This is a genomic window from Aquincola tertiaricarbonis (assembly GCF_000969605.1).
Lineage (GTDB): Bacteria > Pseudomonadota > Gammaproteobacteria > Burkholderiales > Burkholderiaceae_C > Aquincola > Aquincola tertiaricarbonis.
The window spans coordinates 1-109,203 of record NZ_JZUE01000012.1; the positions used below are offsets into that span (position 1 = coordinate 1).

A 109,203-nucleotide genomic window follows, 5' to 3' on the forward strand; every position below is an offset into this window, starting at 1 on the left:
CCGCGGCCGAAGGCGAGACCCTGCCTGCCCCGCTGGCCGCCACGCTGGTGCCGCCGGAAGCCCGGCTGCTGCGCGCCAACGGCGCACCGGCCGCGCCGCTGGCCGCCGCCTGGCGGGCCCAGGTGCTGAGAGGCGACCGCGGCCTGGCCCGCGCGGCCGAACCCGCGCGTGGGCCGCGGCCTGCCGCCGCGCCGCCGGCCTGGGCCACGGCGGAATTTCCGGCGCTGGCACTGCTGCCGCTGGCGGCTTCCCAGTCGATGGCGGCGCAGCATGCCGTGCCGGGGGCACAGGCGCCGGTGCTGCCCGGCCTCACGCCCGACAAGCTCGGCTACCTGCTGCATGCCTGGAACGGCCTGCCGGTGGGCCTGCGCCTGGTGCAGGCCGAGCCGGAAGATGCACAGCCCCCGCCGCAGCAGGCCGAGCTGCCCGCGCTGCGGCTGGCGCTGGCACTGCCCACACTGGGCCGGCTGGTGCTGCAGCTGCAGCTGGCCCACGGCGGCGTGTGGCTGGCGGTGGCGGTGGAAGATGCCGGCGCCCTGCCCTATGTGCAGGCCGCGCTGCCGGCCTTCACCTCAGCGCTCGGCAAGGCCGGCCTGCGGCTGCTGCGCTGGCGGCTGGAACGCGGTGCCGGCCACGGCGCCGCCTTCCACAATGCGCCGCTGCAGCTGCCGCCCACGGCGGTGCTGCTGGCGCCCGCGCTGTTCCGCGCGGCGGCCGAGATCGTGCTCGTGCTGCAGCAGGCGGACCTGCTGGCCGCCGCTGAAAAAACAGAGCCTGCGCAACCGCCGGTGGTGACACCGGTGGATGCGCAGGCGCTTGTGAAGCCGGAACCTCCCGTGGCTTGACCGGCCACCGGCTCCAGCGGGCGCGCACCAGGCGCGCCAGGCGTTGTTCGAGTTGGCCTTGGCCGCGGATCAGCCGATGTTGCGGCGACGGCGCGCCACGAAGGCCACCATGCCCAGGCCACCGGCCAGCAGTGCATAGGTCGAGGGCTCGGGCACCGGGGCCAGCGTCACGTTGTCGAAGGCGACCACGCCGTTGGCATCGGCGAACGAGATGGACTTGCCGACGCCGGCGAACACCGCGCTGGTCTTCTCCCAGTTGCAGAAGCCCGTGTCGCTGCAGCCGGCGGTGGCATTGGCGTTCAGGCTCAGCGAGGCCAGCAGGTCGCCCGTGCCGTTCAGGCCCGAGTAGATGTTGATGCTGTTGTTCAGCATCGCCGACGACGAGTAGTACAGCGACAGGTAGCCGCTGAAGCCGGCGTCGACGTTGACATAGGCGGTTTCGCCGAACACGAAGGCCACGGTGCCGCCGCTGGGGGCATTGCTGAAGTAGGAGCCCAGGGCATCGTTGGTCAGCGACAGCATCGATGACGTGAACGACACGCCGTGGTCGGTGCCGGTGCTGCCGGCGCCGCTGGTGCCGCCGTTGTAGAACTCGTTGACCGAGGTTCCGTAGTCGCCCACGCCTTCGAAGGTCAGGGTGACGGGGTTGGCGGCCAGGGCCGGCGCGGTGGCCGCGACCAGCGCGGCAAGGATGGCAAGACGCTTCATGAACAACTTCTCCTCATGATGATTTGGAACGCTCGAATCCAGTCTAGGGACGGTTCGTGACAGTTTGCTCATCGCCCCTGCCATGTCGCCTGCAGTTCATCCCGCAACTGCCGCGCGGCCTGCGCATCGGTGGCGGCCAATGCATCGGCCATGCGCTGCAAGGGCAGGCGGGCAGGCTCGAAGTCGGGGCTGGTGCGCAGCACCGACAGCAAGGGCTCGCGCACCTGGTCCAGCATCTGCCTCACGTCGGCGGATGGCCGCACGCCTTGCCCGGCCTGCAGGAAGCCGTCGCGTGCGCGCCAGTAGGCGGCCAGGCGCGCCGCGTCGGTGGCGGGCGCCGCGCTGCCCAGCACCTCCTGCGGCTGCGCATCCAGCGCCTGCAGCAGCGCCAGCAGCCGCTGCGCAGGCCGTGAATCGGGCGCATAGGTGATGCGCGGCGCGGCATAGGCCACCACCGGATGGTCGTCGGTGTTCAGCGGCGCGCCGGCCGACCAGGCACCCAGCGCGGCCGGCCCGGCCACGAAGCTGCCCAGCACCGACCAGGCATCCGGCAGGCCGAAGGCGGCGGGCGCGGCCGGCAGCGCCGCCTGCGCCATGCGCGCCTGCACCTGCGCTACGCCGAAGCCGCCGCCACCCTGGCGCGCCAGCAGGCCGACCACCGGCGTGTCCAGGCTGTGGGTGGCCAGCAGCATCCAGCCGCCGGGGTACACCGCATGGAAGCTGCGCACGATGCTGCGCAGCGTGGGCAGGTCCAGCTGGTGCAGCGGCAGCCATTGGCAGAAGAGGCCACCCGGTGCCAGCCGCGCCTGCACCGCCGCGAAGTGCTCCACCGTGTACAGCGCACCGCTGCCGCTGCGCGCGGGATGAAAGTTGTCGGCCACGATCAGGTCGTAGGCGCCGCCATCGGTGCGCACGAAGCGGCGTGCATCGGCGGCCACCGACTGCAGCCGCGGCGGCGTGGCCTGGCCGAACACGCGGCGGCCGAATTCGCCGGCCGCGTCGATGACCTCCGGCAGCAGTTCCACCGCGCGCACCTGCAGCCCCGCATCCTGCGCGGCCGAGCCCGCGGTGACGCCGGTGCCCAGCCCCAGGAACAGCGCCTGCCGCGGCGCGGGATGCAGCAGCAGCGGCAGCAGCGCCTGGCGGGCATCGGCGGCCAGGCTGTCGCTGCTGCCCTCCTGCTGCCGGTTGTTGATGCGCAACCGGGCCACGCCGGCCGCATCCTCCACCACGCTCACCACCGCCATCGGCCCTTCGGCCAGCTGCACGATGCGCCCGCCCTCCGGCACCTGCACGAAGCGCAGCGGCGGCGCCGCCAGCGCCACCAGCAGACCGGCGCACAGCAGCACCCAGCCCCAGGCGGTGGACCAGGCGGCGCGGCCGGCCAGCGCCAGGTAAGCCGCCGCCAGCAGCAGCAGCGTGGCCTTGGCACCCAGCGCCGGCACCGCCAGCACGCCCAGCAGCAGCGGCGCCGCCGCCGCGCCCAGTGTGTTGATGCCCAGGCTGCGGCCGAAACCGATGCCCAGGCGCCCGGCCTCGGTGCCCAGGTGGCTGAACAGCGCGCCCATCACCAGCGTGGGTGGCCCGAAGGCCGCCAGCGCCAGCACCGCCTCGGCCACCAGCGCCGCGGCCATGCTGCCTGCGGTGCCCTGCAGCGCGGCCAGCACCGCGGCATGCAGCCCCGGCGCGCCGTACAGCGCACCGGTGCCCAGTAGGCAGGTGGCGGCCAGCGCGCCCAGCAGACGGCCGCGCAGCAGCGCGTCCTGCGCCGGTCCGCTGCGGCGCCAGCGGCCATAGGCGGCCGCCCCGACGGCGCTGCCCACCAGGTACACCGCAAGCAGCATGGCGAAGGTGTAGACGGTGTTCTCCGTCACCTGGCTGATGACGCGCACCGCCAGCACTTCGTAGCCGATGCCCAGCAGGCCGGTGGCCGCCAGCAGCCACTGCAGCCGGCGCGCCTCTGGCCGGGCGGCGGCTGCGGAGCCTGCGCTGGCCGGGGCGGCAGCGCGTTGATCGAACACCGTCCACGCCAGCGCGGCGCACAGCAGGTTGAGGCCGGCGCACAGCGCCGCACTGCGCATCAGCCCCAGCGCCGGCACGGCCCAGAAGGCCACCGCCAGCACGCCCAGCACCGCGCCGAAGGTATTGCCCGCATACAGCGCCGCGATCCACCCGGCCCGCGCGCCCGGGCCTTCGCGCAGCGGCGCCAGCACCCGTTCCATCGCCGGCAGCGTGGCGCCCATGGCTGCGGTGGCCGGCAGCAGCAGCACGAAGCAGCCGCCGAAGGCCACCGCCCACTGCCAGGCGGCCGAAGGCTGCGGGCCGGCGGCGGCCAGCATCGCGCTGGCGGCCGGCGCCATCAGCAGGGCCAGCAGCAGGCTCCACCCGCCGATCACGGCCTCGCAGCCGGCATACCAGAGCGCCGGCCGGCGGCTGCGCAGGATGCGCCCGCCAAGCGCCAGCGCCCCCAGCGCCAGGCCGCCGAAGAACGCCGCCACCACCGCCAGCACCGCGGCGCTCTCGTGGCCCAGCCACAGCGCGGCCTGCTGCGTCCACACCATCTGCAGGCCGAGCGCGGAGGCGCCCGAGCCCAGCATCAACGCCAGCGCCAGGCGCCAGCGCAGGCCGGTGCTGGCCAGCGCCGGCACCTCGAGGACCGCAGCCTGTCTAGACAAGAGTTTCACCCGGTGAAGCCGATGCGGTAGCCCCACGAATCCAGCCGCGTGGGGATCGCATTGAAGGCTAGGGTGATGCGCCGCTCACCCGGATTGGGCGGCACCGCATGCATGAGGTAGCTGGGGAACAGCACCAGGTCGCCGGGTTGCGGCTGCGGGCTGATCCACTTGTCGGCGCTGAAGGGGCCGGTGCTGCTGCCGGCATGGTCGTTCTTGAAGCTGAAGTCGTGGCCGCCCGGCGATTTCATGAACACCGTGCGCGACTCCGGATGGGTGGGCGTGAGGTACACCACGCCGGAGATGAAGCTGTTGGCATGGTTGTGCATGGCCTGGCGGCCGCCGGTCTCCAGCACGTTGACCCACATCTCCTTGAGCGACCAGCCCAGCGCCTCGCCGAACATCAGCGCGCCGAAACCGGCCAGCCGCGGCGTGATGGCGGCGGCCACCAGCCCCAGCAGCGGGCTGTCGGAGGGGCGCAGCATGGCGGTGTGGGACAGCGCATCGCTGGCGTTGTTGCGCACCGCGGCCTGCGCGCCGAAGTGCTCCACCAGGCCACGCACCAGGGCTGCATCCAGCGCACCGGCCACGCGCATGAAGGGCGTGGGAAAGAGGGGAATCACCTCTTCGGTGGAGCCTGAACCTGCCATCTGCCATCTGCCTTCGGGTGTGGCGGCGGACTGTAGGAGCGCTTCAAGACAGCCGCATGACAGTGCGGCCAGCGCTGTCATGCGGCGGTCATCGGGCCGTCATCAGCGCGGCCTAGCGTGCCGGCAACCAAGGAGTACCCCGATGAACCACCGCTTCCACCGCCGGGTCCTGCTGCAGGCGGGCTGCGCGCTCGGCCTGGCCGGCCTGCTGCCCGCGGCCCGCGCCTGCGAGTACTTCGCGCCCAACCTGCGCATCACGCATCCCAACACCCGCGCCACCGGCCCGGGCGAGACCAGCGCCGTGGTCACCATCAAGTTCGACGAGGTGACCCGTGCCGACCGGCTGGTGGCGGTGCGCACCCCGGTGGCCACCGGCGCCGAGATCGGCGGCACGCAGGCCAACCCGGCGGTGGACTTCGCCATCCCCGAAGGCGAGGAGACCTGGCTGCGCGAGGACCGCACCTTCCTCCGCCTGACGGGCCTGAAGCAGCCGCTGCAGGTCAGCCGCAGCTACCCGCTGACGCTGGTGTTCGAGCACGGCGGCGAAGTGGCCGCCACGCTGAACATCGATTACGCGCGCTTCATGTGAGCGAAGACGCCGCGCCGGCGTCATGCCGCGGTCATCACCGCTGCCTAGCATCGCCCGGCCCTTCAAGGTACCCCGCACAACGCAAGACAGAGGAGAGAAGTTGATGAACCCTGTTTACAGCAAGGCCCCGATCGCCCTCGCGGCCATCGCGGCACTCGGCGCCAGCGCCCTGGTGTCCGCCCCCGGCACCGCGCAGGCCGCCAAGCCCGCCGGCACCTACGTCACCGGCGACTTCCACAACCACACCACCTGCTCCGACGGTTCCACCTCGATGCAGAAGCTGGTGAAGAAGAGCACCGACAAGACCGACACGCCCTGGGGCCTGGACTGGTTCGTCCAGGCCGGCCACGGCGGCAGCGGCAACCGCAACTGCACGCTGGTGGAAGACGCCAGCCTGGCCACGCCGGCCTACCCGGTGACCACCTCGCCCAGCGGCGAGCTGCAAGGCCCCACCACCACCTGGCAGAACAGCAACCCCGCCGTGCAGCCCAAGGGCCGCGTGCAGGGCAATGCGCCCAGCCAGGTGATGTGGCGCTGGCAGTCGATCCAGGAGTTCCAGTACCCGGTGCTGGAGTACCTGGCGGCCTACAAGAACAAGCCGATGTTCATGGGCATCGAATCGGTGGCGCCGGGCCATGAGCACGTCTCGGCCTCCGTCATCACCGGCCAGATGCCGGCCGCGCTGGACACCGCCAAGCTGCCCACCACCAAGGGCTACACCCCGCTGGGCAACGCCACCGCGCTGTCGCAGTGGGAATACTGCTTCGACCGCAACGACACCGACACCAGCCGCGGCAACACCGTGCTGGGCGGCAACGTGGGCAACAACTGGAACTGCGCCGTGCCGGGCAGCCTGAACAGCAGCAGCCCCGACTGGAGCGTGGAAGCGCAGAAGCTGGTGCCCGCCAGCGGCGCAGGCGTGGGCAACCGCGGCCATGCCAAGACCCTGGAAGGCCTGAAGTGGATGGCGGCCAACCACCCCAACGGCAGCTACTACGTGCCGGCCCACCTGGAGCGCGCGGGCCCCTTCAACCCGGACGGCAACAACGGCTTCAACGTCGAGCACCTGCGCAACATGAACAACGTGGCGCCGCGCGTCGCGTTCGGCTTCGAGTCGCAGCCGGGCCACGGCGCCTCCGACAACCGCGGCGAGTACTCGCCCGACCGCAACAGCATCGGCGGCGTTCGCGTCGACTCGGTGGGCGGCACCACCTGGGGCGGCACCGGCGTGTACGCCTCGCAAGTGGGCGGCGTGTGGGACGCCCTGCTGGGCGAAGGCCGCAACTGGTGGTTCTTCGCCAGCTCCGACTGGCACAACCGCGGCAGCTTCGGCCCGGACGACCGTCGCTCGACGCAGGACTTCTACCCCGGCGAATACCAGCGCGACTTCGTGATGGTGCGCAACGGCACCGATCCCAAGCTGCGCCCGCAAGCCATCGTCGACGGCCTGCGCACCGGCAACAGCTTCGCCGCCAGCGGCCAGCTGATCGACCGCCTGGCCTTCGTGGCCTGCGCCTCCTACCCCGGCATCGGTGCCCGCACCAATGCCGCGGTGGAAGCCCTGGCGGTGAACGCCGCCCGCGCCAACACCGACACCGACGTGCCCGGCTGCGCCACCATGGGCGAGAAGCTCGTGGTGCGCCCGGGTGCGGAGATCGTGGTGGCCATCGTGGCGCGCGACCCGGCGGGCAAGAGCTACTCGCCCTACACCTTCAACAACCCGTCGCTGGCCCAGGTGGGCATCAACCAGCCGCTGAACATGCCGGTGCTGGACCACATCGACGTGATCCGCGGCATGGTCGGCGGCTACAAGCAGCCGGGCGCGGCCGACTATGCCGGCCAGTGGCCCAACGACTGGCTGCGCAACCCGGTGATGGCCAATGTGCCGGCCGCGGCGAAGAACACCACGGCCGCGGTGATGAGGACCTTCAACAACGCCACCTGGTCGGCCGTGGCCGGCGATGCGGAGTTCAAGAAGATGAGCTTCCGCGTGCCGGCGGTGCGTGCCTCGCAGTACCTGCGCCTGCGCGGCAGCAACCTGCCGGCCGGCGTGCCGTACGAGACCGATGCCAACGGCAACCCGCTGGCCGACATCCACACCAACGCCAGCAACGAGGCCAACCTGCGCATCGCCTGCACGGTGGCCGGCACCAAGGTGCCGGGCAACGACGTGGTGTACACCGGTGCCGACATCGACGGCTGCCCGGCGCACCTGCCGGTGGTCAACGGCCAGAAGTACGTGGCCTATGACGTGGCGGCCTGGGCCGACCTCTGGTTCTACAGCAACCCGATCTACATCGAGGTGAGCGGCGCCACCGCCGTGGCCGGCGTCAAGTAAGGCCCTGGGGGGCGGCCCATCCGCCCTCCGCCCGATATCAGGCGCCGCGCGGCCACACCGCGCGGCGCGCTTTTTCGCTTGTGAATCCTGCTGTTTCCACCATGACCACCACCCTGCGACCGCCCCCTTCCCCGCGTGCCGAGCCCACCGCGCGGCGCCCGCTGCCGGGCTGGCTGCATGAGCCGCTGCTGCACTTCGTGCTGATCGGCGCCGTGCTGTTCGGCGTCGATCACTACCTCGTCTCGCAGACGGACGACCCGCGCACCATCGTCGTCACCCGTGCAGTGGACGACGAGGCGCGGCAGCTGTTCCAGTCGTCGCGCGGCCGCGCACCGAACGAGGCGGAGATGAAGGCGCTGCGCCAGGCCTGGCTGGACAACGAGGTGCTGTACCGCGAAGGCCTGGCGATGCAGGTGGACCGTGGCGACAAGGCCCTGCGCGAGCGGGTGATCTTCAAGGCGCTGAGCGTGGTGGAAGCCGACGTGAAGCCGCCCGTGTTCGACGAGAACACGCTGCGCACCTGGTTCGAGGCCCACCGCCACAAGTACGACGAGCCGGCCCGCTTCGACTTCCAGGAAGCCGTGCTCACCGACATGAGCGAATCGACCGCCCGGGCGTTCGCCGATGCGCTGAATGCCGGCACGCCCGGCCAGGCCGATGCCGGCCTGCGGGTGTTCAAGGGCCGGCCGCATGCCAACCTGGTGGACACCTACGGCGCCGACTTCGCCAAGGCGCTGGAGACCGCGCCCACCGGCGCCTGGCGCGCGCTGCAAAGCCGCGACGGCTGGCGCGTGATGCAGCTGCAGGCCGTGAGCCCGGCCCAGCCGGCCGACTTCCAGGCGCTGCAGGGCGTGGTGCTGCAGGACTGGACCGACCAGGTGATGGCCGAGCGCCGCACCGCCGCCGTGCGGGCGCTGGCGCAGAAGTACAGCGTGAAGATCGAGGCCGACGCACCATGATCCGCTTGCTGAGAGGCCTGCTGCCGGCGCTGCTGTCGGCGCTGGCGATGCTGGCCCTGCTGGGCCCGCTGGCGGCCACGCCGGCCCGCGCGCACGAGATGTCGATGGCCGAGATGGCGCTGCGTGAGACCACGCAGGGCGAGTTCCTGTGGAACTGGACCGCCCGCGAACGCGGCGCCAACGACGACCTGCGGCCGGTATGGCCCGATGGCTGCCGCGCCGAAGCCAACCTGCTGCGCTGCGGCCCCGGCGGCCTGCAGGGCACGCTGGGCATGGAAGGCGTGGGCGAGCGCTATTCGGCGGCCATGGTCAAGGTGACCTGGCTGGACGGCCAGACCCGCGTCTACACCCTGACCACCGGCCAGCCGACGGTGCAGCTGTACGGCGCCGCCAACGACCCGCGCGGCATGGGCGAGATCGCACGCGCCTACCTGCTGCTCGGCGTGGAGCACATCCTGGCCGGCTTCGACCACCTGATCTTCGTCATCAGCCTGCTGTTCCTGGTGGGCTTCAACCGGCGGCTGGTGACCACCATCACCGCCTTCACGCTGGCGCACAGCCTGACGCTGGCCTCCAGCGCGCTGGGCTGGCTGACGCTGCGCTCGCCGCCGGTGGAAGCCACCATCGCGCTGTCCATCCTGCTGGTGGCCGGCGAGGCGCTGCACAACCGGCAGACGCTGTCGCGCCGCTGGCCGGCGCTGGTGGCCTTCCTGTTCGGGCTGGTGCACGGGCTGGGCTTCGCCGGCGCGCTGCAGCAGATCGGCCTGCCCGAGAACCACCTGCTGGTGGCGCTGCTCACCTTCAACGTGGGCGTGGAGCTGGGCCAGCTGCTGGTGGTGGCGCTGGCCTATGTGGGCTGGCGGCTGCTGCGTGGCGTGCAGGCCTTCCAGCGGGCCCGCACGCCGGCGCTGTACGGCATCGGCGGCGTGGCCGCCTACTGGGCCATCGGCCGCGTGGTCAGCATCCTGGCCTGAAGCCGGTGAACCCCGCACCGAGCCGGCCACGGCGCCCGCGGCCGGCCCTGTGGTGGCTGCTGGTGGCGCTGCTGCTGGCGCTGCCGCTGTATGGCGCCTCGGCCGTGGTGCTCAAGCTGCTGGGGCCGGCGCACCGTCACCTGCAGCCCGCGCCGCCGCAGCTCACGGCGCATGGGCATGGGCATGAGCATGCCCACACGCATGACGGCATCGAGCGCCATCACCACGACATCGGCGACGACAGCATCGTCACGGCCGATGGCCATGCCGCCTCCGCCGATGCGGTGGAGGCGGCCGACGAGGCCGGCGCCGGCAGCGCGACGCTGCCGCTGGCGCTGGGTTTTGCACTGCGCCTGCGGCCACCTGCTGCACGGCGCCGCGCCTGGCCACGGGCCACGCGCAGTGCCTGGCGCAACGGCTGGCGCTGCCGGCTGGAGCGGCCGCCCGCCAGGCACTGAGCCAGGCGGCTCGGCCCGGCCCTGCGCCGACCGGCCCGCCCGCAGCCCTGCCCGTTGAGCCGCCACCGGCCGCCGCCTGCATCCGCGGGCGGCGCGGCGGCGTATCGCCTGCACATCTTGCAAAGACACCCATGACCTACTTCGATTCACGCCGGCATGCACTGGCGCTGGCGGCCGCCGTGGCCTGTAGCGGCCAGGCCGCCCACGCCCAGTCCACCGACACCCTGGCCGCCGCGCCGCAGACCATCGAGATCACCGGCCGCCATTACGACAACGCCGTGGGCAGCAGCGATGCCGCCTCGCAGGGCGTGATCCGCGCCGAGCTGCTGAAGAGCCGCCCCGCGCTGCGCCCCGGCGAGGTGCTGGAGTTCGTGCCCGGGGTCATCGTCACCCAGCACTCGGGCGACGGCAAGGCCAACCAGTACTTCCTGCGCGGCTTCAACCTGGACCACGGCACCGACTTCGCCACCATCGTCAACGGCCTGCCGGTGAACATGCCCAGCCATGGCCACGGCCAGGGCTACAGCGACCTCAACTTCCTGATGCCCGAACTGGTGGAACGGGTGGAGTACCGCAAGGGCCCGTACTTCGCGCGCAATGGCGACTTCTCCTCCGCCGGCTCGGCCGACATCGCCTACCGCCGCAGCCTGGACGCGCCCTTCGCGCAGGTGACGCTGGGCGAGAACGGCTACCGCCGCGGCGTGCTGGGCGGCTCCACCACCGTGGCGTCCGACCTCACGCTGCTGGCCGCCTTCGAGGGCCTGCACAACGACGGCCCCTGGCGCGTGCCCGAGGACATGAAGAAGAGCAACGGCGTGCTCACGCTGTCGGGCGGCAGCGCGGCGCAGGGCTGGAGCACCAGCCTGATGGGCTACAGCGCCCGCTGGACGGCCACCGACCAGATCCCGGAACGGCTGGTCGGCAGCACCGTCGATGGCCGCCGCTTCGGCCGCTTCGATTCGCTGGACGACTCCACCGGCGGCAGCACCGAGCGCTACAGCCTGTCGGGCGAATGGCACCGCGACGGCGCGGCCGGCCGCACGCAGCTCTCGGCCTATGCGATGGCCTACCGGCTGGACCTGAACAGCAACTTCACCTATGCGCTGGAGCGGCCCGACGACGGCGACCAGTTCAAGCAGCGCGACGAGCGCAAGGTGTTCGGCCTGCAGGCCAGCCACAGCCTGCCGCACGACATCGCCGGCCTGGCCGCGCGCACCGAGTTCGGCCTGCAGCTGCGGCACGACCGCATCCGCGTCGGCCTGTTCGACAGCGTGGCCCGCCGCATCACCGCCACCACCCGCGAGGACAAGGTGCGCGAGACGCTGCTGGGCCTGTATGGCCAGACGGCGCTGGAGCTCTCGCCCACGCTGCGCCTGGTGGCCGGCCTGCGGGCCGACCATGTGCGCAACCGCGTGGAGGCGCTGACCCTGCCGGCCAATGGCGGAGAAGCCAGCGACACCCAGGTCTCGCCCAAGCTGTCGCTGATCTGGACCCCGGTGCAGCACACCGAGTTCTTTGCCAATGCCGGGCGCGGCTTCCACAGCAACGACGCCCGCGGCACCACCGCCCGCATCGACCCCAAGAGCGGCGATGCAGTGGACCGCGTGCCGCCGCTGGTGGCCTCCACCGGCTGGGAGCTGGGCGCACGCACCGAGGTGCTGCCGGGGCTGCAGAGCTCGCTGGCGCTGTGGAAGCTGGACTTCGACTCCGAGCTGGTCTACATCGGCGATGCGGGCGCCACCGAGGCCAGCAGCGGCAGCCGGCGCCGCGGCATCGAGTTCAACAACCGCTGGACGCCGGTGCGCTGGTTCCTGCTGGACGCCGACTTCGCCTGGACCCATGCCCGCTTCGACAACGGCGACCGCATTCCCAACGCGGTGGACAAGGTGGCCTCGGTGGCGGCCACGCTGCGCGAGCTGGGGCCGTGGTCGGCGTCGATCCAGTGGCGCTACCTGGGCAGCGGCGCGCTGGTGGAGGACAACAGCCAGCGCTCGAAGTCGTCGCTGACGACCAACCTGCGCCTGGGCTGGCAGCTGCAGCCGCGCACCGAGCTGACGCTGGACGTGTTCAACCTGTTCGACCGCAAGGTGGACGACATCCAGTACTACTACGAGTCGCAGCTGCCCGGCGAGGCCACCGCCACCGCCGGCCGCCATGTGCACCCGGCGGAGCCGCGCAGCGTGCGGTTGACGCTGAACATGCGGTTCTAGCCTGCCCCGTCAGAAACCCGCCGTCAGGCCCAGCGTGAACAGCCTCGCGCGGCCACTGGCCGTGTGCAGCGCGTAGGAGGTGCCCAGCGTCAGCGTCGGCGTGGCCACCCAGCGCAGGCCCAGTCCGGCCCAGGGGCGGCGGTGGTCGTCGCCGTACAGCTCGGCGCCCAGGTCGACGCTGCCGGCCGCCGCCCATTCCACGGCCAGCGCCCAGAGGGTGCTGCGCTGATGGTCTGCCTGGCTGCCGAGATGGCCCAGGTTGGCATGGCCGGTGAGGCCGTCGGCCAGCGCCGCACTGCCGGCCAGGCCGATGGCCAGGCTGTCGCGCCGGAACGCACGATGACCGTCGCGGGACCAGGCCGCGGCACCCACCAGCGTCAGCGAGGCATCGGCGTCGCCATGGCCGAGCAGCCGGGCCTTGAAGCCGAGCAGGCCGCCATCGCTGCGGCCGGCTTGGTCGGTGCCGCGCTCACGGGTGGTCTGCAGCGCCAGCGCGGCCTGCACGCCGTGTCCCGCGCCGCAACTGCCTTGCAGCGAGACGCCCCGCTCGCGGCCGGCGGGCCGCAGGCGTTGGTGCGCGCCATACAGCTCCAGTTCGCAGTCGCCGGCTTCCAGCACGCCGGCGTCTTCGGTGGCCAGCGGCCGGCCGGCCTGCGCCGGCATGGCGGCACAGCAGGCCAGTGCAACGGCGGCGCAGGCGGTGAAGCTGCGCAGGGTCGGGCAAGGCGGCGAGGCGGGGCGCGGGCTGGGCATGGCAGGGTCGACGGGTAGCGCGAAGGTCAACGGTTTACGGCGCCCGTGCCGGCGACTTGAGCCGGCGGGCCAGCGCCTCGATGGCTTCGCACAGCCCCGGCAGCGGATCGGCGGCGGCCAGGCGGGCCGCCACCTCGGCGCGGTGGGCTGCGGCACCCGGCGCCCGCAGCAGGCGCCCGAGCCGCTGCTGCAGGCGCCGCGAAGTTGCATTCGCCGCGGGCAGCGCATCGCCCACGCCCAGGGCCTGCACCCGGCGTGCGTTGTCGAACTGGTCGTGCGCGAACGGCAGCACCAGCTGCGGCACGCCGGACCGCAGCGCTTCGGCGGTGGTGCCGATGCCGCCGTGGTGCACCAGCGCCGCGGCCCAGGGCAGCAGCGCCCTGAACGAGACATAGCCCGGTGCGATCACCGTCGGCGGCAGCGCGGCCGGCAGTTGCTCCGGATGGCCGGTGACGAAGACCGCGCGCCGCCCCAGCGCCTGCACGGCCTGCAGCGCCGCGGCGAAGTAGGCCGCCGCATGCCGGTGGCCGGTGCCGGGCGTGAAGACGACGGGCGCCGTGCCTGCCGCGAGGAACTCCTGGAGGTCGGGCGCCAGCGCCCCGCTGCCCGGCCGGTCGTACAGCAGGAAGCCGCCTTCGGCCAGCGGCCGCGGCCAGTCGGGCTGGGTGGGTCCGAACCACGGCGGGAACAGCAGCAGCGACAGGTCGGGCACCGACTGCAGGTGGGCGACGAAATGCGCCACCGCCGGCAGGCCGAGCAGGCTGCGCTCGCGGTTGATGTCCGGCACGGTGGTCGGGTCCAGCAGCCCGGCGTCGATGCGCCGCCAGGCCCATCGGCGCAGGGCCAGCGGCACCCAGCGCGGCACGGCCAGCGGCCCCAGCATCAGCGGATCGTGCACCGTGCGCAGGTTCACCGGGGCCAGCCAGGTGCCGGCGATGGGCAGGCCCGGTCGCAGCGCCCGGCACAGGTCCGCCGCAGGCAGCGCCAGCGGATGGGCGACCAGCACGTCGGGCTGCTCGGCGGCCGGTAGCGCCTGCACATGCTCGTGCAGCAGCCGCAGGCCGGCGCGGGTGTGCCGCCACACCACCTCGAAGCCCTTGCGCGGGTGCCACAGGTCGGGCTCCCGCGTCACCGCCTCGTACTGGGCGCTGCTGCCCATCACCACGAAGCCCAGCCCGGCCTCGGCCACCAGCGGGCCGAAGGGCTCCGGGCACGCCAGCGTCACCCGGTGCCCGCGCGCCTGCAGCGCCTGGCCCAGCGCCAGGAAGGGATGGATATCGCCTGCGGAGCCGACGGTGGCCATGAGCACCCGCAAGGGCCAATTCATGGCGCGGCCAGCCGCAGCTGCCATGGGCCCGGCGGCCGCGCCAGGAAACCCAGCCGAGTGAAGAGCCGCTGCGAGCGCAGGTTGTCCTCGTCGATGTCGGCCAGCAGCAGCCGCAGCTGCAGGCCGTCGCGGGCATGCGCCACCAGCGCCCGCAGCGCTTCGGCCATCAGACCCTGGCCCCAGTGACGGCGCGCCAGCAGGCAACCCACCTCGGCGCTGGCGCAGGCGGTGTCGAAGTGATGCAGGCCGCAGGTGCCGATCACGCGGTCGTCCTCGCGGCCGGCCACGGCCCACTCCAGCGACAGGCCCGCGGCCAGCAGCCGCTGCACGCTGTCGTGCAGGGCGGCAACATCGGTGACGGCGGCAAAGGGGGGATCGCTGGCATGGCGCATCACGCACGGGTCGCCATACACCTCGAACAGGTCGGCATCGTCGGCATCGCGGCGCATCGGGCGCAGCCGCAGGCGCGGGGTGGTGAGCAGGGGCAGCTGGTGCACGGCGTCATGTTAAGAGCCGCGTACCTGTGGGGCTGTTGGCCGGGCGCCCTGGCGGTCGCGCCGATACTGCGCGCGCTTTTCGCCCCGAGACCCTTCCATGATCGACGTCGTCGTCTTCTTCTTCCTGCTCGGCCTGTTCGCCCGCCTGGTGCGCAGCGAGCTGAAGCTGCCCGAGGCGCTGTACGAGACCCTGTCCATCTACCTGCTGCTGGCCATCGGGCTGAAGGGCGGCATCGAACTCTCCAAGCAGCCGCTGGCCACGCTGGCGCCCGAGGTGGCGGCGCTGGCGGCCATGGGCTTCCTCATTCCGCTGGCGCTGTATCCGCTGCTGCGGCTGCTGCGGCTGTCGGGCGTGGATGCGGCGGCGCTGGGTGCCCACTACGGCTCGGTCAGCGTGGTCACCTTCGCGGTGGCGCAGACGGCGCTGGCCCGCGAAGGCCTGCCGCTGGAAGCGCAGGCACCGCTGTGGGTGGCGGTGCTGGAAGCGCCGGGCCTGCTGGCCGGCATCCTGCTGGCGCGCCTGTCGGCCGCGCGCGAGGCCAGCGGCCCGCCGCGCTGGGGCGAGCTGGCGCACGACGTGTTCTTCGGCAAGAGCGTGCTGCTGCTGGTGGGCGGCCTGGTCATCGGCGCGGTGGCGGGCGAAGCAGGCACCGCGCCCATCAAGGCGGTGTTCGTCGATCCGTTCAAGGGCGTGCTGGCGCTGTTCCTGCTGGAACTGGGCCTGGTGGCCGGCGGCCGGCTGGGCGATGTACGGCGCTTCGGCTTCGCGGTGCTGCTGGTGGGCATCGGCGCGCCGCTGCTGCTGAGCGGGGTGGGCGCGGCCACCGGCCTGCTGCTCGGCCTGGGCATCGGCGGCGTGGCCATGCTGGCCACGCTGGCGGCCAGCGCCAGCTACATTGCCGCGCCCACGGCCATGCGCATCGCGGTGCCGCAGGCGAATGCGGCCCTGTCCATCACCGCCGCGCTCGGCATCACCTTCCCGTTCAACATCGTCGTCGGCATCCCGCTCTACATCGAGCTGGCCCGCAGGTTGCAGCCATGAACACACCGCTTCCCACCCATGCCCGTACGCTGCTGGTCATCGTGGCCGAGGCCGCGCTCGAGAAGCCGCTGATCCGCGAGGCCCGCGCCCTGGGCGTGCAGGGCTGGACGGTGGCCGAGGTGCACGGCCGCTTCTTCGAAGGCGAGCGCGAAGGCGCCTGGGAGGCCGACCGCACCATCGAGCTGAAGCTGCTGTGCGACCGCCCCATCGCCGAGGCCCTGGCCCGCCAGGTGCTGGCGCGCTATGCGCCGAACTACAGCGTGGCGATGTACTTCACGCCGGCCGAGGTGCTGCGGCCGGAGCGCTTCTGACCCACGGAGCCTGCGACATGCCGTCCATCATCCTGCGCGAACCCGAATTCATCCGCCAGACCAAGATCAACAGCTGCTGGTTCGCCTGCCTGCAGATGCTGCTGAAGTGGCACACCGGCAGCGGCGACATCACCGACACCACGGTGCGCGGGCTGGCCAGCCACTTCACGCCGCGCTCGTACGACGAGATTCCGCAGGCCTTCCGCAGCACGAACAGGATCCGCGTGCAGACGGACAACAAGTTCGACAGCGTGGACGAGATCGCCGGCCTGCTCAAGCACTACGGCCCGTTCATGGGCGGCGGCAAGGTGGGCAAATTCTTCATCGGCAAGCGCCGTTTCGGCCACGCCATCCTGATCTACGGAGTGACTCCTTCGGGCCACGTGTTGCACCACGACCCCACGCTGGGCGCGCACTGCACCATCAAGGGCGACAACTACCTGCGGCTGCAGGACGGCGAGCGGGTGCTGTACGTCAACAACCCGCGCGTCGAGCTCGACGGCCAGGGCGGCTGAGCCCGGGCTGCCGCCGTCCCCGCCTCACAGGTCAGGCGCGTAGCGGCGCTCCATCTCCTCGCGGGTTTCGGGCGCCACGTTCAGGCCGGTCTGCTCGCTGATCATCTGGCCGGCGGTGGGCAGCAACTCGCGCGGCTGCTGCGCCTCGGGCTTCCACAGCCGGGAGCGCAGCAGCGCCTTGGCGCAATGCAGGTAAGCCGCCTGCACCTGCACGCGGATCACCAGCTTGGGCGCGCGGCGCTCGGTGGTGCAGGCGGCGATGTCGGCCGCGTCCTGCGACAGCACTGCGCGGCCGTTGACGCGCAACGTCTCGTCGAAGCCGGGGATCAGGAACAGCAGGCCGATGCCGCCGGTGGCGACGATGTTCTCCAGCGTGTCGAGCCGGTTGTTGCCCGGCGCATCGGGGATCAGCAGCCCGCCTTCGGTCGTGACCTGCACGAAGCCGGGATCACCGCCGCGCGGCGACACGTCCATCTGGTGCTCGGCGCTGCCCGTGGACACCAGCACGAAGGGCGACAGCGCGATGAAGCGCCGGCAATGCACATCCAGCGCATCGATCTGCTTGAGCACCGCGCGGGGTTGCGGTTGGCTATACAACTTGCGCAGCTCGGCGACGCTGGTGATGGGCATGGTGACGTCCTTGGATGCGGGTCAGTCCGCGACCTGGCGACTGTACGCAAGGTACACCTCATCCAGCACCCAGCCCAGCGAGGCATACAGGGCCTGCGCCCGGTGGTTGCTGCGGGCGGTGGTCAGCTCCAGCCGGGCAACACCGAGCTCGGCGGCCTGGGCATGCGCCGCCTGCAGCAGCGCACGGCCGGCACCCGCGCGCCGGGCGCCTGGCGCGACGAACAGGTCGCTGAGGATCTGGATGGGCTGCGCCGCGATGGAGCAGAAGCTGAGGTACAGCTGGCAGAAGCCGATCAACGGGCCGCGGCCAGCCGCATGCTCGGCCACCAGCAGCACCGCATCGCCGCGTTGCAGGCGCTGCTGCATGAAGCGCGTGGCCGCGCCCAGGTTGGGCGCCTGTTCGTAGAACTGCCGATAGCCGTCGAACAGCGCAGCCAGCGCCGGCAGGTCGGCCATCGCAGCCGCGCGGACCACGGGCTCAGCCACCGTATACCGCCCGCCACTGCGCAAGCAGGTGCCGCACCAGCAATGCCGCAGTGGCCGCCAGCAGCAGCGCAGCCGCTGCCACCTCCGACAGGATGGTGATGTTGGCCACCAGCGTGTGCAGCGCCATGGGCGCCAGCGCGTAGTGGCCCAGGCCATCGAAACCCAGGGCCGCATAGGCCCCGATCACCAGCAGGCCGAGCGACTTGCGGCCTGCACGCACCAGCGCCAGGCCCAGCACGCCCACCGCGGTGAGGGCCAGCCAGAAGCCGTACACCTGGGCCGACGTCAGCCACGCGGGCAGGTTCGGGTAGCTGCAGATGAACTCCGCGTTGTGTGTGAAGTGGCCCAGGCTGGCCAGCAGGTAGGCGGCCGCCAGGGCCAGGTAGGAGGCGGGCAAGGGCAGGCTTAGGTTCAGGCGCGGCATGCGGCGCAGTCTAGGAGCCGGAAGCGCTGGCACGGTGCTGCCAATCCTGGCCGTTGCGTTCCCGGCACAAACCCTTGGCAGCGCTTCGCCCGGTTTCCAGAATGGCCCGCACCCACGACAAGGAGGAGATCCCATGCACCCGCCCCGCCCCCACCGCAGCCTGCTGCTGCTGCACGTCACGCTGGCCTTCTGCGCCGGCACCGCCTCCCTTGCGCAGGCCGCTTCCCTGGCGCCGGTCGCCGCGGAGAACGGCATGGTGGTCACCGCGCAGCACCTGGCCACGCGCATCGGCGTCGACGTGCTGAAGGACGGCGGCAATGCCGTGGATGCGGCCGTGGCCGTGGGCTACGCGCTGGCTGTGGTGTACCCGGCCGCCGGCAACCTGGGCGGCGGCGGCTTCATGACGGTGCAGCTGGCGGACGGCCGCAAGACCTTCCTCGACTTCCGCGAGAAGGCGCCGCTGGCGGCCACGGCCAACATGTACCTGGACAAGGACGGCAACGTCGTCAAGGGCCTGAGCACGCAGGGCCACCTGGCCGTGGGCGTGCCCGGCACCGTCTCGGGACTGGAATACGCCCGCGCCAAGTACGGCACCCTGCCCCGCCCCGCGCTGCTGGCGCCAGCCATCCGGCTGGCCGAAGACGGCTTCGTGCTGCAGCCCGGCGACGCCGACCTGCTGCAGGCCTCGGCCGCCGACTTCCGCAAGGACGGGGCCACCGCCGCCATCTTCCTGAACCAGGGCGAACCCTTCCAGGCCGGCCAGAAGCTGGTGCAGGCCGACCTGGCCCGTACGCTGAAGGCGGTAGCGGACCAGGGCGAGGCCGGCTTCTACCAGGGCCCGGTGGCGGCGGCCCTGGTGGCCAGCAGCCGGGCCGGCGGCGGCATCATCACCCAGGCCGACCTGGACCAGTACAAGACCCGCGAGATGAAGCCCATCGAGTGCAGCTACCGCGGCTACGGCATCGTCTCCGCCCCGCCGCCCAGCTCCGGCGGCGTGGTGATCTGCGAGGTGCTGAACATCCTGGAGGGCTATCCGATGAAGGCGCAGGGCTTCCGCTCGGCGCAGGCGGTGCACTGGCAGATCGAGGCGCTGCGCCATGCCTATGCCGACCGCAACAGCTACCTGGGCGACCCCGACTTCGTGAAGAACCCGCTGGAGCGGCTGCTGGACAAGGCCTATGCGGCACGCATCCGCGCGGCCATCCAGCCCGACAAGGCCGGCATCTCCAGGGAGATCAAGCCGGGCGTGCCGCCGCACGAGGGCAGCAACACCACGCACTACAGCATCGTCGACCAGTGGGGCAACGCGGTGTCGGTCACCTACACGCTGAACGACTGGTTCGGTGCCCGCGTGACGGCCGCCGGCACCGGCGTGCTGTTGAACAACGAGATGGACGACTTCACCTCCAAGGTGGGCGTGCCCAACCTGTACGGCCTGGTGCAGGGCGAGGCGAATGCCATCGCCCCGGGCAAGCGCCCGCTCAGCTCGATGAGCCCGACCATCGTCACCCAGGACGGCAAGCCGGTGATGGTGGTGGGCACGCCGGGCGGCAGCCGCATCATCACTGCGGTGCTGCACACCATCGTCAACGTGATCGACTACGGCATGAACATCCAGGAGGCGGTGGACGCACCGCGCTTCCACCAGCAATGGTTGCCTGAGTCAACCAATGTGGAAGCCTTCGCACTGAGCCCGGACACCCGCAGGATCCTGGAAGGCTGGGGCCACCAGTTCAGTGGCCCGCAGCCGGCCAACCACGTGGCCGCCATCCTGGTGGGCGCGCCGTCGCTCGGCGGCAAGCCGGTGGGCAAGCACCGGCTGTACGGCGCCATCGACCCGCGGCGGGCGACGGGGTCGGTGGGCGGGCACTGAGGCCGGCGGGACGGTTCAACGACTGCGGCAGCGGTGGCGCTGCAGCCCGCCCAGCAAGGCCAGGCCGGCGAGCAGCAGGCCCACCGAGGCCGGCTCCGGCACCGGCGATACGTCGATGGAGATGCCGCCGGCGTTGTCGGGCACGTAGTAGTCGCGCAAGGTGAACAGCACGGTGGTGGGCGCTGCCAGGCTGAAGTCGAGCTGGAAGTCGACCACCTGCGGCAGTGCCGCCACCTGGGCGGCGGAGCTTCCGCCGCCGGCCTCGGCATAGAACAGCACCTGGCGCGTGGCCTCGTCGGCCGCCACGGAGGCCCAGGCCCAGCTGGAGGTGCCCACGTTGTAGCTCCAGGCACCGAACAACGCGCCGGGCTGGCCTGCCGCGTTGGTGATGCGCCAGTCGCCCGCGCCCAGCGACAGGGTGACCGGGCTGCCGATCAGGTTGATGTGCTAGCCCGGCAGCGGCGCGGGATCGCTGCCACCGCCGTCATAGCTGAAGCCATGGCTGGCGTCGATGTTGACGACCACGGCCCGGGCCGCCGGCGCCAGCAGCAGCGCCGCGGCCAGCGCCAGCCCGGCGCGGCGAAAAGAGGCAGGGACATGCATCGGGGACCTCCGGTCGATACGCGGCCATTGAGCGCCCGGCGGTGCGGGCGGCCAATCCCCAGTTCTTGGTCTGCGGGTAAATCAGTCCGCGGCGGGCTCGAGCCGGCGAAGGTCAGCGGGCTTGGCGGCTGCGGCCGGGCGCAGGTAGTACAGGTCGTGCGCGTCTTCATGCACCAACCCGAAGCCATGTCGGCGATAGAAGCGGTTGGCATCGCTGCCGCGCAGCGCCACCACCCGCAACGCAGCGCCCGCGGCGTCCACCTCGGCCAGCACCAGGCGCATCACGGCGGCTCCGATGCCCTGGCCCTGACAGGCTGGGCGCAGGTAGAGGTGGTCGAGCAGCCAGGCGTCGGCCTGCGGCCGCAGCACCAGCAAGCCCACCTGCTGGCCATTGGCCACGATCCAGCGGGTGTACTGCGGATCGAAGCTGGCGAGCAGGCGCTGCCTGGCCCGCTCGGGATCGAAGCGGCCGACGCGCTCCAGGCTGGGCTGCATGGCCTGCACCCGCAGGTCGGCCAGGGCTTGCGCGTCCACGGCCTCCGCGGGCCGGAGCGACACGGCGGGCAAGTCCCCGGCTGGCGGCGCACCCGCCCCGCCAGCCGGTTCCGGCGCATCACGCGGCACCAGAGCCAGGTAGTCCTCGATCAGCCCGCCGTCCACCGGCCGAACCAGCACATGCACCCGGTGCAGGCGGCCCGCGATCTCCACGCCCTGCCGCTCGCGCAACGGCATGAAGCCCTGGCGGCGCCAGAAGCGCAGCCCACGCGGGTTGTTCTCGACCACTCCCAGGCGAATCCATTGCGCGCCCTGCCGCTGCATCCAGGCGGCCAGGCCCTGCCAGATGAGTTGCGCATCGCCATGGCCGTGGCGGGCCGTGGCCACGATGAACAGGCCCACATGCCAGACCCCGGGCGCCAGCAGGTCGGCCACCAGCTCCACCATGCCCGCCAGTTCGCCCGAATCATCGAAAAAGCCGAGCAACCATTGGCGTGTGTAGGGCCAGCCGTCCGGCGGCAGCTCGTCGAACAGCTCGGCGGCCTCGTTGTCGCCTGCCGGCGACCCGCCGACGCACTGGAAGTACACGGGGTTCGCATCGAAGAAGGCTTGCAGCAGCCCGATGTCATCGCGCGCAAGCTCACGGGCGCTGAAGGGCGTCGCGTGGAACAGGCTCACTCGAACACGGGGCGGAAGAACGTGCGCTCGTAGCTGAGGAAGCAGCGTGTCTCCTTGGCATAGCGGAAGGCCGCCTGGCATTCCGGGTCGGCGAAGGACTGCTGGCGGTACTGCTCATAAGCCGCGAAGGACTCGAAGCTGAACGAGGCCAAGGCCACGTTGCTGGCACCTTCGGAAGGCAGCAGGTAGCCGTGGTGCACGCCGCCGAACTTGCGCACCAGCGGGATCCACAGCTTGCCGTAGTGCTCGAACTCGTCGAGCTTGTCGGTATCGATGATGTAGCGCAGGTGGCAGGTGATCATGGGGGCTCCGGCTTGCCGCGATCCTAGCTTCAATAGGTGGCCCAGCGCCGCGAGCGGGCCACCGTCAAGCTCGGTTCGCGGCTGCGGATGGCCAAATGGCCATTCCTTGAAGGAGTCATCACCATGCGTGTATCCGCCACCGAAGCCAAGAACCGTTTCGGCAGCCTGTGCGCCCAAGCCAAACGTGAGCCGGTGTTTGTGGAGAAGGCGGGGCAGATCGCCTCCGTGATCCTTTCTGCCGAGCACTACCAGGCGCTGCTGGCCACCCAGGACAAAGCTGCACGTGCCGCGCGCAAGAGGGCGTTCGACGCCGAGTTCGGTGACTGGATTGCATCGCAGAACGCCCGCTTCGAAGCGCTCGGCATCCCGGGCGCCGACCTGCGCCCCTGGTGAGCGGTGGATGGCGCAGTACGACGTCTATCCGAACCCAAGCCACAGCGCGGCCAGCGGCATCCCGTATGTGGTCATGGTCCAGAGCGGCCTGCTCGATGCGCTTGCGACGCGCCTGACCATCCCGCTCTCCGAGATCGATGCTGCGGCCAAGGTGCCGACCGTGCTGTGTCCCGTCATCGTCGTCAAGGGTCAGCGATTGCACGCTTTGGCGCACTACGCCGCGCCCCTGCCCGCCAAGGTCTCGCGACGACCGGTGGACAACGTGACTGCGCAATCCAGCGCGCTGGTGTCGGCCATCGACGCCGTCTTGTCCGGCGTCTGAGGCGACGCCGCCCTACCCCAACGACCCCACCACATTCACCTCCCGCTGCTCCGGAATCTCGTTGTACGAGAGCACGTGCAGCCCCGGCGCGAAGAGGCGGGCGTAGCGCGCCAGTAGCGGGCGCACTTGGGGCATCACCAGCAGCATCGGCGTGGCGGCCTGTTGCTTCATCTGGTCGCGGGCGATCGGCATGTGGGTCTGCAGCTGGCCCAGCAGCTTGGGGTCCACCGGATAGTTGTCGAGCGCCACCTTGGCGCCGCCGGCGCGGGCCTGGTTGAGCGCGCCCAGCAGCAGGTTCTCCAGCTCGCCACTCAGGTTGAACGCATTCATCGGCGCGCTGGGGCCGACCAGGCCGGTGACGATCTGCCGGCGCAGCGTGCAGCGCACCTCGGCGGCCAGCAGGATGGGATCCTTCGTCGTCTCCGCGTTCTCCAGCAGCGTGGTGGCGATGGGCACGATGTCCTTCAGGCTCACGCCCTCGGCCAGCAGCACCCGGAACACCTTCAGCAGCTGGCTGTGGTTCAGCGCCTTCTCCAGCGCCGCGGCCAGCTTGGGCGCCTGGGCGGCCAGCCGCTCCATCAGCGCGGGCACGTCCTCGTGGCGGATGATCTCGGGCAGGTGGTCGCGCACCAGCTTGGCCACATGGGTGGCCACCACGCTGGCCGGGTCCACCACCTGGTAGCCCATGCCCAGCGCATGCGCCTTGTCGTCGGGCACGATCCAGGTCACCGGCAGGCCGTAGGCCGGGTCGATGCCGGGCGCGCCGTTCACCTCGCCGAACACCTGCGGCCCCGGGATGGCCATCAGCCGGTCGGCATGCACCTCGGCCTGCGCGATGGGCGTGCCGCTGAGCAGCACGCTGTACTGCGAAGGCTTGAGCGACAGGTCGTCGCGCAGCCCCAGCGGCGGCAGCAGCAGGCCCAGGCTTTCGCTCAGCGTCTGGCGCACGCCCTTCAGCCGCTTGGCCAGCGGCGCGCCCTGGCCCTGGTCGATCAGGCCCACCAGCTTGTAGCCCACCGCGATGGCCAGCGGCTCCACGAAGGGCAGCGCCTGCCAGTCGATCTCGGCATGACGCTCGGCCACCAGCGCCTGCTGGATGGCGGTGGTGTCGGCCGGCTTGGGCTTGTCGATGAGCTTCGACAGCCGCCAGGCCGCATAACCCAGCGCCGCCGCGAACGACAGGAACGGCAGCCACGGCATGCCCGGGATGATGGCCAGCAGCACCATCACGCCGGCCGCGCTGGACAGCACGGCGGGCGAGGCCAGCAGCTGCGAGGCCACCTGCTGCTCCATGTCGCCGCTGTCGCTGATGCGGGTGACGATGATGGCCGCGGCGGCCGACAGCAGCAGCGCCGGGATCTGCGACACCAGGCCGTCGCCAATGGTCAGCAGCGCGTATTGCTTGAAGGCATCGCCGAACGACAGGTCGTACATCAACGCGCCGATGGCCACGCCACCGATCATGTTGATGATCAGGATCAGGATGCTGGCGATGGCGTCGCCGCGCACGAACTTGCTGGCGCCATCCATCGCGCCGTAGAAGTCGGCCTCCATCGCCACCTCGCGGCGGCGTTCCTGGGCCTTCTCCTGGTTGATGACGCCGGCGTTCAGGTCGGCGTCGATGGCCATCTGCTTGCCGGGCAGCGCATCCAGCGTGAAGCGGGCCGAGACCTCGGAGATGCGCTCCGCGCCCTTCGTGACGACCACGAAGTTCACGATCATCAGGATGATGAACACCACCAGGCCGACGACGAAGTTGCCGCCGATCACCACGTTGCCGAAGGACTCGATCACCTGGCCGGCGGCATGCGTGCCCTCGTGGCCGTGCAGCAGCACCACCCGGGTGGACGCCACGTTGAGCGCCAGCCGCATCAGCGTGGTGGTGAGGATGATGGTCGGGAAGACGCTGAAGTCCAGCGGCCGCTTGGCCGCCACGCTCACCAGGATGACGATCAGCGCCAGCACGATGTTGAACGTGAACAGCACGTCCAGCACGATGGGCGACAGCGGCAGGATGATCATGGCCAGCAAGGCCATGAGGAACAGCGGCGTGGCGATCTTGTGGCGGCGCATCTCGGCCACCATGCGGTTCAGGTAGTTCATGTCTTCACCTCGCTCAGCTTGGCGGGTATCTCGAGGTCTTCGGGCAGCACCGGCGCGGCCTGGCGCGCACCGGCCTGGAAGGCGCGTATCTGCATCACGTAGCGCAGCACCAGGGCCACGGCCTTGTACAGCGGCGCCGGAATCTGCTGGTTCACCTGGCTGGTGTTGTAGATGGCGCGCGCCAGCGGCGGCAGCGGCACCACTTCCACGCCGTGTTCACGCGCCACCTCGCGCATGTACAGGGCCATTTCGTCCACGCCCTTGGCCACCAGGAAGGGGGCCTCGGCGCGGTTCTCGTCGTACTTCAGCGCCACCGCATAGTGCTCGGGGTTGACGATCACCACGTCGGCGGTGGGCACCGTCTCGCGCACGCTGCGGCGGGCCAGCTGCTGGCGGATCTGGCGGATGCGCTGGCGCACCTCGGGCCGGCCTTCGGCCGACTTGTGCTCTTCCTTCAGTTCCTGCTTGCTCATGCGCTGCTGCTGGGTGAAGAAGAAGGCCTGCACCGGCACGTCGATCAGCGCGAACAGCACGAACACCACCACCATCGCCATCACGCCGTCCAGCATCAGGCCGGCGCCGTGGATCAGCGCCTGGTCGAAGGTCTGCGACTGCAGCCGCAGGTAGTCGGCGGTGGACGAGGTGCTGACATGCCACAGCACCGCGATGACCACGCCGCACTTGAGCAGCGACACCGCGAAGTCCGACCAGTGCTTGGCGCTGAACAGCCGCTTGGCGAAGGCCAGCGGACTCAGCCGGCTGCCCTTGGGCATCAGGTTCTTGGGCGTGGCCACCCAGCCGCCGGGGAACAGCGAGGCCAGCACCACCAGGAGCGGCACCGCGGCCAGCGGCAGCACCATGCGGCCGAACAGCATCGACACCTCGATGAAGAGGTTGGACCAGGCGTTGTCCAGGCTGCCGTGGCCGTCCAGCGGCAGGTACACCATGGCGAACAGGTCGCGGAAGTCCTGCAGGTAGCCCGGCACCAGCAGCAGGAACACCTTCAGGCTCACCAGGATGCCCACCGCGGTGGCCCAGTCGCGCGAGCGCGGCACCTGGCCTTCCTGCCGGGCCTTGCGCAGCTTCTGCGGTGAGGGCTTCTCGGTCTTGTCGCCGCTGCTGTTGTCGGACATGCGCGTGTCCCTTCAGCTGCCGGCGCGCAGGCCGCGGTGGATCAGGTCCAGCACCTGCTGCGTCATGCGGATGTAGTGCTCGGGCACGAAGCGCACCACCTGGGTGAGCATGAACAGGCCGAACACGGTGACGATGGCAAAGCCCAGCGAGAACAGGTTGAGCGCCGGCGCCACGCGGTTGAGCAGGCCGGCACCGAACTGCACCACGATGGTGGAGAACACCACTGGCAGCGCCAGCAGCAGTGCCGCCGAGAACACCCAGGCCACTGCCAGCGGCAGCGTGCGCAGCTGCAGCGTGGCCAGGCCCTCGCCCACCGGCCAGGCCTGGAAGCTGGCGCCCAGCACGCCGGTGATGACCAGGTGGCCGTCGATGGCGAAGAACACCAGGATGCACATCATGTACAGCAGGCTGGACACCACGTCGGACGACTGCCCGTTCATCGGGTCGTTCATCACCGCCATGGCCAGGCCCATCTGCGACGAGACGAGGAAGCCCAGCACCATGATGGCGCTCATCGTCAGGTGGAAGGCCAGGCCCAGCACGAATCCGATGACCGCCTGCTCCACCGTGGCCACCACGCCGTGCAGCGAGAAGGGATCGATGGCGATGGCCGGCTGGGACATCGGCATCAGCACCACCGCCAGCACCAGCGACAGCAGCACGCGCACGGTGATGGGCACCATGTTCTCGCCCAGCACCGGCGCGGCGCTCAGCATCGCCATCGCGCGGCAGAACGGCCACCAGAAGGCGCCGAGCAGGCCCAGCAGCTGGTTGAACACGGGTTCCATGCGCTGCGCGGAGCGTCAGCCGACCAGGGTGGCCGCACGCTCGAAGATGGACACGCAGTAGTCCATCAGCCGGCCCACCATCCAGCGGCCGAGGAAGCCCACGGCCAGCATGGTGACCAGCAGCCGCGGCAGGAAGCTCAGCGTCTGTTCGTTGATCTGCGTGGCGGCCTGGAACATGGCCACCACCAGGCCCACCACCAGGCCGGGCAGCACCAGCAGCGTGACCAGCACGGTGACCAGCTGCAGCGATTCGCTCACCAGGTCGACGGCGATCTCGGGGGTGATCATTTGGCAGCCTCAGTAAGCCTGGATGGAGGTGACCAGCGTGTTGACGGTCAGCGTCCAGCCGTCCACCAGCACGAACAGCAGCAGCTTCATCGGCAGCGAGATGACCAGCGGCGACAGCATCATCATGCCCATGGCCATCAGCACCGACGACACCACCATGTCGATCACCAGGAAGGGGATGAACAGCATGCAACCGATCTGGAAGGCGGTCTTCAGCTCGCTGAGCACGAAGGCCGCCAGCTTGACGGTGAAGGCATGGTCCTCGGGGCGGGTGATGTTCTTCTCGCCGGCCAGGCGCGAGACCTGGGCCAGCGCGGTCTTGCTGGTCTGCGCCAGCATGAAGCGCGAGACCGGCGCATCGGCTGCCAGCAGCGCCTGCTGCAGCGTGAGCTTGTCCTGGTCGTAGGGCACGAAGGCGTCGGTCCACACCTGCTCGCCCACCGGGCGCATCACCAGCATGGTGAGGATGAGCGCGATGCCGGTGATGATGCGGTTGGGCAGGCCCTGCTGCAGTCCCAGCGCCTGTCGCAGCAGCGACAGCACGATCACGAAGCGGGTGAAGCTCGTCATCATCAGCACCAGCGAGGGCAGCAGCCCCAGCAGCGTCATGATGATGAGCACCTGCGTCTTCACCGTGAACTCGGTGGCGACGCCGCCGGTGCTGGTGCCGAACAGCGGGATGCCCTCGGCCGCCGATGCGGGGCCGGCCACCCAGGCGAGCGACAGCAAGGCTGCGCCCGCGGCGGCTGATCGAACCGCGCGTTGCATGTTCATCGCGGGGATCAGGTTTCCAGCGAATCGAGGTCGAGGCCGGCCAGCTCGACCACCTTGAGGCCGTACTTCTCGCCGGCCACCACCACCTCGGCGCGGCCCACCGGCGTGCCATTGACCTTGATGACCAGCGGCTCGCCGGCCAGGGTGTCCAGCGGCACCACGCTGTCGGTCTGGATGTCCATCAGCTCCTGCAGCGAAACGCGGGCCGAACCCACCTCCAGCGTGAGCGTGACGGGGATCTTGCGCATCATCTGCGGGATGTTGCGGCGCGGCCGGGCGGGGCTGGTGGGGGTGTTCAGGTCGGCCTCGTCCAGGCCTTCGGGCACGCCGGCCAGCAGGTCGTCGAGGGCGCTCTTGTCAGTCATGTCCATGGGGTCAGTCCACATCGGCAAAAGAGGTCAGGCACAGCTTGCCCTGGTGCTCGGCGACGGTCGCGGTGAAGAGCCGGGAGTCGTCGATGAGCACGTCGGTGGTGCCCAGGCTGATCGGTATCACGTCGCCCACATGCAGGTCGGCCAGCTGGCCCAGCGGAATGTCCTTCTGCAGCAGCCGGGCCACCAGCGTGAGCGTCAGGCGGGTGGGCAGCGGCGCGGCCTGCTCCAGCTGCTCGCCGGCCTTGGCGCGCAGCGGCGTCAGCTGGTGCCACAGGCGGTTCATCCAGCCATCGCCGATGGCCAGGCTGATGCGGCCCTGGCTGCCGTGGCTGTGCTCCACCACCTGGGCTTCCAGCAGCCAGCAGCCGCGCGCCGGCGGCAGGCGGCCGATGGGCTTGAAGGGCAGCGGGCGCTGCGGCAGCGGCGCGCCAGGGCCGGCCTCGATGCGGCCGGCCAGCAGCTCGACGAACTGCTGGCCCAGCAGTGCGGCCAGGCGTTCCTCGGTGGCCGTCTCGCGCGGGGCCTCGGCGCCGGGCTGCTCCGCCGGCGGCGTGCGCAGGCCATAGCGGTAGGCCAGCACGCTCATCAGCACGCCGCGGTCGATGGCGCAGGCGATCTCGCCGGCGTCTGCACCGAAGCTGAGCCAGCCGGCCTCGTGCGCCCGGGTGTCCAGCCGGCGCATCGCCACCTGGGACACCTCGAAGCGGGCGCGGTAGCGCACGTTCAGGCGCAGCCGCAGCAGCTCGGCCAGGTCCTCGCGCAGCTGCTTGCTGAACTGCGCCAGCAGGTGCACCGGGCGGCCGAGCGTGCCGGCGTCGAGCACCATGGGCGGCTCGGCGGGGCGGGTGGGAAGGGATGCGGTCATGGGCGCTGGCAGGGGCGGGTTGTCCGTTTCATTCTAGGAATCGGGCCCCGCCGCAAACGCCGGATATGCCGGGGAAAAGCAGCCGACACCGCTGCAATGCAGGCTGCCATCCAAATCCCGCCGGCTTGGTTCTCCAATATGCGCGCGCTCCACGCACATTGATGACGGCAATATGTCAGCGGCCGTGCGCCAGGCGGCGGCCGATGCAGTGCATTCATGCACACGTTGCAGCGCAACATGGCTGGCAGCGGTTGCGCGCCGGCGGGGGCGGCCCCTAGCATCGGCCGCAACTCAGGGCACACCCGTACGAAAGTCGGGGTCGCAAAGCTTCCGGTCTACCACCTGGCGCATCGCGCCGGGCCATGACAGCGGGGCCGCCAGACGGGACCTGCCACGCCATCGGCGCGTGGTGCCTTCCGAGTGCCGCATGCGCGGCGCCGCGAGGCGACCCGGCTGTCCGGAACGTGCGCCGCACGGGCCGGAGACCTGCTTTCGTGCGCGGCTTGCGCTGGGTGCCCGCCCACTCCCACCACGCCGCCATGCCCGCCTGCCCACCGCCTGACTGCGCCGCCCGCCCCGGCCGCCGCATGCCCGACCTAAGCGCGCAAAAGCCGGGTGGTTCGGTGCCTTCTCGGGTTTGCCCCAATCGGGGGGCCTGCGTAACATTTGGGCTCGACAACGCTTCAAATTCCCTTGCGCACTTCCGCCCGAAAATCCCCTCTGCCCATTGCCATGAAACCGACTGCGAGTATCGAAATACCCCGTTGGATATCGGCGGCGGGCCGGCAGGCGAATATCGGCCACACCGGCGCGGCGGTGGCATCCGCCTCAAGTCGGCCGGGCGGCTGTCGATAGCGCAAAGGAAGTCACACCCTATCCCCGAAGTACAGCACGCCGCTTGCGGCGAGTTGCGCTGCTGCATGGCCTGACGCCAAGGAACCCTCCCCGATGTCTTCTGCACTGCTCTCGATCCAGGCGGACCTGGCCCGCATCGCCGGCGACGTCGAGCGGCTGGCGCCGGCCGCCCCCGTCCAGCCCGCCGCGCCGGTGGACGACGGATTCGATGCCGCGTCCTCATCACAAGGCGACGGTTTCGTGGCCGGCTTTAAGCAGGTGCTGCAGGCCGTGGACGAACGCGACAAGGCCGCCTCGGCCCAGGTGGCCGACGTGGACGCCGGCCGCAGCGACGACCTGGTGGGTGCCATGCTGGCCAGCCAGCAGGCGAGCCTGTCGTTCTCGATGCTCATGCAGGTGCGCAACAAGGTGGTCGGCGCCTTCGACGAGCTGATCAAGCTGCAGCTGTAGCCGCCGATGGCCCCCGCCGCCGCTGACCGCACCCTCACCGCCCGCACCCCGTGATCACCACGCTCAAGCCCGTCCTCGCCCGCCTCAGCTCCGGCGGCGCCCTGCCGCCCGGCCTCGTCAAGAGCCTGGGCCCGATCATCACGCTGGCCGTCGGCGTCACGCTGGCGGTGCTGATGTTCCTGTGGCGCGACCAGGCCGGCTACAAGGCCGTGTTCGGTGCCCGCGAGAAGATCGCCGCCGCCGACATGATGGCCGTGCTGGACGCCGAGGGCGTGGCGTACCGCATCCATCCCGACAGCGGCCAGGTGCTGGTGCCCGAGGCCCAGCTGGGCAAGGTGCGCATGCTGCTGGCCTCCAAGGGCGTGACGGCCAAGCTGCCCACCGGCCTGGAGCTGATGGACAAGAACGACCCGCTGGGCGTGAGCCAGTTCGTGCAGGACGTTCGCTTCCGCCGCGGCCTGGAAGGCGAGCTGGCGCAAAGCATCATGACCTTCGACGCGGTGGACTCGGCCCGGGTGCACCTGTCGATCGCCAAGTCGTCGTCCTTCGTGGTGAGCGACGGCGAGAAGAGCTCGGCCTCGGTGGTGGTGGCGCTCAAGCCCGGCCGCACCCTGAGCCATGAGCAGATCGCCGCGGCCATCAACCTGGTGGCCGGCAGCGTGGCCAGCCTGGAGCCGGCACGCGTGAGCCTGGTGGACCAGGCCGGCAACCTGCTGTCGGCCCGCGTGGACCTGGCCGATGCCGTGGACGGCACCGCGCAGATGAACGATGCGGCCAAGCGCTTCAGCGACGACGCCCGCCGCAACGTGCGCGACCTGCTGGCGCCGGTGCTGGGCGAGGACAACTACAAGACGAGCGTCACCGCGCAGGTCGACAACGACCGCATCCAGGAAACGCACGAGACCTACGGCGCCACGCCCAAGGTGACCAACGAGGCCATGCGCCAGGAGATGGACCGCGACGGCGTGGCCCTGGGCGTGCCGGGCTCCCTGAGCAACCGGCCGGTGGCGGTGGCGGCCTCGCAGCCGGCCGATGCCGGCACGGCGAGCAAGAACGCGACCACCCGCCAGTACGCCTACGACCGCAACATCACCCAGATCAAGCGCAGCCGCGGCCGCCTGGCCAAGCTGAACGTGGCGGTGGTGCTGAACACCGCGGCCGCGCCCAGCGGCAAGGGCAGCTGGACGCCCGAGGAGATCGCCGGCGTGGAGAAGATGCTGCGCAGCGGCCTGGGCATCAACGCCGAGCGCGGCGACACGCTGGTGGTCTCGGCCCTGCCCTTCCCCGCACGGCCGGCGCCCGAGCCCTGGTGGCAGCAGCGCGACAACATCGTCGACATCACCGGCTACGTGGGCTATGCCGTGGCCGCCCTGCTGGGCTTCCTGCTGATCGTGCGTCCGCTGATGAAGCTGATGGCGCACCGCTTCGGCCCCGCCGGCATCACGCCGGTGACGCAGATCCCGCCGGCGCCGCAGGCCCTGCCGGCCACCACCGACCGGCCTTCGGCGCTGGGTTCGTCCGGCGCCGCCGGCCTGGCCGCGCTGCCCAAGCCGGGTGGTGCGGAGGCCGCGCTGCCGGGTGCCGCGCAGGTTGCCGCCACCGCCGCCGCCATGGCCGCGGCCGCGGGCGGCGCACCGGGCGAGATGTCCGTGCGGCCGCTGCTGGAGAACTACGACCTGCCGCCACCCGGCTCGCCGGTGGACGTGCTGGTCGATCACCTGAAGGTCCTGGCCGGCAAGGAGCCGGAACGGGTCGCCGAAGTCGTCAAACAGTGGGTGCAGAAGAATGAGCGAGCAGAACAACCCGCTTGAAGGCGGCAGCCTGAGCCCGGTCGAGCAGGCCGCCATCGTCCTGCTGAGCATGGGTGAGGAGCCGGCCGCGGCCGTGCTGCGCTGCCTGTCGCGCGAGGAGCTGCTGGAGGTCACGCAGGTCATGTCGCGCATGAGCGGCATCAAGGTGGAATCGGTCAAGCATTCCATCCAGCACTTCTTCGAGGACTACCGCGAGCAAAGCGGCGTGCACGGCGCCTCGCGCAGCTACCTGCAGCGCTCGCTGGACCTGGCGCTGGGCCGCGAGATCGCCAGCAGCGTGCTCAACAGCATCTATGGCGATGCCATCCGCCCGAAGATGGCGCGGCTGCAGTGGGCCTCGCCCAAGTGGCTGGCCGACCAGATCGCCAACGAGCATGTGCGCATGCAGGCGGTGTTCCTCGCCTTCCTGCCGAGCACCATGGCCGGCGGCGTGATCGATGCGCTGCCCGCCGAAGGCCGTGACCTGGTGCTGCTGAACGTGGCCCGGCTGAAGGAGATCGACCGCGAGCTGCTGACCGAGCTCGACCTGCTGGTGGACCGCTGCCTGGACACGCTGAGCACCCAGAGCACCAGCGTGGAAGGCATCCGCCAGGCCGCCGAGATCCTCAACCGCCTGCCCGGCAACCGCCAGCAGATGGTGGAGCTGCTGCGCGCCCACGACCCCGAGGTGATGCAGGAACTGGAGATCAGCATGTACGACTTCGGCGTGCTGGGCCGCCAGAGCGAGCCCAACCTGCTGAAGATCATCGAGGCGGTGCCGCTGGAGCAGTGGGCCATCGCGCTCAAGGGCGCCGAGCAGGCCGTGCGCGACGCCATCCTGCAGACCATGCCCAAGCGCCAGGCGCAGGCCTTCGAGGACACGATGCGCCGCAGCGGCCCGGTGCCGCTGTCCCGCGTCGAGCAGACCCGCCAGGAGATCATGGCCCAGGTCAAGGCGCTGGTGGACGACGGCGAGATCGAGATCCAGCTGTTCGCCGAGGCGACGGTGGAATGATGAGCATGATCCGGCCGCATCGGTTTCCGCCGTTGGCGAAGGTCAACGTGGCCAAGGCCATCGGCGAGTCGCATGGCTACTCGCCAGACGCGCAGGCCTCGCTGGCCGAGGGCTTCCAGCATGGCCAGCAGCTCGGCTACCGCGAAGGTTATGACCAGGGCCTGCAGCGTGGCCGCGACGACGGCCAGGCCATCGGCCGCGACGAAGGCCGCCGCATCGGCGTGCAGGAAGGCCGGCGCGAGGCCGCCGCCCGCTTCGACAAGCTGGCCGGCCCGGTGGACGCAGTGCTGGCCGCGCTGCAGCAGGCGCAGGCCGACTACCAGGCCGCGATGCGCGAGGAGGTGGTGGACCTGGTGGCCCGCGTGGCCCGCCAGGTGATCCGCTGCGAGCTGGCGCTGCAGCCGGTGCAGCTGCTGCACCTGGTGGACGAGACCCTGGCCACCATGCCGCCGCCGCACGAGAAGGTGGAAGTGCACCTGAATCCCGAGGACCTGCAGCGCATCCGCGACGTGGACCCGGACCGCGCCAGCCGCTGGACGCTGGTGCCCGATGCCACGCTGGACGCCGGCGAATGCCGCGTGAAGGCCGGCCGCCGCGAAGCCGATGCCGGCTGCCGCCAGCGCCTGGCCGCCTGCATGGACCAGGTGCGCTCGCAATTGATCGACAACCCCGCGCCGGCCGGGGCCGAGCCGGCACCGGCCGTGGCCGCACCTGCACCTGCACCTGCACCTGCACCTGCACCGGCCGTGGCTGCACCTGCACCTGCACCTGCACCTGCACCTGCACCCGCGCCAGTCGCCGCACCGGCAGTGCCTGCCGAAGCCGCGCCGGTGGCCGCGCCTGCCGACCCGATCGCGCCCGCCCCGGCGCCCGCCGAGAAGCCGGCGCCCGCCGCGCGCAAGAAACCCGCTGCCGAGCCGCAAGCCGAGGCACCCGTTGCCGCCGCACCGGCCACCGTGGCCAAGCCGGCCGCCAAGTCCGCGGCCAAGGCCACTGCCAAGGCCCCCGCCGCCAAGCCTGCTGAAGCCGCGGCCGACAAGCCGGCCGCCAAGGCCCCGGCCAGCCGCCGCAAGGCCGCCGCCACGCAAGAGGTGACCGCATGATCGGTGCCGCGCTCCGCCAGGTGCAGCTGGGCAGCGTGCCGGTGGCCACGCCCACCGGCCGGCTGGTCGGCGCCTCCGGCCTGCTGCTGGAAAGCGTCGGCTGCGCACTGCGCACCGGCCAGCGCTGCAGCATCGAGACCGGCAACGGCGGCTGGATCGACGCGCAGGTGATCGGCTTCCGCGAGGACGTCTCCTACCTGATGCCCTTCAAGCAGCCCGAAGGCCTGTGCACCGGTGCCCGCGTGCTGCCGCAGCCCGACCAGAGCGCGCTGCAGATCGGCCCGCAATGGCTGGGCCGCATCGTCAACGGCCTGGGCGAGCCGGTGGACGGCCTCGGCCGCCTGGGCGGCGACCATGTGCTGGAAACGCAGCCGCCGCGTGTGAATCCGCTGAAGAAGCGCCCGGTGGACGAGCCGCTGGACGTCGGCGTGCGCGCCATCAACGGCATGCTCACGCTGGGCAAGGGCCAGCGCGTGGGCCTGATGGCCGGCAGCGGCGTGGGCAAGAGCGTGCTGCTGGGCCTGATCACCCGCCAGACCGTGGCCGACGTGGTGGTGGTGGGCCTGATCGGCGAACGCGGCCGCGAGGTGCGCGAGTTCATCGACCTCTCGCTGGGCGAGGCCGGCCTGGCCCGCGCCGTGGTGGTGGTGGCCCCGGCCGACGAATCGCCGCTGATGCGGGTGCGCGCCACCGAGCTGTGCCATGCCATCGCCGCCCACTTCCGCGACCAGGGCCAGGACGTGCTGCTGCTGGTGGATTCGCTCACCCGCTATGCCATGGCCCGCCGCGAGGTGGCGCTGGCCCTGGGCGAGCCGCCGGCCACGCGCGGCTATCCGCCCAGCGTCTTCAGCATGCTGCCGCAGTTGGTGGAAAGCGCCGGCAACGGCGAGAACGCCGAAGGCAGCATGAGCGCCATCTACACCGTGCTGGCCGAAGGCGACGACCAGCAGGACCCGGTGGTGGACACCGCACGCGCCATCCTCGACGGCCACATCGTGCTGTCGCGCGAGCTGGCCGAGCGCGGCCACTACCCCGCCATCGACATCGCGCAGTCCATCAGCCGCTGCATGGCGCTGGTGACCACGCATGAACACCAGCTGGCCGCGCGGGCGCTGAAGGCCATGGTGGCCCGCCATGCGCAGGTGCGCGACCTGCTGCCGCTGGGCGCCTACGTGCCCGGCGCGGATCCGGTGACCGACCGCGCGGTGAATGCCTGGCCGCGCATCGAGCAGTTCCTGCACCAGGGCGTGCGTGAAGCCGCGCCGCTGGCCGACAGCGTGGCCCAGCTGGGCGAGGTGGTGGCATGAGTTCATCCAAGCCGATTCCGCTGGACCGCCTGGTCGAGCTGCGGGAAAAGGAAGTGGACCGCCTGACCAGCGACTTCGCCGCCCGCGAAGCCGTGCGCCAGCGCTACCTGAGCAACCTGGAGCGCATGCGTGCCCTGTGCCGCGACGCCGATACCGGCCTGCCCTCCGGCAAGGCCAGCGCGGCGCTGGCGATGAACAGCAGCGCCTACAAGCAGTCGCTGCTGGCGATGACCGCGGCCCATGCCAACGACCTGGCCGCGCACGAGGCGCAGATGGCCGTGGCCCAGCAGGCGCTGCACCAGGCCGCGCGCGGCCACGAGGTGCTGCGCCAGGTGGTCGAGAAGCAGTCGCTGGCGCTGCTGCGCGCCCAGGGCGTGCGCGACCAGAAGCTGTCGGACGACCTGGCCGCCCAGGTGTGGCTGCGGGGGCGCGCGTGATGTCCGCCCGGCCTTGCATTTCAGCGCGGGTCGCCTGCGGTCGCCTTGACCTCAGGACCACCACGCTTTCGAGGAGTGCCCTGTGACCACCGGTTTCGATCCCGCCACCATCGCCCAGCAACTGGCCACCGCCTATACCCAGGGCGCGCAGACGCAGCTCAGCAACAAGACCAAGGCGGCCACGGCCACCTCGGCGGCGCTGACCAAGATGCGTTCGTCGCTCATGGCCTTCGACACGGCGATGGCCAGCCTGTCGACCAAGAAGAGCGTGATCAAGTACGCGGCCAGCTTCGACAGCACCACCCATGGCACGGCCACCGCCTCGGCCACGGCGCAGCCGGGCACCTACTCGTTCTTCGTGCAGCAGCTGGCCACCACGCACCAGGTGGCCTATGCCAACGTGGCCGATGCCGCGGAGACCGGCACGCTGGGCTTCTCGCTGGCCGACGGCACCAGCTTCAACGTGAGCTTTGCCGGCGCCGACAGCGACGCCAGCGGCCTGCTGTCGCCGGCCGAGCTGGCGCGCGCCATCAACAACGATGCCGACAACAAGGGCAGCGTGACCGCCAGCGTCATCACCGCCGGTGGCGCCACGCAGCTGGTGCTGTCGTCGGGCAAGTCGGGTGCGGGCGGCGCGGTGACGCTGGACACCAGCGGCCTGACCGACGGCGCGCTGAAGGCCAAGCTGGCCAGCGGCAACACGCTGGTGGGCGCGCAGGACGCCATCGTCTGGCTGGGCGCCCAAGGCACCGGCGTGCAGCTGCAGCAGGCTTCCAACACCTTCACCGCGGTGCAGGGCGTGTCGATCAACTTCACCAAGGCCATGGCGCCCGGTGACGCCCCGGTGACGCTGACGGTGAGCAACGACGCCGGCGGCACCGCCAGCAACGTGCGCAGCTTCGTCGATGCCTACAACGCGCTGCGCGGCAGCCTGGGCGAGCTGACCCGCACCGCCAACAAGGACACCGGCGCCGCCGCCGGTGCCTTCGCCAGCGATGCCAGCGTGCGCTCGATGGTCGGCCGCCTGGGCGCGCTGGTGCGCCAGGAAGTGGGCGGCCTGAAGCTGTCCGACTTCGGCATCACGCTGGACCGCAACGGCAGCATGCAGCTGGACCAGGCCAAGCTGGAGAAGGCGCTGGCGGCCAATCCCACCGGGCTGGACACGGTGCTGGGCAGCTCCAGCAGCACCGCGCCCAGCGGGCTGTTCGGCGCGCTGGACAAGTACATCGACCAGTGGACCAACAGCGCCAGCGGCCAGATCAAGCAGCGGCAGGACTCGGTGTCCTCCACGCAGAAAGCCCTCACCTCGCGCCAGTCCCGGCTCGATACCCAGTACGACAACCTGTATTCGCGGTACCTCGCGCAGTTCACGCAGCTCCAGTCGCTGCAGCAGAACATGAGCGAGACCACCAACCTGTTCACCTCATTGTCGAGTTGACACCCCCATGAACCTGAACCAAGACGGCTATCGCAGCTACCACGCGGTGAACCTCGGCGCCCAGACGGCACAGGCGTCGCCGGTGCAGCTGGTGCTGATCCTGACCGACGGCCTGCTCGAGGAACTGGCCCGCGCCCGTGCCCACGTGGTGGCACGCCGCTACGAGATGAAGGCCCGCAGCCTGGACAAGTGCATCGACATCCTGCACGGCCTGGCCAGCTCGCTGGACTTCGACAACGGCGGCGACATCGTGCAGAACCTGGACCGCCTGTACGACTACTGCGCCGACCGCCTGTACCACGCCGGCACCCAGCTGGACCCGGAGATCATCGACGAGGTGACCGGCCTGCTGACCACGCTCAAGCAGGGCTGGCTGGGCCTGCAGGCACGCCATGGATAGGCGTCCCGCCCTGCTGGGCTGGCGCCAGCGGCTGGAAACCGCAGCTCGCCACGACGACTGGGCGGCGCTGGCACGCGCCGACCGCGAAGTGGCCGCCGGCCTGCCCGGCCTGGCCGCCGCCGGCCCCTGGTCGGACATCGAACGCATCGCGCTGCAGCAGCTGCAGCAAAGCCACGCCACCGCGCGCGAGCGCTGTGGCAGCGCCCTCACGGCCCTGGGCCGCCAGCTCGACGCCATGCGCCAGCAGCGCGAAGGCTGGCTGGCCTACGCAGGCGGCAACGCCTGGGACACCGAATGAACATCCCCGCCCACGTCACCGTGCCCACCCAGGCCGCAGCGCCCGTGCCCGAGGGCACCGCCGGCGCCCTGCCGCCCGTGGCCGCCGCGGCCACCCCGCCGGCCGCGCCCGCGGCGCAAGCCCTGCCGGCCGGCATGCCGACCCAGCAGCCGGCCACCGCCACGCCGGTCGCCGCCGTGCCCAGCGCCTTCAATGCGCTGCTGGCCAGCCTGGGCCTGGTGACGCCCGCAGCCGACGGCGCCGCGCAAGAGACGGCGGAGCCGGCCGACGCAGAGGCCGACGCCACGACCACCGCCGTCCTGCCCGCACTGCCGCCGGGTGCGCCCGAGTTGCCGGTGCCGGCCGCCGAACTCACGCCGGCCTGGCGCAGCGATGCCGCCATGCTCATGGCCAGCCTGCCGCCTGCCGCCGCCGTGCAGCCGGGCGGGGCCGCCACCCCGGCGGGCCCGACCACGGCCCAGCCCGCGTCCACCGCCGTGCCCGCCCTGGCGGCCACACAAGCCGCCGGCGCCTCGGCGGCGCTGCCGTCGACCACCGCCCTGCCGGTGGCCACGCCGACCGGTGGCGCCGGTGCCGCGGGCCGCGCCGCGCGGGCGCCGGTCGCCGAACGTCCACAAGCGCAGGCCACGCTGCCCGCCAGCGGCCCGGCCAGCACCGCTGCGCTCGCCGCGCCGTCCACCCTGCCGGTGTCCACTGCCCAGCCGCCGCGCGAGGCCGCGGCGCTGCCGGCCGACGCCGCCACGCCGCCCTCCGCTCGCCGCGACGACGCCAACACCGCCGCCTGGGCGCTGCCGCCGGCCGATGGCGCCAGCTTCGCGGTGGAGGCCACCACGGCAACCGCCGGCACGGCCACGGCGGCCAAGCCGGTACCGGCCCACGGCCAGGCGCTGCTGGAAGCGCTGGGCGAACGGGTGCAGGTGCAGATCGCCCAGCGCAGCGAGCATGCGGTCATCCGCCTCGATCCGCAGGCCATGGGCAGCGTGGAGATCGTGCTGCGCCATGAAGGCGGCGCGCTGCAGGTGCAGCTCAGCGCCAGCCACCCCGATGTGCAGCGGCAGCTGCAAGGCATCAGCGAAGCCTTGCGGCAGGACCTGTCGCAGCGCCAGTACACCGACGTCTCGGTCAACGTGGCGGCACAGCAGCACGGCGATGCCGATGGCCGCCGCCGCCAGGGCGGCCAGCCGCAGCCCGAGCAACGCCCCGGCCAGGCCCTGGCCGAGGCCGAGCGCGGTAGCACGGCCGGCGCCTTCTCCCTGGCGTCCAGCCTGGAGTAACCCATGAAGAAACTGCATGTCCTGCTGATCGCCGGCGTCGCCTCGGTGCTGGTGCTGGGTGGTGGTGGTGCCGCCGCCTGGTGGTACCTCAAGCCCAAGCCCGAGCAACACGTGGAACAGGCCAAGAAGGTCGACAAGACCGTCTACAAGTACGTGAGCCTGGACAAGGTGCTGGTGATGCTGCGCGGCCGCGAAGGCGAACCGCTGTCGCACTACCTGGCGGTGGACCTGGTGTTCAAGACGCCGGCCGAGCAGGAGAAGGTGATGAAGGACCACCTGCCGCTGCTGCGCAGCGTGGTGGTCAAGGCGCTGTCGGCGCACACGCTGGAAACCGCCGGCAAGATGACGATCGACCAGTACACCGAAGAGGTGAACGCGGCCTTCGCCAAGAGCTACGAGGCGGAGCAGCGCGAGATGCCGTTCAAGACGGCCATGATCGGCAAGCTGATCATCGAGTGAGCCGATGACCTATCAGGCCGTCTACGGTGAACAGGCGTACGGTGCCGCGGAGGCGCCGCCGGCGGTGCTGCGTGGCGCGCTGGACGAAGGCGCGCAGCTGGTGGCCTATGCGCCGCTGGTCAAGCGCATCGTGCGGCAGCTCAATGCCCAGGTCACCGTCACCATGGGCCGCGACGACATGGAACAGGTGGGCCTGATGGGCCTGCTGGATTCCCTGCGCCGCTACGGCCCGCCGGACGAGAAGTTCGGCAGCTATGCGGCCATGCGGGTGCGTGGCGCCATCCTCGACGAGCTGCGCCGCCAGGACTGGCGGCCGCGCGGCGTGCGCCAGGACAGCCACAAGATCCGCGACGGCGTGCGCATCCTCACCCGCAAGCTGGGCCGCGAGCCCAGCGATGCCGAGGTGATGAAGGCCCTGGGCCTGACGCCCGAGCAGTGGAGCGACCACCAGCTCGACGAGAACGCCGAGGAGCTCTCCAGCTTCGACGAACTGGTGGCCGAGCTGAGCCTGGTGCCCAGCGACCAGCGCTCGCCGGAAGAGCAGTACGTGGTGCGGCGCAGCCTGGAGCAGGCGCTGAAGGCGCTGGACGTGCGCGAGCAGCGCGTCATCCAGCTGTACTACGAATTCGAGCTGAGCCTGAAGGAGATCGCGGCCGTCCTCGATGTCACCGAGGCCCGCGTCTGCCAGATCAACAAGGGTGCGCTGCGGAAGATGAAGACCTTCCTGCAGCCGGCCTGACACCCCACGCTTCCAAGCACAAAGCCATGCAATCCATCGTCGGCATCCTCATCATCCTGGGCAGCGTGTTCGGCGCCTTCCTCTTCCACGGCGGCAGCATCGCGATGATCTGGCAGCCGGTGGAGGTGGTCATCATCGTCGGCGCCGGCGCCGGCGCCATCGTGCTCGGCAACCCCGGCCACGTGCTGTCGGAGATGTGGCTGCAGGTGCGCAAGGTGCTGCTGCGCAAGAAGCAGGGCGGCGACTTCCAGCGCCAGCTGCTGCTGCTGATGTACGAGCTGCTGCAGACCGCCGCCGGCGGGCTGAAGGCGCTCGACGCCCACGTGGAAGCGCCGCATGAGAGCGCGCTTTTCAAGCGTTATCCGCTGATCCTGGAGGAGCCGAAGCTGCTCCACTTCATCGTCGACAACTTCCGCCTGATGGCGATGGGCAAGATCAACGCACACGAGCTGGAGGGTGTCCTCGAACAGGAGATCGAGGCCATCCACGAGGAGCTGATGCAGCCGGCCAAGTCGCTCGCCAAGATCGGCGAGGCGATGCCCGGCTTCGGCATCCTTGCGGCCGTGCTCGGGATCGTGATGACGATGAACGTGGTGGCCGACGGCGCCGCCATCGGCGAGATCGCGGTGCGCGTGGGTGCGGCCATGGTGGGCACCTTCATCGGCATCTTCATGTGCTATGGCCTGCTCGACCCGATCAGCATGATGATGAAGCAGCTGGTGGCCGAGGAGATGCAGGCGCTGGAATCGGTCAAGGTGGTGCTGTGCACCCACGTGGCCGGCAAGCCGCCGCTGCTGGCCATCGACGCCGGCCGCCGCCTGGTGCAGCTCAACATCAAGCCCAGCTTCGCCGTGCTGGAAGGCTGGATCGACAAGATGCAGAACGCCGGCGACCCCGACGGCACGCCGGCGCGACGGGCGGGAGACAAGCGTGTCCAAGCCTGAGGCCAAGGGCAAGGGCCACCATGAGGAAACCGTCGTCAAGCGGGTGTCCGGCAAGGGCCACCATGACGACCACGGCGGCGCCTGGAAGGTCGCCTTTGCCGATTTCTGCCTGGCCCTGCTGTGCCTGTTCCTGGTGCTGTGGCTGATGGCCTCGCGTGAGCAGCAGGAAACCGCCGAGCAGCTGCGCATGGCCCAGGGCGGCAGCCCGATGGACGGCGGCGGCGGCGGGCGCATTCCCGGCGAGCCCGGCAGCGCGCTGGGCAGCCTGATCTCGCGCGAACCGGTGCCCAGCCGCGGCGACGACCCCACCAACAAGGAAGGCAACCCCGGCGCACGTTCTTCCGGCGAAGGCGCCGGCCCCACGCCCAAGCTGTCCAAGTCGCGCTACGAGAGCGAGTCCGACATGAACGAGCTGGCCCGGGTGCTGGCCGACGTGAGCCGCCGCGCCGGGCTGGAGGACAACCTGCAATCCGTCATCACGCCCTACGGCCTGCGCGTGATGCTGCACGACACCGAGCGCGAAGGCATGTTCAAGCGCGGCAGCGCCATTCCCACCGAGCGCTTCCGCGGGCTGATGCAGGCGCTGGGCCCGCTGTTCGCGCAGATCGAGAACCAGCTCATGATCGTCGGCCACACCGACTCGCTCCCGTACGTGGAGAAGAGCCCGACCGCCTTCTCCAACTGGGCGCTGTCCAACAGCCGCGCCTCGGCCGCACGCTCGCACCTCTTGATGGGCGGCATGCCCGAGTCCAGCGTGCTGCAGGTGGTGGGCATGGCCGACCGCGCACCGATGACCCCCGACAACCCGCGCGCGGACGTCAACCGCCGCATCGAGCTGATGGTGCTCACGCCCGACCAGGCGCGCAACGTCAGCGCCATGTACGGCATGCCCACGCGCAGCCAGGCGCTGGTACCCGGCAGCCTGTCGGTGGTGCCGGCCAAGGCCGACCAGGGCGTGGCCGCGCTGCGCACCCAGCTGCTGGCCGGCCGCGACACGGCGGCCCCGCTGCAGGCCGCCGACACCCGGAAGAACACGCCATGAGAACCACCAAGTCGTCTTCCTCCCGCGGTGCCCCGCTGCGCAGCGCAGCCGCGTCCGGCACCGGCAAGCTGGCCGGCGTGGCTGCCACCGTACCGGCGGCCGAAGCGGGTGCGATGGCCGGCGCCGCCGCCGCAAGCGCGCCGCAGGTGCTGCAGTCCGCCGTGCTGGGCCCCGCGCTGGCCGCCATGGCCAACCTGCCCGAGATCGACCATGCCAAGGTGGCCGAGCTGCGCGACGCCATCGCGCGCGGCGACCTGCACTTCGACGCGGCCAAGCTGGCCGGCCTGATCCAGCGCTTCCACGGGAGCCGCTCATGAAACGCTCCGACGTGCTGCGCAGCCTGATCTCCGGCGTGCATGCCGACCATGCCGACTACCAGCAGCTGCGCCAGCTGCTGGGCGAGCAGTTCGACGCCGCCCTGCGCCATGACACCCAGGCGCTCACCGCGCTGGGCGAGCGCATCACCGCACAGGTGGCGGTGCTGGACCAGCGCCGCCGCGAGCGCATGCGCGCGGTGGCCCTGCTGGGCCTGCGCGCACCGGCCACGATGGAGCAGGTGATCGTGCTCTTCGCGAGCAACATGCAGGCCGCGGTGCGGCAGCTGTGGCAGGCGCTGGAGGCCCTGGTGCTGGAATGCAAGGCCCTCAACGGCCGCAACTGCCGTTTGATGATGGAACAGCATGCGCTGATGCAGCGTGTGCTGGCCGGCGAGGCGGATACCTATGTTCCGGCCTGAGCTCGCCCTGATGACCACGCCGGCCCGCCCGGCCAGCGCCGCCAGGCCCACCGCGCCGGCACCGGCGGCCATGGCCTCGAGCGGCGGCCGCTTCAGCCAGACCTTCGCCCAGCTCGACGGCGAGATCCGCGACTACATCGCCCATGGCACACCGCAAGGCAGCGACGTGCCCGCGCTCAGCAGCGCGGCACGCGCCTACCTGGCCCGGATGCAGGCCACGCCGGTGCCTACGGCCGCCGCAGGCCACAACGTCCTGCAGCCCCTGCCCGCGCTGGAGGGCAGCGGTGCGCTGGGCGAGGTGTCGGCCGGCTCGCTAGAGCGCGATGCCTTCCTCGGCCACATCGCGCCGTGGGCGGAGCAGGCGGGGCAGCAGCTGGGCGTGGCGCCCGACATCCTGGCGGCGCATGCCGCGCTGGAGTCCGGCTGGGGCCAGCGCCCGCTGCGCCAGCCCGATGGCAGCAGCACCCACAACCTGTTCGGCATCAAGGCCGGCGGCGGCTGGCGCGGCGGCAGTGCCGATGCCCTCACCACCGAATACGAGGACGGCGTGGCGCTGAAGAAGACCGAGCGCTTCCGCAGCTATCCCGATGCGGGCGCGGCCTTCCGCGACTTCACGCAGCTGATGCAGACCAGCCCGCGCTACCAGGCCGCGCTGAACACCGGCACCGACGTGCGCGCATATGCCGAGGCGCTGGCGCGCGGCGGCTATGCCACCGACCCCAACTACGCCGACAAGCTAGTAAGCGTGGTCAACCGGCTGCGTACACGATGAAGCCGCTGCAGGCTCAGGGCATGTCGGCCGGCTGCACCGTGCCGGCCTCCATCACCCGTGCGCGGATCACCTTGCCGGTGTTCACGTTGCGCACCCGCACCACCTCGCCGCGCTTGCCGGGCTCCAGCGCTTCGCCGCTGGCCGTGACCTGCACCGGGCCGCTGCGGGCTTCGATCACCACCACGTCGCCGCGCTTGACCAGCACCGGCGCGCTCAGCAGCCGCTTCTGCAGCACCTGGCCGGGCCGCAGCGGACGCAACGCGGCCTGGCCGGCCGCTTCCTCGATGTCCGACATCGGGTCGGGCACCGACGACACGTCGCGCCGGTCCAGCATCAGGTCGCTGGCGGCGATCGGCTTGCCCGAGGCCACCGACGTGGCCGCGACCACCACCTCGGCGCTGAGCGAGCCGCGCACCACGAAGACGGTGCGGCTGCCCTCCACGCCCGGGCAACGGGCGGCGAAGCGCATGCGGCTGGCGAAGCGGTTTTCCATCGTCTCGATCAACGGCGCCTGGGCGCAGCGCGGTGCCTCGCGCGTGCCTACCGGCGACACGCTGACCTCGATCTCCGGGGCCAGCAGGCCGTCGCGCTCGGCCTGCAGGTGCAAGGCCTCGCGCGCGGCCTCGGCCACGGCCGCTTCCATCGACGGCACGGCCGCGGCAGGCGCGGCGGCCACGGCCGCGGCATAGGCCAGCGGCCACACGGACCACCATTTTCTCGACAGGCAAAGGAGCAGCATGGGCATCGACTTCAAACAGGCGCTGGGCACGCATGCCAACACGCTGGCGCTGCGTGCCGAACGCACCCGGATCCTGGCATCCAACATCGCCAATGAAAGCACGCCGGGCTACCAGGCACGCGACATCGACTTCGCAGCGACGCTGCGCCAGGTCGAAACCGGCGAGGACGCCGATGGCCTGTCATTAGACACCGGCGCCGAGGACCCGAAGTACCGCGTGCCCTTCCATCCCACCCAGGACGGCAACACCGTCGAACTGGGCGTGGAGCAGGCGGCTTTCTCGCAGAACGCCTCGGATTTCCAGACCAGCCTCACCTTCGTGAACATGAAGCTGCGTGGCCTGGCCAAGGCCATCGAAGGACGTTGAACATGACATTCCGCCACATCGCCCAGATCGCCGGCTCCGCCATGTCCGCGCAGACGGTGCGCCTGAACACCATCGCCAGCAACCTGGCCAACGCACAGTCGGCCACCGGCAGCGAGACCGATACCTACAAGGCCCGCAAGCCGGTGTTCGCGGCCATCGCGCAGGGCGCCGGCACCTCGGTGCAGGTGCTGGACGTGGTGGAGAGCACCGAGCCGCTGCGCAAGTCGTACGAGCCCGACCATCCGCTGGCCAACGACGAGGGGATGGTGTTCTATCCCAACGTCAGCCCGGTGGCCGAGATGACCGACATGATGTCGGCCTCGCGCGCCTTCGAGACCAACGTGGAGGTGATGTCGCGCCTGAAGGGCATGCAGCAGTCGCTGCTGAAGCTGGGCGAGGGCTGAACGCATGGCCTCCCTCATCACCAACGACGGCACGGCCGGCGCGGCCGCCAAGTCCGGCGGCATCAACAGCGCCATCGGCGCCAATGGCGAGATCTCCAACCTGTTCACCACGCTGCTGGTGGCGCAGATCAAGAACCAGAACCCGCTGGAGCCCACCGACCCGGCCGAGTTCGTCGCGCAGCTCACCCAGCTGAGCCAGACCGAGACGCTGCAGAACCTGTCCAGCCAGACCACGCTGAACGGCGCCCTGCTGGAAAGCCTGCAAACCCTGGGCCTGGGCGGCCAGGTGGGCGGCCGCGTCACCGTGAGCACCGATGCGGTGTCGCTGGGCGGCACGGCCGTGGGCGGCAGCTTCGAGCTGTCGGCCGCCAGCAGCAAGACCACGCTGGTGCTCACCGCCGACAACGGCACCGAGCGCCGCATCGAGCTGGGCACCCAGGCCGCGGGCACCGTGCCCTTCAGCCTGGACCGCAATGCCCTGGGCCTGCCGGCCGGCACTTATGCCGTGCGGGTGGAGGCCGAAAACCAGGCTTCGCCTTCCGTGAGCGTGCTGGGCACGCTGAGCAGCGTGCGGCTGGCCGCCGACGGCAGCGTGGTGGTGGACGTGTCGGGCGTGGGCGAGACCGCCCCCGACGCCATCACCGCCTTCCATGGCCGCGCCAACGCCCAACCCTGAATCCCTGCAAGAAGGAACCGACATGAGCTTCGCCATCGCGCTTTCCGGCATCAACGCCATCAACGCCGAGCTGGACACCATCTCCAACAACATCGCCAACTCTGGCACCTACGGCTTCAAGGCCGGTCGCGCCAACTTCGCGTCGATGTACGCAGGCACGCAACCCACGGGCGCGGAAGTCTCGTCCGTCACCCAGACCATCGAGGAAGGCGGCGGCGTGATGACCACCGGCCGCAGCATGGACGCGTCCATCAGCGGCCGCGGCTTCTTCGTCTCGCGCGATGCCAGCGGCGCCATGGTCTACAGCCGCGTGGGCATGTTCAGCGTGGACAAGAGCGGCTTCGTGGTGGACGGCAGCGGCCGCAAGGTGCAGGGTTATGCCGCGCTGGAAGGCAGCACTGCGCTGGGCGCGCTGGGCGACCTGACGGTGCCCAACGGCCAGATCGCGGCCAAGGCCACCGATTCGCTGAAGTACGTGAGCAACCTGTCGCGCGACTGGACGGTGCCCACCATCACGCCGTTCAACCCGGCCGATCCGCTGACCTTCAACAGCTCCAACGTCTCGGTGGTCTACGACTCGCTGGGCACCAAGCACAGCGTGACCCAGTACTTCGTGAAGACGGGCACCAACGCCATCAACGTGCACTACACCTTCGACGGTGCAGCCGCCGCGGCGCCGCAGGCGCTCACCTTCGACACCAACGGCGTGCTCACCTCGCCCACCGCGGCGGTGTCGCTGAACCTGGGCACGCCCGCCGGCGCCAATCCGCTGGTGGTCTCCCTGGACTACACCGGCACCACGCAATATGCCGGCGAAGCGGTGCCCACCGTCAATGCCTCCAACGGCTATGCCTCGGGCACGCTGATCTCCACCGCACTGGACGAGGACGGTTCGGTGATGGCCCAGTACAGCAACGGCGAGAAGAAGCGCGTGGGCACCCTGGCCCTGGCCGCCTTCCCGGCCGAAGGCGACCTCACGCCGGTGAGCGACACCAGCTGGGTGGCCTCGTCGGCCTCGGGCGAGGCGCTGATGTTCGCCGCCGGCAGCGGCATGACGGGCAAGCTCACCACCGGCTCCATCGAGCAGTCGAACGTGGACATGACCGGCGAGCTGGTGGGCCTGATGTCCGCCCAGCGCAACTACCAGGCCAACACCAAGGTGCTGTCCACCGAGAACGAGATGATGCAGGCGCTGATGCAGGCGGTCTGAGCGCGCACGCCGAGAAGACGACGCCATGGACGCCTTGATCTACACCCTGATGAGCGGCGCGGAGCGCTCGATGCGCGCGCAGCAGGTGCATGCGAACAACCTGGCCAACCTGGAGACCACCGGCTTTCGGGCGGACCTGGACATGGCGCTCAGCGAAGCCGTGCCCGGCGTGGGCTTCGATGCCCGCCACATGGCGCGGCTGGAGACCAATTCGGTGACCTCGCGCGCCGGGGCGGTGCGGTCCACCGGCCGCGACATGGACGTGGCCCTGCAGGGCAACGCCTTCCTCACGGTGCAGTGGCAGGGCGGCGAGGCCTACACCCGCGCCGGCGCCATCCAGATCGACGCCGACGGTGGCCTGCATGTGGATGGCCGGCCCTTGATGGGCGATGGCGGACCCATCGTGCTGCCGCCCTACGAGAAGCTGAGCATCGGCGTGGACGGCACCGTGTCCATCCAGGCGCCGGGCGAGCCCGAGATGCAGGCGGTGGACCGGCTGAAGCTGGTCACGCCGCCGCTGGGCCAGATCACCAAGAACGAGGCCGGCCTCATCGTGCCGCGCAACGGCCAGCCGCTGCCCGCCGACGAGGCCGCACAGCTGCAGGCCGGCGCGCTGGAGGGCAGCAACGTGTCGGCGGTCGAGGAGATGGTGGCCACCATGAGCCTGAACCGCGACTTCGAGGTGCAGATGAAGCTCTACAAGGCCGCCGACTCGATGGCCGAGGCCGGCAACCGATTGATCAGGGAATGAGGAGAATCCGATGAACCCCGCGATGTGGATCAGCAAGACCGGCGTGCAGGCGCAGGACGCCAAGCTGCAGGCGATTGCCAACAACCTGGCCAACGTGAACACGGTCGGCTTCAAGCGCGACCGCGTGATGTTCCAGGACCTGTTCTACCAGGTGGACCAGCAGCCCGGCGCCCAGCGCGACAACAACACCGCGTCCCCCTCCGGCACGCAGCTGGGCAACGGCACCAAGGTGCTGGGCACGCAGAAGGTGTTCACCACCGGCAGCCTGCAGACCACCAGCCAGGCGCTGGACGTGGCCATCGTCGGCCAGGGCTTCCTGCAGGTGGCGCTGCCTGACGGCAACACCGCCTACACCCGCGCCGGCCAGCTGCAGCTGGACTCCGAAGGCCGGCTGGTGACGGCCCAAGGGCTGCCGCTGGTGCCCGAGATCACCGTTCCCGCCAATGCCACCGGCGTGACCATCGGCGAGAACGGCGTGGTGTCGGTAAGCGTGAACGGGCAGACCGCACCCACCGAAGTGGGTCAGCTCACCATCGCCGGCTTCGTCAACCCGGCCGGCCTGCTGGCCACCGGCGACAACCTCTACACCGAGACGGCCGCCAGCGGCGCGCCCAACGTGGGCAACCCCGGCACCGATTCGTTGGGCAAGCTCAAGCAGTTCGCGCTGGAAGGCTCGAACGTGCAGGTGGTGGAGGAGATGGTCGAGATGATCGCCGCGCAGCGCACCTACGAGATGAACACCAAGGTGCTTTCGGCAGCCGACAACATGCTGCAGTACCTGGCCCAGGCCGCCCGATGAACGGCCTGCTCGCACGCAGCGCGGCGCTTGTGCTGGCGGCCGCCGCGATGCTGGCCGCCGGTGGCTGTGCCCACATCGAGCCGCAGCAGGCACCGGTGCTGGCCGAGGAAAAGCCGCTGCCGGTGCTGCAGCCGGTGGCCCGCCGCGGCCAGTCGGGCGGCGTGTTCGCGCCCGACGCCACCTGGAGCCTGCACAGCGACAGCCGGGCCTTCCGCCCGGGCGACGTGCTGACCGTGGTGCTCAACGAGACCACGCAGGCCAGCAAGTCCGCCGACACGCAGTTCGGCAAGGAGAGCAACGTCTCGGTCACGCCCACCATCCTGGGCACCAAGACCATCAAGAGCAATGTCGGTGCCGGCGCCTCGCGCGACTTCACCGGCAGCGCCACCAGCAGCCAGCAGAACACGCTGCAGGGCGCGATCACCGTGATCGTTCACGAGGTGATGCCCGGCGGCCTGCTGCGCGTGGCCGGAGAGAAGAGTCTCTACCTGAACCAGGGCGAGGAATTCGTGCGGCTGGCCGGCTACGTGCGCAGCGCCGACATCGACACCGACAACCGCGTCTCTTCGCAACGCATCGCCAATGCGCGCATCGCCTACAGCGGCCGCGGCACGCTGGCCGATGCCAACAACGCCGGCTGGCTGACCCGCTTCTTCACCAGCCCCTGGATGCCCTTCTGAGGCCCGCTGCCCCATGACCCCTTCGCGCTTTGCCTCGTTGATCCTGCTGGCCGCCCTGGCCGTGCCGATGGCCGCCAGCGCCGCCCCTGCGCCGCGCGCCAATGCGGCCGATGCGGCGCCGGCCAAGAACCTGCGCACGCTGCGCAACCTGGTCAGCGTGGAAGGCGTGCGCGACAACCAGCTGATCGGCTACGGCCTGGTGGTGGGCCTGAACGGCTCGGGCGACAGCACGCAGTCCAAGGCCACCGGCCAGTCGATGACCAACCTGCTCAAGCAGTTCGGCGTCAAGCTGCCCGAGAAGGTGGATGCCAAGTCGAAGAACGTGGCCACGGTGATGGTGAGCGCGGTGTTCCCGCCGGGCTACCGCAAGGGCCAGACCATCGACATCACGGTGTCTTCGCTGGGTGACGCCAAGAGCCTGCGCGGCGGCACGCTGCTGCTGACGCCGCTGCGCGCGGCCGACGGCGAGGTGTATGCGCTGGGACAGGGCAACCTGGTGGTGGGTGGCCTGAACGCCAGCGGCGCCAGCGGCTCCAGCGTCACCATCAACACGCCCACCTCGGGTCGCGTGCCCAACGGCGCCTCCATCGAACGCGAGATCGAGACCGACTTCGACACCCGCCCCACCGTGCGGCTGAGCCTCAAGCGCCCGCATTTCCAGACCGCGACCAACATCGTCGAGTCGATCAACAGGGCCTACGGCCCGGTGGCCTCCACCCGCGACGCCACCAGCGTGGAAGTTGCGGCGCCGGCCAACCCGACACAGCGCGTGGCCTTCGTGGCGGCACTGGAGGCACTGCCCATCGACGTGGGCCGCGAGGTGCCCAAGGTCATCTTCAACTCACGCACCGGCACCGTGGTGATCGCCGACGGCGTGACTGTCAAGCCGGCGGCGGTGTCGCACGGCTCGCTGAAGGTGGTGATCTCGGAGACGCCGCAGGTCAGCCAGCCGAATGCCTTCGCGCGCGGCAACACCGCCGTGGTGCCGCAGTCCCGGGTCAACGTGGACCAGGGCTCGGGCACGATGTTCAAGTGGCCGGCCAGCGCCAGCCTGCAGAGCATCATCGACGCCATCAACAGCATCGGCGCCACGCCGGACGACATCATGTCCATCCTGCAGGCGCTGGACCAGGCCGGCGCCATCGACGGCGAACTGGTGGTGATCTGATGAGCGGCGCACCTGCCCTGCCCACGCAGCCTGGCCTGGCGGCGCCCAGCGCCAGCCAGGCACCGCTGCGCGGCCGCGAATCCGGCCCCGCACCCGCCGACGACGCCGCCCTGCGCGCCAAGGCAGGCGAGGCCGCCGAGAAGTTCGAGGCCCACATGATCCGCCAGATGCTGCAGCAGATGCGCAGCAGCATGCGCGCGATGGCCGACGACGACAGCCCGCTGAACAACAAGGTCAACCAGGACATGACCGACCTGGCCGATGGCCTGGTGGCCGACCAGATGGCCGGCCAGCGCGCCTTCGGCATCGCGGATGCGCTGCTCAAGCAGCTGCTGCCGCCCACGGCGCAGCGCTGAGATTTAAGTCGGGCGGCGGCTGCGTCGCCTTTCCCCCAGGAGCGGGCCCTCGAGAGCCCGCCAACACGGACTGCCGCCCATGACCCTCATCCAGACCGCCCTGTCGGGCACCCGCGCCGCCCAGATCGGACTGGACGTGACCAGCCAGAACATCGCCAACGTGATGACGGCCGGCTACACCCGCCAGGGCGTGCAGCTCACCACGGTGCAGCCGGCGCGATCCGGCGCCACCGCCGTGGGCGCCGGCGTCAACGTGCCGGCGCTCATCCGCTTCAGCGACAGCTACAAGAGCCTGCAGATGTGGACCGCGGCGTCCGACCTCGCGCAGCGCGAGGTGTCGCAGGCCTACCTGACGCAGCTGGAACAGGTGATGGGCGATGGCGAGTCCGGCATCAGCGGCGGCCTGGACCAGTTCTTCGCCGCGCTCAATGCCGCCAGCGTGGAGCCCGGCTCCTCCCCGCTGCGCCAGCAGGTGATCACCGCGGCCGATGCGCTGGCCCAGCGCTTCAACAGCCTGCAGACGGTGCTGGCCAACCAGCGCACCGCCATCAGCCAGCAGCGCAGCACGGTGGTGGGCCAGGTCAATTCGCTGTCGGGCGACGTGGCTAGGCTGAACGAGAAGATCGCCGCCGCCACCGGCCTGGGCGTGAATGCCTCCGGCCTGATCGACGAACGCGACAAGAAGATCGACCAGCTCGCCTCGCTGGTGACGGTGCAGGTGGTCAACCAACCCGACGGCTCGCGCAGCGTGTCGATGCGCGGCGGCCAGCCGCTGGTGGTGGGCGCCACCGCCTCCACCCTGCGCACCCAGACCAACCCCGACGGCACGCAGACACTGAAGCTGGACTTCGCGTCGGAGACCTTCTCGCTGGCCGGCACGCCGCTGGGCGGCCAGCTGGGCGGGCTGGACGACCTGCAGACCCGCATCCTGGCGCCGCTGTCGCGCTCGGTGACCGAGACCGCCGACCAGCTCTCCAACAGCGTAAACGGCTTGTTCGCCGGCGGCTATGGCGCCAACGGCGCACCGGGGCAGCCGCTGTTCGTCTTCGATCCCACCAGCTCCAGCAGCCTGCTCAGGCTCAATCCGAATGTGCTGCCGCAAAACCTGGGCTTTTCCAGCGATCCGACGCAGCCGGGCGCCAGTGACAATCTACTGGCAGTGATCGCGCTACAGCAACAACCCGTCACCCTCACCTCGCTCGGCAACGTCTTGCTGGGCGACGTGTATTCGCAGCTGGTGGGCCGGCTGGCCACCGACAGCCAGCAGAACCAGGCCGCGCTCACCACCGCCAAGACGGTGCGCAACCAGGCCGAAGCCAGCTGGAAATCCACCAGCGGCGTGAACCAGGATGAGGAAGCCGTGAACCTGTTGCAGTACCAGCAGATGTACCAGGCGAACATGAAGGTCATCGCGGTGGCGAGCGAATTGTTCGACAGCACGCTGGCCATGATCTGAGCGGAGCTAGCACACCATGCGCATCGCCAGCACCCAATACCACGGCACCATGAACACCGCGCTGCAGGACGCCTCCGCCCGTGCGCAGGAGATGCTCGAACGCATCGCCAGCGGCAAGAAGCTCTCGGTGCCTTCCGACGATCCGGTGACCGCCGTGCGCCTGTCCCGTCTCACGCGCGAGGAAGCGGCGCTCACGCAGTACCGCGAGAACATCAGCGCGCTGAGCACGCGGCTGCAGCAGAACGAGGCGCTGCTCGACGGCATGAGCACCGACCTGCTGGAAGCGCGCGACCTGCTGGTGTGGGCGGCCGACGGCGGCAACACGCCGGAGGACGTGGCCGCGATGGCCGGCTCCCTGAAGTCGCTGCGCGACAGCCTCTTCTACACCGCCAACAGCCGCGACCAGGAAGGCCGCTACGTCTTCTCGGGCACCGCGACCAACACACCCACCATCGGCTTCGACGGCACGCAACCTCCGGGCTTCCGCTATGGCTGGACGGGCAATGCCGGCACGCAGCAGGTGGTGGTGGGCAACGGCATCACCCAGTCGGCCAACGTGCCGCTGGGCCAGGCGGCCGCGCTGCTCAACCAGCTCGACAAGACCATCGCCACCTTCGAGACCGGCACCGCCAGCGTCAACGACCCGATCGTGCGCGCCGAACTCACCGCCACGCTGAGCGGCGTGGACGCCGGCATCGACCAGATCAACACCTTGATCGCCGGGCTGGGCGGGGCGCAGAACACCCTGCGCACGCTGGGCGACAACCATGCCAACGTCAGCCTCTCCAACCAGCAGGCGGGCCTCACGCTGGGCGCGCTGGACTACAGCGAGGCGGCGGTGAAGCTGGAGGGCTACACCACCGCGCTGCAGGCCACGCAGAAGGCCTATGCCAAGGTGAGCGGCCTGTCCTTGTTCGACGTGATCTGACCATCCACGCCATGCAAGCCATCTCGTCCACCGTCAACACGCCCGGCAGCCGTCCCGCAGGCACGGCACAGGCGCGTTCGGCGACGGGCGAGGCGGCGGCGCTGGCGGCGGCAGGCCAGGAGCAGCGACCGCTGCGCGTGGCGCGGCAGGACTGGAATCCCGACCGCAACCAGCAGACGGCAGACGCACAGCGCACGCTCGAGTACCTCGAGCGCATGTCCACCCAGCTGCAGCAGCTGAAGAACACGCTCAGCGCGCAGCTGGTGAGCCAGCGCGCAGCCGCGGCCGGGCATTCCGGCGTGCAGCAGAACGCCGCCAGCAACGGCGCCGCCGCCGAGCAGCAGCTGCAATCGCTGGACGACCTGTGGCGCCAGCGCGAGATGATGACCGGCGGCAGCCTGGACAGCCAGCTGCGTTTCATCGCCGAGGGCACGGCCCGGCGGCGCTTTTCCATCCGCGGCCTGGACACGGCAGCGCTGGCGGGCGGTGAACGGGAGACGCTCAGCTTCTCCGTCGGCCAGGGCCGCAGCGGGCCGGTGACGGTGACCCTGGAGCCCGGCGCCACCCTGCAGGACAACGTCAAGAAGCTCGACCGGGCCCTGGCCCCGCTGGGTATCGGCGTGGGCCTGAACGGCGCGGGCGATACCGTCTTCAGCGTGCCTGAATCGCAATGGGCACAGGTGCGGGACGCCCTGGCCATCAAGGGCGGCGGCATCCGCCTGCCGGGCGGGCAGGCCCACCGCGCCCGCACCGAGGTGCAGGAAGAAGCCATCACGCCCACCGGCTGGAGCACCGGCGATGCCACGGCCCTGCGCAACACGCTGCAGGAAGTGACGCAGGCGCTGGAGCATGTGCGGCGCGTGGCCCAGCAGGTGCGCGAGACGCTGGAGCGGGCCAAGCAGGCCACCGCGCAGGCGGCCGACGCGGCCTGGGCCAGCGCCTTCGCCGCGGAGTTCGGCGAGCGTGCGCAGGCGCCCGACTACGAGGTGTACGCGGCGATCGCGCCCGCCCTGGTGAGCGTGAACCGCAGCCGCGTGGTGTCGCTGCTCACGCTCAAGTAGCCCGGGCTACTGCAGCGGTTCCTTCAGCGCCTGCGGCATGGGCAGGCTGGCGATCTCGATGCCTTCGTCCAGCAGGGCCTCGCGCTGCTCCGGCGACGCCTGGCCGCGGATGCCCCGCGCTTCGATCTCGCCGTAATGCATGCGGCGGGCCTCCTCCGGAAAGCGTTCGCCCACGTCTTCCGTGTGCGCGATCACATGGCGCACCGCCTGCATCCAGGCCGCCTGCAAGGCCTTCTCGCGCGACAGCGGCGGGGCGGCGGCAGGCTTGGCGGCAGCCTCGGCGGACGACGGGCTGGGCGCACGCGCGCCGGAGAGGTTCAGGCGGGGTGCGCTCGGCCGGCGCGAGATGCCGGTGTCGGCACACAGCGGGCAGCCGATCAGCCCGCGCCCGAGCTGCGACGCATAGTCGTCCTCGGAGGAGAACCAGCCTTCGAAGCCATGGCCCTGGCTGCAGCAGAGGTCGAGAACCTTCATCGGATCATCATAGTGGGGTGGCACCGGCGCGATGGCGCCAGGGCCAAGCCGGCCGTGCAGCCTGTGGCAGGCGGGCCGGCGTGTTCAGGCCGCCGACGCGGCCTGCCAGTCGAGCGGCCAGGCCCCGGCCTTCCAGCGCTGCAACCACAGCAGGCAGATCAGCGTCTTGGCATCGGTGAGTTCCCCGCGGCCGGCCAGTGCATCCAACTCGTCGGCAGACAGCAGGTGCACGTCGATCAGCTCGCCATGGTCCAGCTGCTGCGTACCGGCCTCCAGGCCACGCGCGAAGAAGATCTCGATGTGCTCGTTGGAATAGGCGGCTGCGTTGTGCAGGATGCCGGCGCGTGCCACTTCACGGGCGCGGTAGCCGGTCTCCTCTGTCAGCTCGCGCAGGCCGCAGCGCATGGTGTCCTCGCCTGGGTCGATCTTGCCGGCCGGAAACTCCAGCAGCACGCGGCCCAGCGGATAGCGGTGCTGCCGCACCAGCACCAGGCGGCCGTCGTCCAGCAGCGGCACCACCACCACCGCGCCGGGGTGCACGATGTACTCACGGGTGGCGGTGTCGCCACCGGGCAGCGCAATCACATCGCGGCGCACGTCCAGGAAGTTGCCGCGGTACACCTGCTCACCCGAGACACGGGTCTCGATCAGGTGACGGTCGCTTTCTTCTGCCATGGACTGCCTCAGGGGCGGCGCAGGACGCGCCAGACAAAACCGGGAAACGCCAGGGTCAGGAACAGGCAGGCACCCGCCGCATAGAACTCCCAGCCTTGCGGCTGCCGCTGGCCGATGCGCGATTCCAGCGCCATGCCCACCAGCAGCGTCAGCGCGGCCATCACGGCCAGCTCCAGCAGCCGCCACGGCCAGCGCTTGGGCGCGCGCACCGGACCGAGCAGGAACAGCCGCTCATTGAAGAACGGCAGGTTGGCCGCCACGGTGGCCACCAGCAGGACCAGCCAGACTTCGGCCGAATGCGAACCCACGGCAGCCGGCCGTCGTCAGCTGGCCAGGGCCTTGACGATGGCGTCGCGGCACATCGCCATCAGCCCGCCCGGCAGGATGCCGAGCAGCAGCACCGCCGCACCGTTGACCGCCAGCAGCGCGCTGACACCCGAGCCCTGGACCACCGCGGGCGAACCAGCCGGCGGCTCATCGAAGTACATCACCTTGATGACGCGCAGGTAGTAGAAGGCGCCGATCAGCGACAACAGCACCGCAGCCACCGCGATCCACAGGTACAGCTCGATGTTGGTGGTGACCAGCGCCTGCAGCACCGCCAGCTTGGCGTAGAAGCCCACCGTCGGCGGAATGCCGGTCAGCGAGAACATGAACACCGCCATCACCCCGGCCATCCACGGTGCGCGGCGCGACAGGCCGGCCAGGTCGTTGATGTCCTCGCTCTCGAAGCCCTCGCGCGACAGCAGCATCAGCAGCCCGATGCTGCCCAGCGTGGTGAGCGTGTACGCCACCATGTAGAACATCGCCGAGCTGTAGGCATTGCCGGCCGACAGCGTGTTGCCGCTGACCACGCCCGAGGCCAGTGCCAGCAGCATGAAGCCCATCTGCGCAATGGCCGAGTAGGCGAGCATGCGCTTGAGGTTGCTCTGCGCGATGGCCGCGAAGTTGCCGATGGCCAGCGAGACCACGGCCATCACCAGCAGCATCTGCTGCCAATCCACCGCCAGGCCCAGCATGCCCTCCACCAGCAGGCGGATGGTCATGCCGAAGGCGGCCAGCTTGGGCGCACCGGCGATGAGCAAGGTGACGGCGGTGGGCGCGCCGTGGTAGACGTCGGGCACCCACATGTGGAACGGCGCGGCACCCAGCTTGAAGCCCAGGCCGGCCACCACGAACACCAGGCCGAACACCAGCACGGTGTTGTTGGCGCCGCCCTTGCCGATCACCTCGAACACGCCCGGGATCTCCAGCGTGCCGGTGGCGCCGTACATCATCGACAGGCCGTACAGCAGGAAGCCGCTGGCCAGCGCGCCCAGCACGAAGTACTTCATCGCGGCCTCGGTGGCCACGGCGCTGTCACGCCGCAGCGCCACCAGCGCATACAGCGACAGGCTCATCAACTCCAGGCCCAGGTACATCACCAGGAAGTTGTTGGCCGACACCATCACGCAGATGCCCAGCAGCGAGAACATCGCCAGGGTGAAGAACTCGCCCTTGAGCATCTCGCGCGAGCCGATGTACGGCTGCGCATAGGCAATCGAGACCATCACCGAGATGACGGCGAAGAAGGCCAGCAGGTGGCCCATCGGATCGGCGACCACCATGTTCTGCATGCCGTAGGCGGTCACGCCGCCCTGCACATAGCTCAGGTGCAGCGCCGCCACCAGGCCGAGCGACACCTGCGTCAGCCAGAAGGTGGGCCGGCGCTTCGGGTCGGTGACAAACAGGTCCGCCAGCGCCACCACGCAGGTGAGCACGAGCAGCAGCAGCTCGGGGTAGATGACCAGCCAGTTCATTTCAATCATGGTTGTGGCCATCCGTCAGGGAAGTTTGGAAACAGCCACGTGTTTCAGCAGCTCGGTGACGGAGACATGCATCACGTCGGTCACCGGCTTCGGGTAGACGCCCATCGCCAGCGTGGCGATGGCCAGCACGGCCAGCATCAGGAACTCGCGGCTGTTGATGTCGGTCAGCGCACGCACGTTGTCGTTGGCCACGTCGCCCAGGTACACGCGTTTGACCATCCACAGGTTGTAGGCCGCGCCCAGGATCAGCGCGGTGGCCGCGAGGATGCCGATCACGAAGCTGAACTTGACCGACGCCAGGATCACCATCCACTCGCCAATGAAGCCGCTGGTACCCGGCAGGCCGGCATTGGCCATCGCGAAGAACACCGCGAAGGCGGCAAACTTCGGCATGGTGTTCACCACGCCGCCGTAGGCCTTGATCTCACGCGAATGCACGCGGTCATACAGCACGCCGATGCACAGGAACATGGCGCCCGAGACGAAGCCGTGGCTCACCATCTGCACCAGGCCGCCGGCCACGCCCAGTTCGCTGAACAGGAAGAAGCCCAGGGTGACGAAGCCCATGTGCGCGATGGACGAGTAGGCCACCAGCTTCTTCATGTCCTGCTGCACCAGCGCCACCAGGCCGACGTAGATCACCGCCACCAGCGAGAACGCCACGATCAGCCAGGCCCACTGATGCGAGGCATCGGGCACGATGGGCATGGAAAAGCGCAGGAAGCCATAGGCGCCGAGCTTCAGCATGATGGCCGCCAGCACCACCGAACCGCCGGTGGGCGCCTCCACGTGCGCATCGGGCAGCCAGGTGTGCACCGGCCACATCGGCACCTTCACGGCGAAGGCCGCGAAGAAGGCGAAGAACAGCAGCGTCTGCGCGGTGGCGGGCAGCGGCAGTTGGTGCCAGTCCAGGATGGAGAAGCTGCCGCCCGACTTGTAGTACAGGTACAGCAGCGCCACCAGCATCAGCAGCGAGCCCAGCAGCGTGTACAGGAAGAACTTGAACGCCGCGTACACGCGCCGCGGGCCGCCCCACACGCCGATGATGATGTACATCGGGATCAGCGTGGCTTCGAAGAACACGTAGAACAGCAGGCCGTCCAGTGCCGAGAACACGCCCACCATCACGCCCGACAGGATCAGGAACGCGCCCATGTACTGGTTGACGCGGTCAGTGATCACCTCCCAGGCGGCGATCACCACGATGATGGTGATGAAGGCCGTGAGCAGCACGAACCACACCGAGATGCCGTCCACGCCCAGGTGGTAGCGGATATTGAAACGGTCGATCCAGGCGTAGTTCTCGACGAACTGCATCGAGGCCGTGCCCGCATCGAAGCCACCGATCAATGGCAGCGTGACGGCGAAGCTGGCGATGGCGCCCAGCAAGGCCAGCCAGCGCACGGCCTTGGCGTATTCGTCGCGCCCCAGGGCCAGCAGGACGGCGCCGACAGCGATCGGCAGCCAGATGGCAACACTCAACAATCCCATGTTCTTGTTCTCCGCCCCGCCATCAGCGCCCGAAGAGGCCGCCGAGCGTGGGCCACAGTTGCCAGGTCATCAACCCGAACACACCCAGCAGCATCACCAGCGCATACCAGTACAGGTGGCCGGTCTGCAGGAATCGGGTCAGCGAGGCGATGCCCCCCATCAGGCGCGCCGAACCATTGACGAACACGCCGTCGATCAGACCCACGTCGCCGCCCTTCCACAGCCCCACGCCGAGCAGGCGTGCGCCGCCGGCGATGAACTTCTCGTTGAAGGCATCGAAGTAGTACTTGTTCTCCAGCAGGCGGTAGATCGGGCCGCTGCGCGCCTTGATGGCCGCCGGGATCGACGGTGCCTTCATGTAGAAGAACCAGGCCAGGACCACGCCGGCCAGGGCCAGCCAGAACGGCGCCGTGAGGAGGCCGTGCGAGGCCATGGCGGCAGCGCCGTGGAAGGCCTCGTTCAGCTCGGCCATGGCCGGATGCTTGGCCGCGTCCACGAAGATCGCGTCCTTGAAGAAGTCGCCGTGCAGCATCGGACCGATGGTCAGGTAGCCGATCAGCACCGACGGGATGGCCAGCAGCACCAGCGGCGCGGTCACCACCCAGGGCGACTCATGCGGCACATGCGGTTCATGGTGGCCGTGCTCGTCGTCGTGGTGGTCGTGCTCGCCCGGGAACGGCTTGTGGCGGAAGTTCTCCTTGCCATGGAAGACCAGGAAGTACATCCGGAAGGAGTAGAACGCCGTGACGAACACACCCGCCAGAACCGCGAAGTTGGCGAAGCCCGAGCCCCACAGGTGGCTGGCATGCACCGCCTCGATGATGCTGTCCTTCGAGTAGAAGCCGGAGAACAGCGGCGTGCCGATCAGGGCCAGCGAGCCCAGCAGCGACGTGATCCAGGTGATGGGCATGTACTTGCGCAGGCCGCCCATGTTGCGGATGTCCTGGTCGTGGTGCATGCCGATGATGACCGAGCCTGCACCGAGGAACAGCAGCGCCTTGAAGAACGCATGCGTCATCAAGTGGAACACCGCCACAGAGTAGGCCGACACGCCCAGTGCCACCGTCATGTAGCCCAGCTGGCTCAGCGTGGAGTACGCCACCACGCGCTTGATGTCGTTCTGGATGATGCCCAGGAACCCCATGAACAGCGCCGTGATGGAGCCGATCACCAGCACGAAGGACAGCGCGGTGTCCGACAGCTCGAACAGCGGCGACATGCGGGCCACCATGAAGATGCCGGCCGTCACCATCGTCGCCGCGTGGATCAGCGCGGAGATCGGCGTCGGGCCTTCCATCGAGTCCGGCAGCCACACATGCAGCGGCACCTGCGCGCTCTTGCCCATCGCGCCGATGAACAGGCAGATGCAGGCGGTGGTCAGCAGCATCCAGTCGGTGCCGGGCAGCGTGAGCTTGGCCAGTTCGCCGCTCTTGGCAAAGGTCTCGCCGTAGTTCAGCGTGCCGGTGTAGGCCAGCAGCAGGCCGATGCCGAGGATGAAGCCGAAGTCACCCACCCGGTTGACCAGGAAGGCCTTCATGTTGGCGAAGATGGCCGTCGGGCGCTTGAACCAGAAGCCGATCAGCAGGTACGACACCAGGCCCACCGCCTCCCAGCCGAAGAACAGCTGCAGGAAGTTGTTGCTCATCACGAGCATCAACATCGAGAAGGTGAACAGCGAGATGTACGAGAAGAAGCGCTGGTAGCCCGGGTCCTCCTCCATGTAGCCGATGGTGTAGATGTGCACCATCAGCGACACGAAGGTCACCACGCACATCATCATCGCGGTGAGACCGTCGACCAGGAAGCCGACTTCCATCTTCAGGTCGCCGAGCACCATCCACTCGTAGACGGTGGCGTTGAAGCGGGCACCGTCGACGACGACGCTCTGCAGCACCATCACGGACAGCACGAAGGCGATGGCCACGCCGAGGATGGTGGCGATGTGCGAGCCGCGGCGGCCCACCGTCTTGCCGAAGAAGCCGGCGATGACGGAGCCGGCCAGCGGCGCCAGCGGCACCGCGAGAAGCATGTTCTGGGACAGGGTTGCCGACATGGTCAATCAGCCCTTCAGGGTATCGAGTTCGTCGACGTTGATCGACGCACGGTTGCGGAAGAGCACGACCAGGATGGCCAGGCCGATGGCGGATTCGGCGGCCGCCACCGTCAGGATGAAGAACACGAACACCTGGCCCGCCATGCGGTCGGCCACGGCCGGCAGGTAGTGCGAGAAGGCGATGAAGTTCAGGTTGACCGCCAGCAGCATCAGCTCGATGGCCATCAGCAGCACGATCAGGTTGCGGCGGTTCAGGAAGATGCCGATCACCGACAGCGCGAACAGCACCGCGCCCAGCGACAGGTAGTGGCCAAGAGACACGGGGCCCAGCATCACTGTTTCCCCTCGGCTTGGGCGCCCGGCTGGGCGGCAGGCACCGAAGGCACCTCGATCGTCGGTTTCATCTTGACCAGTCGGACACGGTCCGCCTTCTTGACGCGCACCGCCTGCGAGGCATCGATGGCACGCGAGTCCTTGCGCTTGCGCAGCGTCAGCGCGATGGCCGCCACGATGGCCACCAGCAGCAGCACCGCGGCGATCTGCAGCGGGTAGAGATACCTGGTGTACATCTCGATGCCCAGCAGCTTGGTGTTGCCGGCCTCGATCTCCGCCGCGGTCATCATCGGCGCCTCGGGCACGTAGAAGCCCTGGTACAGCACCGCCGCCATCTCCAGCGCGATCAGCGCGCCGATCAGGCCGGCCACCGGGAAGTGCTTCCAGAAGTTCTGTCGGAAGGCGTCGGTGTTGATGTCCAGCATCATCACCACGAAGAGGAACAGCACCATCACTGCGCCGACGTACACCAGCACCAGCGTGATGGCCAGGAACTCGGCCTTCAGCAGCATCCAAACGCAGGCTGCGCTGAAGAAGGCCAGCACCAGGAAGAGCGCCGCATGCACGGTGCTGCGCGCCGTGATCACGCGGAAGGAGGCTCCCAGCAGCACCGCCGAGAACGCATAGAAGAGAGCGGTCGTCGTATTCATGTTTTCTTGAACGCGCGCACGCGCCGGGCCAGGGCCGCCTGGGCAGGCGGCCGCAGCCGTCAGCGGTACTTCGCGTCGGCCTCCTTGTTGGCGGCGATCTCGCGCTCGTAGCGGTCACCGACGGCCAGCAGCATGTCCTTGGTGAAGTACAGGTCGCCGCGCTTTTCGCCGTGGTACTCGAGGATGTGCGTCTCGACGATGGAATCGACCGGGCAGCTTTCCTCGCAGAAGCCGCAGAAGATGCACTTGGTCAGGTCGATGTCGTAGCGCGTGGTGCGGCGAGAACCGTCGTCACGCACGTCCGATTCGATGGTGATGGCCAGCGCCGGGCACACTGCCTCGCACAGCTTGCAGGCGATGCAGCGCTCTTCGCCATTCTCGTAGCGGCGCAGCGCATGCAGCCCACGGAAGCGCGGCGACAGCGGCGTCTTCTCTTCCGGAAACTGGATGGTGATCTTCTTCTGGAAGAAGTGGCGGCCCGTGAGCTTCAGGCCCTTGAGCAGCTCCAGCAGCATGAAGCTGGAGACGAAGTCTTTGACGGCAGACATGGGGTGACCTCTGTGTGCGGGGCGTTAGCCGGCTTTAAGGCCAGATGTTCCAGGGCGACTGGATCCACAGGCCAACGACGACCAGCCACACCAGGGTGACGGGAATGAAAATCTTCCAGCCCAGACGCATGATCTGGTCGTAGCGGAAGCGGGGGAACGTGGCACGCACCCACAGGAACATCGTGACGACCACGAAGACCTTGATCGCCAGCCAGATCCAGCCAGGGATGAAGTCGAGGAACCCGAAGGGGCTCAGCCAGCCGCCGAGGAACAGGATCACGGCCAGGGTGGAGACCAGGATCATGTTGGCGTATTCGGCCAGGAAGAACATCGCGAACGACATGCCCGAGTACTCGATCATGTGCCCGGCCACGATTTCCGACTCGCCTTCCACCACGTCGAACGGGTGGCGGTTCGTCTCGGCCAGGCCGGAGATGAAGTACACGACGAAGATGGGCAGCAGCGGCAGCCAGTTCCAGGACAGCAGGCCCACGCCCTTGTCGGCGAAGAAGCCGGTGCCCTGGCTGGTGACGATGGCGCTCATGTTCAGGGTGCCCGACACCATCAGCACCACGACGAAGCAGAAGCCCATCGCGATCTCGTAGCTCACCATCTGCGCCGAAGCCCGCAGCGCACCCAGGAAGGCGTACTTCGAGTTGGAGGCCCAGCCCGCGATGATCACACCGTACACCTCCAGCGAGGTGATGGCCATCAGGAACAGCAGGCCGGCGTTGACGTTGGCCAGCACCACGTCAGGTCCGAACGGCACCACGGCCCAGGCCGCCAGCGCCGGCATGATGGTCATGATCGGGCCCAGGAAGAACAGGCCCTTGTTGGCCGCCGTCGGGCGGATGATTTCCTTGAAGATCAGCTTGACCGCATCGGCGATGGGCGTGAGCAGGCCGAACGGGCCAACGCGGTTGGGGCCCGGGCGGATCTGCGTCCAGCCGATGGCCTTGCGCTCCCACAGCGTGAGGTAGGCGACGCAGCCCATCAGCGGCGCCACCACCGCGACGATCTTGATCAGGCTCCAGACCACCAGCCAGAGCGTGGGGCCGAGCAGCGACGTGCCGGCTTGTTGGACGGTATCCAGCATGTTCAGGCTTTTTCGATGGTCAGCGCGCCGAACATGGCGCCAAGGGTGGCGGTGTGGTCATGGCCGGCCGGCACGCGCACGGTGTTGCCAGCCAGTGTCGGCTCTTCCACGGCAGGCAGCACGGCGGACGCCTGGCCTTGCGAGACGCGCACGCGGTCGCCGACCTGCAGGCCCAGTGTCTGCCACAGGCCTGACGGCAGGCTGGCAACCGGCGGGCGTGCATCGGCCGTCAGCTGCAGCGAGGTGGCTCGGCGCACGATGGCGTCGGCGCTGTAGATCGGCACATCGGCCAGGCGCTCGATGCCGTCCTGCGGGCTGATGGTCACCTGGCCCAGCGAAGCCGCCTCGTTGTTCAGCCGGCTGGTGATGCCGGCGGCATCGCCCAGGGCTTCCGCGCGCACCTCCTCCGAGGTCTCGTGGTTGAAGCCTTCCAGGCCCAGCAGATTGCCCAGCACTCGCAGCACCTTCCAGGCCGGGCGGGCATCGCCCAGCGGCTTGGTCACGCCGTGGAAGCTCTGCACGCGGCCTTCGGCGTTGACGAAGGTGCCGGAGGTCTCGGTGAAGGGCGCGATCGGCAGCAGCACGTCGGCGTTGTCGACCTGCGCATCCTTGAAGGGCGTGAGCGCGACCACCAGGCCCGAGCCCTGCAGCGCTGCACGGGCCGCCGCGGCGTTGGCGGCGTCCAGCACCGGCTCCACGTTGAGGAGCAGCAGGGCCTTCATCGGCTGCGACAGCATCTGGCCCGCGTTCAGGCCGCCTTGGCGCGGCATGGCATGCACCAGCTGCGCGCCGACGGTGTTGCCTGCCTCGGTGAGGTAGCCCACCGAAGCGCCGGTGTGCTGCGCGATGAAGTTGGCCAGTGCGAGCAACTGGGAGGCTTCCGGGTGCTGCGCGGCGGCATTGCCCAGCAGCACGGCCTTTTGCTGACCCGAGATCAAGGAAGTGGCGATCGCACGGGCGTCCTCGGTGGGCTCGATACCGGCATCCAGCGACACCGGCGACACGGCGCCGGTCGCTGCGGCCACGGCGGCAGCCACCTGGGCCAGCACGCCCACCCAGGCACTGGGGGCGGCCACCAGGCGGATGCCCGTGGGCATCAGCCACTCGTCATTCACCGCGCCCAGGCTGTGCACATGCGCGCCATGCCGCGCGGCCTGGCGGATGCGCTGCGCCATCAGCGGCTGGTCCTTCCGCAGGAACGAGCCGATGACGAAAGCACGCTGCAGTGTCGACAGCGAGGCGATGGAGGTGCCCAGCCAACGCACGCCGCCCTGCTCCAGCGCGAAGTCGGCGTGGCGGGTGCGGTAGTCGATGTTGTCGCTGCCCAGGCCGCGGACCAGCTTGGCCAGGAGATGAAGTTCCTCGACGGTGGACTGGGCCGAGCCCAGCGCGCCGATGCCGGCCACGCCGAACTCACCCTTCACGCGCTTCAGGCCATCGGCCACATAGCCCAGCGCGGTGTTCCAGTCGACGGCCTGCCACTGGCCGCCCTGCTTGATCATCGGCGTGGTCAGGCGGCTGGGGCTGTTCAGTGCTTCGTACGAGAAGCGGTCGCGGTCCGACAGCCAGCATTCGTTCACCGCCTCGTTCTCGAGCGGCAGCACGCGCATGACCTTGTTGGACTTGACCTGCACGATCAGGTTGGCGCCCACGCCGTCGTGCGGGCTCACGCTCTTGCGGCGCGACAGCTCCCAGGTGCGGGCGCTGTAGCGGAAGGGCTTGCTGGTCAGCGCGCCAACCGGGCACAGGTCGATCATGTTGCCCGAGAGCTCGGAGTCCACCGTGTCGCCGGCCACCGTGGTGATCTCGGAATGCTCGCCGCGGTGGATCATGCCCAGCTCCATGATCCCGGCCACTTCCTGGCCGAAACGCACGCAGCGGGTGCAGTGGATGCAGCGCGTCATCTCTTCCATCGAGATGAGCGGACCCACGTCCTTGTGGAACACCACGCGCTTTTCTTCCTGGTAACGCGAGGAAGAACCGCCGTAACCCACGGCCAGGTCCTGCAGCTGGCATTCGCCGCCCTGGTCGCAGATGGGGCAGTCCAGCGGGTGGTTGATCAGCAGGAACTCCATCACCCCTTGCTGCGCCTTGATCGCCTTGTCGCTCTTGGTGCGCACGATCATGCCGTTGGTCACCGGCGTGGCACAGGCGGGCATCGGCTTGGGCGCCTTCTCCACCTCGACCAGGCACATGCGGCAGTTGGCCGCAATGCTCAGCTTCTTGTGGTAGCAGAAGTGCGGGATGTAGGTGCCCGCGGCGTCGGCGGCATGCATGACCATGCTGCCTTCGACCACGCTGACCTTCTTGCCGTCGAGTTCGATTTCAACCATGTTGTGTGTCCCGGTTGCCGTCAGGCATGCACGGCCGCGGCCGGCTGCGGGACCTTCGCAGTCTTGTGTTCGATGAGGTGGACGAACTCGTCGCGGAAGTGCTTGAGCATCGCCCGCACCGGCATGGCCGCGGCGTCACCCAGCGCACAGATGGTGCGGCCCTGGATGTTGTCAGCCACCGAGTTCAGCAGGTCGATGTCTTCCGGACGGCCCTGGCCGTTGGCGATGCGATCGACCATGCGCCACAGCCAGCCCGTGCCTTCGCGGCACGGCGTGCACTGGCCGCAGCTCTCGTGCATGTAGAAGTAGCTCAGGCGCAGCAGGCTGCGCACCATGCAACGGCTGTCGTCCATCACGATGACGGCGCCCGAACCCAGCATCGACCCCGCCTTGGCGATCGAGTCGTAGTCCATGGTGCACTCGTTCATAATCGAGGCCGGCAGCACCGGCGACGACGAGCCGCCCGGGATCACGGCCTTGAGCTGCCGGCCGGTGCGCACGCCACCTGCCAGTTCCAGCAGCTTGCTGAACGGCGTGCCCAGCGGGATCTCGTAGTTGCCAGGCTTGTTGACGTCACCCACCACCGAGAAGATCTTCGTGCCGCCGTTGTTCGGCTTGCCGATGTCGAGGTAGGCCTGGCCGCCATTGCGGATGATCCAGGGCACCGCGGCGAAGGTCTCGGTGTTGTTGATCGTGGTCGGCTTGCCATACAGGCCGAAGCTCGCCGGGAACGGCGGCTTGAACCGCGGCTGGCCCTTCTTGCCTTCCAGCGATTCGAGCAGCGCGGTTTCTTCACCGCAGATGTAGGCGCCGAAGCCGTGGTGCGCATGCAGCTGGAAGCTGAAGCCGCTGCCCAGGATCTGGTTGCCCAGGTAGCCGGCGGCCCGCGCTTCTTCCAGGGCGGCCTCGAAGCGTTCGTACACCTCGAAGATCTCGCCGTGGATGTAGTTGTAGCCCACGCTGATGCCCATCGCGTAGGCCGCGATGATCATGCCCTCGATGACGATGTGCGGGTTGTAGGCCAGGATGTCCCGGTCTTTGCAGGTGCCCGGCTCGCCTTCGTCGGAGTTGCACACCAGGTACTTCTGGCCCGGGAACTGGCGGGGCATGAAGCTCCACTTCAGCCCGGTCGGGAAGCCTGCGCCGCCGCGACCGCGCAGGCCCGACAGCTTGACGTCGGCGATCACCTGGTCGGGCGTCATGCCGGCGCCGCCGTCGGTGCCCAGGATGCGCTTGAGCGCCTGGTAGCCACCGCGCGCCTCATAGTCGGCGATCGACCAGTTGCGGCCGTTCAGGCCCGCATAAATTTGCGCGCCGATGTGGCGGTCGTGGAAGCAGGTTTCGAGGCCGGTGGCCTGGAACCGGGAAAGGTCGGGCATGTTCACTTTGCCTGCGCCTTCAGTGTGTCGACCAGCGCGTCGAGCCGCTCGTCGGTCATGTAGCTCACCATCTGGCGGTCATTCACCAGCATCACCGGTGCATCGGCGCAGGCGCCCAGGCACTCGGTCTTCTGCACGGTGAACAGGCCATCGGCGCTGGTGCCGCCTTCATCGACATGCAGCTTGGCGCACAGGTGCTCCAGCGCATGCTGGCCGTTGCGCAGCTGGCAAGGGAGGTTGGTGCAGACGTTGAGCTTGTAGCGGCCCAGCGGCTGCTGGTTGTACATGTTGTAGAAGGTCGTCACCTCGTGCACCGCGATCGCGGGCATGCCGAGGTAGTCGGCGATCTCCTGCTCGCTCTCGGGCGAGACCCAGCCCAGTTCCTGCTGCGCAATCGACAGGCAGGCCATCACCGCAGACTGCTTCTGCTCGGGCGGGTACTTGGCAACTTCCTTGGCGAAGCGGGCCAGGGTGTCCACGGAAAACAGGCTCATCGATCGATCTCGCCAAACACGATGTCCATCGTCCCGATGATGGCGACGGCATCGGCAATCATGTGGCCGCGCGCCATTTCATCGAGGGCTGCAAGGTGCGCAAAGCCCGGTGCGCGGATCTTCAGGCGGTACGGCTTGTTGGCGCCGTCGCTCACCAGGTAGATGCCGAACTCACCCTTCGGATGCTCCACGGCTGCGTAGGCCTCGCCTTCGGGGACGTGGAAGCCTTCGGTGAAGAGCTTGAAGTGATGGATCAGCTCTTCCATGCTGGACTTCATGTCCAGCCGCGAAGGCGGCGCCACCTTGTGGTTGTCGGTGATCACCGGGCCGGGGTTCTTGCGCAGCCAGGCCACGCACTGCTCGATGATGCGGTTGGACTGCCGCATCTCCTCGATGCGCACCAGGTAGCGGTCGTAGGTGTCGCCGTTGGTGCCCACCGGCACGTCGAAGTCGATGCGGTCATAGACCTCATAGGGCTGCGTCTTGCGCAGGTCCCAGGCGATGCCCGAGCCGCGCAGCATCGGGCCGCTGAAGCCGAGGTTCTTGGCACGCTCCGGCGTGACGACGCCGATGCCCACGGTGCGCTGCTTCCAGATGCGGTTGTCGGTCAGCAGCGTCTCGTACTCGTCGACGTGCGTCGGGAAGCGCTTGGTGAAGTCGTCGATGAAGTCCAGCAGCGAACCCTGCCGGTTGTCGTTCATCGCCGCGATGGCCTTGGCATTGCGGATCTTCGACACCTTGTATTGCGGCATCGAGTCCGGCAGGTCGCGGTACACGCCGCCAGGCCGGAAATAGGCCGCATGCATGCGCGCGCCCGACACCGCCTCGTACATGTCGAACAGGTCTTCCCGCTCGCGGAAGCAGTAGATCAGCATGTTCATCGCGCCGCAGTCGAGACCGTGCGCGCCGAGCCACAGCAGGTGGTTCAGCAGGCGGGTGATCTCGCTGAACATCACGCGGATGTACTGCGCGCGCTCGGGCACCTCGATGCCCATCAGCTTCTCGATGGCCAGGCAGTACGCATGCTCGTTGGACATCATCGACACGTAGTCGAGACGGTCCATGTAGGGCAGCGACTGGATGAAAGTGCGGCTTTCGGCCAGCTTCTCGGTCGCGCGGTGCAGCAGGCCGATGTGCGGGTCGGCACGCTGGATGACCTCGCCGTCGAGCTCGAGCACCAGGCGCAGCACGCCGTGCGCGGCGGGGTGCTGGGGCCCGAAGTTCAGCGTGTAGTTCTTGATCTCTGCCATAGAAACCTGTTGGCGCCGGCGGCGCTCAGTGCAGCCCGCCGTAGTTGTCTTCGCGGACGATGCGCGGCGTGATCTCGCGCGGCTCGATCGTCACGGGCTGGTAGATCACGCGCTTCTGCTCAGGGTCGTAGCGCATCTCCACATGGCCCGTGGTGGGAAAGTCCTTGCGGAACGGATGGCCGATGAAGCCGTAGTCGGTCAGGATGCGGCGCAGGTCCAGGTGGCCTTCGAAGATGATGCCGTACAGGTCGAAGGCTTCGCGCTCGAACCAGTTGGCGGCATTCCACACCTCGTTGACCGAGGCCACCATCGGGAGGTCGTCATCCGGGCAGTACACGCGCAGGCGCAGCCGCCAGTTGTGCTGCAGAGAGAGCAGGTGCGTCACCACGGCGAAGCGCGGACCCTCATACGCGCCGCTGTCCTGCCAACCGCTGTAGTCCATGCCGCACAGGTCGATCAACTGCTCGAACCGCAGCGCGGGATCGTCACGCAGCCGCAGCGCCACGTCGGCGTACACCGCAGCGGCCACGGTGATGGTGATCTCGCCGCGCTCGCGCTTGAAGGTCTTGATCTTGTCGCCGAGCACCGACTGGAGCGCGGCTTGCAGGTTGTCGAGTTTCTGGGTCATGCGATGGCTGACGCTGGGTGGCCGGCCGCCTCAGCGGGCGATCGTGTTCTCGCGGCGGATCTTGGCCTGCAGCTGCAGGATGCCGTATAGCAAAGCCTCGGCCGTGGGCGGGCAGCCCGGCACATAGACGTCCACCGGCACAATGCGGTCGCAGCCGCGCACCACCGAATAGCTGTAGTGGTAGTACCCGCCGCCGTTGGCACACGAGCCCATCGACAGCACCCAGCGCGGCTCGGCCATCTGGTCGTAGACCTTGCGCAGGGCCGGCGCCATCTTGTTGCACAGCGTGCCGGCCACGATCATCAGGTCGGACTGGCGCGGGCTGGGACGGAACAGCATGCCGAAGCGGTCGATGTCGTAGCGGGCAGCACCCGCATGCATCATCTCCACCGCGCAGCAGGCCAGGCCGAAGGTCATCGGCCACAGCGAGCCGGTCTTCGACCAGTTGATCAGCTTGTCGACCGATGTGGTGACGAAGCCTTCCTTGAGAACGCCTTCGATACCCATTTGTGCTTACTCCCAGTCGAGGGCGCCCTTTTTCCACTCATAGACGAATCCGACCACCAGGATGGTCAGGAACAGCATCATCGCCCAGAAGCCGGCGGGGCCGATCTCCCTGAGCGCAACGGCCCAAGGGAAGAGGAATGCGATTTCGAGGTCGAACAGGATGAAGAGAATGGCCACCAGGTAGTAGCGCACGTCGAACTTCATTCGGGCGTCCTCGAAGGCCTCGAAGCCGCATTCATAGGGCGAGTTTTTCGCCATGTCGGGCCGTTGCGGACCGAGAACAAAACCCAGCACCTGGGGCACGATGCCTACACCGATACCGACCAGGATGAACAGGATGACAGGTAGGTACTGTTGCAGGTCCATGGCTCTTGGCTAAGGTTGCGAGATCGACGTCCGGGCAGCAAAAAGCGCGCCGGAACCAGCTTGGCTCACTCAGCGCGCCCAGTTTTCCCTGCATTGCTGATCGCATTCAGGGCGCTGTCTTGCAAAGTACCGGTGAGGGCCTTGCTTACAACCCATCTCATTTCTGGTGCCGACGGCGAGACTCGAACTCGCACAGCTTTCGCCACTACCCCCTCAAGATAGCGTGTCTACCAATTTCACCACGTCGGCGGTTTTGTCAACTTCGACTGTTCGGTTTTGCTTGAGGATTGCTCACTGAACAGCCTCGCATTCTAGCCCGAAATTTCCCGCATCACGAGGGTTGTCACCAACATGATGCAGGAGGCAGATCAAGGCTTCGGGATGACGGCGCCAGAGGCCGCCGGCGCAGCAGGGACGACCGGGGCCACCGGTGTGGAGGCCGAAGGCAGCGCGGCGGAGGCCGCGGGCGTAGGCGCCGAGGGAATGGCGCGCTCGAACACCGTGCCACCGGTGGCGGGTTCCACGGTGCGCTCCCGGCTGTTCAGGTAGGCCAGGGCCAGCGTGCAGATGAAGAACACGGTGGCGCAGGCGGCGGTGGAACGCGACAGGAAGTTGGCGCTGCCGGTGGCACCGAACAGGCTGCCCGACGAGCCGCCACCGAAGGAAGCGCCCATGTCGGCGCCCTTGCCGTGCTGCACCAGCACCAGTCCGATCATCGTGATCGCCGTCAGGAGCTGGACCGCCAGCACGATGTTCATCCAGATTTGCATTTCTTGTGACTCCGGGAGTTCTCAGGGCGCGGCGCGGCCGATGGCGATGAAGTCGGCGGCCTTGAGCGAGGCACCGCCGATCAGCCCGCCATCGATGTCGGGCTGCGCAAACAGGGTTGCGGCGTTGTCGGGCTTGACGCTGCCGCCGTAGAGGATCTTCATCGCGCCGGCCTGCGGCGTGGCTGCCTGCAACTGCGCACGCAGCAACGCATGAACGGCTTGCGCCTGCTCGGGCGATGCGGTCTTGCCGGTGCCGATGGCCCACACCGGTTCGTAGGCGACGACCATCTCGCCCACGCAATGCCCCAGCGTATGGATCACGGCGGACAGCTGCCGCTTGACCACCGCCTCGGTCTCGTTGGCCTCGCGCTGGGCCAGCGTCTCGCCCACGCACACGATGGGCGTGATGCCCTTGCCAAGCGCAGCCTTGGCCTTGTCGGCCACCAGCTGGTCGCTTTCGGCATGGTAGGCACGGCGCTCGGAGTGGCCGACGATGACGTAGCGGCAGCCGAACTCGTGCAACATGGCGGCCGACACCTCGCCGGTGTAGGCGCCCTGCTCATGGGCCGAGCAGTCCTGTGCGCCCCAGCGGATGGCACTGGCGGCCAGGGCCACCGCGGCTTCCGACAGGAAAGGGAACGGCACGCACACCGCCATGTCGGCATTGCTGGGGCCGGCGTCCAGCAGACCTTCGAACAGCTCGGCATTGGCCTTGTGGCTGCCGTGCATCTTCCAGTTGCCCACCACCAGTTTGCGTCGTGTAGTCATCGTCCAATCACCAACTCAAAACGATCTTGCCGACATGGCTGCTCGATTCCATCAGCGCATGGGCGTCCGCCGCCTGTGCTGCCGGAAACACCTTGTGGATCACCGGCTTGACGCGCCCGGCCTCGATCAGCGGCCACACGGTGGCGCGCAGTTCCTGGGCCAGCACGGTCTTGTAGGCCACCGAGCGCGGACGCAGCGTGGAGCCGACGATGGCGATGCGCTTGCGCAGCACCAGGCCAGCGTCGAAGCTGCTCTTGGTGCCGCCCTGCACGGCGATCAGCGCCAGGCGGCCGTCGGTGGCCAGGCACTCGATCTCGCGGCCGACGTAGTCGCCGGCCACCATGTCGAGCACCACGTCCGCGCCCTTGCCGCCGGTGATGCGCTGCACCTCGGCCACGAAGTCCTGGGTGCGGTAGTTGATGCCATGGTCGGCACCCAGCTGCACGCAGGCGGCCACCTTGTCGTCGCTGCCCGCGGTGACGATCACGCTGGCGCCGATGGCCTTGGCCAGTGCGATGGCGGTGGTGCCGATGCCGCTCGAGCCGCCCTGCACCAGCAGCGTCTCGCCTGCCTTCAGCCCCGCGATGTGGAAGACGTTCTGCCACACGGTGAAGAAGGTCTCCGGCAGGGCCGCGGCCTCGACGTCGGACAGGCCGGCCGGAATCGGCAGGCACTGGCCGGCAGGCGCGGTGCACAGCTCGGCATAACCGCCGCCGGCCACCAGGGCGCACACGCGGTCGCCGATCTTCAGGCCGGCGGCGGCCAGGTCGTCGTCGCTGCCGGCGGCCACCGTGCCGGCCACTTCCAGGCCCGGCAGGTCCGAAGCACCGGGCGGCGGCGGATAGGCGCCCTTGCGCTGCAGCACGTCGGGGCGGTTGATGCCCGCGGCCTTCACCGCGATCAGCAACTCACCCTTGGCGGGCGCGGGGTCGGGCCGCTGCACGAGGCGCAGTACTTCAGGACCGCCGCCGGGCCCCGCGATCTCGATAGCGTTCATCGGAATACTCCGTGCCAGGCCGCGGCGGCCGAAGCTGCCGCGGCACCTTGGCTCACTCGGGTTGCTGCGGGCGCTCGTTGTCGTTGCCGAACGACGGCGCGGACGACGGTGCATCGGCGGCCGGGGCGGCCTGCGGTGCCTCGTCACGCTGTTCGCGCGGCTCGCGTTCGCGGCGCGGCGGGCGGTCGCCACGGTCACGACCACGGTCGCCGCGATCGCCACGGTCGCCGTACTCGCGGCGCGGACGCTCCTCCTCGACATAGCCTTCCGGCTTGTCGAGCAGCGCCTTCAGCGACAGCTTGATGCGGCCCTTCTCGTCCGTCTCCAGCACCTTGACCTTCACCATCTGGCCTTCGGTCAGGAAGTCGGTGACCTTCTCGACGCGCTGGTGCGCGATCTGGCTGATGTGCAGCAGGCCATCCTTGCCGGGCAGGATGTTGACCAGCGCGCCAAAGTCCAGGATCTTGGTGACCGCGCCTTCGTAGACCTTGCCGATCTCGGCCTCGGCGGTGATCTCCTCGATGCGCTTCTTGGCGTATTCGGCCTTGTCGGCGTCGGCCGAGGCGATGGTGATGGTGCCGTCTTCGCCGATGTCGATCGTGGTGCCGGTCTCTTCGGTCAGCGCGCGGATGGTGGCGCCGCCCTTGCCGATCACGTCACGGATCTTCTCGGGGTTGATCTTCATCGTGTACAGGCGCGGGGCGTATTGCGACACCTCGGTCTTGGCCTCACCCACCGACTGGCTCATGCAGCCCAGGATGTGCAGGCGGGCTTCCTTGGCCTGCGCCAGGGCCACCTGCATGATTTCCTTGGTGATGCCCTGGATCTTGATGTCCATCTGCAGCGCGGTGATGCCCGCGGTGGTGCCGGCCACCTTGAAGTCCATGTCGCCCAGGTGGTCCTCGTCGCCCAGGATGTCGGTCAGCACCGCGAAGCGGTTGCCTTCCTTGATCAGGCCCATGGCGATGCCGGCCACGTGTGCCTTCAGCGGCACGCCGGCATCCAGCAGGCTGAGCGCGCCGCCGCACACCGACGCCATCGACGACGAGCCGTTGGACTCGGTGATCTCGCTGACCACGCGGATGGCGTACGGGAATTCTTCCTTGCTGGGCAGCACCGCCACCAGGGCGCGCTTGGCCAGGCGGCCGTGGCCGATCTCGCGGCGCTTGGGCGAGCCCACGCGGCCCGTTTCGCCGGTGGCGAACGGGGGCATGTTGTAGTGCAGCATGAAGCGGTCTTCGAACTCGCCGGCCAGCGCGTCGATGCGCTGCGCGTCGCGGTCGGTGCCCAGCGTGGCCACGACCAGCGCCTGCGTCTCGCCGCGGGTGAACAGCGCCGAGCCGTGGGTACGCGGCAGCACGCCGGTGCGGATCTCGATCGGACGCACGGTGCGGGTGTCGCGGCCGTCGATGCGCGGCTCGCCGGCCAGGATCTGGCTGCGCACGATGCGCGCTTCGATGTCGAACAGCAGGCCCTCGACCTTGACCGGATCGAAGTCCACGTTCTCGATCTTCAGCACCGCCTGCACATTGGCATAGGCGTCGCGCGTGGCCTGGGTGCGGGCCTGCTTGCTGCGGATCTGGTAGGCCTCGCGCAGCGGGCCTTCGGCCAGCTCGGTCACCTTGGCGATGAAGGCTTCGTCCTTGGCGGGAGCCTCCCACTGCCATTCGGGCTTGCCCGCGTCGCGCACCAGCTCGTTGATGGCCTGGATGGCGATGTTGCCCTGCTCATGGCCGAACACCACGGCGCCCAGCATCACTTCCTCGGACAGCTGCTGCGCTTCCGACTCCACCATCAGCACGGCGGCTTCGGTGCCGGCGACCACCAGGTCCATCTGGCTGTCGGCCAGCTGGCTCTTGCTGGGGTTCAGCACGTACTGGCCGTTGACGTAGCCCACGCGGGCGGCGCCGATCGGGCCGTTGAAGGGGATGCCGCTGACCGACAGCGCGGCGCTGGTGCCGATCATGGCGGCGATGTCGGCCGCCACTTCCGGGTTGAGCGACAGCACATGAATCACCACCTGCACCTCGTTCATGAACCCTTCCGGGAACAGCGGGCGGATCGGGCGGTCGATCAGGCGGCTGGTCAGCGTCTCCAGCTCGCTGGGGCGGCCTTCACGCTTGAAGAAGCTGCCGGGGATCTTGCCGGCGGCGTAGGTCTTCTCGATGTAGTCGACGGTCAGCGGGAAGAAGTCCTGGCCCGGCTTCGGGTCCTTCTTGGCCACGACGGTGGCCAGCACCACGGTGCCTTCGATGTCGACGACGACGGCGCCGCTGGATTGACGGGCGATCTCACCCGTCTCGATCGTGACGCTGTGCTGGCCCCACTGGAAGGTCTTGGTGACTTTGTTGAAAAGGCTCATGGGTTCTTCTCCGGTTGTCAGGCGCCTGGGCGGGCGGCGCCTACGGCCCGGGGCAGGCTCATCGTTGTTGGCGCAATGCCATTCCACCGGGGCCGGCGGGGCCGCGAGACCCCGGTGGAATGACACAGCAGCGCCGTGGACGAACCAGCTCCAAAACGCAAAGAGCCTGTGCTGGAGATTCCAGACAGGCTCTCGGCATGCATTCGGTGCTTACTTGCGCAGGCCCAGCTTCTGGATCAGCGCGGTGTAGCGGTCGCTGTTGCGGTCCTTCAGGTAGGCCAGCAGGCGCTTGCGCTGGTTGACCATCTTCAGCAGGCCGCGGCGGCCGTGGTGGTCCTTGGCGTGCAGCTTGAAGTGGGGGGTCAGCTCGTTGATGCGGTTGGTCAGCAGGGCCACTTGCACTTCGGGGGAGCCGGTGTCGGCCGCGCCGCGCGCATGCGCCTGGATGATGTCTGCCTTCTTGGTGTCGGCGGTTGCCATGGTGTGTTCCTGGTAATCGAGGCGCCATGCGCAAACCTGCGGCAGGACGGTCTCGGGTTCAACTTGCGGTCACGGGTGAAACCGACCCATGCCGTGCGAAATCCCTTTTGGGGAACCGGCGATTATATGGCAAGCGCGTCAGACAGGCGCTGCAGGCCTTGCTGCAGCCGCGCCGGGTCGCGCGAGGCGAAGCACCAGCGCAGCCAGCCCTCCCCTTCATCGCCGAAGGCCGCGCCGGGTGCCAGCCCCAGGCCGTGCCGGCTCACCAGCCGCTTGGCCAGGGCCAGCGAATCAGGCTCACCCTCCACCCGGAAGAAGCCGTACAACCCGCCCAGCGGCGTGGCCACCTGCACCCGCGGCATGGCGGCCAGGCCGGGCAGCAGGGTGTCGCGGCAGGCCTGGAAGCGGCCCACCAGCTCGGGCACGAAAGCATCGGCGATGCGCAATGCCGCCTGGCCGCCGCGCTGCACGAAGACCGGCGCGCAGGAGCTGTTGAACTCGATCAGCTTGCCCACGTCGTCCAGGCAGCCCTCGGGCAGCACCAGCCATCCCAGGCGCCAGCCGGTCATCAGGAAGCTCTTGGAGAAGCTGTGCACCACCACCACGCGGTCCTGCGGCTCGGTGATGTCGAGGAAGCTGGGCGCGGCATGGCCCTCGCCGAACCACACCCGCTCGTACACCTCGTCGGCGACGATCCAGGTGCCGGTGCGGCGGCAGTGGTCCAGCAGCGCCCGCTGCTCGGCGCGGGTGAGCGTCCAGCCCGTCGGGTTGTTGGGCGCATTGACCAGCAGCACCCGCGTGCGCGGCGTGACGGCCGCCAGCAGTTCGCCCAGGTCGAGGCCCCAGGCGCCCTCCTTGCCCGGACGCAACGGCACGCGGGTGACGGTGGCGCCCAGGATGGCCGGCTGCGCGGTGAGGTTGGGCCACACCGGCACCACCGCCACCACCTCGTCGCCCGGGCCCAGCAGCATCTGCATCGCCACCATCAGGGCGGTGACGCCGGAGGAGGTGACGGCGATGCGGTCGACATCCACCGGCCGGTGCAGGCCGCTGGTGTAGGCGGCCAGCGCGGCGCGCAGCTCCGGCAGGCCGAGGTTGTGCGAGTAGAAGGTTTCTCCGCGCGCCAGCGCCTGGGCGGCGGCGTCGCGCACCTCGGCGGGCGTGACCTCGTCGCTTTCGCCGAACCAGAAGGCCAGCACGTCGCTGCGGTCGAGGCCGGCATTGGCCACCTCGCGGATCTTGGAGGCGGGCAGGTCGGCGATCGCGGGGCGCATGGCGGGTACTCCTGGAACGGGTTGGAAGGTCAGGGCCGGGTCATCTGGCAGCTGGTGGGCTGCTCCACCTCGGCGGGCTTGAGCTGGCGCACCACGCGGAAGCCGTAGCCGGAGCCTTCCACGTCGAAGCGCACGCCGGGCGTGCCGGCCTTTTCCATCACGCTGACGACCAGCGGCTGCTGGAACTGGTGGTCGGCCGCGCGCATGGTGCCGCCGTGGAAGCCGCCGAAGGGCTTGCTGTCGAGCTTGGCGCCTTCCAGCGCGCGGGCCACGGCGGCGGGGTCGGCGGTGCCGGCCTTCTCCAGCGCGCGGGCCAGCAGCTCGATCATCGACTGCATGCGGGCATGCACGTAGTCGTCGCGCGGGTCGGGGAAGCGTTGGCGGAACGACTGGTAGAACGCATCGGAGGCCTGGCCGCCGAGGTTGGGCACCCATTCAGCCACCGCCAGCACCGTGCCCACGCCAGCGTCGCCAATGGCCGCGGGCGCACCCAGCGCATTGCCGTAGAAGGTGTAGAACTTGACCGGCGCGCCGGCATCACGCACCGCCTTGACCAGCAGCGTGAGGTCGTTGCCCCAATTGCCGGTGAGCACCGCCTGCGCGCCGCTGGCGCGGATCTTGGCGGCATAGGGCAGGAAATCCTTCACCCGGCCCATGGGATGCAGCTCGTCGCCGACGAACTCGATGTCGGGTCGCTTGGCCTGCAGCATGGCGCGCGCCTGCTTGAGCACCTGCTGGCCGAAGCTGTAGTCCTGGCCGATCAGGTACACCTTCTTGACCGAGCCGTCGTCGCGCAGCGCATCGGTGAGCGCGGCCAGGCGCATGTCGGTGTGGGCGTCGAAGCGGAAGTGCCAGAAGCTGCACTTCTCGTTGGTCAGCGCGGTGTCCACCGCCGAGTAGTTGAGGAACAGCGCGCGCTGCTGGGGCTCACGCTGGTTGTGCTTGTCCAGCGCGTCGATGATGGCCGCGGCGGTGGCCGAGCTGTTGCCCTGGGCGATGAAGGCGATGCGGCGGTCGAGCGCGGCGCGCAGCATGGCCAGCGCCTCCTCGGTGTTGCCCTTGCTGTCCAGCCGCACCAGCTCCAGCGGCCGCGCGCCATCGGCCAGCTTGACGCCGCCGCGGGCATTCACCCGCTCCACCGCCCACAGCAGGTTGCGGAACACCGCCTCGCCGGCATTGGCGAACGGGCCCGAGAGGCCTTCGATCATCGCGATGCGGATGGGCTCGCGGCCGGCGGGCACGGTGGAGGCGGCGGCGTTCGCGGCGGGCTGGGCCTGCACCACGGCGCCGGCCAGCAGCAAGGCGCCCGCGGCCAGCAGGCGGCTGCGGCGCAGGACGGAAACGGCGGCGTTCTTCAAGGGTCGGGGCATCAATCGGCAAGGCGCTGTTCAGGAGGCGGCGGATTGTAGGGAGGCGGGCAGTGTCACCAAGATGGGCAAGCCGGGCCGGGAAAAGCACGAATCTGGTGCGCGCCGAGCTTTCTCGCAGATTCGCCTCAAGCGACCTCGGACCCACGCCGACAACCCGGTCAGTTGTCCACGATGTGAGGGTTTCTTGATGCTCAGCCGCCTGTCCGTCCGCCACCGCCTGCTCGCCGCCTTCGGGCTGGTACTGGTGCTGTTGCTGGGCATCGCCGCCCTGGGTGCGCATGGGGTGGGTCAGGCCCGCGGCGGGGTGGAGGTGCTGCAGCAGCGCATCCTTCCGGCGCAGGCGCATGCCAGCGCGGCCGAGCAGCAGCTGTGGCGCGCCCGTGCCGCCGAGCAGACGATGGTGGCCAACAACCTGGACAACGAGGCCATTGCAGCCGCCCGCAAGACCTGGGACGAGGCCCTGCAGGCCGCCGGCACCGAACTGTCCGCCGTGGCCACCACGATGGCCGATGCCCCGCTGGCCACCCACCTGGACGCCGTGGCCGGCCATGTGAAGGCCTACCGCGCCGCTTACGAGGCCTTCTACAAGGACCTGACCGGCGCCCGCTTCCCGGATGCCCGCGAGGCCACGGCGGCGCTGGGCGAGGTCAACGACCATTTCAAGGCCGCCGAGACCCGCCTGGCCGAGGCGCGCCGGCAGGTGGACCGGCCTCGGCCACGCTGGGCGCCGGCGTGGACCTGCTGACCGGCCGCGTGCAGACCGCACTGCTGGGCTTCGCCCTGCTGGCCGTGGCCTGCGCGGTGGGCGCCGGTTATGCGGTGGGCCGCTCCATCCTGGCCACGCTGGCCTCGGTGCGGCAGATCGCGGCGTACATCGCGGCGGGCGACCTGACGCGCACCGTGGTGGTGGAAGGCGGCACCGAGACCGCGCAGACGCTGGGCTCGCTGGCGCAGATGAGTGCCGCGCTGCGCGCCATCGTGGCCGACGTGCGCGGCAGCGCCGACAGCATCCAGGTGGCCAGCAGCGAGGTGGCCACCGGCAACCTGGACCTGAGCCAGCGCACCGAGGCCACCGCGGGCAACCTGCAGGAGGTGAGCAGCGCCATCGACGTGCTGACCCACAACGTGCACCACTCGGCCACCGCGGCCCAGCAGGCCAACCAGCTGGCCCATGACGCGGCCGAGGTGGCCGAGCGGGGCGGCGCGGTGGTGTCGCAGGTGGTGGCCACGATGGAGGAGATCCACGGCAGCTCGCGCCAGATCGTGGACATCATCGGCGTGATCGACGGCATCGCCTTCCAGACCAACATCCTGGCCCTGAACGCGGCGGTGGAAGCCGCCCGCGCCGGCGAGCAGGGCCGCGGCTTCGCGGTGGTGGCCTCGGAAGTGCGCAGCCTGGCGCAGCGCAGCGCCGCGGCGGCGCAGCAGATCAAGCAGCTCATCAACACCAGCGTGTCGCGGGTGGATGCCGGCGCCCGGCTGGTGAAGGAAGCCGGCGACACCATGGGCGAGCTGGTGGGCAGCGTGCGGCGGGTGGAAAGCACCATCGGCGACATCCACACCCGCGTGACCGAAGTGAGCCAGGGCATCGACGCCATCACCGGCCGCGTGTCCAACGTGGACCAGATGACGCAGCAGAACGCGGCACTGGTGGAGCAGTCGGCCGCCGCGGCCGATGCGCTGAAGGAAAACGCCAACCGCCTGGCGAAGGCGGTGGCCAGCTTCCGCGTGGCGCCCCAGGCCGCCTGATCGCTCGACGGCGCGCGGCCGGGGCGCCGTGCCCTCAGTTCGCTGCCGGCTCCACCGTGGTGACCGCGTAGCCGCCCTCCACCTTCTCCGCGCGGAAGCGGATGCGGTCGCCCGGCTTTACCTGCTGCAGCAGCGCGGCATCCGGCGCGCGGAACACCATCGTCATCGCCGGCATGTCCAGGTGGCGGATCTCGGCATGCCGGATGGTGATGCGGCCGGCCTGCACATCCACCTTGCGCACTTCGCCATCGGTCAGCGCGGGTGTGCCCGCCTGGGCCCAGGCCAGGCCACCGGCCAGCGAAAGAGCCAGTGCGGCCAGGTGCTTGCTCATCTTGTGCATCGTCATGCTCCCACGGTGATGTGGCCGACCATGCCGGCCTGGTAATGGCCTGCGATCAGGCAGGCGAACTCGAACTGGCCGGCGCGGTTGAAGTGCCACACCAGCTCCCCGGTGCGCCCCGGCGGCACATGGGCCATCCAGGGCTCGTCGTGTTCCATGTCGGGAAACTTCATCATCAGCTCGGCATGCGCGCGGTTTTCCTCACGCGTGCCGATGACGAACTCGTGCATCGCGCGGCCGGTGTTGGCCACGCGAAAGCGCAGCGTCTCGCCCAGCGCCACGCGCAGCTGCGCGGGCTCGAAGCGCATGCTGTCCAGCATCTTCACCGCCACCGTGCGGCGCACCGCCTCGGGCCGGCCGGCGATGCCCCAGGGCTTCTGCTCGGGCGGGGCGGCGGCCGCGGGCTTGCCGCCATGCGGTGCCTCGCCGTGCGCATGGGCGCGGCGTGGCAGGCTGCCAGCGGCCAGCAGCAGCGCAGCCGCGGGCAGGCCCAGCGTCATCGAACGTCGTTGTGTCTTCATGCTTGCTCCTGTGGATGGCCGGCCTTCAATGCGCATGGCCACCGGCCGGCTTGCGCACCTGCACTTCCACCGGCCGGGCGGGCACGGCGGCGGGTGGCATGGAGGTGCCGCCACTGGCCGCGGGCGCCTGCGCCGGCGTGGCCAGCGGGCCGGCGAACTCATGGGCCACGGTGCCGGGCGGATGCTGGAACCAGCCGGGGTCGGTGTAGTCGCCCGGGCGCTGGCCACGGCGCACCTTGAGCACGCTGAACATGCCGCCCATGCCCACGGCGCCGAAGGGACCGGTGCCGGTCATCATCGCGGCGGTGTTGTCGGGCAGCGGCATCTCCATCTCGGTCATGTCCTTCATGCCGCGCTCGCCCATCACCATGTAGTCGGGGATCAGCTGCGTGACTTGCCGCGCCACGCCGCTGTGGTCCACGCCGATCATGGTGGGCACGTCGTGGCCCATCGCATTCATGGTGTGGTGGCTCTTGTGGCAGTGGAAGGCCCAGTCGCCCTCCTCGTCGGCCAGGAACTCGAACTGCCGCATCTGGCCCACGGCGATGTCGGTCGTCACCTCGGGCCAGCGGGCACTTCTGGGCACCGGGCCGCCGTCGGTGCCGGTGACGGTGAACTCGTGGCCGTGCAGGTGCATCGGGTGGTTGGTCATCGTCAGGTTGCCCACGCGGATGCGCACGCGGTCGTTGTGGCGCACCACCAGCGGGTCGATGCCGGGAAAGATGCGGCTGTTCCAGCTCCACAGGTTGAAGTCCAGCATCGTCATCACCCGCGGCGTGGCGCTGCCGGGCTCGATGTCGTAGGCATTGAGCAGGAAGCAGAAGTCGCGGTCCACCTCGGCGATGAGCGGATGCCGGCCCTTGGGATGGGTGATCCACAGGCCCATCATGCCCATGGCCATCTGCACCATCTCGTCGGCATGCGGGTGGTACATGAAGGTGCCGGGGCGGCGGGCCACGAACTCGTAGACGAAGGTCTTGCCCGGCGGAATGGCCGGCTGCGTCAGGCCGGTCACGCCGTCCATGCCGTTGGGCAGGCGCTGGCCGTGCCAGTGGATGGTGGTGACCTCGGGCAGCTTGTTGGTGACGAAGATGCGCACCCGGTCGCCCTCCACCACCTCGATGGTGGGGCCGGGGCTCTGGCCGTTGTAGCCCCACAGGTGGGCCTGGAAGCCGGGCGTCATCTCGCGCACCACCGGCTCGGCCACCAGGTGGAATTCCTTCACCCCGTTGTTCATGCGCCAGGGCAGCGTCCAGCCGTTGAGGGTGACCACCGGGTTGTAGGGCCGGCCGTTGGGCGGCTGCAGCGGCGGCATGGTGTCGGGCGATGTCTGCAGCACCGGCTCGGGCAGCGCAGCCAGCGCCACCTTGCTGACCGCGGCGGTGCTGACGGCCGCGGTGGCCGCGGCGGCGCCGAGAAGATTGCGTCGGGAAAGCATGGGTCGGGTTCCTTGTGCGGTGTCGGCGGGCTTCAATGGCCCGCCTCGGCGGCAGGGGCCGCAGCGGCGCTGGAGGCGGGCAGCGCGCCGCCGGCGGCGGGCTTGCCGATGAGCGCCATGTCCAGGTCGGCCTGGGCCAGCCAGAAGTCGCGCAGCGATTCGATGGCCGTGTTGACGCCGCCGATCTGCGCGCGGGCATCGGCCAGCAGCTCGAACACGCCGATCAGCATGCCGTTGTAGCGAAGCAGGTTCTGCTCGGCGATGCGGGCCTGCAGCGGCAGCACCTCGTCGCGCTGGTGGCGTGCGATGTCGTAGGCCGAGCGCCAGGCGCCATAGGCCTCGCGCACTTCGGAGCGGGCGTTGACGGCGGTCTCGGCCGCGCGGTGCAGCGCTTGTCCATACAAGCCCTCGGCCCGCGCGACGCCGGCACCGCCGTCGAACAGCGGCAGCTCCAGCGACAGCTCCCAGCCGCGCTCGGTGGGCTCCTCGTTCGACGAGTTGCGCACCACGCCCAGCTCCAGCAGGTTGACAAAGCGGCTCGCACGGCCCAGGCCCAGGCTGCCGGCCAGCTGCTGCGCACCGGCGCGCGCGGCCTGCACGTCCAGCCGCTGGGCGATGGCCTGCTGCTCGATGTCGGGCCGCTCCAGCTGCAGGGCATCGGCCTGCGGCAGCGGCGGCAGCCGGGTGGGCAGCTGCAGCCGCGCCGCCGGCTCGCCCCACAGGCCCAGCAGCCGCACCAGCCGCTCGCGCGCGGCCAGGCGGGCCTGCTGCGCACGGGCGGCGGCCAGCGCGGCATCGGCCGAGAAGGCCTGCTCGCGCGCCTGCTGCAGCGCATTGAAGTTGCCCACCTGCGCCATGCGGCGGGCCAGCTCGGCGCTGGCCTGCGCGGCCCGCAGCACCTGGCCGCTGTAGTGCAGCGCCTCCTCCGCGGCCACCGCCTGCACCCAGGCGCGGCGGGTGTCATGGGCCAGCTGCAGCGCCTGGCCGGCCACCTGGGCCTGGGCCTGCGCCTGGCGCCGCGTGGCCGCCTCGCTGGCCAGCGGCAGCGTGATCAGCCGGCCCAGGCTGAAGTGCAGGCCACGCTCGATCTCGCGTTCATCGCCGCGGCGGGTGCGGCCGAAGCTGAAGCCTGGGTTGGGCAGCCGGCCGGCGGCCACGCGCTCGGCATCGGCGATGGCCACGTCGTGCAGCGCGGCCCGCAGGCCGCGGTTGTTCAGCAGCGCCAGCCGCACCGCGTCGTCGGCCGACAGCGGCTGCGCCAGCAGGGCCTGCGCCTGCTGCTGCGCTGCGGCCTGTTCCGCATCGGTATGCGGCAGCTGCACCGGCTGGCCCAGGCGCTGCTGCACCGTCTGGCGCACCGGGCCGATGCCCGCATCCGGGCTGAAGGCCGCGCAGCCGCTGAGCAGTGCGGCGGCGGCCAGCGCAGCCGAGGTCGCGCCATGGCGAGGGCACATGCCGGCGCGCAGGATCGGACGACCGGCGCTCACCGGTGGCCTCCGTGCGGATGCACCGGTGGCGTGGCCGCCGGCTGCGGGGCGTGCGGCGCCGAGGCGGACGGCGCGGGCACGGCCGCTTCACGCGCATAGGCCTTCCAGCCGCCGATGCGGCCGACCTGGTCGTTGGCGGCGCGCCAGGGCACGGCGGCGGGTGGCTCCGCGCCCGACGGCAGGCCGGCGAGCACGGAGCGGTAGACCGGCGCCGGCACCGGCGCGCGGGGATCGGTGGGGTCGGCGGAAGCGCTGGCGGCCGGTGGTGCGGACGCGGGCGCGGGCTGGGCCACGGCGGCGGCGGCCAGCACGGCCAGCGCCAGCCCGGCCAGGAGCGGATGGGACATGGAAACGTCCTTCGAAGTGATCGGCGGTGATGCCGGACGGCCCACCGCGGCGCGGTGGACGGACGGCACGCTGGGCAGGCGCACGCGGCGCCTGCGGGTCACGCGCGCGGGCTTCGGGGCGGGCGCTCGGGCCCCGCCGTGAGGAAGGACGGCGCAGGCGCCACCAGGGTGGCGACGGCCGTGGCGGCCGCGGGCGCGCTGGCCAGCACCGGCATGGCCGCGGGCAGGCCCATGGCCACGCAGCAGGCCGCGCAGGCGCTGCAGGCATGGCCGGACAGGGGGCCGGCGGCCGGGCCGGGCGGTGGCTCGTCCGGCGTCAGGCCGTCGGTGGCGCCGCCGGCATCGGGCGTGGCGGCCGCAGGGTGCGCATGGTTCCCGTGGACCTGGTGGTCCATGCCGCTGTGCAGGCCGTCGTGCTGGACGTCCTGGTGAGCTTGGTGCGAGCCGGCATGCGCCATCGCGCCGCTGGCGGCCGCGCCGCAATGCAGCATCGCCGTGGCCGCCAGCCCTTGCATCGGCAAGGCCAGCACCATCCACCACAGCATGATCACGCGCAGCAACCGCATGCGGTCAGTCTAGCGCGCCCGCATGCACCTGCAGGGTGTGGGCCTGCTGCCCCCGCCGCACCACGAACTGCGTGTGCAGCGGCTGGCGCCAGGCCAGCAGCAGCCGGGCCAGGTCGGCGCTGTGACCCACCGGCCGTCCGTTCATGCCCACCACCACGTCGCCCTGCCGCAGGCCGATGCGCTCGCCCAGGCTGCCGCTGGCCACGCCGACGATCAGCGCGCCCTGCACCTGGGCCCGGCCCTGCAGCACCGCCATGGGCGGGGCCAGGTCGGCGAACTGCGCCCCCAGCCGCGGGCGGCGGATGCGGCCGCTGGACTGCAGTTCCGCGGCGATCTGCAGCACGATCTCGATCGGCACCGACAAACTCACGCCCGGCGTGCCGAACACGCCGGCCATGGTGCGCAGGTTGAGCCCGACAATGGCACCGCCCGCGTCCAGCAGCGGGCCGCCGGAGTTGCCGGGGTTCAGCGCCAGGTCGCTCTGGATGAACAGCAGCTCGTGGTCGTCGCCGAAGTGGCGGTCCTTGCCGCCCACCACGCCGGCGGTGACGGAGCGGTTCAGGCCATAGGGCTCGCCCACGGCCAGCACCCAGTCGCCCGGGCGCAGCCGCTGTGCGCTGCCCAGCGGCGGCGGGGCGCCCGGCCGCGGCAGGGCATCGGCCGGCAGCCGCAGCAGCGCGATGTCGGCCTCGTCGTCGATGCCCACCACCTCGGCGGCCAGCACCCGCTGGTCGGGCAGCCGCACCACCGTGCGCTGCATCTGCTGCACCACGTGGGCGGCGGTCACCGCATGGCCCAGGCCGTCGATGAAGAAGCCGGCGCCGATGCGCAGGTCGAGCAGGCCTTCGGGGTCGGCGGGGTCGGGCAGCACCTCGTCGGCCGGCGCCTGCGCCGCATCGGCCGGGCGGCTGCCGGTGGCATACACGCCGATGGTCCAGGGCAGCCCGCGCTGCAGCGCCGGCGCGAAGGACTGGACGCCGCCGCGCATCCAGCCGCCGGCCGGTCCTGGCGCCGCGCAGCCCGCCAGGCCCCCCAAGCCCCACAGGCAGCAAAAAAAGGCCGCGCAGCGAACTGCGCGGCTAAGCAGGGACCGGTGCATGCAGCCATCTTCGGCGGCGGCGCGGCCAGGCGGCTTGCGCAAGATCAATCGGGCCCCACGGGGCGCTGCCTAAGCTGCCTGCGCAGGCAACAAGGAGTAGCCCATGCCCCGGATGATGAAAGCCGCCGTGTTCGTGGAGCCCGGCCGCATCGTGATCGACGACAAGCCGGTGCCCGAGATCGGCCCGCTGGATGCGCTGCTGCGCATCACCACCACCACCATCTGCGGCACCGATGTGCACATCCTCAAGGGCGAGTACCCGGTGGCGCGCGGACTGACCGTCGGCCATGAGCCGGTGGGTGTGATCGAGCAGCTGGGTTCCGCGGTGCGCGGCTACCGCGAGGGCCAGCGCGTGATCGCCGGCGCCATCACGCCCAGCGGCTGGAGCAATGCCTGCCTGTGCGGCTGCGGCTCGCAGGACGGCGCCGGCACCGAGCACGGCTGGAAGCCGCTGGGCGGCTGGCGCTTCGGCAACACCATCGACGGCGCGCAGGCCGAGTACCTCCTGGTGCCCGACGCCATGGCCAACCTGGCGCCGGTGCCCGATGCCCTCACCGACGAGCAGGTGCTGATGTGCCCCGACATCATGTCCACCGGCTTTTCCGGCGCCGAGAGCGCAGGCATCCGCATCGGCGACACGGTGGCGGTGTTCGCGCAGGGCCCGATCGGCCTGTGCGCCACGCTGGGCGCCAAGCTCAGCGGCGCCACGCTGGTGATCGGCGTGGACCGCCTGCCGGCCCGGCTGGAGATGGCCCGCCGCATGGGCGCCGACGTGGTGGTGGACGCCAGCCGGGTGGACGTGGTCGACGAGATCCTGAAGATCACCGGTGGCCGCGGCGTGGATGCGTCGATCGAGGCACTGGGCACGCAGGCCACCTTCGAGGCCGCGCTGCGGGTGCTGCGCCCGGGCGGCACGCTGTCCAGCCTGGGCGTGTACGCCACCGACCTGAAGATCCCGCTGGGCGCCTTCGCGGCCGGCCTGGGCGACCACAGGATCGTCACCACCCTGTGCCCCGGCGGCAAGGAGCGCATGCGCCGGCTGATGTCGGCCATCGAATCCGGCCGGGCCGACCTGGGTGCGCTGGTGACGCACCGCTTCCGGCTGGAGGAGATCGAGGCAGCCTACGAGCTGTTCTCGCACCAGCGCGACGGCGTGCTGAAGGTGGCGCTCACGCCCTGAGGCCCGGCGCATCCGGGCTGCAGGGGCGGCTCCTACAATCCGCGCGCCCTGCCCGCACCCCTCAGGAAACCCGATGCGCCGACACTTCTTGCACGCCCTGGCCGCCACGCTGGCGCTGTGTTCCACCTCCGCATTGCAGGCCCATGAGGTGAAGGCCGGCGACATCGTCGTGCTGCATCCGTATGCCCTGCCCAGCCTGAAGGGCGCGCCTAACGGCATCGGCTTCATCGACCTGAAGAACACCGGCCGCCAGCCCGACCGGCTGCTCAAGGCCGCATCGCCCGCCGTCGGCCGCGTGGAGCTGCACGAGATGAAGATGCAGGGCGACGTGATGCAGATGCGCGAGCTGGACGGCATCGCCATCGCGCCCGGTGCCACGGTGCGCATGGCCCCGGGCGGCCTGCACATGATGCTGATGCAGCTGGCGAGGCCCCTTTCCGCCGGCGACAAGCTGCCCATCACCCTGACCTTCGAGCGGGCCGGCACGGTGAACACCGAGCTGTGGGTGCAGCCGCGCGACGAAGGCGCCAAGGCGATGGACGCGCACCACCACAAGCATTGAGGCCGCCGCCATGAGCATGCCCCGCCCGCTGTTCCGCGGCTTCACCTCGCAGGCCGAGATCGACGCGCAGTACAACGCCTCGGCCGCGGTGGCCGACGCCGCGGCCGAAGCGCGCCACTACGTGGAGCGCAGCGCAATGGCCCGCGCCACCCTGCCCTGCACGCTGGACCTGCCCTTCGGCGCCACGCTGGCCGAAACGCTGGACATCTTTCCGGCGGCGCAGCCCGGTGCGCCGGTGTTCGTCTTCATCCACGGCGGCTACTGGCGCAGCCTGTCGTCCAAGGAATTCAGCTGCGTGGCGCTGGGCCTGCGGCAGCGCGGCATCACCACGGTGGTGCCCAACTACGCGCTGTGCCCCTACGTCAGCCTCGACGAGATCGTGCGGCAGACGCGTGCCGCGCTGGCCTGGGTGCTGCGCCACATCGGCCCGCATGGCGGCGATGCGCGGCGCGTGGCCATCGGCGGTCATTCGGCCGGCGGCCACCTCACCGCGATGGCGCTGCAGACCCGTTGGCAGGAGGACTACGGCCTGCCGGCCGATCCCTTTGCCGCGGCGGTGCTGGTCAGCGGCCTGTACGAGCTGGAGCCGCTGCGCTACAGCTACCTGCAGCCGATGATCCAGCTGGACGACGGCATCATCCGCCGCAACTCGCCGGCCTTCGGCGTGCGGCCTTGCGCCACGCCGGCGCTCATCACCTGGGGCGGCGACGAATCGGCCGAGTTCGAGCGGCAGTCCACCTCGTACCACGCGGCCTGGCAGGCCGCGGGCAATGCGGCCGAGCTGATGCCGCAGCCCGGCCGCCATCACTTCGACGCCATCCACGGCTTCGAGGATGCCGACAGCCCGCTGTGCCGCTGGGTCGCGCAGCACCTGGGCGTGGCCTGAAACCTGCACTGCCCGCCGCTGCAGAGGAACTCCCATGACCGCACCATCCCACACCCCCGCGCCGCTGGCCGAGACCGAACGCATCGTGCAGGAGGAAGGCGCGCAGCTCGACTTCAGCCGCGACATGAGCTACGGCGACTACCTGCACCTGGACGAGGTGCTGAGCGCCCAGCATCCGCTGTCGCCCGCGCATGACGAGATGCTGTTCATCGTGCAGCACCAGACCAGCGAGCTGTGGATGAAGCTGATGCTGCACGAGCTGGGCGCGGCCATGCAGTGCGTGGCCGAGGAGCGCATGGCGCCGGCCTTCAAGATGCTGGCGCGCGTCAGCCGCATCATGGAGCAACTGGTGAGCGCCTGGACGGTGCTGTCCACCATGACGCCGCCCGAATACACCGCCATGCGGCCCTACCTGGCCAGGAGCAGCGGCTTCCAGAGCGCGCAGTACCGCTGCATCGAGTTCAAGCTCGGCAACAAGAACCCCGCCATGCTCAAGCCGCATGAGCACCGGCCCGACCTGCTGGCGATGGTGGACAGCGCCTGGCGCGCGCCTTCGCTGTACGACGAGGCGCTGCGCCTGCTGGCCCGCCGTGGCCTGCCGGTGCCGGCCAGCCACCTGGAGCGCGACTGGACCCTGCCTTACGAGCAGAGCGACGAGGTGGAAGCCGCCTGGCTGGAGGTGTACCGCCACCCCGACCGGCACTGGGACCTGTACCAGCTGGGCGAGAAGCTCACCGACCTGGAGGACGCCTTCCGGCTCTGGCGCTTCCGCCACGTCACCACGGTGGAACGGGTGATCGGCTTCAAGCGCGGCACCGGCGGCACCGGCGGCGTGAGCTACCTGCGCAAGATGCTGGACGTGGTGCTGTTCCCCGAGATCTGGCGCTTGCGCACCGACCTGTGATGCAGGCCCGGCGCCGCGGCCTGTGCCTGCTGATGGCCGCCCTGGCCGGTGCGCCGGTGCAGGCGGCCACGGAGCACTACCGCGGCCTGTGCGATGCCTCGGCCGCGGTGGCGCTGGACGTCACGCATTTCGTCGTGGCCAACGACGAGGACAACCTGCTGCGCCTGTACACCCGCGGCGAGCCCGAGCCGGCCGGCACGCTGCCGCTGGCGGGCCTGCTCGGCAGCGGCCAGCGGGAGTCGGACATCGAAGGCGCGGCCCGCATCGGCAACCGCATCTACTGGATCGCATCCCATGGCCGCAACAGCAGCGGCAAGAAGCGCGAGGAGCGCCACCGCTTCTTCGCGGTGGAGGCCGAAGACGGCCTGCTGCTGCCCACCGGCGCGGCCTACACGCGCATGCTGGACGACATGGCCGCCGCGCCCACGCTGCGCCACCTGAAGCTGAAGGACGCCGCCGCCCTGCCGCCCGAAGCGCCGGGCGGCCTGAACATCGAAGGGCTGGCGGCGATGCCGGACGGCGGGCTGCTGGTCGGCTTTCGCAACCCCGTCCCCAACGGCCGCGCGCTCGTCGTGCCGCTGCTCAACCCGGCCGAGGTGATCGACCGCGGCCAGCCGGCGCGCTTCGGCGAGCCGCTGCTGCTGCCGCTGCGCAACCGCGGCATCCGCAGCATGGAATGGGCGGCCGGCGCGTACTGGATCGTCGCCGGCCCCACCGCCGACCGCGGCAGCTTCAGCCTCTACCGCTGGAGCGGCCGGCCGGCCGACGCACCGCAGCTGCTCGACAGCACCGCGCTGGCCGACCTGCGGCCAGAGGCCTTGTTCGCCTGGCCCGGCAGCCCGGGCGGCCTGCAGGTGCTGAGCGACGACGGCGGCGTGGAACTGGGCGGCGTGGCCTGCAAGCAGCGGCCGGTGGGGCAGCAGCGGTTCAGGGCGCTGGGGATGGCGCTGCCGCAGGTGCGCTGAGCACCACCACTCAGCTGCTTTCCCGCACCACCAGCTCGAACCCCAGGTCCACCGAGGTCGGGCTCACCGTCTCGCCGCGCATCAGGCGCAGCAGCATCTGCGTGGCCACGGTGCCGATCTCGCTGCGCGGCGTGCGCACGGTGGTCAGCGGCGGGTTGGCCAGGTCGCTGCCGGTCAGGTCGTTGAAGCCGGCGATGGCCACGCGCTTCGGCACCGCGATGCGGTGGCGGGCGGCGGCCAGCAGCGCGCCCTGGGCCAGGTCGTCGTTGCAGAAGAAGATGGCATCCACCGCGGGCTTCTGGGCCATGATCTGCTCGAACATGCGGCTGCCCAGCGCCAGCGACGAGGGCGCGGGATTCAGCCATTCCAGCCGCGCGTCGTACAGCCCGGCGGCCTGCAGCGCGCGGCGCCAGCCGTCCAGCCGCTGCATCACCCGCGGGTCGAGTTGGGCGGCGGCGAAGGCGACGCGGCGCCGGCCGCGCTCCAGCAGGTGGCGGGTGAGCGCCGCGCCGGCATCGGCCTGCGACAGGCCCACGCTGTACTGCCCCGGCGTGTCCGACGTCTCCATCACATGCACGCAGGGAACGCCGCTCTGCTCGATGAGCGCGCGCGTGCGCTCGTGGCGGTCGAAGCCGGTGACGATGAGGCCCGCCGGACGGTGCACCAGCTGCTCGCGCAGCAGCTGCTCCTCCTCGCTGGGGTCGTAGTGCGTGATGCCGATCAGCGTCTGGTAGCCCGCGCGGCGCAGGTGCAGCTGCACCGATTCCAGCAGGTCGACGAACAGCGCATTGGTCAGCAGCGGGATCAGCACCGCCACATGGGTGCTGTGGCGCGAGGCCAGCGCCCGCGCCGCGGGATCGGGCACATAGCCGAGCTTCAGCGCCGCCGCCTGCACCCGGGCCACCAGGTCCGGGGCCACCGCCCGCTCGCCGCGCAGCGCGCGCGAGACGGTGATGGGGCTGACACCGGCGGCCTGCGCCACATCGGCCAGCGTCACGCGGCCGGTGGCTCGGGAACGGGCGGCGGGTGGGGTCATCGGCGGTCTCATCAGGGAAAACACGGTGGGCAACACTTCACCCGGCTGCGTAGGATAGCGCTATCCAGTTTCATTGCCTCTCAGGGTCCACCCTGATCCGGCACTCACAACACAAGGCGGTGGCCCCACTCCATGGCACCGCCTTTTAACGCCCAAGACCGGACAGCGCTATCCAGCCGCCCCGGGCAGACAGGCTGACGACACATGCAGCATTCGATCGTGGTGATGGGCGTGGCCGGTTGCGGCAAGTCCAGCGTCGCCGCCGCGCTGGCGCAGGCCGAGGGCCTGCCGCTGGTGGAAGGCGACAACTTCCACAGCGCCGAGAGCCGCGACAAGATGAGCCGCGGCATCGCCCTCACCGACGCCGACCGCCAGGGCTGGCTGGCCACGCTGGGCACGCAGCTGCAGCAGCCGGGCGGGCCCATCGTGCTCACCTGCTCGGCGCTCAAGCGCAGCTACCGCGACCAGCTTCGGGCCGCCGCCCCCGGCCTGCGGTTTGCCTTCCTGGACATCGGCCGCGACGACTCGCTGCGCCGCGTGGCCCAGCGCGCGGCGTCGCACTTCTTCTCGGCCAGCCTGGTGGACAGCCAGTTCGCCACGCTGGAATCGCCCGTGGGCGAGCCCGGCGTGCTGCGGCTGGACGCGCTGCTGCCCATCCCGCAACTCGTGCAGCAGCTCAGCGCCTGGCTGCATGCCACGGAGCCCACCGCATGACGATTCCCGAGAAGATGGCCGACCCGCAACACGACACGCCGCGGGCCCGGGGCCTCACCCGCTGGATCGAGAACGCGATGGCGCTGTGCCTGGGCGTGATGGCGCTGGCGGTGTTCATCAACGTGGTGCTGCGCTACGGCTTCGGCAGCGGCATCAATGCCAGCGAGGAACTGTCGCGCCTGCTGTTCGTGTGGATGGTGTTCATCGGCGCCACGGCGGCCTACCCGGCCGGCGAGCACATGGCCTTCACCAGCCTGGTGGGCATGCTGCAGCACAAGCCGGCGGTGTTCAAGGCGATGACGCTGCTGATCCGCCTGCTGGTGATCGCGGCCTGCGTGATGCTGGGCTGGGGCGCCTGGCAGCAGGTGGTGGTGGGCATGGACAGCCGCAGCGTGGTGCTGCAGTACCCGGTGATGCTGCTGCCGCTGCCCGCGCTGCTGTGCGCGGTGAGCATCGGCGTGATGGCGCTGATCGAGCTGGTGCGCGGCAGGCCGCTGGACCTCGGCCATTCGGGCGACGTGGAGTAAATGGCGATGTTGAACCTGAGTTCCGAAGGCCTGGCCTTCATCGTCTTCTGCGGCGGCATGCTGCTGCTCATGGGCATCGGCATGAACATGGCCCTGGCCCTGGTGCTCACCGGCGCCGGCATGGCCTGGGTGCTGGGCTTCTGGGACACCCAGCTGCTGGCGCAGAACCTGGTGGGCGGCGTGGACAGCTTCGCGCTGCTGGCGGTGCCCTTCTTCATCCTGGCCGGCGAGCTGATGAATTCCGGCGGCATCAGCCGCCGCATCATCGACATGGCGCAGGCCTGGGTGGGCCACATCCGCGGCGGCCTGGGCTACGTGGCCATCGGCGCCGCGGTGCTGATGGCCAGCATGAGCGGCTCGGCCCTGGCCGACACCGCGGCGCTGGCCACCATCCTGCTGCCGATGATGCGCCGCCAGGGCTACCCGCTGGGTACCTCGGCCGGCCTCATCGCCTCGGGCGGCATCATCGCGCCCATCATCCCGCCGTCGATGCCGTTCGTGATCTATGGCGTGACCACCAACACCTCGATCTCGGCGCTGTTCATCTCGGGCATCGTGCCGGGGCTGTTCATGGGCGCCGGCCTGATCGTGGCCTGGAAGCTGGTGCTGCGCAAGATGACGCTGGCCGAAGGCACCGCGCTGCCGATGCGCGAGCGGCTGCGCGCCACGGCCAAGGCCTTCTGGGCGCTGCTGATGCCCGTCATCATCATCGGCGGCATGAAGAGCGGCGTGTTCACGCCCACCGAGGCCGCCGTGGTGGCCGCCTTCTACGCATTGGCCGTGGCCCTGTTCATCCACCGCGAGATGCACATCGCCGAGATGCGCGGCGTGCTGGTGCGCGCGGCCAAGACCACCGCCATCGTGATGTTCCTGTGCGCCGGCGCGCAGGTGGCCAGCTACATGATCACGCTGGCCGACCTGCCGGGCGTGCTCACCGGCTGGCTGGGCCCGCTGGTGGACAACCCGCGGCTGCTGATGGCGGTGATGATGATCGTGCTGGTGCTGGTGGGCACGGCGCTCGACCTCACGCCCACCATCCTGATCTTCGCGCCGGTGATGCTGCCGATCGCGGTCAAGGCCGGCATCGACCCGGTGTACTTCGGCCTGATGTTCATCCTCAACGGCGCCATCGGCCTGATCACGCCGCCGGTGGGCACGGTGCTCAACGTGGTGGCCGGCGTGGGGCGCATGCCGCTGCACCAGGTCATCCGGGGCGTGAACCCCTTCCTCATCACCTACACGCTGATCCTGGCGCTGTTCGTGGTCTTCCCGCAGATCGTGATCGCGCCGGTGGCGTGGATGCGCTGATCTTCCCTTCCTCGTCCGCCTGTTTGCATTTTTCTAGGAGACAACCATGAACATCATCCGTCGCACCCTGCTGGCCGCCGCCTGCGTGGCCACCCTCGTGCCCGCCATCGCCCAGGCGCAGGACATCAAGCCCCGCCTGATCCGCTTCGGCTACGGCCTGAACGAGCAGAGCAACCAGGGCCGCGCGGCCAAGGTCTTCGCCGACGAGGTGGCCAAGCGCTCGGGCAACAAGATGAAGGTGCGCGCCATCGGCGCCGCCGCCCTGGGCCCGGACACGCAGATGCAGCAGGCGCTGATCGGCGGCGCCCAGGAGATGATGGTGGGCTCCACCGCCACGCTGGTGGGCATCACCAAGGAGATGGCGCTGTGGGACACGCCCTTCCTGTTCAACAACGTGAAGGAGGCCGACGCGGTGCTCGACGGCCCGATCGGCCGCAAGGTGATGGACAAGCTGGAGGACAAGGGCCTGGTGGGCCTGGTGTACTGGGAGAACGGCTTCCGCAACCTGACCAACAGCAAGCGCCCCATCGCCAAGATGGAAGACCTGGGCGGCGTGAAGCTGCGCGTGATGCAGAACAACGTCTACCTGGACAGCTTCAAGCTGCTGGGCGCCAACGCCGTGCCGCTGCCGTTCTCGGAGCTGTTCAGCGCGCTGGAGACCAACACGGTGGACGGCCAGGAGAACCCGTACAACACCATCCTGTCGAGCAAGTTCTACGAGGTGCAGAAGTACCTCAGCATCACCAACCACGTGTACAGCCCGTGGATCGTGCTGGTGAGCAAGAAGTGGTGGGACGGCCTGAGCAAGGACGAGCAGAAGGTGCTGCGCGACGCCGCCGCGGCCAGCCGCGACTTCGAGCGCAAGGACACGCGCGAGGAAGCCGCCAAGGCCCTGGCCGACCTGAAGGCCAAGGGCATGCAGATCAACGAGGTGCCCGCCACCGAGGCCGCCCGCATGCGCGACAAGCTCACCCACGTGAACGCCAGCATCGGCACCACCGTGGGCATGGACCTGTGGAACGAGACCCAGGCCGCGCTGTCCAAGCTGCGCGGCGGCAAGTAAGCCGCGGGCCCCGCCGCGGGGGCCGCTGAAGGGCCGGCAAGGGGGCCGCGAAGGCGGCACCTACAATCGGCCCCCTCATGTCCTCGCGGCTATTGGCTCTGTTCCTTTCGTTCGTGCTGTTGTGGTCCGGTGCCACCGCGCATGAACAGCCGCTGATCGTGGTGCCGGGAGGCACCCCGGCCGCCACCGCGGCCGTGCTGGCGGCGCCCGGCTCCGCCGAGCTGGCGGACGGCTCGGTGGCCGACCATCATCTCGACGACCTGCCCGCGCAGGCCCTGGCCGACGCCGCGCTGGACGCGCCCGCGCTGCCGCCCGCGGCGCCCCGCATGCCCGCGCCGGCTGCCATGCCCGCGGCACCGCCGCTGTACCTGCCCGCCGCCTGGTCGCCCTCGCCGCCCGGCAGCCTGCACCGCCCGCCGCGGCAGGCCCCTGCACACCCGCCGGCCACGCGCTGAGCGCCGCCCGGCGGCGGCGGCCCCACGGCCCCGCCCTTGCCCCTGACTCCCTACCCGCTCCCGCACCCCGGCGCCGCCACTGGCGCCCACACCACGCACCATGGAAATCGCCATACTTTTCGCCCTCATCGTGCTCAACGGCCTGTTCGCCATGTCGGAGATCGCGCTGGTCACCGCACGCAAGGCCCGCTTGCAGAAGCTGATCGATGAGGGCGACCAGGCCGCCGTGGCGGCCGTCAAGCTGGGCGAGGACCCGACCCGGTTCCTGTCCACCATCCAGATCGGCATCACCTCCATCGGCGTGCTCAACGGCATCGTGGGCGAGGCCGCGCTGGCCGCGCCGCTGGCCACCTGGCTGGCCGGCATCGGCATGCCGCCGCCCTATGCCGGCTACGTGGCCACCGGGCTGGTGGTGGTGCTGATCACCTACTTCTCCATCGTGGCCGGCGAGCTGGTGCCCAAGCGCATCGGCCAGAGCAGCCCCGAGACGCTGGCCCGGCTGGTGGCCCGGCCGATCCACCTGCTGGCGGTGGCCACCAAGCCCTTCGTGGTGCTGCTGTCGGTGTCCACCCGCAGCCTGCTGAAGCTGCTGGGCGTGAAGGAGACCAGCGGCAGCCCGGTGACGGAGGAGGAGATCCACGCGATGCTGGCCGAAGGCACCACCGCCGGCATCATCGAGACGCAGGAACACGCGATGCTGCGCAACGTGTTCCGGCTGGACGACCGCCAGATCGGCTCGCTGATGGTGCCGCGGGCGGACGTGGTGGTGCTGGACGTGGACCTGCCCTTCGAGGCCAACCTGGCGCGGGTGGAAGAGTCGGACCATGCGCGCTTCCCGGTGGTGCGCGGCGGGCTGGACAACGTGCTGGGCATCGTCAACGCCCGCCAGTGGCTGACGCAGGCCCTGCGCGGCGGCGAGCGCGAGCTGGCCCGCCAGCCGCTGCAGGCGCCGCTGTACGTGCCCGAGACCATCACCGGCATGGAGCTGCTGGACAACTTCCGCCAGTCGGACGTGCAGATGGCCTTCGTCATCGACGAGTACGGCGAGGTGCAGGGCATCACCACGCTGCAGGACCTGATCGAGGCCATCACCGGCGAATTCCGCCCGCGCGACCCCGAGACCTCCTGGGCGGTGCAGCGCGAGGACGGCAGCTGGCTGCTGGACGGCCACATCCCGGTGCCCGAGCTGAAGGACCGGCTGGACCTGGCCGCGGTGCCCGAGGAGGAGCGCGGCCGCTACCACACCCTCAGCGGCATGATGATGCTGCTGTCGGGCCGGCTGCCCAAGGTGGCCGACGTGGTGGACTGGGAGGGCTGGCGCTTCGAGATCGTGGACATGGACGGCAAGACGATCGACAAGGTGCTGGCCAGCCGCCTGGAGGAAGCGCCCGACGATCCGGAAGGCCAGACCGTGGGCTGAAGGCGCGCCCGGCGCCTCAGCCCGGAATGCCGTACTTGCGCAGGCGCTGCGCAATGGCCGAGTGCGAGGTGCCCAGCCGCTCGGCCAGCCGGCGCGTGGAGGGGTACTGCGGCCACAGCCGCTGCAGCAGCGCACGCTCGTAGCGCGAGACCGCGTCGTCCAGGCTGGTGACGCCGTCGTCGTCGGTGGGCGGCGGCGCGGCGGTGGCGGCATCGGCCAGCTCCAGGTCGCCCGCGTCGATCACGGCCGCATCGGTCATGGTCACCGCGCGGAAGATCACGTTCTGCAGCTGCCGCACATTGCCATGCCAGGGGTTGCCCAGCAGCGCCTGGGTGGCTGCGCGGCTCAGGCGTGCCGGCGGCCGACCGGCCTGGGTGCAGGCCCGCTCCAGGAACACCTGGGCCAGCACCAGGATGTCCTCGGTGCGCTCGCGCAACGGCGGCACGGCCAGCTGCAGCACGTCGATGCGGAACAGCAGGTCCTGCCGGAAGCTGCCGGCGGCCACCATGTCCTCCAGGTGGCGGTGGGTGGCGCTGATCAGCCGCACGTCGGCCCTGATTTCGCGGTCGCCGCCCACGCGGCGGAAGCTGCCGTCGTTGAGGAAGCGCAGCAGCTTGGCCTGCAGGTACAGCGACATCTCGCCGATCTCGTCCAGGAACAGCGTGCCGCCATCGGCCAGCTCCAGGATGCCGGGCCGCCCGCCGCGCAGGCCGCCAGTGAAGGCGCCGGGCGCGTAGCCGAACAGCTCGCTCTCGGCCAGGCTCTCGGGCAGCGCCGCGCAGTTCAGCGCGAAGAAGGGCTGCGCCTGGCGGCGGCTGCCGGCATGGCAGGCATGGGCCACCAGTTCCTTGCCGGTGCCGGTCTCGCCGCGGATCAGCAAGGGCGCGTCCACCGAGGCCATGCGCGCCGCCCGCTGCTTGAGCTGGCGGATGGCGGCGGAGCGGCCGAGCAGCGTCTCGAAGCCGCCAGCGCTGTAGTTCTGCAGCGCGCTCAGGCGCTCGCCCAGCCGCTGCGGCGCATGCAGCGTGAGCACCGCGCCGGCCACGCCGCCGCCGGGCTCATGCAGCGCCACCGTCTCCATCAGGAAGGCCTGGCCGCCCACCTGCACTTCGGCCACCGGCAGCTTGTAGCCGTGGTCCACCAGGGATTGCGCCAGCTGCGCGTCGCCGGTGAGCTGCTGCAGCGACAGCCCCTGCAGCGCGGGCAGCTCCAGCCCGCTGGCCTGCGCCGCCGCCGGATTGGCCACCACCACGCTGCCTTGGGCATCCACCGCCAGCACAGGATCGGCCAGCGACGACAGCAGCGCATCCAGGTACAGCCGGCGGCGCGCGCCGGGCAGCATCTGCAGCTCCTGCACCTGCTGCACGCCCGGCACCTCGGCCAGCAGCGCCTTGCGCAGCGCCGGCCAGGCCTTGGCCAGCAGGCCCGGCGCCTCCAGGTAGATGTGCGGCGGATCGACCTCCACCGCCACCACGTCCAGGCCGCGGGCGGCCAGCACCGCCAGGATCTGCTGGGCGATGCCGACGCGGTCGATGAAGGTGATTTTCAGGCGCATCGTGGGTGGAATGAATTCATGACAGCGGAACGATTTCGTGACGCTATCTTACGCTGCGCACACAGGAAGCGTATGCGAATCGATACACCCGGCGCAGGCCCAGAGGGCCAAGTGCTTGATGCAGCGGCACTTTCGTCGCTGGCACGGCGCTTGCGCCTGCCCATGGCATGACGCCGGGTGGCCGGCGCAAGAACAAGGTGCGGCGCATGAAGGTCCTGGTCCTCGGAAGCGGTGTCATCGGCGTGTCCATCGCCTACTACCTGGCCAGGTCGGGCCATGAGGTGACGGTGCTGGACCGCCAGCCCGCGCCGGCCCTGGAAACCAGCTTCGCCAATGCCGGCGAGGTGTCGCCCGGTTATTCCGCGCCCTGGGCCGGGCCCGGCGTGCCGCTGAAGGCCATCAAGTGGATGCTGATGCAGCACAGCCCGCTGGTCATCAAGCCGATGCTCGATCCGGCAATGTGGCGCTGGGGCGCCCAGATGCTGCGCAACTGCACCGAGGCGCGCTACCGCGTCAACAAGGCCCGCATGGTGCGGCTGGCCGAATACAGCCGCGACTGCCTGAAGCAGCTGCGCGCCGAGACCGGCATTGCCTACGACGAGCGCACCCAGGGCACGCTGCAGCTGTTCCGTACCCAGAAGCAGCTGGACGGTGCGGACAAGAACGTGGAGATCCTGCAGCAGTACAACGTGCCCTACCAGCTGCTGGACCGCGCCGGCTACCTGCAGCATGAGCCGGCGCTGGCCGAGGTGTCGCACAAGTTCGTCGGGGCGCTGCGGCTGCCGGGCGACGAGACCGGCGACTGCTTCCTCTTCACCCAGCGGCTGGCCGAGATGGCGCGGGGACTCGGCGTGCGCTTCGAGTTCGGCGCGACCATCCAGCGCATCGAGCAGGCCGGCGGCGCCGTCACCGGCGTGCACACCAGCCGCGGCGCGTTCACCGCCGACCGCTATGTGCTGGCCATGGGCAGCTATTCGCCGCTGATCGCCCGGCCGCTGGGGCTGCGGCTGCCGGTGTATCCGGTCAAGGGCTTCTCGATCACCGTGCCCATCACCGACGCGGCGCTGGCGCCCGAATCCACCATCATGGACGAGACGCACAAGGTGGCCGTCACGCGGCTGGGCGACCGCATCCGCGTGGGCGGCACCGCGCAGCTCTCGGGCTACAACCTCGACCTGGAAGCCGAACGCCAGCGCACGCTGGAATTCGTGCTGACCGACCTGTTCCCGCGCGGCAGCGACGTGAGCCAGGCCCAGTTCTGGACCGGGCTGCGGCCGATGACGCCCGATGGCACGCCCATCCTCGGCGCCTGCCGGCTGAACAACCTGATGCTGAGCACCGGCCACGGCACGCTGGGCTGGACCATGGCCGCCGGCACCGGCCGCGTGATGGCCGACCTGATCGACGGCAAGCGGCCCGAGATCGACATGGAAGGCATGGGGCTGGACCGCTATGCATGACCGCGCCCGGGTGAATGCCGGCGCCTGGCTCGACATCGACCTGGGCGCCATCGTGCACAACTGGCGGCTGATCAAGCAGCAGGCCGGCGGCGCGGCCGATTGCGCCGCGGTGGTCAAGGCCGATGCCTACGGCCTGGGCGCGGCCCAGGTGGCGCCGGCGCTGCATGCGGCCGGCTGCCGCCGCTTCTTCGTGGCGCATCTGGACGAAGGCATCGCGCTGCGCCCGCTGCTGCCGGCCGATGCCACGCTGTTCGTGATGCACGGCCTGCCGCCCGGCAGCGAGCCGGAAGCGGTGGCGCACGGCCTGGTGCCGGTGCTCAACAGCCTGCTGCAGATCAGCGCCTGGACGGCGCTGGCCCGCCACCTCGGCCGCCGACTGCCGGCCGCCGTGCAGATGGATACCGGCATGGCCCGGCTGGGCCTGGCCACCGACGAGTTCGAGCGCCTGGCCGCCGACCTCACGCGGCTGGAAGGCATCGAGCTGCAACTGGTGATGAGCCACCTGGTGAGCGCCGAGCAGCCCGGGGCGCCGATCAATGCGCTGCAGCTGCAGCGCTTTGCCGCCGCCCGCGCGCGGCTGCCGGCGGCACCGGCCAGCCTGGCCAATTCATCGGGCGTGTTCCTAGGCCCGGCCTTCCACCACGACCTGCTGCGCCCCGGTGCGGCGCTGTACGGCGTGGCGCCAGTGGCCGGACGGCTCAACCCGATGCGGCCTGTGGTGCGGCTGCGCAGCAAGGTCATCCAGCTGCGCCACATCCCGGCCGGCACCGGCGTGGGCTACGGCCACGCCTGGACGGCGCAGCGGCCCAGCCGCATCGCCACGCTGGCCACCGGTTATGCCGACGGCTGGCTGCGCAGCCTGAGCAACCGCGGCACGGTGCGCTTCAACGGCCAGGCGCTGCCGCTGGTGGGCAAGGTGTCGATGGACACCATCACCATCGACGCGACCGACCTGCCCGAAACCGCGCTGCAGGAGGGCACGCCGATCGACCTGCTGGACGAGCACCTGACGGTGGACGACGTGGCCGCCGCCGCCGGCACCATCGGCTACGAGGTGCTGACCAGCCTGGGCAGCCGGTATGCGCGGCGTCATGTGAGTGCCGCAGAGCCCGCCGGGCCGCACTGACCCTCGGACCTCGCACCTCGGCGTGCTTGCGTGCACAGCCTGCGGTGTGTATGGACCGGCGCCACTTCTTCCAGGCGGCGCTGGGCACCCGCCACGGCATCACCACCGAAGACGGCCGGGGCGCCGAGGCCGTGATCGACGAGATCGTCGCGCGCACGCCGTCCGTCATCGCCGAGGTGCAGGGGCAGCTGCAGGCGAAGCTCGCCGAGCGGGTGACCGCCAGCATCTTCGGCGGGCTGGCGGCGGCAGCGCAGCGCATGGGCGCAGGCGCCTGAGCGGCCGTCTCATAGAGCATGGGGAGGCCGGTTCGTGGACGAACCGCTAGCCTGGGCGAACCAACGCTGCGGAGTCCGAACGATGAATCCCTGGAGCCTGATCAAGCTGGCCGACTCGGGCATGAAGGCAGTGGGCATCGGCACCGGTGCGCTCGGCAGCGTGCTGGCCGGCCCGCTGGGGGTCGCCGTCACCGCCACCATGTATCTCAAGCAGTGGGTCGACTCCCAGCAGTCCGAGGTCTTCGAGGCCGTCAAGAAGCGCGAGTCGTGTCCCCACATCGAGATGGTGGAGGGATCGCCACCGACGCCGTCCGCCCTGGCACTGGTCGCCGACCGCGGGGGCGTGGCTTGGCGGCTGGGCAGCGGTTCGCTCTACTTCTGGCATGCCGAAACGCCGTTCCGGCCGAGTGTTTTCTCGGACGCCCTCCTTCCGGGCGTGCGTGGCGTGACACGGGTCACCACACAACGGGAATTCGCCCTGAAGGTGGTGCGCCCGGCCGATGGCTATGGCTGCAGCGCCTGCCGCCGGGCCATTGCACACAAGCAGCAATGACCTGCTGTCGCCCTACCACCCCAGCGCCGCCCCGTCGCTGCGCGGGTCGCTGCCGGCCTCGAAGGTGCCGTCGGCGGTCATCACGATGGCGCCGGCATGGCCCATCGTTTCGTCGTAGTCGGCCAGCACGTCCACCTCGTGGCCGGCGGCGCGCAGGGCGGCGATGGTCCCGGGCGGAAAGCGGCTTTCCAGCTTCAGCGATTCGCTCTCCTGCCCCCAGGTGCGGCCCAGCAGCCAGCGCGGCGCGCTGATGGCGGCCTGCGGGTTCATGCCGAAATGCACCATGCGGCTGAACACCGCGCTCTGCGATTGCGGCTGGCCGTCGCCGCCCATGTTGCCGTAGACGATGGTGCGGCCGTCGTGCAGCCGGGCCAGCGCGGGGTTCAGCGTGTGGAAGGGCTTGCGGCCCGGCGTCAGCGGGTTGAGCGCCGCCGGGTCCAGCGAAAAGCTGCAGCCGCGGTTCTGCCAGTTCACGCCCGACTCGGGCAGCACGATGCCGCTGCCGAACTCGTGGTAGATGCTCTGGATGAAGCTCACCGCCACACCGTCGCGGTCGATCACGCCCATCCACACCGTGTCGCCCGGGCCCTGGCCGCCGGACCAGCCCCGCACATCGTCGAAGCGGATCCTGGATGCCATGTCGTCCAGCGCGGCCGGCGCCAGCAGCGCCTGCGGATCCACGCTCATCCACGCGGGGTCCGTGATCAGCGTGTCGCGGATGGCGAAGGCCTGCTTGGTGGCCTCCACGCAGGCATGCACGAAGGCCGGGTCGTCATGGGTCATGCGGGCGGCGTCGAACACCCGGTCCAGCTGGCCCAGGATCAGCAGCGACACCAGGCCCTGCGTGGGCGGCGGCATGTTGTAGAGCCTGCCGGCCGAATGGGCCATGGCCAGCGGCTGCTTCCACACCGCCTGGTGCGCCTTCAGGTCCGACAGCGCCACCGGGCTGCCGGCCGCCATCAGGTCGGCCGCCATCGAGCGGGCCAGGTCGCCGCGGTAGAAGTCGTCCAGGCCCACGCGGGCCAGGTGCTCCAGCGTGGCGGCCATGCGGGGCTGCTTCCACAGGCTGCCGGTGGCCGGCGCCTGGCCGTCCGCCAGGTAGCTGTGGGCGAAGCCGCTGACCGGCGTGAGCTCCTCGCGCTTGTTGGTGATGCAGGCCGACTGGCTGCGGGTGACGGCGATGCCGTCGCGGGCATGGTGGATCGCGTCGTCCAGCAGGCGCGGCAGCGGCAGCCGGCCGCCCAGCGCGTCCTTCGACCAGGCCAGTGCCGCCTCCCAGCCGGACACCGTGCCGGCCACGGTGTTGGCCGCCAGCCCGCCGCGAAACGGAATGCGCTCGATGCCGTGGCCGCGGTAGGCCTCGATGCTGGCGGCCTGGGCGGCGGCGCCGCAGGCTTCCAGCCCGCGCGGCTCGTCGCCGGGCCGGGCGATGAGCCAGAAGCCATCGCCGCCGATGCTGTTCATGTGCGGATACACCACCGCGATGGTGGCCGCGGCCGCCACCATCGCCTCCACCGCATTGCCGCCTTCGCGCAGCACGCCGATGGCGCTTTGCGCCGCCAGCGAATGCGGCGCCACCGCCATGCCACGGGTGCCGCGGGCCGGGTTGGGAACATGGGTCACTGCAAGGTCTCCAGGAATGCGTGCACGCATTCTGGCCCGGGCCCGATCAGCCGCTGACGCCCGCTTCCCGCAGGTGCCGGTACACCGTGGTGCGCGAGATGCGCAGGCTTCGCGCGGTCTGGCTTACCGAGCCGCTGCGTCGGAACTCGGCCAGCACCACCTCGGTGGCGCTGCGCTGCAGCTGCGAGGGGCCTTCGGCCTGCGGCGTGGCACGGGCCGGCAGCAGCGGCTGCAGGTCGGCCGCGTCGATCAGGCCGGTGGGATGGGTGAGCAACGCACGCGCCAGGCAGGCCCGCAGCTCGCGGAAGTTGCCGGGCCAGGGCTGGGCCGCCAGCAGGCGCTGCGCCTCCCGCGTCAGCCGGGCCTGCGGCTCCAGCTCGGCCAGCAGCCGCTGGGCCTGGGCGGCCAGGTCGGCGCGCAGCCGCAGCGGCGGCAGCTTCACGCTGACGGTGTTCAGGCGCCACAGCAGGTCGGCGCGGAAGCGGCCGGCGGCCACTGCGGCCTCCAGGTCCACATGGGTGGCGGCCAGCACCTGCACATCCACCGCCCGCCACTGCCGGCCGCCCACCGGGCGCAGCAGACCGTCGTCCAGGAAGCGCAGCAGCGCGGCCTGCAGCGGCAGCGGCAGCTCGCCCACTTCGTCCAGCAGCAGCGTGCCGCCATCGGCACTGGCCAGCAGGCCGGCCTGGCCCTGGCGGCGTGCGCCGGTGAAGGCGCCGCCCGCATAGCCGAACAGCTCGGCCTCGAACAGCTCGGCCGGCATGCCGCCGCAGTTCACCGGCACGAAGGCGCCTTCGCGGCCGCTGGCCGCATGGGCATGGCGGGCCAGCAGCTCCTTGCCGGTGCCGGTCTCGCCCTGGATCAGGATGGGCAGCCGCCGCCGCACCGCGGCTGCCACCATCGCCTGCGCCTGCAGCACCGCGCCGTCGTCGGTGGCCACGGCCGGGGACAGGGTGGCGGTGGCCGTGCGGGTCGGCAGCACCGGCACCGCGGCCGGCGCGCCGGCCGGCGCGGCCAGCGCAGGCGGCGCCGCCGGCTGCACGCAGGCCACGGCCAGCACGCTGTTCATCGCATCGCGCAGCCGGGTGCCGCCGTCCGATCGCAGGCGGCCGATGAAGCGGTCGAAGGGCTCGTTGAACAGCTGCTCGAACGGGGTGCCGCGCTGCACCGCCAGGCCGCTGAGCAGCCCGGCCGCGCGGCCGTTGCAGGCACTGAGCCGGCCGTCGCCATCGAAGGCCAGCAGCCCTGCGCTGAGCGTGCCGACGAACTCCGGCCGCGGATGGATGGCCAGCACCCAGTGCTGGCGCCGCTGCTCGGCCAGCAGCACGTTCTCGATGTGGGCCGCGGCCATCTGCACCAGCGCCTGGGTGTGGCGCTGCCGCGAGTCGAAGCAGCAGGAGGCATCCAGCGCGCCCACCACCACGCCATCCGCATCGCGGATGGGCGCGGCGGTGCAGGCGATGTGGCTGAACTGGCCGAAGAAGTGCTCCGGGCCGTTGACCGCCACCGGCCGGCCGCAGGCCAGCGCGGTGCCCAGGCCGTTGGTGCCGGCGGCATGTTCCGTCCACACGCTGCCGGCCGGGATGCCGGCGCCTGCGGTGCTGGTGACGAAGCGCTGGTCCGCATAGCGGTCCAGCACCACGCCGTCGGCATCGGCGAAGGCCAGCAGGAAGCTGCTGCCGGCGATCTGCTGCATCAGCGACTCCAGCTCGATCAACGCCAGCTGCCGCACGCGGCCGGCCCGCTCATGGCGGCGGCGCAGGTCGGCATCCTCGATGACCACCAGCGGCAGCGGCCGATCGAAATCCAGCCCGGCCTGCAGGCAGCGGGCCCAGCTGTCGAGGATCTCGCCCGGCGGGTCGTCGGCCGCCACCGGCAGCCTGCGCGCCAGCACCGCGCGGCATTGCGCACGTTGCCAGTCCTGCCATGCACCACTTGCTTCGAGCATCGCCTCGTCTCCTGCCGCGGTCTGCGCCGCTCGGTCTTCGCCCTGTGGGTGCTTTGACCATAACAGGCCGGCCGGTGGCGCCGCAACTGAACAGTTTCTGTGCAGCCTGCCGTCGCCCCTGTACAGCGCCTGCACGGCCGGCGGAGGCGGCGGCGGCGCGGGTTTGTACGCAGGCCGCAGAGGGTGGTGGCGGCTGCACGCCGATGGCTGTCCCGCCGGGCATGTGCGTTGCGATGTGCAGCAGGCTGACGCCCGTTCCGGCGGCGGCGCCAACAACAAGGAGACGACCCCATGCCACGCACATTCCGCCCGACCCTTGCGCCCGTGATGGCCGCGCTGGCACTGGCCCTGGCCGGCCACCTGCCCGCGCAGGCGCAGAACATCGACAAGCTCAAGCAGATGAAGGTCTCGGGCACCGACCTGAACATTCCGCCGGTGCCGCAATCCGGCGCGCAGGCCGAGGCCATCAGGAAGAACCTGGAGAAGGTGAAGCTGCCGCCGGGCTTCCGCATCAGCCTGTATGCGGTGGTGCCCGATGCGCGCCACATGGCGGTGGCGCCGTCGACCAACATGCTGTTCGTCGGCACCCGCAAGACCGCGGTGTGGGCCGTGACCGACCGCCTGTCCACCGGCACCGCCACCGAGGTGAAGGCCTTCGCGCCATCGCTCAACTTCAAGGTGCCCAACGGCGTGTGCTGGACCCGTGACGGCAGCCTGCTGGTGGCCGAGCACAACCGGGTGCTGATGTTCCCGGCCGCCGAGTTCTTCTACGAAGGTCCGGACGTGGCCGTGGCCGAGGTGGTGCCGCAAGGCCAGCTGATCCCGGTGGAGGAAGAGTCGTACAACCACGGCGCGCGCACCTGCCGCGTGGGGCCGGACAACCAGCTCTACATCACGCTGGGCCAGCCCTTCAACGTGCAGCCGCGCGAGAAGCTGAAGCTGTACGAGCAGGTGGGCATCGGCGGCATCGTGCGCATGGGGCTGGACGGCAGCAAGCGCGAGGTGTTCGCCCGCGGCGTGCGCAACTCGGTGGGCATGGACTTCAATCCCAAGGACAAGACGCTCTGGTTCACCGACAACCAGACCGACGGCATGGGCGACGACATCCCCAAGGGCGAGATCAACCGCGCCACCCAGGCCGGCCAGTTCTTCGGCTACCCCTACATCGTGAGCCAGACGCGCATCACCGAAAGCGGCTACGACAAGGACCCGATCCCGGCCGGCGCGGTGAATCCGCAGGTGATGACCGATGCGCATGCGGCCGACCTGGGCATGGCCTTCTACACCGGCCGCCAGTTCCCGGCCCAGTACCAGGGCGGCTTCTTCTCGGCGCAGCACGGCTCGTGGAACCGCACCAAGCCGGTGGGTGCGCGGGTGATGTTCACCTCGCTCAAGCCCGACGGCAGCGCCGACAAGACCGAGGTGTTCGCCGATGGCTGGCTGGACAGCGAGACCGGCGTGTACCGCGGCCGGCCGGTGGACGTGGCGGTGATGAAGGACGGCTCGCTGCTGGTGTCCGACGACTTCGTCGGCGCCATCTACCGCATCACCTACAACGCGCCGTGATGCCGATGCAGCAGCGACAACCGACGAAGCTCGGCGCGCTGGCGGCAGGCCTCGGCCTGCTCGCCGCGGTGGCGGCTCCCTGGCCGGCCGCCGCGGCCGATGCCGCCGCCGGCAAGGCCAAGGCCATGCAGTGCGCGGTGTGCCACGGCCCCAACGGCCTGAGCAGCGCGCCCGATGCGCCCAACCTGGCCGGCCAGCCCGCGCTCTACGTGGCTGCGCAGCTCAAGGCCTACCGCAGCGGCGAGCGCAAGCACGAGGTGATGGCGGTGATGGCCAAGCCGCTGACCGATGCCGACATCGACAACCTGGCGGCCTGGTTCGCCAGCATCAAGGTGACGGCGCAGCTTCCCTAGCGCTGACCCGCCGGCGACAGGGCGGCGCCCTGGCACCGCCTACAGTCGCCGGCATGTTCCCGTCGACCGAAGAGCCCAAGCCGCGCACGGCCACCGTGCTGCGGCTGGGCAGCGCCCAGACGCTGGCCTGGGCCTCCACCTACTACCTGCCGGCCATCCTGGCCGCGCCCATGGCCCGCGACCTGGGCACCACGGTGCCCACGGTGCTGGCGGCCTTCAGCCTCGCGCTGGTGGTCTCGGCCGCGGTGGGCCCACGCGCCGGCCATGCCATCGACCGGCTGGGCGGACGGCCGGTGCTGATGGCCACCAGCGGCGTGTTCGCGGCCGGGCTGGTCGGCCTGGGGCTGTGCCAGGGCCTGGCGGGCCTGTTCATGGCCTGGGTGGTGCTGGGGCTGGGCATGGGCAGCGGCCTGTACGAGGCGGCCTTCGCCAGCCTGGTGCGGCTGTACGGCCGGCAGGCCCGCAACGGCATCACCGGCATCACGCTGATCGCGGGCTTCGCCAGCACCGTCGGCTGGCCCCTGTCGGCCTGGCTGGAAAGCCGCTACGGCTGGCGCAGCACCTGCCTGGTGTGGGCGGCGCTGCACCTGCTGCTGGGCCTGCCGCTCAATGCCTGGCTGCCGCGCGTGGCCGCGGTGCTCGGCCGGCCGGCGCCGGCCGCTGCAGCCGCGCCGCCGCCCGCCGCCGTGCCGGCCGCGGCCGATGCACCGGCGGCCGGCGGCGAATGGCGAGCGATGCTGGTGCTGGCCTGGGTGTTCGCGGCCTCGCTGTTTGCGGCCACCGCGCTGGCCACCCACCTGCCGCGCCTGATGCAGGCGGCAGGGGCCTCGGTGGGCACGGCGCTGATGGTAGGCGCCCTGATCGGGCCCGCGCAGGTGGCGGCGCGGCTGCTGGAGTTCGGCTTCCTGCGGCGGGCGCATCCGCTGTGGGTGGCACGGCTGGCCACCGCATTGCACCCGCTGGGCGCCGCCCTGCTGCTGCTGGCCGGGCCCGCCTGGGCGCCGGTGTTCGGGCTGATGCATGGCGCCGGCAACGGC

The 109,203-nt window shown here is 70.2% G+C and carries 118 protein-coding genes, 1 tRNA gene and 1 riboswitch (1 of these 120 only partly in view); of the genes, 62 read left to right on the forward strand and 57 right to left on the reverse strand.

Going from position 1 to position 109,203, the window contains the following annotated elements:
* The coding region (locus VO99_RS30840; RefSeq protein ID WP_046113850.1) for a hypothetical protein at positions 1–845 on the forward strand (845 nt) is incomplete at its 5' end.
* A gap of 69 nt (positions 846–914) precedes the next feature.
* On the opposite strand, the gene VO99_RS30845 is transcribed toward VO99_RS30840, so the two are convergent.
* From VO99_RS30845 to VO99_RS15715, 3 genes are all read right to left on the reverse strand, one after another.
* Positions 915–1,553 (reverse strand): PEP-CTERM sorting domain-containing protein, encoded by a 639-nt coding sequence (locus VO99_RS30845; RefSeq protein ID WP_232315384.1) that lies wholly within the window; start codon positions 1,551–1,553, stop codon positions 915–917.
* A 68-nt stretch (positions 1,554–1,621) separates the two neighbouring features.
* Positions 1,622–4,228, reverse strand: a complete 2,607-nt coding sequence (locus tag VO99_RS15710; protein WP_157039590.1) for a spermidine synthase — start codon at positions 4,226–4,228, stop codon at positions 1,622–1,624.
* A 5-nt stretch (positions 4,229–4,233) separates the two neighbouring features.
* Complete coding sequence (locus VO99_RS15715) at positions 4,234–4,875, reverse strand: putative 2OG-Fe(II) oxygenase (protein WP_046113852.1); 642 nt, start codon at positions 4,873–4,875, stop codon at positions 4,234–4,236.
* 142 nt (positions 4,876–5,017) lie between these two features.
* Between VO99_RS15715 and VO99_RS15720 the strand changes: the two genes are divergently transcribed.
* The 6 genes from VO99_RS15720 (at position 5,018) to VO99_RS15745 (ending at position 12,403) form a co-directional block, all read left to right on the forward strand.
* The gene (locus VO99_RS15720; RefSeq protein ID WP_046113853.1) at positions 5,018–5,464 is read left to right on the forward strand and encodes a copper chaperone PCu(A)C; all 447 of its coding nucleotides are present in this window, start codon (positions 5,018–5,020) and stop codon (positions 5,462–5,464) included.
* A 103-nt stretch (positions 5,465–5,567) separates the two neighbouring features.
* On the forward strand, positions 5,568–7,802 hold the full coding sequence (locus tag VO99_RS15725) for a hypothetical protein (protein ID WP_046113854.1): 2,235 nt from the start codon (positions 5,568–5,570) through the stop codon (positions 7,800–7,802).
* A 101-nt stretch (positions 7,803–7,903) separates the two neighbouring features.
* The gene (locus VO99_RS15730; RefSeq protein ID WP_046113855.1) at positions 7,904–8,761 is read left to right on the forward strand and encodes a peptidylprolyl isomerase; all 858 of its coding nucleotides are present in this window, start codon (positions 7,904–7,906) and stop codon (positions 8,759–8,761) included.
* A complete protein-coding gene (locus VO99_RS15735) occupies positions 8,758–9,735 on the forward strand; it encodes a HupE/UreJ family protein (RefSeq protein ID WP_052736378.1) in 978 nt (325 codons plus the stop codon). Before VO99_RS15730 ends, VO99_RS15735 begins: the two co-directional genes overlap by 4 nt.
* A 5-nt stretch (positions 9,736–9,740) precedes the next feature.
* Complete coding sequence (locus VO99_RS15740; protein WP_046113856.1) at positions 9,741–10,193, forward strand: hypothetical protein; 453 nt, start codon at positions 9,741–9,743, stop codon at positions 10,191–10,193.
* 131 nt (positions 10,194–10,324) lie between these two features.
* The gene (locus tag VO99_RS15745) at positions 10,325–12,403 is read left to right on the forward strand and encodes a TonB-dependent receptor (RefSeq protein WP_052736379.1); all 2,079 of its coding nucleotides are present in this window, start codon (positions 10,325–10,327) and stop codon (positions 12,401–12,403) included.
* A gap of 9 nt (positions 12,404–12,412) precedes the next feature.
* Here VO99_RS15745 and VO99_RS15750 read toward each other — a convergent pair whose 3' ends face one another.
* From VO99_RS15750 to VO99_RS15760, 3 genes are read right to left on the reverse strand one after another with little or no spacing between them, the layout of a single operon-like run.
* On the reverse strand, positions 12,413–13,156 hold the full coding sequence (locus tag VO99_RS15750; protein ID WP_046113857.1) for a hypothetical protein: 744 nt from the start codon (positions 13,154–13,156) through the stop codon (positions 12,413–12,415).
* Between the two features lie 34 nt (positions 13,157–13,190).
* Positions 13,191–14,483, reverse strand: a complete 1,293-nt coding sequence (locus tag VO99_RS15755; RefSeq protein WP_046113858.1) for a glycosyltransferase — start codon at positions 14,481–14,483, stop codon at positions 13,191–13,193.
* Positions 14,480–14,980 carry a GNAT family N-acetyltransferase gene (locus VO99_RS15760; RefSeq protein ID WP_046113859.1) on the reverse strand — a complete coding sequence of 167 codons (501 nt, stop codon included), beginning with the start codon at positions 14,978–14,980 and terminating at the stop codon, positions 14,480–14,482. The genes VO99_RS15755 and VO99_RS15760 overlap by 4 nt, the downstream gene beginning before the upstream one ends.
* Positions 14,981–15,077: 97 nt before the next feature.
* Between VO99_RS15760 and VO99_RS15765 the strand changes: the two genes are divergently transcribed.
* From VO99_RS15765 to VO99_RS15775, 3 genes are read left to right on the forward strand one after another with little or no spacing between them, the layout of a single operon-like run.
* Complete coding sequence (locus VO99_RS15765; RefSeq protein WP_046113860.1) at positions 15,078–16,022, forward strand: sodium-dependent bicarbonate transport family permease; 945 nt, start codon at positions 15,078–15,080, stop codon at positions 16,020–16,022.
* Complete coding sequence (locus VO99_RS15770) at positions 16,019–16,333, forward strand: P-II family nitrogen regulator (RefSeq protein WP_046113861.1); 315 nt, start codon at positions 16,019–16,021, stop codon at positions 16,331–16,333. Before VO99_RS15765 ends, VO99_RS15770 begins: the two co-directional genes overlap by 4 nt.
* Positions 16,334–16,350: 17 nt before the next feature.
* The gene (locus VO99_RS15775) at positions 16,351–16,848 is read left to right on the forward strand and encodes a papain-like cysteine protease family protein (RefSeq protein ID WP_046113862.1); all 498 of its coding nucleotides are present in this window, start codon (positions 16,351–16,353) and stop codon (positions 16,846–16,848) included.
* A gap of 24 nt (positions 16,849–16,872) precedes the next feature.
* Here VO99_RS15775 and VO99_RS15780 read toward each other — a convergent pair whose 3' ends face one another.
* The 3 genes from VO99_RS15780 to VO99_RS28900 are packed head-to-tail and all read right to left on the reverse strand — an operon-like array spanning position 16,873 to position 18,388.
* Positions 16,873–17,478, reverse strand: a complete 606-nt coding sequence (locus VO99_RS15780; protein WP_046113863.1) for an MSMEG_1061 family FMN-dependent PPOX-type flavoprotein — start codon at positions 17,476–17,478, stop codon at positions 16,873–16,875.
* A 21-nt stretch (positions 17,479–17,499) separates the two neighbouring features.
* Positions 17,500–17,952: a GNAT family N-acetyltransferase gene (locus tag VO99_RS15785; RefSeq protein WP_310733659.1), complete on the reverse strand. Its 453-nt coding sequence runs from the start codon at positions 17,950–17,952 to the stop codon at positions 17,500–17,502.
* A gap of 4 nt (positions 17,953–17,956) precedes the next feature.
* A complete protein-coding gene (locus VO99_RS28900; protein ID WP_052736380.1) occupies positions 17,957–18,388 on the reverse strand; it encodes a hypothetical protein in 432 nt (143 codons plus the stop codon).
* A gap of 133 nt (positions 18,389–18,521) precedes the next feature.
* Between VO99_RS28900 and ggt the strand changes: the two genes are divergently transcribed.
* Complete coding sequence (ggt, locus tag VO99_RS15795) at positions 18,522–20,261, forward strand: gamma-glutamyltransferase (RefSeq protein WP_083440639.1); 1,740 nt, start codon at positions 18,522–18,524, stop codon at positions 20,259–20,261.
* Positions 20,262–20,276: 15 nt separating this feature from the next.
* Here ggt and VO99_RS15800 read toward each other — a convergent pair whose 3' ends face one another.
* The 4 genes from VO99_RS15800 to VO99_RS15815 form a co-directional block, all read right to left on the reverse strand.
* Entirely contained in the window at positions 20,277–20,597 is a 321-nt protein-coding gene (locus VO99_RS15800; RefSeq protein WP_198156960.1) for a PEP-CTERM sorting domain-containing protein, read from the reverse strand.
* Between the two features lie 111 nt (positions 20,598–20,708).
* Positions 20,709–20,864: a hypothetical protein gene (locus VO99_RS30295; RefSeq protein ID WP_157039591.1), complete on the reverse strand. Its 156-nt coding sequence runs from the start codon at positions 20,862–20,864 to the stop codon at positions 20,709–20,711.
* An 81-nt stretch (positions 20,865–20,945) separates the two neighbouring features.
* Positions 20,946–22,037: a GNAT family N-acetyltransferase gene (locus VO99_RS29555; protein ID WP_198156961.1), complete on the reverse strand. Its 1,092-nt coding sequence runs from the start codon at positions 22,035–22,037 to the stop codon at positions 20,946–20,948.
* Entirely contained in the window at positions 22,034–22,339 is a 306-nt protein-coding gene (locus tag VO99_RS15815) for an NIPSNAP family protein (protein ID WP_046113866.1), read from the reverse strand. Before VO99_RS15815 ends, VO99_RS29555 begins: the two co-directional genes overlap by 4 nt.
* Before the next feature lie 36 nt (positions 22,340–22,375).
* On the opposite strand from VO99_RS15815, the gene VO99_RS15820 reads away from it, so the two are divergent.
* Complete coding sequence (locus VO99_RS15820) at positions 22,376–22,732, forward strand: type II toxin-antitoxin system Phd/YefM family antitoxin (protein WP_232315385.1); 357 nt, start codon at positions 22,376–22,378, stop codon at positions 22,730–22,732.
* A gap of 7 nt (positions 22,733–22,739) precedes the next feature.
* Entirely contained in the window at positions 22,740–23,054 is a 315-nt protein-coding gene (locus tag VO99_RS15825; protein ID WP_046113868.1) for a CcdB family protein, read from the forward strand.
* A 12-nt stretch (positions 23,055–23,066) separates the two neighbouring features.
* Here the strand turns inward: VO99_RS15825 and VO99_RS15830 are convergent, their stop codons facing one another.
* Genes VO99_RS15830 through VO99_RS15860 form a run of 7 tightly spaced genes read right to left on the reverse strand, consistent with a single transcriptional unit; the run spans position 23,067 to position 29,380 of the window.
* Positions 23,067–25,157, reverse strand: coding sequence for a flagellar biosynthesis protein FlhA (locus VO99_RS15830; RefSeq protein WP_046113869.1), 2,091 nt, complete (start codon positions 25,155–25,157; stop codon positions 23,067–23,069).
* Positions 25,154–26,290 carry an EscU/YscU/HrcU family type III secretion system export apparatus switch protein gene (locus VO99_RS15835; protein WP_046113870.1) on the reverse strand — a complete coding sequence of 379 codons (1,137 nt, stop codon included), beginning with the start codon at positions 26,288–26,290 and terminating at the stop codon, positions 25,154–25,156. The genes VO99_RS15830 and VO99_RS15835 overlap by 4 nt, the downstream gene beginning before the upstream one ends.
* A 12-nt stretch (positions 26,291–26,302) precedes the next feature.
* Positions 26,303–27,079 (reverse strand): flagellar biosynthetic protein FliR, encoded by a 777-nt coding sequence (fliR, locus tag VO99_RS15840; protein WP_046113871.1) that lies wholly within the window; start codon positions 27,077–27,079, stop codon positions 26,303–26,305.
* Positions 27,080–27,094: 15 nt separating this feature from the next.
* Positions 27,095–27,367 (reverse strand): flagellar biosynthesis protein FliQ, encoded by a 273-nt coding sequence (gene fliQ / locus VO99_RS15845; protein WP_046113872.1) that lies wholly within the window; start codon positions 27,365–27,367, stop codon positions 27,095–27,097.
* Between the two features lie 9 nt (positions 27,368–27,376).
* The gene (gene fliP / locus VO99_RS15850; protein WP_046113873.1) at positions 27,377–28,141 is read right to left on the reverse strand and encodes a flagellar type III secretion system pore protein FliP; all 765 of its coding nucleotides are present in this window, start codon (positions 28,139–28,141) and stop codon (positions 27,377–27,379) included.
* A gap of 8 nt (positions 28,142–28,149) precedes the next feature.
* On the reverse strand, positions 28,150–28,512 hold the full coding sequence (locus tag VO99_RS15855; protein WP_083440642.1) for a FliM/FliN family flagellar motor switch protein: 363 nt from the start codon (positions 28,510–28,512) through the stop codon (positions 28,150–28,152).
* Between the two features lie 4 nt (positions 28,513–28,516).
* A complete protein-coding gene (locus VO99_RS15860; RefSeq protein WP_052736381.1) occupies positions 28,517–29,380 on the reverse strand; it encodes a FliM/FliN family flagellar motor switch protein in 864 nt (287 codons plus the stop codon).
* Positions 29,381–29,665: 285 nt separating this feature from the next.
* Positions 29,666–29,762: riboswitch (cyclic di-GMP riboswitch) on the forward strand.
* Positions 29,763–30,328: 566 nt separating this feature from the next.
* On the opposite strand from VO99_RS15860, the gene fliE reads away from it, so the two are divergent.
* The 17 genes from fliE to VO99_RS15945 all read left to right on the forward strand — a co-directional run bounded on the left by fliE (position 30,329) and on the right by VO99_RS15945 (position 44,439).
* On the forward strand, positions 30,329–30,685 hold the full coding sequence (gene fliE / locus VO99_RS15865) for a flagellar hook-basal body complex protein FliE (protein ID WP_052736382.1): 357 nt from the start codon (positions 30,329–30,331) through the stop codon (positions 30,683–30,685).
* A gap of 50 nt (positions 30,686–30,735) precedes the next feature.
* Positions 30,736–32,496, forward strand: a complete 1,761-nt coding sequence (gene fliF, locus VO99_RS15870; RefSeq protein ID WP_046113874.1) for a flagellar basal-body MS-ring/collar protein FliF — start codon at positions 30,736–30,738, stop codon at positions 32,494–32,496.
* Positions 32,471–33,490 carry a flagellar motor switch protein FliG gene (locus VO99_RS15875; RefSeq protein WP_046113875.1) on the forward strand — a complete coding sequence of 340 codons (1,020 nt, stop codon included), beginning with the start codon at positions 32,471–32,473 and terminating at the stop codon, positions 33,488–33,490. The genes fliF and VO99_RS15875 overlap by 26 nt, the downstream gene beginning before the upstream one ends.
* Positions 33,491–33,495: 5 nt before the next feature.
* Positions 33,496–34,593 (forward strand): flagellar assembly protein FliH, encoded by a 1,098-nt coding sequence (gene fliH, locus VO99_RS31855; RefSeq protein ID WP_310733660.1) that lies wholly within the window; start codon positions 33,496–33,498, stop codon positions 34,591–34,593.
* Positions 34,590–35,900, forward strand: a complete 1,311-nt coding sequence (fliI, locus tag VO99_RS15885) for a flagellar protein export ATPase FliI (protein ID WP_046113876.1) — start codon at positions 34,590–34,592, stop codon at positions 35,898–35,900. Before fliH ends, fliI begins: the two co-directional genes overlap by 4 nt.
* Entirely contained in the window at positions 35,897–36,337 is a 441-nt protein-coding gene (gene fliJ, locus VO99_RS15890) for a flagellar export protein FliJ (RefSeq protein ID WP_046113877.1), read from the forward strand. The genes fliI and fliJ overlap by 4 nt, the downstream gene beginning before the upstream one ends.
* A gap of 82 nt (positions 36,338–36,419) precedes the next feature.
* Entirely contained in the window at positions 36,420–37,775 is a 1,356-nt protein-coding gene (gene fliD / locus VO99_RS15895; RefSeq protein ID WP_046113878.1) for a flagellar filament capping protein FliD, read from the forward strand.
* Positions 37,776–37,782: 7 nt separating this feature from the next.
* Positions 37,783–38,175: a flagellar export chaperone FliS gene (fliS, locus tag VO99_RS15900; RefSeq protein WP_046113879.1), complete on the forward strand. Its 393-nt coding sequence runs from the start codon at positions 37,783–37,785 to the stop codon at positions 38,173–38,175.
* Complete coding sequence (locus tag VO99_RS15905) at positions 38,168–38,473, forward strand: hypothetical protein (protein WP_046113880.1); 306 nt, start codon at positions 38,168–38,170, stop codon at positions 38,471–38,473. The genes fliS and VO99_RS15905 overlap by 8 nt, the downstream gene beginning before the upstream one ends.
* Entirely contained in the window at positions 38,470–39,747 is a 1,278-nt protein-coding gene (locus VO99_RS28905) for a flagellar hook-length control protein FliK (RefSeq protein WP_052736383.1), read from the forward strand. Before VO99_RS15905 ends, VO99_RS28905 begins: the two co-directional genes overlap by 4 nt.
* Positions 39,748–39,750: 3 nt before the next feature.
* Positions 39,751–40,206, forward strand: coding sequence for a flagellar basal body-associated FliL family protein (locus VO99_RS15915; RefSeq protein WP_046113881.1), 456 nt, complete (start codon positions 39,751–39,753; stop codon positions 40,204–40,206).
* Between the two features lie 4 nt (positions 40,207–40,210).
* Positions 40,211–40,945, forward strand: a complete 735-nt coding sequence (locus VO99_RS15920; RefSeq protein WP_046113882.1) for a FliA/WhiG family RNA polymerase sigma factor — start codon at positions 40,211–40,213, stop codon at positions 40,943–40,945.
* 26 nt (positions 40,946–40,971) lie between these two features.
* Positions 40,972–41,889, forward strand: coding sequence for a flagellar motor stator protein MotA (motA, locus tag VO99_RS15925; RefSeq protein ID WP_046113883.1), 918 nt, complete (start codon positions 40,972–40,974; stop codon positions 41,887–41,889).
* Positions 41,876–42,931 carry a flagellar motor protein MotB gene (locus VO99_RS15930; RefSeq protein ID WP_046113884.1) on the forward strand — a complete coding sequence of 352 codons (1,056 nt, stop codon included), beginning with the start codon at positions 41,876–41,878 and terminating at the stop codon, positions 42,929–42,931. Before motA ends, VO99_RS15930 begins: the two co-directional genes overlap by 14 nt.
* Positions 42,928–43,248 (forward strand): flagellar biosynthesis anti-sigma factor FlgM, encoded by a 321-nt coding sequence (gene flgM / locus VO99_RS31980; protein ID WP_083440643.1) that lies wholly within the window; start codon positions 42,928–42,930, stop codon positions 43,246–43,248. The genes VO99_RS15930 and flgM overlap by 4 nt, the downstream gene beginning before the upstream one ends.
* Positions 43,245–43,667: a flagellar export chaperone FlgN gene (gene flgN, locus VO99_RS15940; protein WP_046113885.1), complete on the forward strand. Its 423-nt coding sequence runs from the start codon at positions 43,245–43,247 to the stop codon at positions 43,665–43,667. The genes flgM and flgN overlap by 4 nt, the downstream gene beginning before the upstream one ends.
* Positions 43,668–43,677: 10 nt before the next feature.
* Complete coding sequence (locus VO99_RS15945) at positions 43,678–44,439, forward strand: glycoside hydrolase family 73 protein (protein ID WP_052736406.1); 762 nt, start codon at positions 43,678–43,680, stop codon at positions 44,437–44,439.
* Positions 44,440–44,452: 13 nt separating this feature from the next.
* Here VO99_RS15945 and flgA read toward each other — a convergent pair whose 3' ends face one another.
* Positions 44,453–45,178 carry a flagellar basal body P-ring formation chaperone FlgA gene (gene flgA / locus VO99_RS15950; RefSeq protein WP_198156963.1) on the reverse strand — a complete coding sequence of 242 codons (726 nt, stop codon included), beginning with the start codon at positions 45,176–45,178 and terminating at the stop codon, positions 44,453–44,455.
* On the opposite strand from flgA, the gene flgB reads away from it, so the two are divergent.
* From flgB to VO99_RS16010, 12 genes are all read left to right on the forward strand, one after another.
* On the forward strand, positions 45,177–45,545 hold the full coding sequence (gene flgB / locus VO99_RS15955) for a flagellar basal body rod protein FlgB (RefSeq protein ID WP_046113887.1): 369 nt from the start codon (positions 45,177–45,179) through the stop codon (positions 45,543–45,545). The genes flgA and flgB overlap by 2 nt on opposite strands.
* 2 nt (positions 45,546–45,547) lie before the next feature.
* Positions 45,548–45,949 carry a flagellar basal body rod protein FlgC gene (gene flgC / locus VO99_RS15960; RefSeq protein ID WP_046113888.1) on the forward strand — a complete coding sequence of 134 codons (402 nt, stop codon included), beginning with the start codon at positions 45,548–45,550 and terminating at the stop codon, positions 45,947–45,949.
* Positions 45,950–45,953: 4 nt separating this feature from the next.
* Complete coding sequence (locus VO99_RS15965; protein ID WP_046113889.1) at positions 45,954–46,625, forward strand: flagellar hook capping FlgD N-terminal domain-containing protein; 672 nt, start codon at positions 45,954–45,956, stop codon at positions 46,623–46,625.
* 22 nt (positions 46,626–46,647) lie between these two features.
* A complete protein-coding gene (locus VO99_RS15970) occupies positions 46,648–47,835 on the forward strand; it encodes a flagellar hook protein FlgE (RefSeq protein ID WP_046113890.1) in 1,188 nt (395 codons plus the stop codon).
* Between the two features lie 25 nt (positions 47,836–47,860).
* The gene (locus VO99_RS15975) at positions 47,861–48,586 is read left to right on the forward strand and encodes a flagellar basal body rod protein FlgF (RefSeq protein ID WP_046113891.1); all 726 of its coding nucleotides are present in this window, start codon (positions 47,861–47,863) and stop codon (positions 48,584–48,586) included.
* A gap of 10 nt (positions 48,587–48,596) precedes the next feature.
* Positions 48,597–49,385, forward strand: coding sequence for a flagellar basal-body rod protein FlgG (flgG, locus tag VO99_RS15980; protein ID WP_198156964.1), 789 nt, complete (start codon positions 48,597–48,599; stop codon positions 49,383–49,385).
* On the forward strand, positions 49,382–50,065 hold the full coding sequence (flgH, locus tag VO99_RS15985) for a flagellar basal body L-ring protein FlgH (RefSeq protein ID WP_083440645.1): 684 nt from the start codon (positions 49,382–49,384) through the stop codon (positions 50,063–50,065). The genes flgG and flgH overlap by 4 nt, the downstream gene beginning before the upstream one ends.
* A 13-nt stretch (positions 50,066–50,078) precedes the next feature.
* Positions 50,079–51,233 (forward strand): flagellar basal body P-ring protein FlgI, encoded by a 1,155-nt coding sequence (locus VO99_RS15990; RefSeq protein WP_083440646.1) that lies wholly within the window; start codon positions 50,079–50,081, stop codon positions 51,231–51,233.
* Positions 51,233–51,589 (forward strand): rod-binding protein, encoded by a 357-nt coding sequence (locus tag VO99_RS15995; protein WP_083440647.1) that lies wholly within the window; start codon positions 51,233–51,235, stop codon positions 51,587–51,589. Before VO99_RS15990 ends, VO99_RS15995 begins: the two co-directional genes overlap by 1 nt.
* A gap of 79 nt (positions 51,590–51,668) precedes the next feature.
* The gene (gene flgK, locus VO99_RS16000; protein WP_046113892.1) at positions 51,669–53,045 is read left to right on the forward strand and encodes a flagellar hook-associated protein FlgK; all 1,377 of its coding nucleotides are present in this window, start codon (positions 51,669–51,671) and stop codon (positions 53,043–53,045) included.
* A gap of 16 nt (positions 53,046–53,061) precedes the next feature.
* On the forward strand, positions 53,062–53,973 hold the full coding sequence (gene flgL / locus VO99_RS16005) for a flagellar hook-associated protein FlgL (RefSeq protein ID WP_046113893.1): 912 nt from the start codon (positions 53,062–53,064) through the stop codon (positions 53,971–53,973).
* 11 nt (positions 53,974–53,984) lie between these two features.
* Positions 53,985–55,034, forward strand: coding sequence for a hypothetical protein (locus VO99_RS16010; RefSeq protein ID WP_052736384.1), 1,050 nt, complete (start codon positions 53,985–53,987; stop codon positions 55,032–55,034).
* Between the two features lie 6 nt (positions 55,035–55,040).
* Here the strand turns inward: VO99_RS16010 and VO99_RS16015 are convergent, their stop codons facing one another.
* The 25 genes from VO99_RS16015 to VO99_RS16135 form a co-directional block, all read right to left on the reverse strand.
* Positions 55,041–55,508 (reverse strand): DUF1178 family protein, encoded by a 468-nt coding sequence (locus VO99_RS16015; protein WP_046113894.1) that lies wholly within the window; start codon positions 55,506–55,508, stop codon positions 55,041–55,043.
* 84 nt (positions 55,509–55,592) lie between these two features.
* Positions 55,593–56,216 carry an NUDIX domain-containing protein gene (locus VO99_RS16020; protein ID WP_375136399.1) on the reverse strand — a complete coding sequence of 208 codons (624 nt, stop codon included), beginning with the start codon at positions 56,214–56,216 and terminating at the stop codon, positions 55,593–55,595.
* On the reverse strand, positions 56,192–56,491 hold the full coding sequence (locus VO99_RS16025) for a DUF2818 family protein (RefSeq protein WP_046113896.1): 300 nt from the start codon (positions 56,489–56,491) through the stop codon (positions 56,192–56,194). Before VO99_RS16025 ends, VO99_RS16020 begins: the two co-directional genes overlap by 25 nt.
* A 15-nt stretch (positions 56,492–56,506) precedes the next feature.
* The gene (nuoN, locus tag VO99_RS16030; RefSeq protein WP_046113897.1) at positions 56,507–57,991 is read right to left on the reverse strand and encodes an NADH-quinone oxidoreductase subunit NuoN; all 1,485 of its coding nucleotides are present in this window, start codon (positions 57,989–57,991) and stop codon (positions 56,507–56,509) included.
* Positions 57,992–58,006: 15 nt separating this feature from the next.
* Positions 58,007–59,482, reverse strand: coding sequence for an NADH-quinone oxidoreductase subunit M (locus VO99_RS16035; RefSeq protein ID WP_046113898.1), 1,476 nt, complete (start codon positions 59,480–59,482; stop codon positions 58,007–58,009).
* 22 nt (positions 59,483–59,504) lie between these two features.
* A complete protein-coding gene (gene nuoL, locus VO99_RS16040) occupies positions 59,505–61,535 on the reverse strand; it encodes an NADH-quinone oxidoreductase subunit L (protein ID WP_046114035.1) in 2,031 nt (676 codons plus the stop codon).
* A 6-nt stretch (positions 61,536–61,541) separates the two neighbouring features.
* A complete protein-coding gene (gene nuoK / locus VO99_RS16045; RefSeq protein WP_046113899.1) occupies positions 61,542–61,868 on the reverse strand; it encodes an NADH-quinone oxidoreductase subunit NuoK in 327 nt (108 codons plus the stop codon).
* Complete coding sequence (locus tag VO99_RS16050; RefSeq protein ID WP_046113900.1) at positions 61,868–62,518, reverse strand: NADH-quinone oxidoreductase subunit J; 651 nt, start codon at positions 62,516–62,518, stop codon at positions 61,868–61,870. Before VO99_RS16050 ends, nuoK begins: the two co-directional genes overlap by 1 nt.
* A gap of 59 nt (positions 62,519–62,577) precedes the next feature.
* Complete coding sequence (nuoI, locus tag VO99_RS16055; RefSeq protein WP_046113901.1) at positions 62,578–63,066, reverse strand: NADH-quinone oxidoreductase subunit NuoI; 489 nt, start codon at positions 63,064–63,066, stop codon at positions 62,578–62,580.
* A gap of 34 nt (positions 63,067–63,100) precedes the next feature.
* Positions 63,101–64,162, reverse strand: coding sequence for an NADH-quinone oxidoreductase subunit NuoH (gene nuoH, locus VO99_RS16060; RefSeq protein ID WP_046113902.1), 1,062 nt, complete (start codon positions 64,160–64,162; stop codon positions 63,101–63,103).
* Positions 64,163–64,164: 2 nt separating this feature from the next.
* Positions 64,165–66,495, reverse strand: a complete 2,331-nt coding sequence (gene nuoG / locus VO99_RS16065) for an NADH-quinone oxidoreductase subunit NuoG (protein ID WP_046113903.1) — start codon at positions 66,493–66,495, stop codon at positions 64,165–64,167.
* A 20-nt stretch (positions 66,496–66,515) separates the two neighbouring features.
* Entirely contained in the window at positions 66,516–67,874 is a 1,359-nt protein-coding gene (nuoF, locus tag VO99_RS16070; RefSeq protein ID WP_046113904.1) for an NADH-quinone oxidoreductase subunit NuoF, read from the reverse strand.
* A gap of 2 nt (positions 67,875–67,876) precedes the next feature.
* On the reverse strand, positions 67,877–68,368 hold the full coding sequence (locus VO99_RS16075) for an NADH-quinone oxidoreductase subunit NuoE family protein (protein WP_046113905.1): 492 nt from the start codon (positions 68,366–68,368) through the stop codon (positions 67,877–67,879).
* A complete protein-coding gene (locus VO99_RS16080) occupies positions 68,365–69,618 on the reverse strand; it encodes an NADH-quinone oxidoreductase subunit D (RefSeq protein ID WP_046113906.1) in 1,254 nt (417 codons plus the stop codon). Before VO99_RS16080 ends, VO99_RS16075 begins: the two co-directional genes overlap by 4 nt.
* Positions 69,619–69,643: 25 nt before the next feature.
* A complete protein-coding gene (locus tag VO99_RS16085) occupies positions 69,644–70,246 on the reverse strand; it encodes an NADH-quinone oxidoreductase subunit C (RefSeq protein ID WP_046113907.1) in 603 nt (200 codons plus the stop codon).
* A gap of 30 nt (positions 70,247–70,276) precedes the next feature.
* Entirely contained in the window at positions 70,277–70,753 is a 477-nt protein-coding gene (locus tag VO99_RS16090; protein WP_046113908.1) for a NuoB/complex I 20 kDa subunit family protein, read from the reverse strand.
* Positions 70,754–70,759: 6 nt separating this feature from the next.
* A complete protein-coding gene (locus VO99_RS16095) occupies positions 70,760–71,119 on the reverse strand; it encodes an NADH-quinone oxidoreductase subunit A (RefSeq protein WP_046113909.1) in 360 nt (119 codons plus the stop codon).
* Between the two features lie 164 nt (positions 71,120–71,283).
* A tRNA-Leu gene (locus VO99_RS16100) sits at positions 71,284–71,368 on the reverse strand.
* A gap of 119 nt (positions 71,369–71,487) precedes the next feature.
* The gene (gene secG / locus VO99_RS16105; RefSeq protein WP_046113910.1) at positions 71,488–71,889 is read right to left on the reverse strand and encodes a preprotein translocase subunit SecG; all 402 of its coding nucleotides are present in this window, start codon (positions 71,887–71,889) and stop codon (positions 71,488–71,490) included.
* Positions 71,890–71,910: 21 nt separating this feature from the next.
* A complete protein-coding gene (gene tpiA / locus VO99_RS16110; protein WP_046113911.1) occupies positions 71,911–72,657 on the reverse strand; it encodes a triose-phosphate isomerase in 747 nt (248 codons plus the stop codon).
* Between the two features lie 7 nt (positions 72,658–72,664).
* Positions 72,665–73,654 (reverse strand): NAD(P)H-quinone oxidoreductase, encoded by a 990-nt coding sequence (locus VO99_RS16115; RefSeq protein WP_198156965.1) that lies wholly within the window; start codon positions 73,652–73,654, stop codon positions 72,665–72,667.
* A 52-nt stretch (positions 73,655–73,706) separates the two neighbouring features.
* Positions 73,707–76,016: a polyribonucleotide nucleotidyltransferase gene (gene pnp / locus VO99_RS16120; RefSeq protein ID WP_046113912.1), complete on the reverse strand. Its 2,310-nt coding sequence runs from the start codon at positions 76,014–76,016 to the stop codon at positions 73,707–73,709.
* A gap of 210 nt (positions 76,017–76,226) precedes the next feature.
* Positions 76,227–76,496, reverse strand: coding sequence for a 30S ribosomal protein S15 (gene rpsO, locus VO99_RS16125; protein ID WP_046113913.1), 270 nt, complete (start codon positions 76,494–76,496; stop codon positions 76,227–76,229).
* Positions 76,497–76,618: 122 nt separating this feature from the next.
* Positions 76,619–77,821 carry a pyridoxal phosphate-dependent aminotransferase gene (locus VO99_RS16130; protein WP_259374796.1) on the reverse strand — a complete coding sequence of 401 codons (1,203 nt, stop codon included), beginning with the start codon at positions 77,819–77,821 and terminating at the stop codon, positions 76,619–76,621.
* Positions 77,800–79,140 carry a branched-chain amino acid ABC transporter substrate-binding protein gene (locus VO99_RS16135; protein WP_083440648.1) on the reverse strand — a complete coding sequence of 447 codons (1,341 nt, stop codon included), beginning with the start codon at positions 79,138–79,140 and terminating at the stop codon, positions 77,800–77,802. The genes VO99_RS16130 and VO99_RS16135 overlap by 22 nt, the downstream gene beginning before the upstream one ends.
* Before the next feature lie 187 nt (positions 79,141–79,327).
* On the opposite strand from VO99_RS16135, the gene VO99_RS31330 reads away from it, so the two are divergent.
* Positions 79,328–79,885 (forward strand): Tar ligand binding domain-containing protein, encoded by a 558-nt coding sequence (locus VO99_RS31330; protein WP_046113915.1) that lies wholly within the window; start codon positions 79,328–79,330, stop codon positions 79,883–79,885.
* Positions 79,873–80,889, forward strand: a complete 1,017-nt coding sequence (locus VO99_RS30855) for a methyl-accepting chemotaxis protein (RefSeq protein WP_052736385.1) — start codon at positions 79,873–79,875, stop codon at positions 80,887–80,889. The genes VO99_RS31330 and VO99_RS30855 overlap by 13 nt, the downstream gene beginning before the upstream one ends.
* Positions 80,890–80,923: 34 nt before the next feature.
* On the opposite strand, the gene VO99_RS16150 is transcribed toward VO99_RS30855, so the two are convergent.
* The 7 genes from VO99_RS16150 to VO99_RS16180 form a co-directional block, all read right to left on the reverse strand.
* Complete coding sequence (locus VO99_RS16150) at positions 80,924–81,229, reverse strand: copper-binding protein (protein ID WP_310733661.1); 306 nt, start codon at positions 81,227–81,229, stop codon at positions 80,924–80,926.
* A gap of 2 nt (positions 81,230–81,231) precedes the next feature.
* Positions 81,232–81,750, reverse strand: a complete 519-nt coding sequence (locus VO99_RS16155) for a cupredoxin domain-containing protein (protein WP_046113916.1) — start codon at positions 81,748–81,750, stop codon at positions 81,232–81,234.
* A gap of 25 nt (positions 81,751–81,775) precedes the next feature.
* Positions 81,776–83,188: a multicopper oxidase family protein gene (locus VO99_RS16160; protein WP_046113917.1), complete on the reverse strand. Its 1,413-nt coding sequence runs from the start codon at positions 83,186–83,188 to the stop codon at positions 81,776–81,778.
* A gap of 32 nt (positions 83,189–83,220) precedes the next feature.
* Positions 83,221–84,675: a TolC family protein gene (locus tag VO99_RS16165; protein WP_232315386.1), complete on the reverse strand. Its 1,455-nt coding sequence runs from the start codon at positions 84,673–84,675 to the stop codon at positions 83,221–83,223.
* Positions 84,672–85,022, reverse strand: a complete 351-nt coding sequence (locus VO99_RS16170) for a hypothetical protein (RefSeq protein ID WP_052736386.1) — start codon at positions 85,020–85,022, stop codon at positions 84,672–84,674. The genes VO99_RS16165 and VO99_RS16170 overlap by 4 nt, the downstream gene beginning before the upstream one ends.
* A 98-nt stretch (positions 85,023–85,120) precedes the next feature.
* Positions 85,121–85,588 (reverse strand): hypothetical protein, encoded by a 468-nt coding sequence (locus tag VO99_RS16175; RefSeq protein ID WP_046113918.1) that lies wholly within the window; start codon positions 85,586–85,588, stop codon positions 85,121–85,123.
* Positions 85,589–85,592: 4 nt separating this feature from the next.
* Positions 85,593–86,576, reverse strand: coding sequence for a S1C family serine protease (locus tag VO99_RS16180; protein ID WP_052736387.1), 984 nt, complete (start codon positions 86,574–86,576; stop codon positions 85,593–85,595).
* Positions 86,577–86,790: 214 nt separating this feature from the next.
* Between VO99_RS16180 and VO99_RS16185 the strand changes: the two genes are divergently transcribed.
* From VO99_RS16185 to VO99_RS16205, 5 genes are all read left to right on the forward strand, one after another.
* Entirely contained in the window at positions 86,791–87,867 is a 1,077-nt protein-coding gene (locus VO99_RS16185) for an NAD(P)-dependent alcohol dehydrogenase (protein ID WP_046113919.1), read from the forward strand.
* 73 nt (positions 87,868–87,940) lie between these two features.
* Complete coding sequence (locus VO99_RS16190) at positions 87,941–88,429, forward strand: copper chaperone PCu(A)C (protein ID WP_046113920.1); 489 nt, start codon at positions 87,941–87,943, stop codon at positions 88,427–88,429.
* Between the two features lie 10 nt (positions 88,430–88,439).
* Complete coding sequence (locus VO99_RS16195; RefSeq protein WP_046113921.1) at positions 88,440–89,315, forward strand: alpha/beta hydrolase; 876 nt, start codon at positions 88,440–88,442, stop codon at positions 89,313–89,315.
* Between the two features lie 34 nt (positions 89,316–89,349).
* Positions 89,350–90,219: a tryptophan 2,3-dioxygenase gene (kynA, locus tag VO99_RS16200; RefSeq protein ID WP_046113922.1), complete on the forward strand. Its 870-nt coding sequence runs from the start codon at positions 89,350–89,352 to the stop codon at positions 90,217–90,219.
* Positions 90,219–91,184 carry a DUF3616 domain-containing protein gene (locus VO99_RS16205; protein ID WP_052736388.1) on the forward strand — a complete coding sequence of 322 codons (966 nt, stop codon included), beginning with the start codon at positions 90,219–90,221 and terminating at the stop codon, positions 91,182–91,184. Before kynA ends, VO99_RS16205 begins: the two co-directional genes overlap by 1 nt.
* Before the next feature lie 10 nt (positions 91,185–91,194).
* Here VO99_RS16205 and gntR read toward each other — a convergent pair whose 3' ends face one another.
* Positions 91,195–92,220: an HTH-type transcriptional regulator GntR gene (gene gntR, locus VO99_RS16210; protein ID WP_046113923.1), complete on the reverse strand. Its 1,026-nt coding sequence runs from the start codon at positions 92,218–92,220 to the stop codon at positions 91,195–91,197.
* A 204-nt stretch (positions 92,221–92,424) separates the two neighbouring features.
* On the opposite strand from gntR, the gene VO99_RS16215 reads away from it, so the two are divergent.
* From VO99_RS16215 to VO99_RS16240, 6 genes are all read left to right on the forward strand, one after another.
* The gene (locus tag VO99_RS16215; protein ID WP_046113924.1) at positions 92,425–92,934 is read left to right on the forward strand and encodes a gluconokinase; all 510 of its coding nucleotides are present in this window, start codon (positions 92,425–92,427) and stop codon (positions 92,932–92,934) included.
* On the forward strand, positions 92,931–93,461 hold the full coding sequence (locus VO99_RS16220) for a TRAP transporter small permease (protein ID WP_375136398.1): 531 nt from the start codon (positions 92,931–92,933) through the stop codon (positions 93,459–93,461). Before VO99_RS16215 ends, VO99_RS16220 begins: the two co-directional genes overlap by 4 nt.
* Positions 93,462–93,518: 57 nt before the next feature.
* Complete coding sequence (locus VO99_RS16225; protein ID WP_375136400.1) at positions 93,519–94,769, forward strand: TRAP transporter large permease; 1,251 nt, start codon at positions 93,519–93,521, stop codon at positions 94,767–94,769.
* A 46-nt stretch (positions 94,770–94,815) separates the two neighbouring features.
* Positions 94,816–95,832, forward strand: a complete 1,017-nt coding sequence (locus VO99_RS16230; RefSeq protein ID WP_046113925.1) for a TRAP transporter substrate-binding protein — start codon at positions 94,816–94,818, stop codon at positions 95,830–95,832.
* A 77-nt stretch (positions 95,833–95,909) separates the two neighbouring features.
* The gene (locus tag VO99_RS16235) at positions 95,910–96,287 is read left to right on the forward strand and encodes a hypothetical protein (protein WP_157039594.1); all 378 of its coding nucleotides are present in this window, start codon (positions 95,910–95,912) and stop codon (positions 96,285–96,287) included.
* Between the two features lie 100 nt (positions 96,288–96,387).
* On the forward strand, positions 96,388–97,707 hold the full coding sequence (locus VO99_RS16240) for a hemolysin family protein (RefSeq protein ID WP_046113927.1): 1,320 nt from the start codon (positions 96,388–96,390) through the stop codon (positions 97,705–97,707).
* A gap of 16 nt (positions 97,708–97,723) precedes the next feature.
* Here VO99_RS16240 and VO99_RS16245 read toward each other — a convergent pair whose 3' ends face one another.
* Positions 97,724–99,262, reverse strand: a complete 1,539-nt coding sequence (locus tag VO99_RS16245; protein ID WP_046113928.1) for a sigma 54-interacting transcriptional regulator — start codon at positions 99,260–99,262, stop codon at positions 97,724–97,726.
* Positions 99,263–99,468: 206 nt separating this feature from the next.
* On the opposite strand from VO99_RS16245, the gene VO99_RS16250 reads away from it, so the two are divergent.
* The 4 genes from VO99_RS16250 (at position 99,469) to VO99_RS16265 (ending at position 102,676) form a co-directional block, all read left to right on the forward strand.
* Positions 99,469–100,722 (forward strand): D-amino acid dehydrogenase, encoded by a 1,254-nt coding sequence (locus VO99_RS16250; protein WP_046114046.1) that lies wholly within the window; start codon positions 99,469–99,471, stop codon positions 100,720–100,722.
* Entirely contained in the window at positions 100,715–101,848 is a 1,134-nt protein-coding gene (gene alr / locus VO99_RS16255; RefSeq protein WP_046113929.1) for an alanine racemase, read from the forward strand. The genes VO99_RS16250 and alr overlap by 8 nt, the downstream gene beginning before the upstream one ends.
* A 50-nt stretch (positions 101,849–101,898) precedes the next feature.
* The gene (locus VO99_RS16260; protein ID WP_046113930.1) at positions 101,899–102,123 is read left to right on the forward strand and encodes a hypothetical protein; all 225 of its coding nucleotides are present in this window, start codon (positions 101,899–101,901) and stop codon (positions 102,121–102,123) included.
* Between the two features lie 82 nt (positions 102,124–102,205).
* The gene (locus VO99_RS16265) at positions 102,206–102,676 is read left to right on the forward strand and encodes a hypothetical protein (RefSeq protein WP_046113931.1); all 471 of its coding nucleotides are present in this window, start codon (positions 102,206–102,208) and stop codon (positions 102,674–102,676) included.
* Between the two features lie 12 nt (positions 102,677–102,688).
* Here VO99_RS16265 and VO99_RS16270 read toward each other — a convergent pair whose 3' ends face one another.
* Positions 102,689–104,260 (reverse strand): gamma-glutamyltransferase family protein, encoded by a 1,572-nt coding sequence (locus VO99_RS16270; protein WP_046114047.1) that lies wholly within the window; start codon positions 104,258–104,260, stop codon positions 102,689–102,691.
* An 85-nt stretch (positions 104,261–104,345) separates the two neighbouring features.
* Positions 104,346–106,247, reverse strand: a complete 1,902-nt coding sequence (locus VO99_RS16275) for a sigma-54-dependent Fis family transcriptional regulator (RefSeq protein ID WP_052736389.1) — start codon at positions 106,245–106,247, stop codon at positions 104,346–104,348.
* A 291-nt stretch (positions 106,248–106,538) separates the two neighbouring features.
* Between VO99_RS16275 and VO99_RS16280 the strand changes: the two genes are divergently transcribed.
* The 3 genes in view from VO99_RS16280 to VO99_RS16290 are tightly spaced (at most 53 nt apart) and all read left to right on the forward strand, a layout consistent with a single transcriptional unit that may run on beyond the window.
* Positions 106,539–107,813, forward strand: a complete 1,275-nt coding sequence (locus VO99_RS16280; protein WP_046113932.1) for a PQQ-dependent sugar dehydrogenase — start codon at positions 106,539–106,541, stop codon at positions 107,811–107,813.
* A gap of 5 nt (positions 107,814–107,818) precedes the next feature.
* On the forward strand, positions 107,819–108,166 hold the full coding sequence (locus VO99_RS16285; RefSeq protein ID WP_046114049.1) for a c-type cytochrome: 348 nt from the start codon (positions 107,819–107,821) through the stop codon (positions 108,164–108,166).
* A gap of 53 nt (positions 108,167–108,219) precedes the next feature.
* Positions 108,220–109,203, forward strand: partial view of an MFS transporter gene (locus VO99_RS16290; RefSeq protein WP_046113933.1) — the 5' portion only. The gene runs 264 nt beyond the window's last position; 984 of the gene's 1,248 nt are visible here — the first part of the coding sequence; it begins with the start codon at positions 108,220–108,222; its stop codon lies beyond the right edge, outside the window.

What these genes read in the sequence shown, in the direction of transcription:
- VO99_RS16185 (WP_046113919.1), top strand. Translation starts at nt 86,791, where the DNA reads ATGCCCCGGATGATGAAAGCCGCCGTGTTCGTGGAGCCCGGCCGCATC.
- VO99_RS15905 (WP_046113880.1), top strand. Translation starts at nt 38,168, where the DNA reads ATGGATAGGCGTCCCGCCCTGCTGGGCTGGCGCCAGCGGCTGGAAACC.
- VO99_RS15815 (WP_046113866.1), bottom strand. Translation starts at nt 22,339, where the DNA reads ATGATCACCTGCCACCTGCGCTACATCATCGATACCGACAAGCTCGAC.
- flgA (WP_198156963.1), bottom strand. Translation starts at nt 45,178, where the DNA reads ATGCTGCTCCTTTGCCTGTCGAGAAAATGGTGGTCCGTGTGGCCGCTG.
- VO99_RS16260 (WP_046113930.1), top strand. Translation starts at nt 101,899, where the DNA reads ATGGACCGGCGCCACTTCTTCCAGGCGGCGCTGGGCACCCGCCACGGC.
- nuoK (WP_046113899.1), bottom strand. Translation starts at nt 61,868, where the DNA reads ATGCTGGGCCCCGTGTCTCTTGGCCACTACCTGTCGCTGGGCGCGGTG.
- nuoN (WP_046113897.1), bottom strand. Translation starts at nt 57,991, where the DNA reads ATGATTGAAATGAACTGGCTGGTCATCTACCCCGAGCTGCTGCTGCTC.
- pnp (WP_046113912.1), bottom strand. Translation starts at nt 76,016, where the DNA reads ATGAGCCTTTTCAACAAAGTCACCAAGACCTTCCAGTGGGGCCAGCAC.
- secG (WP_046113910.1), bottom strand. Translation starts at nt 71,889, where the DNA reads ATGCAAATCTGGATGAACATCGTGCTGGCGGTCCAGCTCCTGACGGCG.
- VO99_RS15915 (WP_046113881.1), top strand. Translation starts at nt 39,751, where the DNA reads ATGAAGAAACTGCATGTCCTGCTGATCGCCGGCGTCGCCTCGGTGCTG.
- nuoG (WP_046113903.1), bottom strand. Translation starts at nt 66,495, where the DNA reads ATGGTTGAAATCGAACTCGACGGCAAGAAGGTCAGCGTGGTCGAAGGC.
- flgG (WP_198156964.1), top strand. Translation starts at nt 48,597, where the DNA reads ATGAACCCCGCGATGTGGATCAGCAAGACCGGCGTGCAGGCGCAGGAC.
- VO99_RS16190 (WP_046113920.1), top strand. Translation starts at nt 87,941, where the DNA reads ATGCGCCGACACTTCTTGCACGCCCTGGCCGCCACGCTGGCGCTGTGT.
- motA (WP_046113883.1), top strand. Translation starts at nt 40,972, where the DNA reads ATGCAATCCATCGTCGGCATCCTCATCATCCTGGGCAGCGTGTTCGGC.
- VO99_RS28900 (WP_052736380.1), bottom strand. Translation starts at nt 18,388, where the DNA reads ATGCCGCGCCTGAACCTAAGCCTGCCCTTGCCCGCCTCCTACCTGGCC.
- VO99_RS16050 (WP_046113900.1), bottom strand. Translation starts at nt 62,518, where the DNA reads ATGAATACGACGACCGCTCTCTTCTATGCGTTCTCGGCGGTGCTGCTG.
- VO99_RS15750 (WP_046113857.1), bottom strand. Translation starts at nt 13,156, where the DNA reads ATGCCCAGCCCGCGCCCCGCCTCGCCGCCTTGCCCGACCCTGCGCAGC.
- VO99_RS15755 (WP_046113858.1), bottom strand. Translation starts at nt 14,483, where the DNA reads ATGAATTGGCCCTTGCGGGTGCTCATGGCCACCGTCGGCTCCGCAGGC.
- fliQ (WP_046113872.1), bottom strand. Translation starts at nt 27,367, where the DNA reads ATGATCACCCCCGAGATCGCCGTCGACCTGGTGAGCGAATCGCTGCAG.
- VO99_RS15825 (WP_046113868.1), top strand. Translation starts at nt 22,740, where the DNA reads ATGGCGCAGTACGACGTCTATCCGAACCCAAGCCACAGCGCGGCCAGC.
- VO99_RS16170 (WP_052736386.1), bottom strand. Translation starts at nt 85,022, where the DNA reads ATGTCCCATCCGCTCCTGGCCGGGCTGGCGCTGGCCGTGCTGGCCGCC.
- VO99_RS16180 (WP_052736387.1), bottom strand. Translation starts at nt 86,576, where the DNA reads ATGCGCGGCGGCGTCCAGTCCTTCGCGCCGGCGCTGCAGCGCGGGCTG.
- flgB (WP_046113887.1), top strand. Translation starts at nt 45,177, where the DNA reads ATGGGCATCGACTTCAAACAGGCGCTGGGCACGCATGCCAACACGCTG.
- VO99_RS15875 (WP_046113875.1), top strand. Translation starts at nt 32,471, where the DNA reads ATGAGCGAGCAGAACAACCCGCTTGAAGGCGGCAGCCTGAGCCCGGTC.
- flgM (WP_083440643.1), top strand. Translation starts at nt 42,928, where the DNA reads ATGAGAACCACCAAGTCGTCTTCCTCCCGCGGTGCCCCGCTGCGCAGC.
- VO99_RS30295 (WP_157039591.1), bottom strand. Translation starts at nt 20,864, where the DNA reads ATGCATGTCCCTGCCTCTTTTCGCCGCGCCGGGCTGGCGCTGGCCGCG.
- kynA (WP_046113922.1), top strand. Translation starts at nt 89,350, where the DNA reads ATGACCGCACCATCCCACACCCCCGCGCCGCTGGCCGAGACCGAACGC.
- flgN (WP_046113885.1), top strand. Translation starts at nt 43,245, where the DNA reads ATGAAACGCTCCGACGTGCTGCGCAGCCTGATCTCCGGCGTGCATGCC.
- flgL (WP_046113893.1), top strand. Translation starts at nt 53,062, where the DNA reads ATGCGCATCGCCAGCACCCAATACCACGGCACCATGAACACCGCGCTG.
- VO99_RS16215 (WP_046113924.1), top strand. Translation starts at nt 92,425, where the DNA reads ATGCAGCATTCGATCGTGGTGATGGGCGTGGCCGGTTGCGGCAAGTCC.
- VO99_RS30845 (WP_232315384.1), bottom strand. Translation starts at nt 1,553, where the DNA reads ATGAAGCGTCTTGCCATCCTTGCCGCGCTGGTCGCGGCCACCGCGCCG.
- VO99_RS16280 (WP_046113932.1), top strand. Translation starts at nt 106,539, where the DNA reads ATGCCACGCACATTCCGCCCGACCCTTGCGCCCGTGATGGCCGCGCTG.
- VO99_RS16160 (WP_046113917.1), bottom strand. Translation starts at nt 83,188, where the DNA reads ATGCTTTCCCGACGCAATCTTCTCGGCGCCGCCGCGGCCACCGCGGCC.
- VO99_RS16115 (WP_198156965.1), bottom strand. Translation starts at nt 73,654, where the DNA reads ATGAACGCTATCGAGATCGCGGGGCCCGGCGGCGGTCCTGAAGTACTG.
- VO99_RS16205 (WP_052736388.1), top strand. Translation starts at nt 90,219, where the DNA reads ATGCAGGCCCGGCGCCGCGGCCTGTGCCTGCTGATGGCCGCCCTGGCC.
- VO99_RS15860 (WP_052736381.1), bottom strand. Translation starts at nt 29,380, where the DNA reads ATGACCGCATCCCTTCCCACCCGCCCCGCCGAGCCGCCCATGGTGCTC.
- VO99_RS16010 (WP_052736384.1), top strand. Translation starts at nt 53,985, where the DNA reads ATGCAAGCCATCTCGTCCACCGTCAACACGCCCGGCAGCCGTCCCGCA.
- VO99_RS15725 (WP_046113854.1), top strand. Translation starts at nt 5,568, where the DNA reads ATGAACCCTGTTTACAGCAAGGCCCCGATCGCCCTCGCGGCCATCGCG.
- VO99_RS15830 (WP_046113869.1), bottom strand. Translation starts at nt 25,157, where the DNA reads ATGAACTACCTGAACCGCATGGTGGCCGAGATGCGCCGCCACAAGATC.
- gntR (WP_046113923.1), bottom strand. Translation starts at nt 92,220, where the DNA reads ATGACCCCACCCGCCGCCCGTTCCCGAGCCACCGGCCGCGTGACGCTG.
- tpiA (WP_046113911.1), bottom strand. Translation starts at nt 72,657, where the DNA reads ATGACTACACGACGCAAACTGGTGGTGGGCAACTGGAAGATGCACGGC.
- VO99_RS16230 (WP_046113925.1), top strand. Translation starts at nt 94,816, where the DNA reads ATGAACATCATCCGTCGCACCCTGCTGGCCGCCGCCTGCGTGGCCACC.
- VO99_RS16150 (WP_310733661.1), bottom strand. Translation starts at nt 81,229, where the DNA reads ATGCACAAGATGAGCAAGCACCTGGCCGCACTGGCTCTTTCGCTGGCC.
- VO99_RS15970 (WP_046113890.1), top strand. Translation starts at nt 46,648, where the DNA reads ATGAGCTTCGCCATCGCGCTTTCCGGCATCAACGCCATCAACGCCGAG.
- VO99_RS15715 (WP_046113852.1), bottom strand. Translation starts at nt 4,875, where the DNA reads ATGGCAGGTTCAGGCTCCACCGAAGAGGTGATTCCCCTCTTTCCCACG.
- VO99_RS16265 (WP_046113931.1), top strand. Translation starts at nt 102,206, where the DNA reads ATGAATCCCTGGAGCCTGATCAAGCTGGCCGACTCGGGCATGAAGGCA.
- VO99_RS31330 (WP_046113915.1), top strand. Translation starts at nt 79,328, where the DNA reads ATGCTCAGCCGCCTGTCCGTCCGCCACCGCCTGCTCGCCGCCTTCGGG.
- VO99_RS16015 (WP_046113894.1), bottom strand. Translation starts at nt 55,508, where the DNA reads ATGAAGGTTCTCGACCTCTGCTGCAGCCAGGGCCATGGCTTCGAAGGC.
- VO99_RS15975 (WP_046113891.1), top strand. Translation starts at nt 47,861, where the DNA reads ATGGACGCCTTGATCTACACCCTGATGAGCGGCGCGGAGCGCTCGATG.
- VO99_RS16075 (WP_046113905.1), bottom strand. Translation starts at nt 68,368, where the DNA reads ATGAGCCTGTTTTCCGTGGACACCCTGGCCCGCTTCGCCAAGGAAGTT.
- flgC (WP_046113888.1), top strand. Translation starts at nt 45,548, where the DNA reads ATGACATTCCGCCACATCGCCCAGATCGCCGGCTCCGCCATGTCCGCG.
- fliH (WP_310733660.1), top strand. Translation starts at nt 33,496, where the DNA reads ATGATCCGGCCGCATCGGTTTCCGCCGTTGGCGAAGGTCAACGTGGCC.
- VO99_RS15965 (WP_046113889.1), top strand. Translation starts at nt 45,954, where the DNA reads ATGGCCTCCCTCATCACCAACGACGGCACGGCCGGCGCGGCCGCCAAG.
- fliS (WP_046113879.1), top strand. Translation starts at nt 37,783, where the DNA reads ATGAACCTGAACCAAGACGGCTATCGCAGCTACCACGCGGTGAACCTC.
- VO99_RS16085 (WP_046113907.1), bottom strand. Translation starts at nt 70,246, where the DNA reads ATGACCCAGAAACTCGACAACCTGCAAGCCGCGCTCCAGTCGGTGCTC.
- fliE (WP_052736382.1), top strand. Translation starts at nt 30,329, where the DNA reads ATGTCTTCTGCACTGCTCTCGATCCAGGCGGACCTGGCCCGCATCGCC.
- VO99_RS16225 (WP_375136400.1), top strand. Translation starts at nt 93,519, where the DNA reads ATGCTGCTGCTCATGGGCATCGGCATGAACATGGCCCTGGCCCTGGTG.
- VO99_RS16095 (WP_046113909.1), bottom strand. Translation starts at nt 71,119, where the DNA reads ATGGACCTGCAACAGTACCTACCTGTCATCCTGTTCATCCTGGTCGGT.
- nuoH (WP_046113902.1), bottom strand. Translation starts at nt 64,162, where the DNA reads ATGCTGGATACCGTCCAACAAGCCGGCACGTCGCTGCTCGGCCCCACG.
- VO99_RS15855 (WP_083440642.1), bottom strand. Translation starts at nt 28,512, where the DNA reads ATGGACATGACTGACAAGAGCGCCCTCGACGACCTGCTGGCCGGCGTG.
- nuoI (WP_046113901.1), bottom strand. Translation starts at nt 63,066, where the DNA reads ATGTCTGCCGTCAAAGACTTCGTCTCCAGCTTCATGCTGCTGGAGCTG.
- VO99_RS15945 (WP_052736406.1), top strand. Translation starts at nt 43,678, where the DNA reads ATGACCACGCCGGCCCGCCCGGCCAGCGCCGCCAGGCCCACCGCGCCG.
- VO99_RS15780 (WP_046113863.1), bottom strand. Translation starts at nt 17,478, where the DNA reads ATGCCCATCACCAGCGTCGCCGAGCTGCGCAAGTTGTATAGCCAACCG.
- VO99_RS15735 (WP_052736378.1), top strand. Translation starts at nt 8,758, where the DNA reads ATGATCCGCTTGCTGAGAGGCCTGCTGCCGGCGCTGCTGTCGGCGCTG.
- ggt (WP_083440639.1), top strand. Translation starts at nt 18,522, where the DNA reads ATGCACCCGCCCCGCCCCCACCGCAGCCTGCTGCTGCTGCACGTCACG.
- fliP (WP_046113873.1), bottom strand. Translation starts at nt 28,141, where the DNA reads ATGAACATGCAACGCGCGGTTCGATCAGCCGCCGCGGGCGCAGCCTTG.
- VO99_RS16035 (WP_046113898.1), bottom strand. Translation starts at nt 59,482, where the DNA reads ATGGGATTGTTGAGTGTTGCCATCTGGCTGCCGATCGCTGTCGGCGCC.
- VO99_RS16135 (WP_083440648.1), bottom strand. Translation starts at nt 79,140, where the DNA reads ATGCCCCGACCCTTGAAGAACGCCGCCGTTTCCGTCCTGCGCCGCAGC.
- VO99_RS16235 (WP_157039594.1), top strand. Translation starts at nt 95,910, where the DNA reads ATGTCCTCGCGGCTATTGGCTCTGTTCCTTTCGTTCGTGCTGTTGTGG.
- VO99_RS16275 (WP_052736389.1), bottom strand. Translation starts at nt 106,247, where the DNA reads ATGCTCGAAGCAAGTGGTGCATGGCAGGACTGGCAACGTGCGCAATGC.
- VO99_RS16090 (WP_046113908.1), bottom strand. Translation starts at nt 70,753, where the DNA reads ATGGGTATCGAAGGCGTTCTCAAGGAAGGCTTCGTCACCACATCGGTC.
- VO99_RS16155 (WP_046113916.1), bottom strand. Translation starts at nt 81,750, where the DNA reads ATGAAGACACAACGACGTTCGATGACGCTGGGCCTGCCCGCGGCTGCG.
- fliJ (WP_046113877.1), top strand. Translation starts at nt 35,897, where the DNA reads ATGAGTTCATCCAAGCCGATTCCGCTGGACCGCCTGGTCGAGCTGCGG.
- VO99_RS15730 (WP_046113855.1), top strand. Translation starts at nt 7,904, where the DNA reads ATGACCACCACCCTGCGACCGCCCCCTTCCCCGCGTGCCGAGCCCACC.
- VO99_RS28905 (WP_052736383.1), top strand. Translation starts at nt 38,470, where the DNA reads ATGAACATCCCCGCCCACGTCACCGTGCCCACCCAGGCCGCAGCGCCC.
- rpsO (WP_046113913.1), bottom strand. Translation starts at nt 76,496, where the DNA reads ATGGCAACCGCCGACACCAAGAAGGCAGACATCATCCAGGCGCATGCG.
- VO99_RS15720 (WP_046113853.1), top strand. Translation starts at nt 5,018, where the DNA reads ATGAACCACCGCTTCCACCGCCGGGTCCTGCTGCAGGCGGGCTGCGCG.
- flgH (WP_083440645.1), top strand. Translation starts at nt 49,382, where the DNA reads ATGAACGGCCTGCTCGCACGCAGCGCGGCGCTTGTGCTGGCGGCCGCC.
- VO99_RS15990 (WP_083440646.1), top strand. Translation starts at nt 50,079, where the DNA reads ATGACCCCTTCGCGCTTTGCCTCGTTGATCCTGCTGGCCGCCCTGGCC.
- VO99_RS16270 (WP_046114047.1), bottom strand. Translation starts at nt 104,260, where the DNA reads ATGGCGGTGGCGCCGCATTCGCTGGCGGCGCAAAGCGCCATCGGCGTG.
- VO99_RS15920 (WP_046113882.1), top strand. Translation starts at nt 40,211, where the DNA reads ATGACCTATCAGGCCGTCTACGGTGAACAGGCGTACGGTGCCGCGGAG.
- fliR (WP_046113871.1), bottom strand. Translation starts at nt 27,079, where the DNA reads ATGGAACCCGTGTTCAACCAGCTGCTGGGCCTGCTCGGCGCCTTCTGG.
- VO99_RS16285 (WP_046114049.1), top strand. Translation starts at nt 107,819, where the DNA reads ATGCAGCAGCGACAACCGACGAAGCTCGGCGCGCTGGCGGCAGGCCTC.
- VO99_RS16175 (WP_046113918.1), bottom strand. Translation starts at nt 85,588, where the DNA reads ATGCGGTTGCTGCGCGTGATCATGCTGTGGTGGATGGTGCTGGCCTTG.
- VO99_RS15770 (WP_046113861.1), top strand. Translation starts at nt 16,019, where the DNA reads ATGAACACACCGCTTCCCACCCATGCCCGTACGCTGCTGGTCATCGTG.
- VO99_RS15745 (WP_052736379.1), top strand. Translation starts at nt 10,325, where the DNA reads ATGACCTACTTCGATTCACGCCGGCATGCACTGGCGCTGGCGGCCGCC.
- VO99_RS16240 (WP_046113927.1), top strand. Translation starts at nt 96,388, where the DNA reads ATGGAAATCGCCATACTTTTCGCCCTCATCGTGCTCAACGGCCTGTTC.
- VO99_RS16080 (WP_046113906.1), bottom strand. Translation starts at nt 69,618, where the DNA reads ATGGCAGAGATCAAGAACTACACGCTGAACTTCGGGCCCCAGCACCCC.
- fliI (WP_046113876.1), top strand. Translation starts at nt 34,590, where the DNA reads ATGATCGGTGCCGCGCTCCGCCAGGTGCAGCTGGGCAGCGTGCCGGTG.
- VO99_RS15775 (WP_046113862.1), top strand. Translation starts at nt 16,351, where the DNA reads ATGCCGTCCATCATCCTGCGCGAACCCGAATTCATCCGCCAGACCAAG.
- nuoF (WP_046113904.1), bottom strand. Translation starts at nt 67,874, where the DNA reads ATGCCCGACCTTTCCCGGTTCCAGGCCACCGGCCTCGAAACCTGCTTC.
- alr (WP_046113929.1), top strand. Translation starts at nt 100,715, where the DNA reads ATGCATGACCGCGCCCGGGTGAATGCCGGCGCCTGGCTCGACATCGAC.
- VO99_RS16245 (WP_046113928.1), bottom strand. Translation starts at nt 99,262, where the DNA reads ATGCGCCTGAAAATCACCTTCATCGACCGCGTCGGCATCGCCCAGCAG.
- VO99_RS15765 (WP_046113860.1), top strand. Translation starts at nt 15,078, where the DNA reads ATGATCGACGTCGTCGTCTTCTTCTTCCTGCTCGGCCTGTTCGCCCGC.
- flgK (WP_046113892.1), top strand. Translation starts at nt 51,669, where the DNA reads ATGACCCTCATCCAGACCGCCCTGTCGGGCACCCGCGCCGCCCAGATC.
- nuoL (WP_046114035.1), bottom strand. Translation starts at nt 61,535, where the DNA reads ATGTCGGCAACCCTGTCCCAGAACATGCTTCTCGCGGTGCCGCTGGCG.
- VO99_RS16220 (WP_375136398.1), top strand. Translation starts at nt 92,931, where the DNA reads ATGACGATTCCCGAGAAGATGGCCGACCCGCAACACGACACGCCGCGG.
- VO99_RS15995 (WP_083440647.1), top strand. Translation starts at nt 51,233, where the DNA reads ATGAGCGGCGCACCTGCCCTGCCCACGCAGCCTGGCCTGGCGGCGCCC.
- VO99_RS15835 (WP_046113870.1), bottom strand. Translation starts at nt 26,290, where the DNA reads ATGTCCGACAACAGCAGCGGCGACAAGACCGAGAAGCCCTCACCGCAG.
- VO99_RS16195 (WP_046113921.1), top strand. Translation starts at nt 88,440, where the DNA reads ATGAGCATGCCCCGCCCGCTGTTCCGCGGCTTCACCTCGCAGGCCGAG.
- VO99_RS16250 (WP_046114046.1), top strand. Translation starts at nt 99,469, where the DNA reads ATGAAGGTCCTGGTCCTCGGAAGCGGTGTCATCGGCGTGTCCATCGCC.